Genomic DNA, 113,545 nt, shown 5'->3' on the forward strand with positions numbered 1-113,545 from the left:
TCGCAGGCGCCGCCGACGCGACCGGTGCAGCCAGTGGCCCTACAGTCGGCGTGGCGCGTTCAGGCGCGGCTGCGGACGCCTCGCGCTGATTTTGCAGATAGATGGCTCCCGCTGCGATCACGGCAATCACGCAGGCCACGGCGCGGATGAGCCCGGGGCGACCACGGCGGATGCGCTGCGCCTGCACTTGCGCTACTTCGGCGACCGCGGCGTCGCGCGCTCTCGCCAGCACGCCGTCCTCAAGCGCAGGCGCCATCTGAATGAGTTCGAGCGGCTCAGGTTCGGCGCGGAAAGTGAAGGGCCGCACGGCCGGTGACACGGGATCGGGCTTCTCATCCACCGACTGAAATGGCTCGATCGAGATTGGCGCGACGATGTCCGCAAGCTTAGGCTCCGCCGCCACACCGTCCTCAAGCTCGGCAACCATCCGCTCGGGCGCGCTGCGAAGCGTTACGGCCGGGCCCTTTTTGAGAGGTGCACGCTTGCGCTCCGCCACGCCGCGCCCCGTCAGCATTGTGGCGAGCGTATCGACTGCGGCGGTCGCTTTGGCCCGTGGCGCACTGAGGCCTAAGGGCTGACGCGCCATTTCCGCGACACCGAAGACTTCTGGCTCGAAAGCGAAGCAGGCAACCGGCGTGGTTGCCAGCGTGTCTGAAAAATCCTTTGCCGGAATTTCCGGACGCTTCGGCACACCCGTCATCGAAAGCACGACGTGCGGCTCCGCGCCAAGGCCGCGCGCTCCGCGCAGCACATGCAGCATGTGCTCGGCGTTGCGCAAGCTGGCGAGATCGGGTCCGGCCACGAGGACAACCTCGTCCGCGGCGGCAAGCACCTGCTTCACCCAGGCATTCCACGCATGCGGCATATCCAGCACCACAACGGGACTGGTTCGGCGCACGCTGGCCATCAACTCCATTGCCGCTTCAGCGCTGGGCTCAAAGGAGGCCTGCAAATCTGCCGGCGCCGTGAGCATACGCAATCGACCATTGGACGACACTATCTCATCGAGACGCTCGGCGTTCGCGAGCGCATCGGCCGCGCTGATACGCGGGTCGCCGGCGGCGTTGAAGGCGGCGACGCCGAAGGCGACATCGAGATCAACGAGTGTGGTCTGGAGCTTCTGACGCTCAGCGATCGACCAAGCGAGATTGTAAGCCAGCGTGGAGGCGCCCACGCCGCCGCGCGCGCCAACCACGGCGACAACGCGCGCATTGTCGGTGTTGGCATAAAGTGAGCAAATGGCCTGAACGAGATCGTCCTCGCCGACCGGCGGCACGATGTATTGGCTGACACCGCGAGCGGCGAGATCGCGCAGCAGCGAGATATCATTGACCGCGCCGATCACGATGATCTTCGCGCCCGCGCCGAGACGCGGCGCTAGGCGATCGAGGCCGCTCAGCAATTGGTCGCGCGCCAGCGTGCTTTCCACCACAACGAGGTCGGGCGCGCATTCATCTACGGCCGCGAGCGCCGCCTCGACGCCGCCGCGTTCGCAATAGAATTCGGTGCGCGCCAAGCGCATGTCCATGGCGGCGTGCTCGATGAGTTCGCCGGTCTCCGGTCGGTCCCAGCAGGCGAGGATGGTGATGGCAGGCGCCGGCCGCAGCTCTGGCGCCTCCCCCGCGCGCGGATCGCGCGGGAACGAGCGTTCCGCGCGCTCGCCGGGCCGCGTCGCTTCGCTGCGCGTGAGCAGCAACGGCGCCTCGGCCGTGCAGTCCTCGTTCAAGGGCGGCAGATTGTATTCCACAAGCGGCGGCTGGAAGCATTCGTCGCGCTCGTCGGGGGGATCGAACGGCGGCTCCTCGTCGGTCTCCGCGACCGCGCATTCGGCTTCAACCGGGATGGCCTCGGACGCGATCGCTTCCGCTTCCTGCGGCCCCGCTTCGTTGCTGGCGGCCTCAAACGCCGCCGGCTCCGACGTCATCGCGAATGCGAATTCGGTATCGTCTTCTTCGATCTCGAGTGCGTCAAAGTCGCTTTCGTCCGGCGGATCGAACGGCGGCTCGAGGTCTTCCACGCTTTCTTCAAGGGCGAACACAGCGTCCACGCATGGCTCCGAGGCCGCCGCCGCCATAGCATGGATGGCCTGCGGCATGTCTCCGCCGGTCTGCTTCTGCAAACGGGCGCGTGCGCGCGCCTTCTGGATGTGTGCACTTCTCGCCAATGTCGCCTGCGCCCAATCGACAAGCCCCGCACGTCAAGCGGGCGGAGCGCAGGAAACATTTAAGCTCTTTGTCTTTGCAATCGCGTTAGGAAACGGGGCTAACGGACGTTCACCAACACAACGGGCTGGAGATTGCTCTCCAGCCCGAAATGCTGCGGGTGAAATGGCGTTAGAAGTTCACCGTGCCGCCGAGTGAAATGGCGTCGACGTCGTCATCGGCTTCGGTGCGCGTGTAGTCGGCGCGCAAGCCAAAACCGCCGCCGAGGCGCCAGCCGACGCCCGCGCCATACGAGAAGCCCCCGTCATCGACGCCAGTGCCGCCGATGTCGATCTGCTGATAGCCAGCGCGGCCAAGCACTTCGAAGCCCGACGTGCCGACTGGCAACACGCCGACCGCGTACGCGCCATAAGCGCTATCGAGTTCAGCGCCGTCGTCATCATCCACGCCCAGCGTGCCCTCGCCTTCGATCGCGAAGTTCGGATTGACGCGATAGCCAAGGCGACCCGTCACGCCGCCGACTTCGGCGTCGTCCGCGTCGTACTGGGTATAGGCTGCGCCCGCGTACCATTCTGCGTGCGCAACGGCCGGCAAGGCCATCATCGACGCCGCCGCGACCGCGGCCATAAGTGCAAATTTCTTCATGCTCGCTGCTCCTTCATTGAGCGGCCCCCGCATGCCGTTGACCGGGAGCGAACAATCGGAATGGGGCATGGTTTCGCCGGGAACTGCCATTTCCCGAATGAAATGAAGGCGCCGTGACCCATATGCCACTTAATCCCCTGATGGGCGCGGCCGGCTGCCGTTTACCTCTCGGATACCAAACCCCTATTGGGTGAAAGCCCACAGCCCAAGCATTGATGAACTGGCGCGAAGCGCCTTAAAGCGGACCCCATGGCGCAAACGCAGAAGAAATCTGGTAGCGGCCCCGACAACCTTTGGGGTTCGGAATTGTTTGGCGACAGCGAGGCCCCGCCGGCGGCGGCTGGCGGCTATACCGCCAAGGACATCGAAGTCCTTGAGGGGCTGGAGCCCGTCCGCAAGCGGCCGGGGATGTACATTGGCGGCGTCGATGAACGGGCGTTGCACCACCTCTTCGCTGAAGTGCTCGATAACTCGATGGATGAAGCGGTTGCGGGGTTCGCGGATCGCATCGAAGTTGAGTTGGAAGCGGACGGCACGTTGCGCGTAACCGACAACGGGCGCGGCATGCCCGTCGATCCGCACCCGAAGTTTCCGAAGAAGTCCGCGCTTGAGATCATCATGACGGTGCTGCACGCGGGCGGCAAATTCTCGGGCAAGGTCTATCACACGTCCGGCGGTCTGCACGGCGTCGGCGTTTCCGTCGTGAACGCGCTTTCGGACAAGGTGGAAGTTGAAGTTGCCCGCGAGCGTAAGCTTTATCGCCAGACCTTCTCGCGCGGCACGCCAACATCGAAGCTGGTTGAGGTCGGCCCTGCGCACAACCGCCGCGGCACGACGGTGCGCTTCCATCCGGACGCGGAAATCTTCGGCAAGGGCGCGGCGTTCAAGCCGGCGCGTCTTTTCCAAATGGCGCGCTCGAAGGCGTATCTGCAGCGCGGCACGCAAATTCGCTGGAAGTGCGCGCCGGAGCTGATCAAGGACGACACGCCGGCCGAGACGATCCTGCACTTCCCGAACGGTCTCGCGGACTTTCTCACCGAGCTGACCACGTCGAAACGCGCCGTTGTGAACGAGGCCTTTTCGGGTCGGACGGACAAGGATAGCCCGCACGGCCGCGTCGAGTGGGCGATTACGTGGGTAAGCGACGGCTTCGGCGAAGCGGACGGCTTCCTTCGCTCGTACTGCAACACGGTTTACACGCCGGACGGCGGATTCCATGAGGCCGGCTTCCGCGCGGCGATCACCAAGGGCCTGAGGGCCTACGCCGAATTGCGCAACAACAAGAAAGCTGGCCTCATCACGCAGGAAGACGTGATGAGCACAGGCGCAGGCCTCGTCTCCGTCTTTATTCGCGACCCGCAGTTCGAAGGCCAAACCAAGGGCCGCCTCGTCTCAACCGAAGCGGCGAAGATCGTTGAACAAGCGGTGCGCGATCCGTTCGATCATTGGCTCGCGGCGAACACGCAGGACGCCAATCGCCTGATCGAATGGGCGATCCAACAGGCTGAAGACCGGATGCGGCGGCGCAAGGAGAAGGAAGTCTCCCGCCAAAGCGCCACGCGTAAGCTGCGCCTGCCCGGCAAGCTCGCCGATTGCTCGCGTGCGGGCGAGAAAGACACCGAAATCTTCCTGGTCGAAGGTGACTCGGCCGGTGGTTCGGCCAAGCAAGCGCGTAATCGCGAGACGCAAGCGATCCTGCCGCTGCGCGGCAAGATTTTGAACGTCGCTTCCGCGGGCGCTGAGAAGATGAGCGGCAACCAGGAGCTGGCCGATCTGGCGCTGGCGCTGGGCGTGCAGATGGGCGCGAAGTTCAAGATCGATGATCTGCGCTACGAGCGTATCGTCATCATGACCGATGCCGACGTCGATGGCGCTCATATCGCCTCATTGCTGATCACGTTCTTCCATAAGCAGATGCCGGCGCTCATTCGCGAGGGCCGGCTCTATCTGGCGATGCCGCCGCTCTATCGCGTGACGGCCGGCAAAGAGAGCATCTATGCGCGCGACGATGCGCATAAAGAAGCGCTGCTCAACGGTGAGTTCAAAGGCCGCAAGGTCGAGATCAGCCGCTTCAAAGGCCTCGGCGAAATGATGCCGGCGGATTTGAAAGACACGACCATGAACCCGGAAACGCGCACGCTCGCGCGCGTCATCCTGGATGAGAGCGGCCTGCCGGATTTCGAGAATTTGGTCGAAACGCTAATGGGCAAAAAGGCCGAGAAGCGCTTCGATTATATCCAAGCGAACGCGAAGTTCGTGGCGGAAGAGATCGACGTCTGACGCATCCTGGCGATCTAGTACCTGTGGAAATGTTGACTTTTGCGTCAAATAGAGCCATCTCCCGGCTGTCCGTTGTGCGCGCCTCTAGGGCGTGCTCGCCCTTGCTGAACGCCCCCGTCTGATCCGCAGACGATGCCGGCTGGAAGCGCCAACCTGAAACGGCCCTGCTCTCTTTCGCCCAAGGCGCGAGGAGCGGCGCCTCAAGTGAGATTGAATGAATTCCGAAAATACCGCGTCCCTCGACGCAGAAACTGCCGCTGCCCCGCAAATCACCTTCGACGATCTGGGACTTTCCGAAGCCACGCTGCGCGCGGTGAAGGAAGGCGGCTACAACACGCCGACCCCGATCCAAGCGGCGGCCATCCCCGAAGTGCTGAAGGGCCGCGATGTTCTCGGCATCGCCCAAACCGGCACCGGTAAAACCGCCAGCTTCACCCTGCCGATGATCGATATTCTGGCCTCTGGCCGCTCGCGCGCACGCATGCCACGCACCTTGATCCTGGAGCCGACGCGCGAACTGGCCGCGCAAGTCGCCGAAGCGTTTGACAAATACGGCAAGTATCAAAAGCTGACCAAGGCGCTGCTGATCGGCGGCGTGTCGTTCGGCGATCAAGACGCCCTGCTGGCGCGTGGCGTCGATGTGCTGATCGCAACGCCTGGCCGGCTGCTCGATCACTTTGAGCGCGGCAAACTCTTGCTGACCGGCGTACAAGTCATGGTGGTCGATGAAGCCGACCGCATGCTGGACATGGGCTTCATCCCGGACATCGAGCGCATTTTCAAACTGACGCCGTTTACCCGCCAGACGCTCTTCTTCTCCGCCACCATGGCGCCTGAGATCACGCGCATTACCGAGGCATTTCTCTCCAATCCGCTGCGCGTGGAAGTCTCCCGGCCGGCCACTACGGCGAGCACGATCACCCAGCGTGTCGTCATGCTGCCGGGCAACGATCCGCGCACGCGCCGCGCCGCGCTGCGCGCTGTGATCAATGCCGTGGAAGTCAAGAACGGCATCGTCTTTTGCAATCGCAAGACTGATGTGGACGTGGTCGCGCTCTCGCTGAAGCGTCACGGCTATGATGCGGCGCCGATCCATGGCGATCTGGACCAGAGCTTGCGGACGAAGACATTGGATCGTTTCCGCTCGGGTGACTTGAAGATTTTGGTGGCGTCCGATGTGGCCGCGCGCGGACTGGACGTTCCGGACGTCAGCCACGTGTTCAATTACGAGCCGCCGCGCAGCCCGGATGATTATGTGCACCGCATCGGCCGCACCGGCCGCGCTGGTCGGCAGGGCGCCTCCTTTACGCTGGTTGGTCCGGGCGACAAGAAGAGCTTGGAGCTGATCGAGAAGCTGACCGGCAAGGAAATCGAGAAGGCGCAGATCGAAGGTCTGCCGGAAGCGGCGATCGGCGACCCGAGCGATCGTGGCGGCCGCGGTCGCCGCGCCGAGGAGCTCAAGAAAGAGCATTCGAAGCGTTTGTCGGAAAAGAAGCAGCGCTATGTGAAGCGCGATGCTGAGCGGCCGACAGCGTCGATGGAGCCCATCGAGCAAAGCGAAGCGCCGCAGGAGCGTAGCGAGCGCAAGCCGCGCAATGAACCACGCCGCGAAAAGCGCGCCGAAGCGCCGGCGCGTCGCGAGCAAGAGCGCCGCCCGCCCCGCGACGAGCGCGGCGGCGATGTGCAAGGCTTCGGCGACAATCTGCCGGCGTTTTTGCGGAAGAAATGACGATTATCGGACCGCCGGCTTCCAGCCGGCAAACTTCACAAACATCGCGGGCCTGGAGCGCCCATTCCAGGCCCGCTTTCATTTGCAGCTTGTGAAGATGCCGGCTGGAAGCCGGCGGTCTGAGCCTTACGGCTTGATCCGGCCTTCGACCTGCTTCTTGAACGTCGCGCCATAGGGCGGACGCATCATGGCGAGGATTTCGCTTGAGGTCTGGCGATAGACCGCCTTCTCGTGGCTGAATTCCAAGAAGCCCCGATGGCCGTGATAGGCGCCCATGCCTGATGGGCCGACGCCGCCGAACGGCAGATCTTGCATCGTCACGTGGAAGATCACGTCATTGATGGTGACGCCGCCCGAGTGGGTATTGTTGAGCAGCGCTTCGCTCTCCGTCGCGTCCTCGCCAAAATAATAGAGCGCAAGCGGGCGCGGGCGCGCATTGATCTCGGCGATGGCGTCATCGAGGCCGGCATAGGTGCGGACGGGCAGCACCGGGCCGAAGATTTCTTCCTGCATCACGTTCATCTCGTCGGTCGCGCCGAGAATGAGCGTGGGCGGAATCTTACGGTGTTCTTGCTGCGTGAAATCCTCGCCGGCCGGATTGATCTCGACGATCTCGGCGCCCTTGGCTTTCGCGTCATCGATCAGCCCGCGCACACGGTCGTAATGGCGCTGGTTGATCATGGACGTGTAGTCGGCGTTGTCCTTGATGGTCGGATACATCTTGGCGACCGCGCGCTTGGTCTCGTCGACGAAGCCGCGCACGCTCTCACTGGGCGCGATCACGTAATCGGGGGCGAGGCAGATTTGACCGGCGTTCATGGTCTTGCCCGTCATCACGCGCGCGGCCGTCTTGGCCAGATCGGCGCTGCGGCCGATCACGACCGGCGATTTGCCGCCGAGTTCGAGCGTCACCGGCACAAGGTTCTCAGCCGCGGCGCGCATCACGTGCTTGGCCACCGAGGTGGCGCCCGTGAAGATCAAATGGTCGAACGGCAGGCTTGAGAACGCGGCCCCGACTTCGGCGCCGCCGACGATCACCGCGATCTCATCCTCGTCGAAATAAAGATCGATGGTGCGCGCCATCAACGCGGACGTCGCCGGGGTGAATTCGGACGGTTTCAGCATGACGCGGTTGCCCGCCGCGAAAGCGCCGGCGATGGCGTCGAACGAGAGCTGCACCGGGAAGTTCCAGGGCGAGATCACGCCGACGACGCCTTTCGGCTGATAGCGCACTTCGGCCTTCGCACCGAACATGGCGAGCGCGGCGGGCGTCACCTTGCGCTTCTGCGGCTTCATCCATTTCTCGAGGCTTTCGCGGGCTTCCTTGAGCGGGCCGATGGCGCCCGCGATGTCGGTCAGCCGCGTCATGTCGCGCGAACGATTGCCGAAATCGGCGTTCATTGCCTCCACGAAATCATTCTGGTGGGTGATCAGAAGATCAATACAACGCGTGAGCCGATCCTTACGGAGGCGTGCGTCGGGAGGTCCCTTGCTGATGACGAGGCGCTTCTGCAGCTCAAGCACGGCCTGCATGCGCGCTTTGCTTTCCTCGATGGACGGATCGACTGGCTTATTCACGCGGATCTCCGGGATGACTTTTGAACCACTTTACCGGTACGCCGTTGCGTAAGGGCAATTACCAATTTTAACAAAAGCGACTGCGGCGTTTACCACTCGCTCATATCCTGCCCCGTAGCGTCCGACTGTTACAGCAGATTCTCGGAACCGACCCGCGTGACTGATCAAAGCGTGCTTATGCAGGGCCCCGGCGGCCAAGCCGTCGCGCAGGAGACGCTTGACCTCATGCGCCTGCATGGGGTGCCCGCGACGGGCCAGAATTACGAAGTCTGGCTCGGCTATCGTTTGGGTCGCAATCGCCAATTGCGCGAGGCGATCGATGCGCGCATCGCCAGCGGCGAAGGTTTCGCCCCCGACTTCAATACGGACCTTTACGACCGCTTTTTCACCGGTCTCGGGGCCTCGGCGCAGATCGTTCTGGCTGGTGAAAAGATCGCGCGCGATCTCAACCAAGTCGTCGATTTTCTCAAGCAATCCGAGGAGAAGAGCGGGGATTATGGACGTACGCTGGAGAGTGCGGCCAGCGACCTCACCCGCGGCCTGGGCGCCGAGCAGGTTCGACAATTGGTGGCGAGCCTGGCTGCAGCCACGCTCGACATGGCCAACCACAACAAGATTTTGACGGACCAGTTGCAGCGTTCCTCGCGTGAGATCGACACGCTGCGCACCAGTCTTGAATCGGTCCGCGTGGAATCGCTGACCGACAGCCTCACCGGTCTCGCCAACCGCCGCATGTTCGACGAGACGCTGCGCATGCGCCTGGAAGAAGCGCGCGCGCAACGCACCGAGCTTTGCCTGCTCTTGTGTGACATCGACCATTTCAAGCGCTTCAACGACACTTGGGGCCACCACACCGGCGACCAAATCCTGCGTTTCCTCGCCAGCGCTCTGCAGGCGCATGCGCGCCCCGACTTCCTGGTCGCCCGACATGGCGGCGAGGAATTCGCGGTCATTATGCCGCGCGTCAGCCCGCGCGTGGCGGCGCAGACGGCGGAAGCTTTGCGTGCGGCGATCCAAGCCAAACGTCTACGCCGCCGCTCGACCAATGAGGACCTGGGACAAGTGACAGTATCCGTCGGTATCGCCCGCCTTCAGCCGGGCGACACGCCGGCGGGTCTCGTGGAGCGCGCAGACGCGTGCCTCTACGCCTCCAAGCGCAACGGCCGCAATCAGGTCACGACCGATGCGACGCCCGTCCTTTACGTTGCGTAGCGCTTTTCAAGCCAGGAATAGCCACTAGCATCGCCTCCAAACGAGGAGGAATGCGATGGCGTACGCCAAGGTCAAATACGCGCTTGAGGGCGCGGTTGCTGTCATCACGCTGAACGACCCGAGCACGCTCAATGCGGCTGCGGTCGACATGGTGCTCGAACTTGCTGACGCGACGAAGCGCGCCGCGGGCGAAGCGCGCGCCGTCGTGTTGACTGGCGAAGGCCGAGGCTTTTCGTCGGGCGCGAAACTTGGCGGCGATCGGCCCCCGCTCGGCGAGGACGGCAAGGTCGATCTCGGGAAAGCGCTTGAGGAGGCGTACAATCCGTTCATGTCGCAGCTGCGCGACCTGCCAATTCCGCTGGTGACGGCGGTGAATGGCGCAGCGGCTGGCGTTGGCTGCTCAATCGCGTTGATGGGCGACATGATCCTCGCCGGCGAGAGCGCGTACTTCCTGCAGGCGTTCCGCCGCATCGGCCTCGTGCCGGATGGCGGCGCGACCTATCAATTGCCGCGCATGATTGGCCGTGCGCGGGCCATGGAAATGATGCTGCTTGGCGAAAAATTGCCCGCCGCCAAGGCGCTGGAATGGGGTCTGATCAATCGCGTGGTCGCCGACGCGGATTTGATGCCTGCGGCGCTGAAGCTCGCCTCGGAATTGGCGGATGGGCCGACGAAGACACTCGGCATGATCCGCAAACTTGCCTGGCAATCGCTCGACAATAGCTGGGAAGAGCAATTGACGGCCGAGCGCTGGTCGCAGCGTGATGTCGGCCGTTACGGCGATTTCGCCGAAGGCGTCGCGGCGTTCCTTCAAAAGCGGCCGGCGAAATTCACCGGCAACTAGACCTTACGACTCTTCCTTGCTTTGGGTTTGGCCGTCGCCTTTGATCGGGCGACGGCCAATGCTTTTTCTGCCCAGCGCGAGGCGAGTTCAGGATCATCGAGTGCGGCCTCGGGCAGGCGCCAATAGCTCATCTCGACGCTTTCGCCGGCGCGCGGACCCTTGTTGGGCGTCCATACGAATGGACCACTGCCCTCTTCCGCGAGCGCGGCTTTCAGCGTGTCATCGGTCTTGATGTATATCGTCTCGTCGGCGAGCAGCGCGAACATGCGGCCATCGGCGTAAACACCGGCGCCGCCGAACATGCGCTTTATTTGGACTTGGCCCAGGCCCGCGAACAGCTCCCGCACGAATTCGTGGAAGCTGCTGCTCATCGGCGCTTAGGCCTCTTCCTTGGCCGGCACGATGGTGACGCTCTCTCCGCAGCCGCAAGCGTCCGTTTGGTTCGGATTGCGGAAGACGAATTTTGAGGCGAGGCGCGTGGTCTCGTAATCGATTTCGGAGCCGAGCAAGAAGAGCACGGCGTCGGCCTTCACCAGAATACGCACGCCCTTGTCCTCGACCAATTCGTCGAATTGCTCGGGCGCTTCGGCGTAGTCGAGTTTGTATTCCATGCCGGCGCAACCGCCATTGACGACGCCCACGCGCAGATAGGGCTTATCGCCTTTGGCGATGATCTCCTGCACGCGCGCGGCGGCCGCGTCGGTCAGGGTGACGATCTTGGGGCGAGGTCTGCGGCTCATGGGATCACAACATGTTCAGTTCGAGTTTGGCTTCATCGCTCATGCGCGCGGGCGTCCACGGCGGATCGAAGACCAGGTTCACGCGCGCCGATGTCACGCCCGCGACCTTGCGCGCCGCCGACTCCACCCAGCCCGGCATTTCGCCAGCCACGGGACAACCCGGCGCCGTCAGCGTCATCTCGATATCGACATGCCCTTCATCATTGATGTCGACTTTGTAGATCAGGCCGAGTTCGTAGATGTCGACCGGAATCTCCGGGTCGAACACGGTCTTGAACTGCGCCACCAGATCGTCGGTGATGCGGTCCAATTCCGCCTGTGGCAGCGCCGTGGTCGGAGGTGAAGTAACGCCGTCCATCATCCTAACCCAGAAGCTTGCGCGCTTTGTGCAGCGCTTCGATTAACGCATCGACTTCCTCAAGCCGATTGTAGCATGCAAAACTCGCCCTTGCGGTGGCGGTGACGCCGAGACGCGCCATGAGCGGCTGCGCGCAATGGTGGCCGGCGCGCACCGCGACGCCCTGACGGTCGAGGATCTGCGCCACATCATGTGGGTGCGCGCCCTCGACGGAAAAAGCCACGATGGCGCCTTTGTCAGCCGCAGCGCCATGCAATTTCACCCAATTAAGTTCCCGCAGGCCTGCCATGGCGCGGTCACGGAGCGCTGCTTCGTGGGCTTCGATGGCGGCGCGGTCTTGCGCCTCCCACCATTCGATCGCGGCGTGCAAGCCGATGGCTTCAAGGATCGGCGGTGTGCCGGCTTCGAAGCGATGCGGCGGCTCGTTGTAGGTGACGCGGCCTTGCTCGACGATGTCGATCATCTCGCCGCCGCCTTCAAACGGCGGCAAAGCTTCCAGGCGTTCCGTCTTGCCGTAAAGCGCACCGATACCGGTGGGGCCATAAAGCTTGTGGCCGGTGAAGGCGTAGAAATCGACGTCGAGCGCTTGCACGTCGACGCGGCCGTGCACGACCGCCTGGCAGCCATCGAGCAGCACCGGCACGCCCTTGGCGTGCGCGATACGCACAATGTCAGCCGCTGGCGTTTTGGCGCCCAACACGTTCGACATATGCGTGATCGCGACCATCTTGGTGCGCGGGCCGATCAGCGCCTCGAGCGCGGCCAGGTCGATACCGCCGTCATCGTCGATGTCGAGCCATTTGAGCACAGCGCCTTTGCGCTCGCGCAGGAAATGCCACGGCACGATGTTGGCGTGGTGCTCCATCACCGAGACGACGATTTCGTCACCCGGCTGAATGTCGAGGCCGGCGGCGACGATGTTGATCGCTTGCGTGCCACTTTTGGTGAAGACGATGTTCTCGGGGCTAGGTGCGTTGAGCAGTCGCGCGATCGCGGCGCGTGAGGCCTCGAACGCTTCCGTGGTCTCGTTGGCGAGCGCGTGCAGACCGCGATGCACGTTCGCGTAAGAGCCACGCATGGCTGCGGCCATGGCTTCAATCACCGCCTCTGGCTTTTGTGCACTGGCGGCGCTGTCGAGATAGACGAGCGGGCGGCCGTTTACTTCACGACCGAGGATTGGGAATTCGGCGCGGATGGCGTTGACGTCGAACGGGCGCTTGATCAGAGGCGCGTTCATGCGGCGCCTCCGGCGAGCCAGGCGCGGATGCGATCTACCAATTCGTTGTGCAATTCTTCCGGCAGACCGCTCGGGATCGCCTCCACCAGGAAACTCTCAATCAGCAGCGCGCGCGCTTCCGCTTCCGGCACGCCGCGAGAGCGCATGTAGAAGAGCGCGCGCTCGTCCAAACCGCCCGCCGTGTTGCCGTGTGCACATTGCACGTCGTCGGCGTGGATCATGAGTTCGGGCTTGGCGAAAATTTCCGCGCCCTCTTCCAGCAGCATGCCGTGATGATACTGGCGGGCATCCGTCTTCTGCGCGCCCTTGGCGACGACGATCTTGCCCTGAAACACGCCACGTCCGCCCTTGCGAGCGACGCCCTTGATGAGTTGGCGCGTTTCGCAACTAGCGACGTAGTGATTGATCACCGAAGTCAGATCGGCGTGGCGACCGACACCCGTCATATAGACGCCGTTCAGCTCGACATGCGCGCCCTCGCCTTCGACATCGACGTGCGTCTCAATCCGCGCAAGCTTGGCGCCATCGGCTAGAATAAACTGACGGAACTTCGCCCCCGCACCCAAGCGCACGTGCGCTTCACTGAGTTGTATGATGTCTGCCGCTTCATATTGGGTTGAACTGTCCTGAATAAGAACACGGGTCAGCGTGGCATGATCTTCAACGAAGATATCTGTCGCGGACGCCGAGAGCTTCAGCCCAGTCCGAGTGTTCTGGTCCACCCAAGAGTGAAGGCGCTCGAATATGAGACCGCTGGTGCCGACTGGCGCGGTAATACGAGTGACGCGCCCGGAATCCGCAGGCACATTTGACGTCCAGACGTCACCATCTTCGCCGACTTCAAATTTTCGCGTCGTTTCGCCCGTCGCCAGCGCTTTCGCCAAGGCGCGGATCGGGGGCACCCCTGGTTCTGACGGAAACGAGGCAATGCGCTCCTCTCTACCCGCAAGAGCAGCGCGCAAGTCAGAATAACGCCACGCCTCGTCGCGACGATTAGGGAGGACGTTCGCGCTCACGCCGCCGCCTTCAAATATTTGTCGTAGCCTTCGCGCTCCAACGTCAGCGCAAGCTCAGGCCCGCCGCTATCGACGATGCGGCCGCGTGCGAGCACGTGGACGCGATCGGGCTTGATGTAATCGAGCAAGCGCTGATAGTGCGTGATCACGAGCAAGCCGCGATCGGGTGCGCGCAGCGCGTTCACGTTTTCCGAGACAATACGCAGCGCGTCGATATCGAGGCCGGAATCGGTTTCGTCGAGAATGGCGAAGCGCGGTTGCAGCACGGCCATTTGCAGCGCCTCGAAGCGCTTCTTCTCGCCGCCCGAGAAGCCGACATTCAGCGGCCGCTTCAGCATCTCTTGGTCGATCTTTAGCGCTTCAGCCTTGCTGCGCATCAGCTTCAACAGCTCCGGCGCCGGCATGGGATCGAGACCCTTGGCTTTGCGCTGCGCATTGAGCGCGGCTTTCAGGAACGCGATTACGGAAAGGCCAGGGATTTCGACGGGGTATTGGAACGAGAGAAAGAGCCCCGCCGCCGCGCGCTCTTCCGGCTCCAGCGCCAGCAGGTCAACACCGTCCAGCGAAGCACTACCGCTCTTCACCTCATAGCCGTCGCGGCCGGAGAGCGCGTACGCCAGCGTGGATTTACCGGCGCCGTTCGGGCCCATAATGGCGTGCGTTTCGCCCGCCGGGACGCGAAGCGTCAGTCCCTTGATGATCTCGGCGCCGCCGACCTCGACGTGCAGATCCTTCACTTCAAACACGCGTCTTCTCTCTTCTATAATCTTCGACTGTCCGAACGCGGTCCGCGTTCGCTTGCGATACGAGGATGAACCAACCGCCGCCAACGATGGCGAGCACGGCGAAGATCGCCGCGCCGTGGAACATTTCGTCGCGCATCGCGAAGTAGCCCCAAACGCCTGCGCCCAGCAGCATCACACCGACAAAGATGAGGCTGCACACCCACCCCTTCCAGTGCACAGGCGCCAAACCTGAGCGGGCATTACCGAGTGGAAACCGCCGCGCGAACCAATATTCTCGGGTTTCGGTCTTGCTCATGGCGCAAACACCTGAGCGGCAGGTTCCGCGCAGAACTTGGCCTCGGCTTGCTCGGTCGTCAGCCCGACGCGATCGATGCCGGGTGCGTCCAACAACGAGCACGTCGAGCGGATTTGGCCGCCGGCGAGCTCTTCACCTTCGACATTGACACTGGCCAACATGTGCAGGCCCTCAGCATCAAGCTGATAGAAAGCGACGTTCCACATTGCCGCGCCGCCCCGGGCAGGCACGGCGACAAACCCGTCGGCAGTGTTGGCGATTTCGACACCGCTGATCTCGCCCACACGGCGGTAGGCGCCGGCATCGCCGCTGAACACCCAGACGCCGCTCGCCGTATTCACATTGCCGCGCTCGCGCGCGATCAGGATGTCGCCGCGGCCGTCACCGTCGACGTCCTGCACGCTGGGGGGCAGATATTCGGAGACGTCGCTCTCCAGCATCGTCTGGAGAACATCGCCATTTTCATTCAACACATCGACTGAAACCGCCCCGCCCGTCGCACCCTCGGCGACGGGCGAATAGCGTACGCGCAATGTCTCGTCATTGGCGATCAGCGTGCAGCTGCGCTCCAGGTACTCGCCAGTGAAGTCCAGCTCTGCGCACGTCGGCGTCGCCTCAATCGGCGCGCTCTGCGCGCAGGCGGCCAGCGCCAGCGTGAGGATGAGCGCGCGCATCATTCGCACAGCTCCTTGCTCCATTGGTTCGCGTGGGCGCCGCGGCGGCACATCCAGCGGCGATAGGCATTGGTCGGAAACCAGCCTTCCGGCTCGCGGCGAAACTCGACGCGCACGTGGCCCGCGGCAACGGAATCGTCAGGAATGTTGTCGCGCACGATATCGGCGAAGGCGATGTCACCATCTTCGCGGACGGTGAGGCTGACCGAGGCTTCACCTTCAAGCGCTTCGCCCGAGATTAGGTCGTGAATCGAATCCATAATCGTCGGCGCGCCAAAGACACCCACTTCACTTGGCTCGATGGCGACGAAATCTTCCGGCGGCGCGGCGACGAGCAGCGGATCGACCGGTTCGAGCTCTACGGAATGGTCGGCAGCCTCTTCCTCATCAGAAAGCGGCGCGCTTGAGCCGCTTTCGTAGCCCGTCTCTTCCTGCGCCGGCTGACCGCAGGAGACCAGAGCGAGCACGCATAGCGCCAAAGCCAAGTCACGCACCCGCATCAGCCCACGCTCCCCTCAAGACTAACTTCCAATAGTTTCTGCGCTTCGACCGCGAATTCCATCGGCAGCTTTTGCAGCACGTCGCGGACAAACCCATTCACGAGAAGCGCGACGGCCTCCTCCTCGGGAATACCACGCGCGCGGAGGTAGAAGAGCTGATCGTCGGAAAGCTTCGTGGTCGTCGCCTCATGCTCAAACTGCGCGTCTGGTGTTCGCGTTTCGACGTAAGGCACAGTGTGCGCAGCGCACTGGTCGCCGATCAGCAGCGAGTCGCATTGCGTGAAATTGCGCGCGCCCTTGGCTTTGGCGTGCGCCGACACGAGCCCGCGATAAGCGTTGGACGAGCGGCCGGCGCTGATGCCCTTGGAAATGATGCGCGAGCGCGTGTTCTTGCCCAGGTGCACCATCTTCGTGCCGGTGTCGGCTTGCTGGCGGCCATTGGTGACGGCGATCGAGTAGAATTCGCCGACGCTGTCGTCGCCGCGCAGAATGCAACTGGGATACTTCCAGGTGATGGCGGAGCCGGTCTCGACCTGTGTCCAGCTGATCTTCGAGCGCGGGCCACGGCAATCACCGCGCTTAGTCACGAAATTGTAGATGCCGCCTTTGCCGTCAGAATCGCCTGGCCACCAATTTTGCACGGTGGAATATTTGATCTCGGCGTCATCGAGCGCGACGAGCTCGACGACGGCGGCGTGCAGCTGATTTTCATCGCGCATCGGCGCAGTGCAGCCTTCGAGGTACGAGACGTAGGCGCCCTTGTCGGCGATGATGAGCGTGCGCTCGAATTGGCCGGTGCCTTCCGCGTTCATACGGAAATAGGTGGAGAGCTCCATCGGGCAGCGCACGCCCGGCGGCACATAGACGAACGACCCGTCCGAGAAGACCGCACTATTCAGCGTGGCGAAGAAATTGTCGGATGTCGGCACGACAGAACCGAGGTATTTCTTCACCAGTTCCGGATGCTCGCGCACGGCTTCGCTCATCGGGCAGAAGATGACGCCGGCCTTGGCGAGTTCATCCTTAAACGTGGTGACAACGGAGACGCTGTCGAACACCGCGTCAACGGCCACGCGCGGCGCGCCTTCAACGCCCAGGAGCACCTCGGCTTCCCTCAGCGGGATGCCAAGCTTTTTGTAGGTCTCCAGAATCTCGGGATCGATGTCGTCCAAACTTTTGTACTTCGCGCCAGTCTTCGGCGCCGCGTAATAGCGCGCGGCTTGGTAGTCGATCGGCGGATAATGCACGAGCGCCCAGGTCGGCTCTTCCATCGTTTGCCAACGCTGGAAGGCTTCGAGCCGCCATTGCAGCATCCAGTCCGGCTCTGTTTTCTTGGCCGAGATGTAGCGGACGATCTCTTCGTTGAGACCGGGCGGCGCCAGTTCTTGTTCAAGCTCGGTGACGAAACCGTGCTTGTATTTCTCGGATTCGAGCGCGCGCGCGGCTTCGACCGTGCCCTTGTCAATGCTTTCCTTCACAGCACTCATCACGCCGCTCCCTTGAGCGCGCGGCGTGCGGCGATCTTGTTCAGCGCGTGCAGCGCTTCGTCCACGTCGGTTTGCTTTGACTCATGGCCGAAGCTGACGCGCAGCGCGGCTTTGGCGAGGTCGGGCGCTACACCCATCGCCGCGAGCACGCGGCTGGAACGTACCTTTCCGGAGGAACATGCAGCGCCTGAGCTGATGGCCACGCCTTCGAGATCCATCGCGATGACGACGGTTTCCGCGGTAAGGCCGGGCAAAGCGAAGTTCGACGTGTTCGGCAGCCGCGGCGCGTTCTTTCCAAACACGATCGCGTCGCTCGGCAGGCCCGCTTCGAAGCGATCGCGCATGGCGGCAAGACGCGGCGCTTCCGCCGTGCGTTCACGCTCCGCCCACTCGAGCGCGACGCCAAAGCCTACAAGCGCGGCGCTGTTTTCCGTACCTGGGCGGCGCCCACGTTCTTGCCCGCCGCCGAAGCGCGTGGTCGCGAACGGCGCCCCGGGCGCGAGAACAAGGGCGCCGGCGCCGCCGGGGCCGCCGAGCTTGTGGCTGGAGATGACGAGATAAGTCGCGTCGAGATCAGCGATGCTGACGGGGACGCGGCCAAGTCCTTGCGCCGCGTCCACGAGCAACAGCGCGCCATGCTCACGTGCGAGCGCCGCTATTTTGGAGAGCGGCTGGATCACGCCGGTCTCATTGTTGGCGAGTTGGACTGCGAGGAGCGCTGGCTTCGGCGCGTCGGCCAAGAGGCTCGCCAAAACTTCCAGATTGATCAACCCGTTTGCATCGACCGGCGCCACGCGTTGCGTGTGCAGCGCGCGCGTTGCGTGCTCGAACACGGCGTCATGCTCGACCGCGGAGACAATGAGGGAGGCTGCGCCCGCGCTTGCCAGCGCCAGATGCAGCGCGTCCGTGGCGCCCGACGTGAACACGACGTTCTCCGCGCGCGCGTCAACCGCGTTCGCAATCTTCTCGCGCGCATCCTCCACCATGGCCTTTGCCCGGCGGCCGAAGCTGTGCACGGACGAGGGATTGCCGCCGAGCGCCAGCGCACGCGACATTGCGACAGCCGCCTCGGCCCTTACCGGCGCGCCAGCGTTGTAATCGCAATAGATCGGCGTCTTCGTCATCGTCCTATTCCGCGGCCACGCGTGCGACGCCGTCGAAGCGTTGCTCCAACACATCCGCCAGCGTGACGGACGCCAGGAATATCTGGATGCGCGAGCCCATCTCGGCCCATAGCCCGTGGGCGATGCAGCGGCCCTGCCGGCCCAGGCAGCTTTTGGTCGAAGCTTCATCGCAGCGCGTGGCTTTGATCGGTTCATTCACCGCCTCGATGATGGCGGCCACTGTTGTCTCGTTGGCGGCCTTGGCGAGCCGATAACCGCCGCCTGGACCGCGCACCCCCGACACCAAGCCGGCTTTGCGCATGCGGGCGAACAATTGCTCGAGATAGGAGAGCGAAATCTCCTGGCGGCGCGCCACTTCTTGCAGCGGCACAGCGCGATCCGATCCGCCGTGGAGCGCCAGATCGGCCATTGCCATGACCGCGTACCGACCTTTTGAGGTTAAACGCATAGCAATCCCTTCCCGCGCCCTCGCACGTCCCCAAATTCATGTGCTAGAAGGCGCCCCCTTGCGGGGTCGGGCCCAAGATTTGGTTCCGGGTCCTTTTCCTAGTGAATAGCTAGGATACCTGAGTATTTTGGTCAAGAATTTGCCGCTGGTCCCGCTGGGATCTGCAGGCTGGGGTCGTGAATGCCAGAAGTGATTTTTCCGGGCGCCGCGGGGCGCGTTGAAGGCCGCTATCAGGAGCCCCCGAAAGAAGGCGCGCCGATCGCGCTCATTCTTCACGGCCATCCGCGCGCCGGCGGCTCAATGCAGGACCGGGTCAGCGTCCAACTCTACAAACTGTTCGCCGACAAGGGCTTCGGCGTCCTTCGGTTCAATTTCCGCGGCATCGGCCGGTCGCAAGGCGTGTTCGACAACGGCATGGGCGAACTCTCCGATGCGGCCTCGGCGCTCGACTATCTGCAGAGCATGAACCCCAATGCCGAACAATGTTGGGTGGGCGGCTATTCGTTCGGGGCCTGGATCGGACTGCAATTGCTGATGCGCCGCCCTGAGATCGACGGCTTCATTGCAGTGGCCCCGCCCGCCAACCACTACGACCTGTCGTTCCTCGCGCCCTGCCCGGCTTCCGGCGTCATGATCTATGGCACGCGCGACAGCGTCACCACCGCGCCCGACATGGAGCGAGTGATCAGCCGGATCCGGACGCAAAAGAACATCAAGGTCGACGCCGCCGTCATCGAAGGCGCTGACCACTTCTTCCGCGGTCGCGAGCCGGGGCAAGATCATTTGGCCGACGTCGAGAGACACGCGCGCGAATACCTGGAACGCCGCTTGGCGGGGCCGCCACGGCCCCCAAGCTCCAAGCGATAAAACAAAAAGCGCGGGCCCCACGGACCCGCGCTTTTCATTTTGGCATTGGGCGACGCGTTACTCCGAGCGCAAGAATGCCGGACGCGGCCCAGTGGAGAAGCCCTCAGGACCAGCCTGGTCGCCGCCCGCGTCGCGCGGTTCACGCGGCTGACGTTCACGCCGCGGCCGTTCGCTGCGCTCTTGACGTTCCGCGCGCTCGGGGCGCTCCGCGCCCTCGCTGCGCTCAAACCGCGCGTCGCTCCCCTCTTCGCGCGGCTCACGCGGCTCGCGCGGTTCTCGGGCCTCCCGCTGGTCGCCGCCTTCGCCGCCTTCCGGACGGAAACGGTTGCGGCGGCCGCGATTGCGGCCACGACGGAAATCCCCATCACCACGATCGCCGCGATCGAATTGCTGCTGGCGTTCGCCCTGCGGGAAATCGACGTCAGGCTGTTCGCCGCCAGTCTCAGCTGCGTGAGCCTCACTCTCGCCGCCTTCGCCGTCGGCGCCGCCTTCTTCATCGCCTTCGTAATCGTTATCGAAGCGCTCGCTGTTCACTTGCTGCACCGGCATTGCGGGCTGCATTTGGCGCACCAGCCGGAAATAGTGATCGGCGTGCTGCATGTAGTTCTCGCTCAGCACACGGTCGCCCGACGACGCCGCGTCGCGCGCAAGCTGGAGATAGCGCTCCAAGATCACGGAGGCGTTGCCCCGCACCTTGCCGCCCTCGGGGCCGTTGCTTTCCATCGACCGGTTGGGATGAAAATTGCCACCGCCGCCGCCGTGGTGATGACCGCCGCCGGGTTTACGACCGCGGCCTCGCTGACGCTTCATTGAATATGCACCATCGTTTGTGGTCCGTTGTTGTTGCTCTCGGCGCCGGCCTTGTGAGCCTTGCGCCATGCGCGCTCGTGTCTCTTCGCTGTTCGCCAAGCTCTTGGGTACTTCACCCGGCGATCGCGCCGCGTCCTGTTTCCTGACCTCTTGCTGAGGAAGCCGCGGCGGCCTTAGGCGCACCTGCTTAGAATTGCCGCCCGTTCAGCCCCCTGAACCCCGCCGGCGAGCGATTCCGAGATTGAACGTAATGCCTGATCCGGAACGTTCCAAGGGCTTTTTCAGTGTCTGCCTCTCATGCCGCACGCCTGCCCGCTACAACGCGTGGAATGCCGGCCAGGTCCATACGAGGTGTGGTCGTGGTTAAGCCCTGCGCTTCCGCCAGCGCCTGGACGGCCTCCGCCTGCCCTCGGCCCACCTCGAAGGCGAACGCCGCACCCGGGGCAAGGAGACGCGGCAACTCGGCCATAATGCGCCGATAGGGCTCCAGGCCATCCGGACCGCCGTCCAACGCCAGGCGCGGCTCCCATTTGGCGACCTCGGGGTCAAGGCCGGCAATGTCGCCGCTCGGGATATAGGGCGGATTCGACAGAATGAGATCGAAGGGGCCTTCGATCCCCTCAGCCCAATCACCCAATTGCAGCGTGGCGCGATCGCTGAGTCCGTGGCGGGCGGCATTCGCGCGAGCGACGGCCAGCGCCGCTTCGCTGGCGTCGACGCCCACACCCGTGGAGTGCGGACGCTCGGCCAGCACAGAAAGCAAGATCGCACCGGAGCCGACGCCAAGATCGAGTACGCGCGCCGGCCACCCCTTTGGCAGGGTCTCCATCGCAACTTCGACGAGCAGCTCTGTTTCAGGGCGCGGCGAAAGCACGTCGGCGTTGACCGCGAAGTCCATCGTCCAAAATCCCTTGCGACCGAGGATATGGCCAATCGGCTCGCGCGCCTCGCGACGACGCAACAACGCTTCCACAGCGGCGACCTGGTCAGCGCTCACAGGACGGCGCGGATCCGTTACGATATCGACACGGCCCACGCCCGCACCCGCCTCCAGCAAGAGACGCGCGTCGATCACTGGCGAGTCGACGCCTGCCGCTTCGAGGCGGCGGCGTGCAGCTGTCCACAGAGAGACAAGGGTCTCGCTCATTCTTCGCCCTCAAGCGCCGCGAGCCTTTGCGCCTGGTCTTCCGCGGCGAGCGCGTCGAGAATCGGATCGAGCGCGCCTTCGATCACTTCGGGCAGATTGTAGACCGTGAGGTTGATGCGGTGGTCTGTCACCCGACCCTGTGGGAAATTGTATGTGCGGATGCGTTCGGAGCGATCGCCCGAGCCAATCTGGCCTTTGCGCTCGGCGGCGCGTGCGGCGTCGCGCATCTCGCGTTCGCGGTCATAGAGCTTGGTCTTCAGCATCATCATCGCTTGCGCACGATTCTGGTGTTGGGACTTGAGCTGGCTGATGACAACGATGCCCGTCGGCAGGTGGGTGATGCGCACTGCGGAATCCGTCTTGTTCACGTGCTGACCCCCGGCGCCGGACGCGCGCATCGTGTCGATGCGGATGTCTTTGTCCTCGACAACGATATCGACATCTCCTTCCGGCTGCGGCAGCACCGCTACGGTGGCGGCGGAGGTATGAATACGACCGCCGGCTTCGGTTTCGGGCACCCGTTGCACGCGATGCACGCCGCTTTCGAAGCGTAAGCGCCCGAACACGCCTTTGCCGGTGACGCTCGCCACGACCTCTTTGACGCCGCCTATGCCGGTATCGGAGATGTCTTCGATCTCAAAACGCCATCCGCGCCGGCTGGCGTAGCGCTGATACATGCGCAGCAAATCGCCGGCGAACAGCGCCGCTTCTTCACCGCCAGTGCCAGCGCGAATCTCAAGAATGGCCGAGGCGCTTTCGTCCTTGTCCTTTGGCGCGAGCAACAGAAGCGCGGCGCGCTCAAGCTCCGGCAGCGCCTCACGGGCGGCGTAGAGTTCTTCCGCCGCCACCGCGGCCAGTTCGCCGCCGTCCTTGGCCATCTCTTCAAGATCGACGAGTTCTTGCCGCTTCGCTCTTACCGCAGCGACCGCCTCGACAAGCGGCTTCAATTCGGCGTGTTCTTGGCCAAGCTTCACGATCTCGGCGCCATCCGTCGCCGCACCGAGGCGCGCCTCGATACGCTCGAAGCGATCGACCGCCTGCGCAAGGCGGCGTTCCAAACGCGCGTAATCAGACATTGAACTAGGCTACATCACGTCGGTGAAAATCTCGGCGTGCACGGCCGTAATTTGTGGTTCCGCGAAGGCGATCTCGGTCGTCGACTGCCGCTGATACGGTACGATCACCTCAACCGCGCTGCCGTTGGCCGCCTCGATGTGAAAGCAAAGTGCGGCGGCGTCATCGCTGCGAGCCCGGCCGTCGAACACAAGACCAGCGGCGATCAAGCCGTTGTCTTCCTCATCCTTGCGGAAGCCCGCGATCAGGCCAGAAATGTGGTCTGCCGGCGCGGACTTCTCGATCGGCAAATCGACATTGGTATGGATTTGTTCGCCGGTCTTGCGGATGCCCGCGCCAAACGGCGCGAACGAGCCGCCCGCTTGCAGCGCGCGGTGAGCGGTATCGAACAAATATTCGTACGTGTCCTGCAGGTGGCGCTGCAGCATCGCTCAATCCTTCGCCGGCGCTTTGGCCCGCATCGTCTTGGCCCGATCTTCGACCAAGCCAACGATATGGTCGATCATTTCGTCATTGTCGACCTTGTGGTCCGGCTTGCCGGCGACATAGACCATGCCGGCGCCTTTGCCGCCCCCGGTGAAGCCAAGATCGGTCATCAGCGCCTCGCCCGGCCCGTTTACCACGCAGCCGATAATGGAGAGCGTGATCGGCTCGGCGATATGCGCCAGGCGGGCTTCGAGTTCGTCCACCGTCTTGATGACGTTGAAACCCTGCCGCGCACATGAGGGGCACGCGATGATGGTGACGCCGCGCTGACGTAGGCCCATCGATTTGAGCAGATCGTGGCCGACTTTGATCTCTTCGACCGGGTCGGCGGCAAGCGAGACGCGGATCGTATCGCCAATGCCAGCCCACAGCAGCGAGCCCATCGCGATCGAAGACTTTACTGTGCCGCTGCGCAGCGCGCCTGCTTCGGTCACGCCCAAGTGCAGTGGTGCGTCCGTGGCGTCGGCCAATGCTTGGTACGCGGCGACGGTGAGGAACACGTCCGACGCTTTCACGCTGATCTTGTATTCGCGAAAATCGTGCTCTTCGAGCAAAGCCGCGTGATAGAGCGCGCTCTCGACCATCGCCTCGGGGCACGGCTCGCCGTACTTTTCCAGCAGATGCGGTTCGAGCGAACCGGCGTTGACCCCAATCCGGATCGAACAGCCGTGATCCTTGGCCGCTTGCACCACGTCCTTCACGCGCTGGGCGTTGCCGATATTGCCCGGATTGATGCGCAGGCAGGCGGCGCCAGCGGCGGCGGCCTCGATGCCGCGGCGATAGTGGAAATGGATGTCCGCCACCAACGGCACTTTGGCCGCGCGCGCGATCTTGGCGAAGGCGGCCGTTGAATCTTCGTCCGGACACGAGACGCGCACGATATCGGCGCCCGCCTCTTCGAGTTGGCGGATTTGATTGATCGTCGCCGCCGCGTCCGAGGTCGGCGTGTTGGTCATGGATTGGACCGCAATCGGGGCGTCGCCGCCGATCTCAACGCTGCCCACGCGGATTTTGCGCGAGCGACGGCGCTCAATCCGCCGCCAGGGGCGGATGTGGTGCAGGTCGCCGGCCGCGCCGTCCATGGAGCTAATCCTTTCGGGTCGGAGATAGCGCGCCCGGCGGCCGTCTAACAGTCCCGCCGACTGCGGCTTTAGCTGCGCGGCGCTGCTAATTGGGCCTGCGCCAGCGGCTGAATTTCGTCGATCGAGCGGCCAAGCACAGGCATACCAGCGGATCCCAGAAGGCCCGCCGAGGCCCCATTTACGTAAAGCTCGAACGCGCCCCCATCGCGGGCATGGAGCGTCCAACCCGGGCTTGCGTCGGGACGATACACATCACCGGGCTGCAGCGTTCGGGACAGAAACACGGTTCCATCGGGCCCCCGCGCTTCCAGCCAAGCTTCCGAGATCGCCCGGATTTCCACTACCCGGACCGCGGTGGCGCTCGTCGAAGCGGGCATTCCAACAACAGCAGGCGCACTCACAGCCGGCGCCTCGGCCGCCTGATCCCGCTGGCCCTGATCCAGCGCACGCCAAGTCACCAAAACAATGGCGACGACGACCAAGCCCGCCGCCCACTTCCAAGGGCGCTCCCGGCGCGGCTTCGAGGTGGGGGTGCGAACCTGTTTCTGGACGTCTTCACGGGTAAGCGCGGATTCGTCCTGGAATTGGTCAATGATAGCCTTTTCGTCGATTCCGAGCTCCCGGGCGTACGAACGCAAAAATGCCAGAGCATAGGCTTTGCCCGGCAGCAATTTGACGTTCATGTCTTCAAGAGCTTCGAGGAATTCACGCCGGATGCGGATTCGGTCAGCGACCTCGTCCAGCGTCCACCCACGTTGGCGTCGCGCCTCCGAGAGTTTCCGACCCGCACGCCACGCAGGGTCAAGCTTCGGCGCAGGTCCGACCGGCGCCTGACGCTGCGCGCGACCTTCGACTGTTTCGGTCGCGGATTGCGGATCGGTGGGCGTGGGTTGCAGCATTAGGTCGTCGGCCCCTCCTCAGAGACCATACGTCGTAGGAGGCAAATTTTGAGCCACAGTTAAAGCTAATCGCGAATCGTACGCGGCTCAACGGCGGAAAGCGCCAGATCACAGCGCCCAGGCGCGCGCCGCCGCAATAGATGTGAGTTCAGCGCGCACCGAGGGCAGGTCCGAGTGCAGCAAGGGCGACAATGCGTCCGCCGCCTCGCCCGCGTTCAGCGAAAGCACCAAGCGTTTCACCGGTCCAACGCCTGAAGCCGGCATCGATAAGCGCCTATAGCCTAACGCGGTAAACGCCAGAGCCTCAAGCGGCCGTCCCGCCGCTTCGCCGCAGATCGAGATTTGCAGGTTTGCTGCATCTGCGTCCTCGCGAATTTGCTTCAGCAGACGCAGCGCCGGCGGGCTGAGAATATCGTACCGATCCGACACCCGCGCATTACCGCGATCGGCCGCGAAGAAATATTGCATCAGATCGTTGGTGCCGACGGATAGGAAATCCGCACGCCCTTTGAGCGCCGGAATGCTCCATGCAAGCGCCGGCGCCTCCACCATGACGCCGACTTCGACAACCGCCGGAAGCTCGCGCCCGTGCTTGCGCGCCCAATCGAGCTCACGATCCACCAGCGCGCGGGCTGCGTCGAATTCGCTGATAAGCGTGACCAGCGGAAACATCACGCGCAGACGGCGACCGGCGGCGGCGCTGATCAACGCGCGGAGCTGATAGCGGAGCAACGCCGGCCGATCGAGGCCGATCCGAACCGCACGCCAGCCCAGCGCCGGGTTCTCCTCGCGTTCGGCGGTGACGTAAGGCAAGACCTTGTCGCCGCCGAGATCAAGCGTACGGAAGGTCACTGGTCGTTGATCGGCGGTCTCCAAAACGTCGCGATAGAGCAAGGTTTGACTTTCGAGCCGCGGCAGCGTCTCCGAGACCATGAACTGAAACTCGGTGCGGAAAAGGCCGATACCTTCGGCGCCGACTTCGTCGAGGTGGTGGACGTCGAGTGCGAGGCCGGCATTGAGCAGCAGCGTCATCTGCGCGCCATCTTGGGTGATGGCGGGCGTGTCCTTGATGCGGGCGAATTCAGCAGCGCGGGCGGTTCGGAACTGGATGCGCTCCTGGTAGGCGGACACCACCGCCTCTTCCGGGCGCAGGCGCACCTCGCCACGCTCACCATCGAGAATGATGGCGTCGCCCGCTTCGACACGAGAGAGCAAGCCAGGCAGGAGGCCAACCATGGGAATGCCAAGCGCGCGAGCGACGATGGCCGCGTGGGCCGTCGCCCCGCCCTCTTCCAAGGCGAGACCCTTTAGACGCTCCGCGCCGTAATCCAGCAATTCAGCGGGGCCGAGTTCGCGCGCGACCAGCACGGCGTCTGCTGGCATATCCTGTTTAGCCGCGCCATCGACCCCGGCCAGCGCACGGAGCAGCCGATTGTCGAGGTCCTCTAAATCGTGCAGCCGCTCGCGCAGGTAAGGATCGCGGGTGGCGTTGAACTTGGCGCGGTGCTCGCCCCGGACACGTTCGACAGCGGCGTCCGCCGAAAGACCAGCACGAACGCCGTGCTTCAGCTTCGTCTCCCAGCTCGGATCATTCGCGAGCATGAGAAACATCTCCAATACCTCGCGGGAGACGCCAGAGATACGGCCAGGATCGCCATCCAGCATGTCCTGAAGCGTAGTGCGGACCTGGCTCAGCGCATCGTTCAGACGCTGCTCTTCCTTTACGGGATCGTCGGCAATAACGCGACCAAGGGGCGCGTGCGGCTCGTGCAAGACCACGGTGCCGATAGCCAAGCCGTCGGAAAACGCCCGGCCATGCAGCAGTTCAGGACGACTGGCGCGAGCCTCCACGTCAGCCAGGCCCGAAAGATCGCCGAAAGCGCCGGAGGCGACCATTTCGGCCAGCACCATGGCGATGGTCTGCAGCGCTTCGACCTCGTCCTCGCCATAGATGCGCGAGGCGCGGTTCTGCACAACGAGTACGCCGAACGTGCGCTCGGAACGCACGATCGGCACGCCTAGGAAGGCGTTATAAGGATCTTCGCCGGTTTCGGGACGATAGGAGAAGCGTTCATGGTGCGGCGCGTCGGCAATGTTGAGCGGTTGTGCGGTCTCGGCCACCAAGCCGACGAGACCTTCACCGTGCTTCAGCCGGGTGCGGTGCACGGCTTCCGACTTCAGACCTTCAGTGGCGAATAGCTCGTGGACGGCGCCGCGCGTGAGATAGATCGAGCACACGTCCGCGACCATGGTCGATGCAATCATCGCCACGAGGCGGTCGAGGCGTTCTTGCGCCACACCGCCGGTCTCCATGATCTCCCGCAGCTTGCGCAGGAGAATCCGGGACCCGCCGACATTCGCCGGACCAGGCATCGCGATCCGCGTTTCCTCCGTTCTTCATGGCCGCCGCTTACGCAGCGTCCAACCCATAGGCCGTATGCAGGGCTCTTACCGCAAGCTCCGTGTAAGCCGCGTCGATCAACACGGAGATTTTGATCTCCGAAGTGGCGATGGCTTCGATATTGATACCCTTTTGCGCAAGTGCGGCGAACATCGTTTTCGCCACCCCCACCTGCGAGCGCATGCCGATGCCTATAACGGAGACTTTGGCCACATCGCGACGGATATGGATTTCGTCCACGCCAATTTTGCCCTTTATCGCCTCGATCGTTTCGGAGGCGCGACCAGCTTCGCGTTCCGGGCAGGTGAACAGGATGTTCTGACGGCCTGCCTGGCGGGCTTCGCTTTGCACGATCATGTCGACGTTAATGTTCGCGTTGGCGAGCGCGTCGAAAATTTCGGCGGCGACGCCGGGATGGTCTTCCACGCCCAGCAATGTGACCTTCGCCTCGTCGCGCGAATAGGCGACGCCGGAAACAACCTGCTTTTCCACGATCTCTTCCTCGGGACAAACCAACGTGCCGGGGTTCGGTTCGCCCGGCTCAACAAAACTCGACAGCACGCGCACCGGCACACGATGCGCGAAGGCCAATTCAACGGAGCGCGTCTGCAGCACCTTGGCGCCGAGCGAGGCCATCTCCAGCATTTCTTCGTAGGAGATTTTCTCCAGGCGCTGCGCCTTCGGCACGATGCGTGGGTCGGTGGTGTAAACACCATCAACGTCCGTATAGATGTCGCAACGCTCCGCTTTGAGCGCCGCCGCCACAGCCACCGCTGAGGTGTCCGAACCGCCGCGGCCGAGCGTGGTGATGCGCCCATCTTCGGTGACGCCTTGGAAGCCGGGAATTACAGCCACCACGCCCGCGTCGATCGAAGCGCCAAGCTCGCTCTCTTCGATCTCGGAGATTCGCGCCTTCGAATGCGCATCATCCGTGCGGAACGGGATCTGCCAATTCTGCCAGGAGCGCGCCGGGATGCCGATGCGGCGCAGGGCGAGTGCGAGCAAGCCGGTCGTCACCTGCTCTCCGGTGGAGACGATCACATCGTATTCGTCATTGAAATCCTTGGCCGGCAGGCCGCCGCCATTCGGTGTTTCGCCGGCCGCCGCGCGCGCGAGGCCGACCAAACGGTCAGTCTCCCCCGACATCGCCGACACCACCACGGCCAGCCCGCGCCCAGGTTTTCGTTCGGCTGCGACGATACGCGCAACACGCGCGATGCGCTCCACGTCGCCCACCGACGTGCCGCCAAACTTCATCACCAAACGAGACATACGCGCTTTGCCGGTTCGATTATTAGAGCCTCGCGACGCGGCCGGCGGCCGCTCGCCAGCCGGCCCTTAGCATGCTCCGCCGCGACGCGATACCGCTTGACCGCCGCATCCGCCGAGCCGATCTCAAGCCCATGTCATCCACCACCCTCGACCCTGCGGAAATCGCGAAGTTCGGCGCCTTGGCCGCGGAATGGTGGAATCCAAAAGGTCCGTTCGGGGCGCTGCATCGGCTCAATCCGGTGCGCCTCCAGTTCATCCGCGATACCGTCACGCGGCATTTTGGAACGAAGGGTATCAGGCCCCTCACCGGCCTTTCCGTGCTCGATCTCGGCTGTGGCGGCGGCTTGGTCTCAGCCCCACTCGCGCGCATGGGCGGCCGCGTCACGGGCGTGGATGCAGCACCCGAAGCGATCGGCGCAGCGCGCGCCTACGCGGAAGCCGCCGCGCTGGACATCGATTTTCAAAACACGAGCGCGGAAGCGCTGGTTAAATCCGGCGCGCAATTCGACATAGTCACGGCGCTGGAGATCGTTGAGCACGTCGCGGACGTGAATGCGTTCCTCGAGGCAGCCGAGGCGCTGGTGAAGCCAGGCGGCCTACTGATCCTGTCGACTATCAATCGCACCGCAAAAGCACGCGCGCTCGCGATAGTCGGCGCCGAACGCATTCTGCAATGGGCCCCGGAAGGCGCACACGAATACGATAAGCTGGTGAAGCCCGAAGAAATTCGGGCGGGCGCCTCCGGCATTCGCTGGGATGAGCCCGTTGGCATCACCTATCAGCCGCTCGGCGCGGGCTGGGCGCTCTCAAGCGATGTCGATGTCAATTACATGATGGCTGGCGCCAAGCCCTAGATGGAAAGCCCCGGACTTCAGCTCCGGGGCTTTGTCGTTTCAGCGATTACGCGTGGGGTTGTAACGATCGCGCAGCCGCGTCTGACGCGAGACGAGCGGCTGCTCCACGCCGTCGATGAACACCGCCGTTGGCGCCGACGTCACTTGTAGCGGGTCGCCGTCCCAGATCACGACGTCGGCCAAGTAGTTGCGCTCCAGACGACCCAGCTGACCGCCGACACCAAAAATCTCGGCCGGTGTGCGCGAGATGGCGGCAAAGGCTGCATTCCAAGGCAAACCATTGGCCACCGCGTTGCCCGCCAATTGCAGCGCAAGCCGCGCTTGATGCGCATCCACTGTGCCAGGCGCGGGCGCTATCGCGATGGTGACGCCCGCTGCGTGCAACAACGCGGCGTTGTCGAGACGCGCCGAAAGCCGCTCAAAGCGGTCCGGCAGATTCGACAATGGGTCGATAATCACCGGAATGCGCGCCGCCGCCAGCTCATCAGCCACTTGCCATGCTTCGGCGGCGCCATGGATGGCGAAGCGCAAGCTTGGGTTGGCGCGCTGGTAGCGAATGATCCGGCGGATGTCGGCGGCGCTTTCGGCATGAACGAGGAACAAGCCTTGGCCACGCGCAAACGGTTGCAGCGCCTGCGCGTCGATCTCGTTCAGCACCGCGCCACCCTGGCCGCTGCGATAGCGGCTTGGGTATTCACGCGCGTCGCGCAACGCGGCTTCGAAAGCTGGCCACACGGCGGCGCGCGAGCCGCCGACTCGGTTCGCGCCAGTCTCGCCGAGTTCGACGATCATGAACGCATTGCTGCGGAAAACGCTGTCCGGTTCGCCGCCGAGCGATACGAGCGCACCGCGACCGCCGAACATGCTGGAGGTCGACGATGGCGCAATGGCGGCGCGCGTGACGCCCTCAAGCCGGGTTACGGCAACAGCAGTGACCGTCGGATTGAAGGCCGCAGACGAATCCGCCGCGGCGGCGACGAGGTCGCTATCCATGTCTGCGTCGTTGGGCGCGCCTGACCCGGAAATTTCCGAGAGGCCCAACTCGCTCATCGCCGCAAACGCGCCAGGCGTGACGAATGCGCCGCGCGCTTCCACCACGCGGGCGCCGCGCGGCGCAGCGATGTTGGCGCCAACCGCACTAATGCGGCCATCCACGATCAGCACATCGCCATTTTCAATGATGCCGGCTGCGCCGTTGGTGACCACGCGGCCATCCCGGATCAGCACCGTCTCGGCCAAGGCCGGAGTTGCAATGGCGAAGGCCATCACAAGAGCGGACAACATTCTCATTGCGCGCGCTCCGTATAAGTCTGACCCAGTTCGAAATCCGAGGGTGGATCACGATCAGCGCCTCGCTCGTAGATCAAAGCGCCGTCCATATAAACGCGCTCGGCGACAGCATAGCTGGAGAGCGGATCACCCGACCACACAACCACGTCAGCGCGGCGCCCCGGCGTGAGCGTGCCGGTTTCCTCTTCGATGCCCAGCGCCCGCGCAGGGTTGCGCGAAAGCCAAGTCCAAGCCTCGGCGCGGGTGATGTCCAGGCCGGCGCGGTTGCCGTCCGCCATCGCCTTCGCGGCTTCCTGGTTCAAGCGTTGGATGCCAACTTCGCTATCGGAGTGCACGATGGCGCAAGCGCCGGCCTCGTGCACAAAGGGGATGTTCTCACGGATGCCGTCATAAGCTTCGATCTTGAAGCCCCACCAATCAGCCCACATCGCAGAGCAGATCCCCTCTTCGCGGAGCAGATCGGCGATCTTGTAGGACTCCACGGCGTGGTGGAACGCCGCGATTTCGAAGCCGAACTCGTGCGATATCTCGATCGCGTTGGCCATCTCGTCAGCCCGGTAGCAGTGCCATTGCAGGCGAATGTCGCCATTGAGCACGCCCGCCATCGTCTCCAATTCCAGGTCACGATCCGGCGGATCGCCTTCGCCATTCTCCGCGCGCTCCAGGCGACGTGCATAACGCTGCGCGTTCGCCCACGCTTGGCGATAAACAGCGACGTTACCCATGCCGGTGGCCGGAGAAGTATTGCGCCCGCCATAGACGCGCGCCGGGTTTTCACCGCACGCCATCTTCAACGATTGGGGCGCGCCAGGGAATTTCATCTCCTGCACGGTCACCGCTTCAAGCACCGGGCGCAACGTCACACCGCGCCCTCCGAAGAGATTGCCGGAGCCCGGCAGGATGTGCAGCGTGGTGATCCCGCCGGCGACTGCGCGCAAGAAGCCCGGGTCTTGTGGCCACACGGAATGTTCGGCCCACACCTCCGCGGTGTTGGGTTGAGTCATCTCGTTGCCATCAGACGTCGCGTTGATCGAAGGCGAAGGATAGACGCCCAAGTGCGAATGCGCGTCGATGATGCCTGGCGTCACGAAGCGGCCGGCGCCATCGATAATCGCTGCGCCTTCGGGCGCGGCGAGATTGGCGCCGACGGCGCTGATGCGTCCGTCCTGCATCAACACATCGGCATTGGCGAATTCACCGCCTTCGCCGTCGAATACCGTAGCTCCCCGAATGAGCGTCGGCACCGACGGCGCCGGACGATAGGTCGAGGCAAACGGCGTCGCCGTCTGGGTTTGAGTGTCTGACGCTGGTGTCGTCGCGCATGCCGCAAGGCCAAGGCCGGCGGCAAGCGCAATGAACGGATGTGCTCGCAACCGCATTCGCTCCCCCGCAATTGAGGCGGCCATGTGAGGCGGTTGGCGCAGGCTCGACAAGAGCATGCACGCGTACCGGGAGAAATCTGCGACGAATAACGCAGCTTAAATCACACGCTCGACGCCTTTTGCCGCTTTCAGCGCCGCGCGCGCCGCCGCATTAGCCGGGACCATGGCTTTTGTCGCCACATCGATCTCGCGCCCGTCCTGCAAACGGAGGATAAGCCGCAGCGCGCGCGCCTCGCCAGCATTGGCCTTTGGCAGCGCCTGGATAGTCTGCGCCAGCAGGTCTATCGGCGCGCCTTCTTTCATGATGATGCGCAGATCTTCGTTGGTACGCGCCTCGGCGGCCTCAACCGGCTCGAAAGAATCGGCCGAAAGCTTCAAGTCACCATCGCGCCAGCGCACGCGACCGCGAAACACGAACGCTTTGCCGACTTCGAGCACGTCGCGCAAAGCAGCTGTGTGCTCCGGCATGACGATCGGCTCGAAGTCTCCCGTCGGATCGGAGAGCGACACAAAAGCGAGCGTGCCGCCAGACATCGCCGGTCGATATTGTACGCGACGCACGACGCCAGCCATCGGGTAGGTGCGCGGCTCAGTCTCGCCCTCTTCGACGATGTCGGCGTAGCTAAAATAGCGCTCGCCGACATCGGCGAAGAAGTCCGACAGCGGGTGACCGGAGAGATAGAAGCCGACGCTCTCGCGCTCGGCATCGAGACGGTCCTGCGCGGACCACGCCGGCGCTTTTGGAAACGTGGGACGCGCACTGGGCTCCTCTGCGCCGAACAGCGACGTCTGCGCACTGGCCCGCTCTTCAGCCACGCGTTGGGCGTGCGCGGCGATCGTTTCGCACGCCGCGAACGCGCGGGCGCGATCTGGCTCGATGGAGTCGAACGCGCCAGCCTTGGCCAGATTCTCAAGCTGTCGGCGATTGATCGACTTCGGATCGATGCGCTCGGCGAAATCATAAAGGGCCTTGAACGGGCCGCCCTTCTTTCGCTCCGCCACCACGGCCTCCATCGCCGCAACGCCAACATTGCGTATGGCGCCGATGGCGTAACGTACGGCCACATTGCCGTCTTCCATCGGTTCCACGCTGAAATCCGGTTCGGACTTGTTGAGGTCCGGCGGCAACACGGTGACGCCGATCCTGCGTGCGTCTTGATGAAAACTCGCGAGCTTTTCGGAATTGGAGATATCGAGACTCATTGAAGCCGCGAGGAAGTCGACGGGGTAGTGCGCCTTCAGATACGCTGTTTGATAGGCGACCACCGCATAGGCGGCGGCGTGGGATTTATTGAAGCCGTAGCCCGCGAATTCCTCGACCAGATCGAAGATGTGCGAAGCAAGGTTTTCGCCGACGCCCCTTTCCTTGGCCCCGTCGATGAAGCGCGTTTTCTGCTTGGCCATTTCGGCCGGCTGCTTCTTACCCATCGCCCGGCGCAGCAAATCGGCTTCGCCTAGGCTGTAGCCCGAGAGCACCTGGGCGATCTGCATGACCTGTTCTTGATAGACGATGACGCCGTAGGTCTCTTCCAAGATCGGCTTCAACGTTTCATGCAGATAATCCGGCTTTTCGCGGCCATGCTTCACATTGGCGAAGCGGTCGATGTTCTTCATCGGGCCCGGACGGTAGAGGGAAATGAGCGCGATGACGTCTTCGAGGCAGGTCGGCTTCACCTTGCGCAGCGTGTCGCGCATGCCCTGACCTTCGAGCTGGAACACGCCGAATGTCAGACCGGATTGAAGCAGCTTGTAGGTGGCCTCGTCATCATAACCGGGATCATTCAGATCGACCTCAATCCCGCGCGCACGCAAGAACTTCACGGCGCGATCGATCACGTCCAGTGTTTTGAGGCCGAGGAAATCGAACTTTACCAGGCCCGCTTGCTCGACCCATTTCATGTTGAATTGGGTGGCAGGCAGATTGCCGCGCGGATCGCGATAGAGCGCGACGAGTTCGATCAGCGGACGATCGCCGATGACGACACCGGCGGCGTGGGTGGAGGCGTTGCGATAAAGGCCTTCGAGTTGGAGTGACGTGTCGATCAACTGGCGCACTTCGGCTTCGTTGGCGCGCGCCTCCTTGAGCTTGGGCTCGATCTCCATCGCTTCGGCCAGCGTGACGGGGTTTGCCGGGTTCGCGGGCACCAGCTTTGCCAGCTTGTCGACCTGGCCAAACGGCAATTGCATAACCCGGCCAACATCGCGCAGCACGGCGCGCGCTTGCAGCGTACCGAACGTGATGATCTGAGCGACGCGGTCTTCGCCGTATTTGTTCTTCACGTAATCGATGACTTCGCCACGACGCTCCTGGCAGAAATCAATATCGAAGTCGGGCATCGAGACGCGTTCGGGATTGAGGAAACGCTCGAACAGCAGGCCCCAACGCAGCGGATCGAGGTCAGTGATGGTCAGCGCCCAGGCGACCAACGAGCCCGCGCCCGAACCACGACCCGGCCCGACCGGAATGTCATTGGCCTTGGCCCATTTGATGAAGTCCGAAACGATCAGGAAGTAGCCGGGGAATTGCATGTGCGTGATGACGCCCAGCTCGAATTCCAACCGCTTCCAATATTCCGCTTCGGGCGCGGCGAGCTTGCCGCCGAGCGCCTTCAAGCGCGCCTTTAGCCCGGCCTCGGCCTGGGCCTTCAATTCCGCTGGCTCATCGCGGCCAGCTTTCGAATCGAAGCGCGGCAAGATCGGCTTGCGCTTCTCGACACGATAGGCGCAGCGACGCGCGATCTCGACCGTGTTTTCGATTGCTTCCGGCAGATCGGAGAAGAGCGCAACCATCTCTTCCGCACTTTTGAAATAGTGCTGTTGAGAGACGCGGGGGCGATCCTCCTCGCCAAGATAAGACGATGCAGCGATGCACATCAGCGCGTCGTGGGCGCCGTGGTCGCTGCGCTTCTCGAAGCGGATGTCGTTTGCGGCGACGAGGGGCAAGCCTAGCTTATAGGCGAGGTCAACCAACGCGCCTTCGGTATCGGCTTCGGCGCGCTCTTGGTGACGATGCAACTCAATGTAGAGGCGATCGCCAAACGCATCGGAGAGCTGGTTCAAGGCCGCTTCGACGATATCGTCCTTGTGCTCAAGCAAGAGCGGCGTGAACGCGCCCTCGCCGCCGCCTGTCAGCGCAATGAGGCCTTCGGCGTCTTGCAACACACGTGCGAAGGCGACATGCGGCACGTCGTGCTCATCGAGAAACGCCGCGCTCGATAGGCGCATCAGGTTGGCGTAGCCGGTTGCGTTTTGCGCAAAGAGAGCAAGCGCCCCATCGATACCGCCCTCGCCCTTGACGGCAAGCGAAAGCCCAACGATCGGCTGCACACCGGCTTCAGCTGCTGCTTCGGAAAATTCGAGGGCGCCGAAGAGATTGTTGGAATCCGTCAACCCCAGCGCCGGCATGTCGTGCTTGGCGGCGAGCTTCACCAACGACTTGGCCTGCACCGCGCTTTGCAGCAGCGAGTAGGCCGAACGGGCGCGCAAATGAATGAAGGGCTGGGCCATCTGATTCTCTCAGGCCCTAAGATAGGCGCTTCCGACGCTTCCCCTAAGCCTCAGCTGCGGCGCACCAGCTTGCCGTGATCCACCGCGATCACCCGATCCATATATTTCGCGAGTTCAAGATTGTGGGTGGCAATCAGGGCGGCCGCACCTTCCTTACGAACGAGGTCGGAAAGCGCCGCGAAAACAAAGGTTGAGGTGTCGGGGTCGAGGTTGCCGGTCGGCTCATCGGCCAAGATCAGAACCGGGTTGTTGATCATTGCGCGGGCGATGGCGACGCGCTGTTGCTCGCCGCCTGAGAGCTGCGCCGGCTGGTGATGGATGCGTTTCGCCAAGCCCATCACGCCCAACAGGCGCTCAGCCTCGTTCAAAGCCTCACGCTTCGGTCTCCCCGCAATGAGGGCGGGCAGCGCGACGTTATAGAGTGCGTCAAACTCTGGCAGCAGATGATGGAATTGATAGACGAAGCCGATCTTGTTGCGGCGGATATTGGCGCGGCCTTCATCGCCCATCGCCCAACCGGACACACCCGCGATGGTGACTTCGCCGGCGCTTGGTTTTTCCAGCATCCCGGCCGCGTGAAGCAGCGACGACTTGCCGGAGCCCGACGGGCCGATGAGGCCGACAATTTCGCCGGGTGCGATGTCGAGGTCGACATTGTCGAGCACGACCAATTCGGTATCGCCGGATTGGTAGCGGCGCGACAGCCCTTTGAGGCTAAGCACGGGCGCGGCTGTTGTGGACGAGCTTTGCACCTGCACATCACTCATAGCGCAGCGCCTCCACCGGATCGAACCGCGACGCCCACCACGAGGTCAAAAGCGTCGATATAAACGTCACCGAGATGGTGAACACTGAGATCAGCGCCACCTCACCCCATTCCACACGGGCGGGCAACGTCTCCAGCGAATAGACGGTGCCTGGGAAAAGATCGAAGCCCGTCAACGCCTGAATCGTGTTTTGAATGGTCTCGATATTCATACAGAAGCCGATCCCGAACAGCAGCCCCAGCGACAGCCCAAGCACGCCCAGGCTCGCGCTCGCCATGAAGAACACGCGCATGATCGCACCGCGCGTGGCGCCGATGGTGCGCAGGATGGCTATGTCGCGGCTCTTATTCTTCACCAGCATGATCAGGCCAGTGATGACGTTGAGCGCCGCAATCGCAACAAGGATCATCAAGATCAGCCGCATGACGTTTCGCTCGACAACCAACGCGTCGGAGAGCCCTTGGCTCTTCGCGCGCCAATCGTAGATGAACGCATCTGGCCCGAGCCTTGAGCGCAGATCCGTCATCACCTGCACGGTCCGATCTGGGTCGCGCACGCGGATTTCCAACTCATCCGCGCCATCGCCCTTGCCGAACATCACCTGGGCTTGTTCGAGCGGCATATAGATGAGTGCGGAATCAAACTCGGCCATGCCGACGCTGAAGACGCCGCCAATCAAAAAGGCTTTGCGGCGCGGCGTCAGGCCGAATGGGGTCGCCGAACCTTGTGGCGAGATCAGCGTAATCGCCATGTTTTCGGTCACGCCGAGCGCCGCGGCCAGGCGATCGCCGACGAGAATCGACGGCGCTTCAACGCCCTGGAAATTCTCCAAACCGCCGCCGGGCCGGATCGAGTCCATTACGATTGGCAGCTGCGCCAATTCTTGGCGCGGAATGCCGCGTACGATAACGCCGGAAGCCAAGCCATCCGACGTCGCCAAGGCCTGCGCGTTGATGATCGGCGTAACGTGCGTCACTTCTGGAGACTGCCGCGCCAATTGCGCTAGCCGCTCGATCTCCGAGCCCGGCATGTTGCGCACGTCGACATAGACGTGGCCGTTCACGCCGAGGATGCGCGAGAGCAATGTCTCGCGGAAACCGTTCATCACAGACATGGTGACGATCAGCGCGAATACTGCGAGCGTGATGGCGACAACCGAGATCACCGAAATCAGCGCCACCCCGCCATGCTGGCGCTTGGCGCGCAGATAGCGACCAGCGAGCATGCGCTCGAACAAACCGAACGGTTGGGAATTTCCGCTCATCAATATGCCCGCGCGATCAAAATCTCTTCCACGGCTTGTTCGCCGCTGAATATGCATTTTCCGAACGAGGATGGCTGCGACGCTGGCGCGTTGCGGATGGTCAGCTTCAGCGCTTTCAGGCGTTCCCCGACTTTCTCAAGCGCATCCCCGGTCGGGCGCGCCCAATGCACGCGCGCCCAGCCCTTGAACTCGCCCTCTGTGTCCTCGGTTCCATAATAGGCTTCGAGGTCGGCGAAGGTTTTGAAATCGGCGCGGATATTGTTGTCCATGCGCGCCTTGGCTTCGGCGTAAAGCTCAGCCTGCGTTTCTTCCAGCAGCTTCGCGGCCTGGGCTATGAAATCGGCGCGGCTGACCGAGTGCGATTTGATCTTGTCGCCTTCGCGCAGCGCATTGCGCTTGATGAAGGTGACTTGGCCGTTGGCGGCGTCGCGCGGGCCGATTTCGCAGATCAGCGGCGCACCGCGGCGCACCCAATCCCAACGCTTATCGGCGGGCTTGGCGTCCTTGATGTCGACATAGGCGCGCACCGGCCAGCCGAAGGCGCTGAGCTTGTTCAGCTCCGCCACCAGCGCAGCGCAATATGCCTTAAGCTCCGCGTCCTCGGGTTTGCCGCGCAGCATGGGCACAACCACGATCTGACGCGGCGCGGCGGCCGGCGGCGTGCGTAGGCCGTCATCATCACCGTGCGTCATGATCACGCCGCCGATCATGCGCGTGGACATGCCCCAGGACGTGGTGTGCGCCAACGTCTGGCCACCCTCCTTGTCCTGATAGCGAATGTTCTGCGCTTCTGAGAAATGCGTGCCGAGATAGTGCGAGGTGCCGGCCTGCAGCGCCTTGCCGTCCTGCATCATCGCTTCGATCGAATAGGTGCGCACAGCGCCGGGGAAGCGCTCGTTCTCCGGCTTCTCGCCGTGGATCACCGGCATCGCCAAAAAATCCTCGGCGAAGCTGCGATAGAGTTCGAGCGCCCACATTGTCTCGACCATCGCGTCGGCTTCATCGACGTGAACCGTGTGGCCTTCCTGCCAAAGGAATTCTGCTGTGCGCAGGAACATGCGCGTACGCATCTCCCAGCGCATCACGTTGGCCCATTGGTTCAGCTTGAGCGGCAGATCGCGATAGGATTTCACCCAGCGGCTGAAGGCGTCGCCGATGATCGTCTCCGAGGTCGGACGAATGATGAGCGGCTCGGTGAGTTCAGCGTCGGGATCAGGCTTCAACTCCCCATCGATCTGCTTCAGGCGATGGTGCGTGACGACAGCCATCTCCTTAGCGAAGCCTTCGACGTGCTCGGCCTCCTTCGCAAAGAACGCCAGCGGGATCAGCAGCGGGAAATAATAATTGTCGTGCCCTGCTTCCTTGATGCGGCGATCAAGCTCGCCTTGGATGCGCTCCCAAAGCCCCATGCCCCATGGCTTGATGATCATCGAGCCGCGCGTCGGCGACAGCTCCGCCAGATCGGCGTCGCGCACGACGGTTTGGTACCATTCAGGAAAATCTTGGGCGCGCGTGACCCGAAGCGCATGCATGGCGGTGGACTTCCTCGAACTTGGAGGCGCTTGGATAGACTGGCGGCGGCCCGCCCGCAACGCGGCCTAGCCCGGGCGCATGCCAAATAGATCCACCGAAACGGCCCAATAGACGACCAGCCACAAAATGGCCGCGATCCCCGCCGCCCACAGCGCCTTTTTTCGGAGATTGTGCACTTTGGGGGCGCCCACCTCCGAGCCCGGCGGCACGGCCTCATCCGCCTCATGATGGCTCTGCGCACCCACCGGCAGCATCACGAAGAACGAGAGCCACCAGAGGATGACGTAGATCGCGATGCCGAGAAAAAGGCCCATCAGTGTTCGCCCTTGGGCGTTTCCATCAATTCGATCAGCACGCCGTTGGAATTCTTCGGGTGAATGAAAATGATCGGCGTACCGTGGGCGCCAATGCGCGGTTCGTTGAGCACAGTGGCCCCACGCCTCACCATTTCATCGCGCGCGGCGTAGATGTCGACCACCTCGAAGCAAACATGATGCTGGCCCCCGCTCGGATTCTTCTCGAGGAATTTCCTGATCGGAGAATTCTCGCCAAGCGGCTCGATTAGCTCGATTTGGGAATTGGCGACGTTCACGAACGCGAACTTGACGCCCTGCGCCGCAAGTTCGCGCGTTTCGGTAATGTCGCTGTCCGGCACGCCATAAAGCGTGCGGTAGGTCTGCTTCGCCTCCTCGATCGAAGGCACTGCGACACCCACGTGATTGAGCCGCCCGATCATGGCCCTACTCCCTTTCAAGTCCAAGTCCAGGTCAACTTAGATGCGGAGCACCGTGACGTCGACCAGGGGCCGCTTGCGCCATAAGCGCTCAGCCGCCTTACGAACCGAACGCATCAGCGTCGTCTCCACCGTTTCGTCATCCCCCCGCTCGGAATGGTTGAGCTTCGTGAACGCCGCCTTGGCCGTGCGCTCGAGGTCCTCCAGGGCAATATCGAGATCCTCTTCATCATCCATGGTCAGGCCGCGAATGCTGACTGTGGGCCCCGCAAGAATGGCATTCTTGCCGCTGACGGCGAGGGAGACATGGACGGCGCCCTCCGCGCCCAGCCGCTTGCGGTCACGCAGGGCGTCGTCGTCGGATTCAATGATGATGTTGCCATCGACATAGAGCCGCCCAGACGGCACCTCATCGATCAGCGCGGCGGGTCCGGGCGCCAAACGGATGAGGTCGCCGTTCCTTGGGGCGATCTGTTCGGGCACCTGCATCTCCTGCGCGAGCTTTACGTGCTCACGGATGTGGCGCTTCTCGCCATGCACCGGCACGGCGATGCGAGGGCGCGCCCATTGGTACATCTGACGCAATTCGTCCCGCGCAGGATGGCCCGACACGTGCACGAAATGATCGTCGGCGGTGATCAGTTCGACGCCCTTCTCCAGAAACGCGTTCTGCAAATCGTGGATCGCCGCTTCATTGCCGGGAATCACGCGCGAGGAGAAGATGACCGTATCGCCCTCTCTAAGCGTCACATGTCGATGCTCGCCGCGCGCAATGCGCGAAAGCGCCGCCCGCGCCTCGCCCTGGCTGCCGGTACAGAGATAGAGCACGTGTTCGGGATCGAGCGCCCCAGCATCTTCCTCATCGATTGTCTGCGGCGCATCCTGCAACAGGCCTACACTTTTCGCCGCGGCGAAGATGCGATGCATCGAGCGACCCACGAGACACGGCGTGCGGCCTGTCGCTTTCGCCGCCATCAACGCGGTTTCGACGCGTGCGACATTCGACGCGAACGCGGTCACGGCAACCCGGCCCGCACACCCTGCGATCACTTCAGTGAGCTTTTTGCGTACTTCAGCTTCGGAGCCGGCTGTGCCCTCTACCAGTACGTTGGTGCTGTCGCACACCATCGCGAGCACGCCCTCTTCGGCCATCTCGCGTAACTTGGCTTCGTCGGTCGTCTCACCGATCAACGGATCAGGATCAATCTTCCAGTCACCGGTGTGCCAGACGAGACCGAGCGGGGTCCGGATGGCGAGGCCGTTCGGCTCTGGGATCGAGTGCGTGAGCGTGACGAAATCGATCTCAAATGGGCCAAGTTTCAAATGGCCTTTGAGCGGAATTTCGGTGAGCGACACCTTCTCGAGCAAATTGTGCTCTTTGAGCTTCTCACGCACGAGTGCGGCCGTGAACGGCGTTGCGTAGACCGGCGCCCTGAAGCGCGGCCAGAGCCAGCCGATTGCGCCGATATGATCCTCATGCGCGTGCGTCAGCACAATGCCGATGATGTTGTCGCGCTCTTCTTCGAGATAGGTCGGGTCCGGGAGAATAATGTCGACGCCGGGCGTACTGTCCTCACGGCCGAAGGTGACGCCAAGGTCGACGATGATCCATTTGCGCGCGTCCGGCGGACCGAAGCCGTACGCGTTGAGATTCATGCCGATCTCGCCAGAGCCGCCGAGCGGCAGAAACACCAATTCGTCGTCCGACTTCGCCTGCATCAAAACGTGCCGCCATTCCTTTTGTAGATTTCGAGCAGGCCGCGCGACGTCACATCTTGATCAAAGTGATCAATGTACGGGAACGAGCCCTCGAAGATCGACGCCACGCCGCCGGTGGCGATCGTCTTCATCGGCTCACCGTACTCCGCGCGGATGCGCCGGCACAGCCCTTCGATCATATCGATGGAACCCCAATAGATCCCCGATTGCATGGCGCTGACGGTGTCCTTGCCAATGACACGCCCCGGATCGCGGATCTCCACGCGCGGCAGACGCGCCGCCGCCTCGTGCAACGCCTGCAGCGACAGGTTGATCCCGGGCAGGATGATTCCGCCTTCAAAGGCCCCGTCTTTGCCGACGATATCGAATGTGGTCGCCGTGCCGCTGTCGATGACGATGCACGGCCCCCCATATTCCACATAAGCGCCGACTGCGTTGACCAATCGGTCCGCGCCCGCTTCACTGGGCTTATCGATGCGCACTTCGATCCCGAGTGCGACGCCCGGTTCCCCAATCACCAACGGCTCGGCATTGATATAGCGGCGCGAGAGATTGCGCAGATTGAACAACGCTTGCGGCACAACCGTGGAGACAATGCAGGCGTGCATGTCACCGAAACTCAAGCCCGCGAGCGCCATGCTCTGCGAGAGCCATGGTGCGTACTCATCCGCCGTGCGGCGCGAGTCCGTTGAGGCGCGCCATTGCGCGCGCCATTCCTTGCCGTCGTGCACGGCGAATTTCGTGTTGGTGTTGCCGACGTCGATGGCGAGAAGCATGATTTAGCCTGCACTCTTGGGCAGCAACACATCGCCGGCGGCGATGAGCCTTCGGCCCGTATCGGTGTCTAATTCGAGTTCGCCGCGCGCCGAGATACCAGCAATGCGGCCTTCAATGACATTTTCCCCCTGCACGATGCGCGCCTCGCGGCCCAGGCCGTGGGCGCGTTGCAGCCAGGCCTGGCGCAGCGGCTCAAAGCCGACGCTTTGGGTGCGCGCGGACCAGGCTTCCAGACGTGGGCGCAGCATCGCCAGAAACTGCAATGGCTCGGGCGCGGGCGCGTCCGGCGGGAGGATCGAGCGCAGGCTGATCGTTTCTTGGTCGAGATTCTCGGGCGCCGCAGCGAGGTTCACGCCGAAGGCCAAGGCAACCCATGCGCCGCCGCCGGGCAATGCGCCGCTGTCGAGCAAAATGCCCGCCGCCTTCGCGCCATCGACAAACACGTCGTTCGGCCATTTCAACGTGGCGCTGCCGGCGCCGATGATGCTGTCGATCGTCTCGGCAATAGCCACACCCGTGGCGAAGCCAAGCAATGCGATTTCAGCGGGTGGGCGGTCCGTGGTGAAGAGATAGGTCGCCAGCAGATTGCCATCGCGCGACACCCAAGGACGACCGCGACGACCGCGCCCCGCGGTTTGACGCTTGGCGATCAGCCACACAGGTCCAAACTCGCCGCGCTCGGCACGGCGTCGCGCCTCCAGAATTGTGGAGTCGATCTCGTCGAAGATTTCGACCGGCGCTTGGCCGTCGATCATCAGACCTGCTTTCTCAGTTCCACATGCGCACGGCTGTTTCGGCCCATCGTTGCAGCGCGCCAAGCGCCAACACCAGGACGGGGAACGAGAGCGCCGCGGCAAGCGTCGCGGTGAGCGCCACCGTGCTGCTGGCCTTCTGCAGAGCCGGCGCGGGCGGCGCGAACCACACCGACGCTAGAATACGCAAATAGTACGCCGCCGACACCACCGCCGCCACGGCGCCGACGATGGCGAGCCAGACAAGACCCGCGTCGACCGCCGCTGCGAACACCAAGAACTTGCCGATGAAGCCCGCGAACGGCGGGATGCCAGCGATGGAGAAGAGCAGCATCGTGAACAATGCGGCCATCCACGCACGCTTTTGCGCAAGCCCGGCGAGGTCGCCGATCGTCTCTGCCGGCTCACCGTTACGCTGCATTGAGATGATCAACGCAAAGATGCCGATATTGGCCGGCAGATAGAGCGCCAAATAGATCAGCGCCGACGCAGGTCCCTGCTCCGGTCCAGCCGCCAGGCCCATGAGCGCAAAGCCCATGTTCGTGATCGAAGAATAGGCCATCAGACGCTTGAGGTTGGTCTGCAGCAGTGCGCCGAATGCGCCCCACACCATCGAGATCGCGGCGAGCGCCATCACGACTTGCTGCCATTGCGCGAGCATGCCGCCGAACGGTTCGTAGAGAACCCGCGCCATCAGCGCGACAGCGGCCACTTTAGGCGCGGCGGCGAAGAAGGCGGTCACCGGGGTCGGTGCGCCTTCGTACACGTCCGGCGTCCACATGTGGAATGGCGCGGCGCTCATCTTGAAGCCGAGCGCGCAGAGCATGAGCACGAGCCCAAACACAAGGCCAATCCCGCCCGCGCCTTCATTCACGGCAGCAGCGATCTGGTCGAAGCGGATCGAGCCGGTGAAGCCATAGACGAACGACGCGCCGAACAGCAACAGGCCCGACGAGATCGCACTCAACACGAAATATTTAAGGCCGGCTTCGGAGGAACGCGCATCGTCTCGACGCCAAGCCGCCAGCACATAGGCGGCCAAGCTCTGCAGTTCGACGCCGACGTAAAGGCTGATCAAATCCTGCGCCGAGACCATGACGAACATGCCGAGTACGGCGAGCGCCATGAGCACGGGATATTCAAAGCGCCGGTCGCCCGCGCGCGAGAAATGATCCGCGCCAACGAGCAGAGCGGCCGCAGCCGATAAGCTTATCAACACTTTGGCGAACACGGAGACGCCGTCGACCACCATGGCGCCTTGGAAGATCGAGGCGGGTGCGCTTGGATTTTGCATCCAGGCGACGGCGCCGGCGGCCACGAGGACACCCACGCCGAGCAGCGAAAGCAGGCCAAAGACCTTCTGCCCGCCCCACGCGCCGATCACAGCGCCAAGCAGCGCGAACGCAGCCAGCAGCAATTCCGGCCGCGCGTACGGCAGGGAGTGCATAAGATCGTTGAGCGGGGTCATGGTGCGGCTCCCGCGAAGGCGGACACAATCGTTTCAGCCGAAGCCTTGGTGAAGTCGAGCACGAGGCTCGGTGCAAAGCCCATCAGCAACGTGGCGATGATCAGCGGCACGAACAGCACCCATTCACGCGCGTCGATATCGGTGATGCCGTCAAGCTTCGGGTTCTCGATGTTGCCGAGCGCGACCTTGCGATAGAGCGTCAGCGCATAGGCGGCTGACAGAATCACGCCGAGCGCGGCCGCCGCGGCGAACCAGGCGTTGACCTGGAACGTGCCGAGCATGGTGAGGATTTCCCCAGGGAATCCGGACGTGCCCGGCAAGCCCACATTGCCCATGGTGAAGAGCAAGAAGATCGCGGCGTACACCGGCATGCGGTTCACAAGACCGCCATAGAAGGCGATCTCGCGCGTGTGCATGCGGTCGTAAACCACGCCGACGCAGAGGAAGAGCGCCCCGGAGATGATCCCGTGCGACAGCATCTGGAAAATTGCGCCCTGCACGCCCTGAATGTTGCCCGCGAAGATGCCGAGCGTGACGAAACCCATGTGCGCCACGGACGAGTAGGCGATCAGCTTCTTCATATCGAGCTGACGGAACGCGACCAGCGACGCCCAGACGATGGCGATCACAGAAAGCGTGAACACGAACGGCGTGAAATAGTGCGACGCGTCCGGGAACATCGGCAGCGAGAAGCGCAGGAAGCCATAGCCGCCCATCTTCAGCAGAATGGCGGCCAGCACGACCGAGCCGGCCGTCGGCGCCTCGACGTGCGCGTCCGGCAACCAAGTGTGCACCGGCCACATCGGCATCTTCACCGCGAACGACGCAAAGAAGGCAAGCCAGAGCCAGATTTGAATATCCGGACTGAAACCGCCCTGCGCCGCGAACGCGGTCAGCGCCGGTATGTTCGACGGGTTTTCGATGCCCGCGTTGCGCGCCATCGCCATCATGGCGACGATCGCGACCAGCATCAGCAATGAGCCGAGCAACGTGTACAGGAAGAATTTGAACGCCGCATAGACGCGACGCTGTCCGCCCCACACGCCGATCAGAATGAACATCGGAATGAGGCCGCCTTCGAAGAAGACGTAGAAGAGCACGATGTCCTGTGCACAGAAGACGCCGATCATCAGCGTCTCAAGCACGAGGAAGAGCACCATATAGCTCGCGACCTGCTTCTCGATGTGCCAGCTGGCGAGAATGCAGATCGGCATCAGGAACGTGGTCAGCAGCACCAGCGACATGGCGAGCGTATCGACGCCCATCGCGTAGGACATGCCGAAGGCCCACGGCACATTCTCCGTGAGCTGGAATTCCGGATTGTTCGGATTGAACGCCGCGAACGCAAAGAGCGAGGCGATGAAGGTCGCGATCGTCACCACCAACGTGATGATGCGTACGCCTTGGTCGAAGCCCGGATTTTCGCCGCGCAACATGGCGCGCGCCGCAAGCACCCAAATGGCGCCCGCCGCCGGCAGGAACGTGACGATGGAGAGCAGCGGCCAGCCCGCGAGAAACTCGCTCATGGCGCGCCTCCGATGCCAGCGAAGATCGCATAGGCGCCGAACGCCACCGCCGCGATCAGCATGAGGAAGCTATAATGGTACACAAAGCCCGTCTGCAGACGCCGCAGATTGCGTGAGAAGAAGCGCGACGTCGCAGCCACGCCATCGGGGCCGAGCCCGTCGATGGTTTTCTGGTCGCCCCACTTCCAGAAGATGTCGCCAATGGCGCGTGCGCCTTTGACGAAGATGAAGTCGTAGATCTCGTCGAAATACCACTTGTTGTAGAGGAACGCGTGCAGCGGACCCTTCGCCATCGCCTTCGAGGCGCCCGGCTTCCAAAGATAGAAGATGATGGCCAGCAAGAAGCCCGTCACCGTCACGACGAGCGGCGCCCAAAGCACCCAGGTCGGGAAATCGTGGTGGCCTTCGTGGAACGGAATGGCGTGATCCCAGAACTCGCCGGCATGGTGACCGAGGAAGTACGGATAGAATATATATCCCGCGAGCACCGCGCCTGCCGCCAAAACGAACAAGGGCACGAGCATCACCCATGGCGATTCATGCGCGGGCGCTGAACCGTCGGCAGGCTTGTGGTGGCCGTCATGGCCGTGGTGACCGTGATCATCGTGCGCCGCATGCGCGTGAACGTCATGTGCGCCGTGCGCGTCGTGGTGATGCGCGTTCGGATTGCCGCGATACTTGCCTTCGAACGTCATGAAAGCGAGGCGCCACGAATAGAAGCTCGTCAGCAGCGCCGCGCTGATGCCGCACCAAAACGCGAATTGCGCGCCGATACCGTGGCTGCCATAGGCAGCTTCGATGATCGCGTCCTTCGAATAGAAGCCGGCGAAACCGCCGATGCCGGGGATGCCGAAACCGATCAGCGCCAGCGTGCCGATCGTCATCATCGCCCAGGTGATCATCATGGGCTTACGCACGCCGCCCATGTAGCGCATGTCCTGCTCGTGATGCAGGCCGTGGATGACGGAGCCCGCGCCAAGGAAGAGCAACGCCTTGAAGAAGGCGTGCGTGAACAGGTGGAACATGGCCGCGTTGTAGGCGCCCACGCCCGCCGCGAAGAACATGTAGCCGAGCTGCGAACAGGTCGAATACGCAATCACGCGCTTAATGTCGTTCTGCGCCAGGCCAACCGTCGCGGCGAACAGAGCCGTGACCGCCCCGATGATGGTGACGAAGCCCGACGTCAGCGGCGCCATCTCGAACATCTCGCCGCAGCGCGCGACCATGAACACGCCCGCGGTCACCATGGTGGCGGCGTGAATGAGCGCGGAGACCGGCGTCGGGCCTTCCATCGCGTCCGGCAACCAGACGTGTAGGAAGAATTGCGCCGACTTGCCCATCGCGCCGATGAACAGAAGGAAGGTCACCACTTCGATGGCGCGGAATTGCACTTCGCCAACGCCCAGCATCATGTCGGGGGCGGCGGCCGCGGCTTCGAACACGGCGTCGTATTGAATCGAGCCGTAGCAGAAGAACGCGGCCATGATGCCGAGCGCGAAGCCGAAATCGCCGACGCGGTTGGTCACGAAGGCCTTGATCGAGGCGTCATTGGCCGAACGCTTCTGGAACCAGAAGCCGATCAACAGATACGAGGCGACGCCGACCCCTTCCCAGCCGAAGAAGAGCTGCAGGAAGTCGTTCGCCGTCACCAGCGCAAGCATCGAGAAGGTGAAGAACGAAAGATAGGAGAAGAACCGCGCGCGGTGCGGGTCTTCCGCCATGTAGCCGATCGAATAGACGTGAACCAGGAACGAGACCGTGTTCACGACCACGAGCATGATCGCCGAGAGCGTGTCGATGCGCACGCTCCAAGTGGAGGTGAAGCCGGCGACATCGATGAAGCGGAACAGCTCGATGACGCGCGCCGTCTCATCGCCCCAGACGAAGCCGATGAAAATCGGCCACGACAGGGCGAGCGAAACACCGACCGAGCCGGTAGTGATCGCCATCGCGGCTTTGTCGCCGATGTAGCGTTGCAAGAGGCCTGCGATCGCGGCCGCGACGAGCGGGCCTAGGACGATCAGGACTTCGGGGGAGAATTGCACCGTCTCAGCCCCTCATCTGATTGATGTCTTCGACGGCGATGCCGCCGCGATTGCGGAAATAGGTGACGAGAATGGCAAGCCCCACCGCGGCTTCCGCGGCGGCGACCGTCAGCACCATCATCGCGAAAATTTGACCTTCGAGGTTCTGCAGGAAGGCCGAAAACGCGACGAGATTGATGTTCACCGAGAGCAGAACCAGCTCAATCGACATCAGAATGATGATGACGTTTTTGCGGTTCACGAAAATGCCGAAGACGCCGATCGTGAAGAGCGCGGCGGCGACGAACAGATAATGGGCGAGCGTGATCTCCATCAGCCGATCCCCTGCCCTGGGCGGATGTCCTTAAGCTCGACACCCTCGGAGCGCTTGCGGCCGACTTGCGCGGCGATGTCCTGCTTCTTGACGCCCGGACGATGGCGCAGCGTCAGCACGATCGCGCCGATCATGGCGACGAAGAGCACGAGTCCTGCGAGTTGGAAGACGAGCAGATAGTCCGTGTACAGCACTTGCCCGATGGCTTCGGCGTTGGTGACGTCGCCGGGCGCGGCCGGCGTCAGCGCGATCGGGGCGCCGTCTGCCGACATTGCGGCGCTGGCGACTAAGCCAAGCTCCCCCAGCAGCGCCGCCGCGACCAGCGCACCGATCGGCGCGTAACTCAGGAAGCCCTGCTTCAGCTCGGCGAAATCGACGTCGAGCATCATGACTACGAACAGGAAGAGCACCGCCACCGCGCCGACATAAACGACGATCAGCAGCATCGCCAAAAATTCGGCGCCGAGCAGCACAAACAATCCCGCCGACGTGAAGAAGGTCAGGATCAAAAACAAAACGGAGTGCACAGGGTTGCGCGCCGAGATCACCGCAAACGCGGATACGATCGCAGTCGCAGCCAGCACGTAGAAGGCGATGCTCGCCAACATGCGTTACGCTCTCCCTCTCCTCACCCACTTGCGGGGGAGGTGTCGTGAGCGAAGCCAACGACGGAGGGGGTGCGTCCGGCGGATGCCGAGCACCTTCGCCCCCTCAGTCCGCTTCGCGGACAGCTCCCCCGCAAGCGGAGGAGCATTGTTTACGGCCACGCCCTATCGGTAAGGCGCGTCCAGTTCCAAATTCTTCGCGATCTCCCGCTCCCAGCGATCGCCGTTCGCGAGCAGACGTTCTTTGTCGTAATAGAGTTCTTCGCGCGTCTCGGTGGCGAACTCGAAGTTCGGACCCTCGACGATGGCGTCGACCGGGCACGCTTCCTGGCAATAGCCGCAATAAATGCACTTCACCATGTCGATGTCGTAGCGCGTGGTGCGACGCGAGCCGTCTTCGCGCGGCTCAGCTTCGATGGTGATGGCTTGTGCGGGGCAAATCGCTTCGCAGAGCTTGCAAGCGATGCAGCGCTCTTCGCCGTTGGCGTAGCGGCGTAGCGCATGCTCACCACGGAAACGCGGGGAAAGCGGCCCCTTCTCGAACGGGTAATTCACCGTCGCCTTGCGCGTGAAGAAATACTTCATGCCGAGGGCGAAGCCCCCGATCATGTCGAGCATCAAAGCGCCCTTCGCGGCTTGGAGTAAGCGCGACATCTCTATCTCCCCGCGCACCGATAGGTGCGGTACGCGAAACCATCGTAGCGGGTGGCGGCGGACACGAAGGTCGCGGCAACCGTCCCGCAATGTTCGTTTGCACGTGCGTCGACCTGCGCTTCGCTCTGCACGGCCGGGTCGTAGCGCACGTCAAACGTGTCGCCGCCGGTGACGACCACCGCCGGCAGCGTCTGGCAGGCGCCGAGCGCCGCAAGTGAGGCGAAAGCGAGAACCACGCGCATCAGCCCCCCGCCACGGTTGCGGCGGCGTCGGGCGCCAGGAACGTCACGTAATAGCCAAGCACGACAACAGCCACGAGCGAGGTCGGCAGGAAGATCTTCCAGCCCAGGCGCATCAGCTGGTCGTAGCGGTAGCGCGGGACGATCGCCTTCACCATCGCGAACATGAAGAACATGATCCAGATCTTCACATAGAAGATCAGCATGCCGAGCGCCGGATTATCGACCGGGCCCCAGGGCAAATGCCAGCCGCCAAGGAACAGGATCGATGTCATCGCGCACATCAGCACGATGTTGAGATACTCGCCGATCATGAAGAGCAGATACGGCGTCGAGCTGTATTCGACCTGGTAGCCGGCGACGAGTTCCGATTCCGCTTCCGGCAGGTCGAACGGCGGGCGGTTGGTTTCGGCAAGCGCCGAGACAAAAAACATCACCAGCATCGCCAGCATGACGACACCGACGAGGATGTTGTTCGGGAATTCCGCGAAATTGAACAGGCGGAAGCCGTGCCACATCCAAATGCCGTCGCGCTGGTTCTCCACGATCGTGGTGAGGTTCAGCGAACCGACCAGCAGCAAGACGGTGATGATGATGAAGCCGATCGAGACTTCGTAGGACACCATCTGCGCCGCCGATCGCAGGCCGCCCAAGAACGGATACTTCGAGTTTGAAGCCCAGCCGCCCATGATGATCCCGTACACGCCGAGCGACGAGATCGCGAAGAGATAGAGAATGCCGACATTCAGGTCGGCGATCACGATATCCGGCCCCCAGGGCACCACCGCCCAGCCGATAAAGGCCAGCACGAAGGTGATGAGCGGCGCCAGAATGAAAACGGTTTTGTTCGCGCCCGCCGGAATGACGATTTCCTTGAACACGAACTTGAAGAAGTCGGCGAAGGATTGAAGCAACCCGAACGGACCGACGACGTTCGGCCCCTTGCGCAGCTGCACCGCCGCCCAGACCTTGCGATCGAACAACAGCAGGAACGCCAGCGAGATCAGCAGCAGGATCATGATGCCGAGCACTTGGCCCGTCTTCATGAGCGCCCACTCCCACTCGACCGGGAGATTAATCAGCGGAACGTAATCAGCGCTCGGATTCATTCCGCCGCCACCTTGTCAGCACCGGCGCGCAGGCGTGAGCATTCCGCCATCGTCTTCGAGGCGCGCGCGATCGGGTTGGTGAGATAGAAGTCCGCCACACTGCTGCGGAACGGCTCGTTCGAGACCGCGCCATCAGCGCCAATGCTCGCGGCGTTGAATCCGGCGGCGTCCGCGGCGCCCGGCGCGTAATCAACTTGGCCGAAGGTCGGGTGATCGGCGATCATCTTTTGGCGCAGCGCGCCCAACGTATCGTACGGCAGCGTCTTGCCGAGAGCGCCGGAGAGCGCGCGGATGATGGCCCAATCTTCCTTAGCGTCCCCCTTCGGGAAGGTGGCCCGCCGGCCATATTGCACGCGGCCCTCGGTGTTCACCCAGGTCGCGTCCTTTTCGGTGTAAGCGGCGCCGGGCAGGATGATGTCGGCGCGGTGCGCGCCCGCATCGCCGTGCGTGCCGACATAGATCACCGTGCCCGTGTTCGGCAACGCCACCTCATCGACGCCGAGCAGCAGAAGCGTGTCCAGGCCGCCCTTCAGCATCTCCGTCGCGCTCTTGCCGCCTTCAGCCGGCAGGAAGCCGAGATCGAGGCCGCCAACGCGCGAGGCCGCGCTGTGCAGCACGTTGAACGCGTTCCAGCCCTCTTTCGCTAGGCCCGCGGCAATCTTGCCAGCGGCGCGCAAGACAGCCGCGCCATCCGCGCGCGCCAGCGCGCCAGCGCCCACGATGATCAGCGGCTTTTGCGCGTTCCTCAGCACGTCGCCGAAAGCGCCGAGGTCGCTCAGCGATTGCGGGCCAGCGCCGAGATGCTTGTACTTATAAGTGAGGTCCACCGCTTCGCCGACAACCGCGACTTCGGCGCCACGCAGCCAGGCCTTGCGAATGCGCGCATTCAGCACCGGCGCTTCCAGACGCGGGTTCGTGCCGATCAGCAGGATCGCGTCGGCGTCGTCGATCCCGGCGATGGTGGAATTGAACAGATAAGATTGACGCGCGCCGCCGCCGATCTGTGCGCCGTCGGCGCGGCAATCGGTGTTGGGCGAGCCCAGCGCGCGGAAGAGATCGAGCGTCGCCTTCATGCTCTCGGCGCACGTCAGATCGCCAGCGATCGCGCCGATCTTCTTCGGGTCACCCGAGAGCGCCTTCGCGGTCGCTTCAAGCGCCTCGGCCCAGCTTGCCGCGCGCAGCTTGCCGTTTTCGCGGATGTACGGACGGTCCAGACGTTGGCGCGATAGGCCGTCTTCGGCGTAGCGCGTCTTGTCGGAAATCCATTCCTCGTTCACGCCCTCGTTCACGCGCGGCAGCACGCGCAGCACGGCATCGCCGCGCGCATCGACGCGGATGTTGGAGCCAAGCGCGTCCATCACGTCGATGGTCTCTGTCTTGGTCAGCTCCCAGGGCCGCGCATTGAACGCGTACGGCTTCGAGGTAAGCGCGCCAACCGGGCAGAGATCGATCACGTTGGCCGAAAGCTCGCTCGATAGCGACGCTTCCAGATACGTGGTGATTTCCATGTCCTCGCCACGGCCCGTCGCGCCAAGTTCTGGCACGCCAGCCACCTCCGTCGCGAAACGGACGCAGCGCGTGCACTGAATGCAGCGCGTCATCACCGTCTTCACCAACGGGCCCATGAACTTTTCTTCGACCGCGCGCTTGTTCTCATCGAAGCGCGAACCGCCGCGGCCGTAAGCGACGGATTGGTCCTGCAAATCGCACTCGCCGCCCTGGTCGCAGATCGGGCAATCGAGCGGATGATTGATGAGCAGAAACTCCATCACCCCTTTGCGCGCCTTATCGACGGTGGCGCTGTTGGTGACGAGTTCGTTGAGCTTATCGTCGCGCGGCGGCGGCAAATCTTTCACTTGCTGCGCGCACGAAGCGACCGGTTTCGGGCCGGATTTCCCACCGACCTTCACCTCAATGAGGCACATCCGGCAATTGCCGGCGATGGACAGGCGCTCGTGATAGCAGAAGCGCGGAATCTCAGCGCCCGCAGCCTCGCAAGCCTGCAGCAACGTGTATTCGGGAGGTACGTCGACTTCAGCACCGTCGACGAGAATCTTCGTCATTTCAGAGGCCCGTTTCGCGGACGCGCATGGACGATTTATTGCGTCGCCGCAAGGGGGCTAAACGTCCGCATTCAGAGGTGCTTTCTGCGAACGATTCTCACGCATTTAGGCGTCACCGAAACGATCCGCGCGATTGTTCCGTTATCCTGCGTAAGCCTCGGGCGGAACTGCGATTTTGCCGGAACGGCGGGCATGCTCGGGGGTTGGTGATGCACGGGCGGGCAACCAAGGAGCTTAGCCATGGCGAACCAACAACAGCCGAACCAGGAACGCGAACGCCAAGCGCAACCTGGCAGACCGGATCAAGGCGACCGCCAACCGGGCCAAGAGCGTCCGGAACGCGATCAAGAACGGGTCGAGAAGAATCGCGACGGCGACCAAAGCGCCCGCAATAAAGTTCGAGCGGAGACGCTAGACTACTAATGGATCGGAGCGGTGAAGAACCGCTCCGTTTTCATGCTTGGGCTTCAGACTTGGGTCAGCGCGTCCTTGCCCACGACAGTGATCCATTCCCGTACGCACCAGCCGGTGACCACGCCTTGCGTGACGTAAGGGTCGCTCTTGGCGAACTCCTCGGCCACCGCCGGGGTTTCGGATTTGAACAGCAGCAAGCCAAATGGCGGCTCGTCGCTCGGCACCGCGCCACCGAGTTGCAACTCATCGCGCGCCGCCGACGCCCGCGCCTTTTCCAAGTGCACCGCCCGATGCGCCGCGCGCTTTTCGAGGTAGTCCGGTGCGTAGGTGTAGATGAGGAGGAAGTGCTTCACGCCCTACTCCGCCGCCACCGGCGTGCGGACTTGGTGGATGCCCTTCGCGGCGCGGTAGCGATCGATGCGCTGCTCGATTTCGCCGCGGAAGCAGCGGATCAGGCCTTGAATCGGCCACGCGGCGGCGTCGCCAAGCGCGCAGATCGTGTGGCCTTCCACTTGGCCGGCCACATCGAGCAGCAGATCGATTTCGCTGTGATCGGCTTCGCCCTTCGCCATGCGCTCGAGCACGCGCCACATCCAGCCAGTGCCTTCACGGCACGGCGTGCACTGGCCGCAGCTTTCGTGCTTGTAGAAATAGGCGATGCGCGAAATCGCGCGGATCATATCGGTCGATTGATCCATGACGATCACGGCCGCGGTGCCGAGGCCCGAGCGGTGCGGCGCGGCCGACAGCGAGTCGAAATCCATCAGCATGGTTTCACACTCTTCGGCCTTCAGCATCCGTACCGATGACCCGCCTGGGATCACCGCTTTCAGATTGCCCCAGCCGCCGCGTACGCCGCCGGCATGCTCTTCAAGCAGCGTCTTCAGCGGAATGCTCATCGCCTCTTCGATGTTGAGCGGCTTATTCACGTGGCCTGAAACGCAGAACACCTTCGTGCCCGTATTGTTAGCGCGGCCGATGCTCGCGAACCATTTGGCGCCGCGGCGAATGATCGTCGGCGCGACCGCGATCGATTCCACATTGTTCACGGTGGTCGGGCAGCCATAGAGGCCGACATTGGCCGGGAATGGCGGCTTCAGGCGCGGCTGGCCCTTCTTGCCTTCGAGGCTTTCGAGCAGCGCGGTTTCTTCGCCGCAAATGTAGGCGCCCGCGCCGTGGTGCATGTAGATGTCGAAATCCCAGCCATGTACGTTGTTCTTGCCCACGAGCTTAGCCTCGTAGGCTTCCTTGATCGCGCGCTCCATCGCTTCGCGTTCGGCGACGTACTCGCCGCGCACATAGATGTAGCAAGCGTGCGCCTGCATCGCGAACGACGCGACCAAGCAGCCTTCGATCAGCAGATGCGGATCGTGGCGCATGATATCGCGGTCTTTGCACGTGCCCGGCTCAGACTCGTCTGCGTTGACGACGAGATAGTGCGGCCGGTCCTTCACTTCCTTCGGCATGAAGGACCACTTCAAGCCTGTCGGGAAGCCTGCGCCGCCGCGGCCGCGCAAACCGGAATCCTTCACCTGCTGAATGATCCAGTCACGCCCGGCGTCGAGCATGTCCTTGGTGCCGTTCCAGGCGCCGCGCTTCTTCGCGCTCTCCAGGTCCGCGCCACGCGTCCCGTAGAGATTGAGGAAAATGCGATCCTTATCCGCGAGCATATCTCAGTCCTGCGTGTCCGCGCCGCGCATGCGGCGGCGGTGATAAAGTGTGCGCTGGATCATGGCGTAGAGCAGGATAAGCCACCCTGCGCCCAACACGATCCAACCCAGATTCAAAAGCCATGGCGCCGGCGCCTCCGCCGACTTCGCCGTGATCAAGAGACCAGCGCCGGCGATCACGACGATAAAACCAATCATGCGCGGCCCGCGCGCGATGCCGCGCAGCTCAGCGCGATAGGCGTCGCGTGCTTCGGGCGTATCAAGGTTCGGCGCGTTCATCGCCCACCTCGCGGCGCAAGCGACATGAAGAGCCGCAAAGCAAACCAAGCCGCGCCGATTGCGGGGCCTGCCACGTAGCCGCTCGCCAATGGGCGCTGCTCAACCAGCGCCATGTATGCCGCCACGCCGATTAAACCGAGCGTCAGCACGCCATAAACTACGATCGCCGCGCCCTGCTTCGGCGCACGCGAAAAGGCGTCCGGATCGAACGGCAGCCGCCCTCTTGTGTGGCGGAATGGCGGAGGCGTGCGGTTCTCGCTCACACCTTCTCCGGCAAATTCGGTAGCGTGATTTTCTGGCCCAGCGAGCCGTCATACATCGCGGGATCAGTCAGTACGCTCGTGCCGCCGACAGGCGCAGAGGCGTCGCGGCCAATCGCCGAACCCGGCTCAATCTTCTCACCACGCGCCAGTTTGTCCATCAACGCTTCGAGGGCGTCCGGCGTCAGGTCTTCGTGATAATAATCGTCGATCGCGATCACCGGTGCATTCACACAGGCGCCGACGCATTCGACCTCTTCCCACGAGAACAAGCCATCCGCGCTCACCGCGTGTTTGGCGCCAATTCGGCGCTTGCAAACGTCCTTCAAATCCTCCGCGCCACGCAACGCGCATGGCGTCGTGCCGCAGAGCTGGAAATGGTGCTTACCGACCGGCGAAAGGTGGAACATCGTGTAGAAGGTCGCGACCTCCAGCACGCGGATCAGCGGCATCTCCAGAAGCTGCGAGATCGCTTGAATCGCGGGCTCGCTCACCCAGCCTTCTTGCTTCTGCACCAGCCACAAGATCGGAATCACGGCTGATTGCTTCCGCTCCGGCGGATACTTGGACATCCACCAACGCGCTTGCTCCATCGTCGCGTCGGAAAACGCGAAGCTGGCGGGTTGTTCGGCGGCGAGACGACGGACGCTCATGCTCTTCTCACTTCACGAAATCGACGCGGGCGATCTGCCCGTTTTTGACAGTATAGATGGCGATGGCTTCAAGGCGCGGACCGTTCGGGCCACGCACCACGTCTTCATGATCGATGACGACGTCGCCAAGGCTCATGCGATGCACGAGCCGCGCCTTGTTCTCCGGGAATTGCGCGAACATCGCCGCGTAACGCGCGCGAATTTCATCGCGGCCGTTCTGCGTGACGGCGCCGTTCAGATCGCAAATCTGGCAATCCGGCGCATAGGTCGCCAGGAAGGCGTCCATGTCTTGCGCATTGTACGCCTCAAGCTGGCGCTGGACGACATCCACGGCGCTCATGCCGTCGCTCCTCGGCCTTCGATTTTATCAAGTTTTGCCAACGCTTTATCGGCATCATCGCGCGCCTTCAGCAGCGAGGCGCGGCGATAGGCGCGCAGATACGTCTTCAACACCGGCGCCTTGAGCAACGCGCCGCGGCGGACCGCGATTAGCATCAACAGCGCGGGCAGAAACGAGAGCGTCGAGAGCCCCGGGGCCGCACGCGGATCGAGCACGTCCATATATTGCATGCGCAGCGGCACCACGACGAAGCCGATCATCAGGCCAATGGCGAGGCCCTGGATCGCCGCGCCAATGCGTACGCGCGCTGGATGGTGCTCCACATGCTCCGCTTTGAAGGCGATGAACGCATGCACCAGGAACGCGAGCGCGATCACGAGGGCGACAAGGCCCTCGATCCACAGCATCAGCGGTCCATGCTCCGGGTTCACCGATCGATTTCCCCGAACACGATGTCGAGCGAGCCGAGCACGGCGGAAACGTCGGCCAGCATGTGGCCTTTGCAGAGATAATCCATCGCCGCGAGGTGCGGGAAGCCCGGCGCGCGGATCTTCAGGCGGTACGGCTTATTGGTGCCGTCGCTGACGAGATAGACGCCGAACTCACCCTTCGGCGCTTCGACCGCCGCGTAAGCCTCGCCAGCCGGCACGTGGAAGCCTTCCGTGTAGAGTTTGAAGTGATGGATCAGCGCTTCCATCGATTGCTTCATCTCCGCCCGGCGCGGCGGCGCGTACTTGGAATTCTCCGGCAACACCGGGCCAGGAGTCTGACGCAACAGCTTCACGCATTGCTGCATGATCTTCGTCGACTCGTACATTTCCTCGACACGACAGAGGTAGCGATCATAACAATCGCCGTTTTTGCCGAGCGGAATTCTGAAATCGAGCTCGTTGTAGATTTCGTAGGGCTGCGAGCGACGCAAATCCCAGGCAAGGCCCGAGCCGCGCACCATGACGCCCGAGAAGCCCCATTTCAGCGCATCTTCTTGACTGACGACGCCAATGTCGACGTTGCGCTGTTTGAAGATGCGGTTGTTCGTGAGCAGCCCCTCGATGTCGTGCACCTTGGCCGGGAATTGCGCGCACCAAGCTTCGATGTCGTCGATCAATTGAGGCGGCAAATCCTGGTGCACGCCGCCTGGGCGGACGTAGTTGGCGTGCATGCGCGACCCGCAAGCGCGCTCATAGAACACCATCAGCTTTTCGCGCTCTTCAAAGCCCCAGAGCGGCGGCGTCAGCGCACCGACGTCCATCGCTTGCGTGGTGACGTTCAGCAAATGGTTCAGGATTCGACCGATCTCGCTGTAGAGCACGCGGATGATCTGCGCCCGCCGCGGCACTTCGATGCCGGCGAGTTTTTCGATCGCCAGGCAGAAAGCGTGCTCCTGGTTCATTGGCGCGACGTAATCGAGACGGTCGAAATACGGGATCGCCTGCAGGTAGGTTTTGTACTCGATCAGCTTCTCGGTGCCGCGATGCAGCAGGCCGATATGCGGATCGACGCGCTCAACCACTTCGCCGTCGAGCTCAAGCACAAGGCGCAACACGCCGTGCGCGGCCGGGTGCTGCGGTCCGAAATTGATGGTGAAAGTGCGCTTCTCTTCAGTCGGCGCGTTGGAGAGATCGTCAGCCATTGGCCTTCTCATCGCCTGGAAGCGTCATCCCCTCCCAGGGAGACAAGAAATCGAAATTGCGGAAGGCTTGCGTGAGCTTCACCGGCTCATAGACCACGCGCTGCTGTTCGGCGTCGTAGCGAACTTCGACGTGACCCGAGAGCGGGAAATCTTTGCGCAGCGGCCAGCCTTGGAAGCCGTAATCCGTGAGCAAGCGGCGCAGGTCCGGGTGGTTCGAAAATAGGATGCCGTACATGTCGAACGCCTCGCGTTCGAACCAGTCCGCGCATGGGAAGATGCTGGCGACGCTTGGCACAGCCGCCTCTTCGTCAGTCTCGATCTTGATGCGGATGCGCTGGTTCAGATGCATCGACAGCAAATGATAGACGACATCGAAACGCTTGCCGCGCTCAGGATAGTCGACGCCGCAAATGTCGATCAAAGTGGTGAAACGGCAGCGCGGATCGTCACGCAGGAAGGTCAAGACCGTGTGGATCTGATCGGCCTTCGCCGTCAGCGTCAGTTCGCCGACCGCGATGGTTTGACCAGTGATCGCGCTCGTCATCGACGCGGCGATATGCGCGCCCAGATCGTCCAGGGACTGGCTCATCGCACAATATTCCCTTCGCGGCGGATTTTACGCTGCAACTGCAGAATGCCGTACACGAGCGCTTCCGCGGTTGGCGGGCAGCCTGGGATGTAAATGTCCACCGGCACGACGCGATCGCAGCCGCGCACGACGGCGTAGCTGTAATGATAATAGCCGCCGCCATTCGCGCATGACCCCATCGAGATCACGTAGCGCGGGTTCGGCATCTGATCGTAAACCTTGCGCAGCGCCGGCGCCATTTTGTTGGTGAGCGTGCCCGCCACGATCATGACGTCGGACTGACGCGGGCTGGCGCGCGGCGCAAAGCCAAAGCGCTCGACGTCATAACGCGGCATCGACGCTTGCATCATCTCGACCGCGCAGCACGCGAGGCCGAACGTCATCCACATCAGCGAACCCGTTCGCGCCCAGGTGACGAGATCGTCAGCGGCCGCAACGAGAAAACCCTTATCGGCAAGCTGGTCCGAAAGCCCCGTGTAAAACGGATCGTCTTCCTTGACCGGGAAGCCGCCTTCGACGCCGGCGCGCGCGGCGCTGCCTGCTGGCGTAATCACTCCCATTCGAGCGCGCCTTTCTTCCATTCGTAGATAAAGCCAACGGTCAACACGCCGAGGAACGCCATCATCGACCAGAACGCGAACTGGCCGAGGGCTGGGTCCATGCCGCCAAGCGTGATCGCCCAAGGAAACAAGAATGCGACTTCAAGGTCGAAAATGATGAAGAGGATCGACACAAGGTAGAAGCGCACATCGAACTTCATGCGCGCGTCGTCGAACGCGTTGAAGCCGCACTCGTAAGCCGACACCTTCTCCTTGTCCGGGCTCTTCGGCGCGACAACCCAGGCCGCAATGAGGAAGCCCGCGCCCATCACCAGAGCGATGGCGAAGAAGATCAGGATCGGTAGATAATCAATGAGATCGAGGCCCATGCACCCCACCTAAGCCGCATCGGGCCGCCTCGCCAGAGCACTGGCGCCGCAGCCGCGAAATCGCGCGGAAGCTAGTCGTGTGCGCCCCGACTCGCAACCAAACACGCAGTTGCGAGCGGCTCGCAACTCGGTCACATGGAATGTGGTTGGAGACTCGCGCCGCGCGCCTTGATTTTGGCTCGGCCCGCAGTGAAAAGCGCTCACTAGAGGTGACCATGAACGTTCTACGCGCCGCTGTCGGCATTTGCGGGCTGGCCCTGCTTGGGCTCGTCCTGTGGGCGGCTTTCGCCAAGCCCGATTTGCATGGAACGTTCCTGGACCAATTCAATGTCATCACCACACTGCCCTGGGGGGTGGTCAGCCTTGTCGACCTGCTGATCGGCTTTGCCTTCTTCGCCACGATTGTTTTTCTGACCGAGCGCTCTTGGGTAGTCGCCGCGCTGTGGGCCGCGCCGATCTTTATCCTCGGCAATGTCTGGTCGGCCGTTTGGCTGGTGATCCGGCTACCGCATTTGGCGAAACAATTGTCGAAACCGGACTGGCCGACCTCATGAATTATGCTCGCGCAAACAAGTCTTTGCGCAGCACGTCAGCCAGCAACCGCGCCTCGTCTTCACGCTGACCGCCTTCACGCCAAGCCACGCCGATCGAGCGGCCGACCAGCGGCTCAGAGAAGGCGCGCACGGCCACATGCGCACCCGCCGCAACGCCGCCTTCAGCGGCAATTTTCGGCAACAGCGTCACGCCCATGCCTCCGGACACCATCTGCACCAGAGTGTGCAGGCTGGTCGCGCCGACTTCCGTCGAGCGCCGCTGCGGCGCCAGCCGGCACGCAGACAAAGCGTGTTCGCGCAGGCAATGGCCATCTTCGAGCAACAACACGTCCTCAGACCGCAAATGCTCCGGCATCAGATCGTTCCGATCCGCCAACGGATGTGTTTCGGGGCAGACGAGAAGGAACTCGTCCTCCGCCACCGGCGCTGTCGCGATGCCATGCGCCTCGTATGGCAACGCAATCACAGCCGCATCGAGCGTCCGCGCGCGCAACGCATCGACCAGACGCGCCGTCAAATCCTCGCGCATCTGCAAGCGTAATTTCGGAAAGCGCTTCTTCAGGATCGGCATGACGCGCGGCAGAAGAAATGGCGCGATTGTCGGGATCGCGCCCAATCGGAAGGAGCCGGAAAACGGCTCCCCTGCGGTGTGCACCGCCCGCACCAATTCCTCCACCTCACTCAACGCCCGCGCCGCTCGATCCGCCGCCTCTTCGCCCGCAGGCGTGAGCACCGCACCGGCGCGGCCCCGCTCAACCAGCACCGCCCCCAGCGAAGCTTCCAGTTCCTTGATCCCGGCGGACAATGTTGGCTGCGTCACGCCCACTGCGTCGGCGGCCGCGACAAAGCTGCCCTCCGCCCGTATAGCGAGCAAAAACTGCAATTGACGCAGCGTCGGCATGGACGAAGCGGGAATGCGGGCGTCTTCCATAGGCACTTTCTATAGCTCTAGATGGCTATATCGATTTGATCGAAGGTGATTCAAGGTTCATCTGCGCTGCGCTGCAGCAAACTATGCTGCAGCGCACACAGGAGACGAACTATGCTGGGTATCGGCGCGACTTTGCCGGAATTCAAAATCACCGGCGTGAAGCCCGGTTTCATGGAACACGAAGAGAAGGGTGAATCCGCATTCGAAACGCTCACCCGTGACTCGTTCCCGGGCAAGTGGAAGATCATCTACTTCTACCCGAAGGATTTCACCTTCGTTTGCCCGACCGAGATCGCTGAATTCGGCAAGCTTGCGAAGGAATTTGAAGACCGCGACGCCATCGTGCTTGGCGGCTCGACCGACAATGAATTCGTGAAGCTCGCCTGGCGTCGCACGCACAAGGACTTGGCGCGTCTGCCGCATTGGCAATTCGCAGACACCAACGGCTCACTCGTGGACGGCCTCGGCGTGCGCTCGGAAGATGGCGTCGCCTATCGCGCGACGTTCATCGTCGATCCGTTCAACGTCATTCAGCACGTGTACGTGACGAACCTCAATGTGGGCCGGAACCCGCAGGACACGCTTCGCGTTCTTGACGCGTTGCAAACCGACGAGCTGTGCCCGTGCAACCGCCAAGTTGGCGGTGAAACGCTCGCCGCGTAAGCAGCGACTGGCATCCCCGCCAGCGCGTCAATCCCTCCCCCCGCGACGCGCTTTCCCGCCCTCTATCGAGGGCGGGCGGGGACACCGGGGCCAATTTCCAAACATCGAGGAAATCACCATGTCGCTCGACGCATTGCGCGATGCGCTGCCTGACTATGCGAAAGACATCAAACTGAATTTGGGCTCGCTCGCGAGCGAAACAACGCTCAACGATCAGCAAAAGTGGGGTGCGTTTCTGGCGTCCGCGCATGGCGCAGGCGAACCGAACGTGGTGCGCGCACTGGATGCTGAAGCGAAAGCCAAGCTCTCGCCGGAAGCCTACACTGCCGCCAAGACCGCAGCTGCGATCATGGCGATGAACAATGTCTATTATCGCTCGCTGCATCTGCTCGCCAACGAGGAGTATCGCACCTTGCGCGCCGGCCTGCGCATGAACGCCCTCGCCAATCCAGGCGTCGATAAGGCCGATTTTGAGCTGTGGTCGCTCGCTGTCTCCGCCATCAATGGCTGCGGCATGTGCCTGGACAGCCACGAAGAAGAGCTGCGCAAACGCGGGCTTTCGGCCACGCAAATCCAAGCAGCCATCCGCATTGCCGCCGTTGTCAACGCCGCCAGTGCCATTCTAAGAGCTGAGAGCGCGTTGGCTTAAGCCGCCGCGCATGTTGTCGTTTGCGCTTGGCCCTGCGCCAAGCGCATCGGCACGCGAATGGTAAAGGTGGAGCCGGCGCCAAACTCGCTGACAGCGCTGACTTCTCCGCTCAGGGTTTGGGCCATGCGTTGGGCGATCGAAAGCCCCAGCCCCATGCCGCCCTTGGCCCGCGTCGACGAACCATCGATCTGCGTAAACGGTTTGAATACGCGGTCGATATCCTCGGCCTTTATGCCTACGCCGGTGTCCGACACCGAGATCACAAGGTGGTTGCGTCCGTCGATCTCCTCGCGCGCGGCCGTCACGGCGATGAGCCCATTGCTGGTGAACTTCACGGCGTTGGAGAGCACCGCCGCCGCGCAGACGAGCAGTTTGCCGCCGTCCGTGTAAGCCCATTCAGCATCCGGCTCGACACGCAGCGAAATCCTGTTGCCAGCCTCCCGCGCTTCGTCGCGCAGGGCGTGCACGGCCTCTTCCAGCATTTTTCGGACGTCGACGTCGCGCGGCGATAGCCCATCCCTACCAGCGTCGACGGAGGAGAGACTCAGAATTTGATCGATCAAACCAAGCAAATGACGCGCCGAGCCGCTGATGCGCGCGGCGTCGTCGGCCAGCTCCTTACGTCCGTCCGCCTCCAAGTCTTCCTGGATGATCTCGGCATAGCCGATCACGGCGTTGAGCGGGGTGCGCAATTCGTGCGTCATCACCGCTAGGAATTCTGATTTCGCGCGGTTGGCTTCCTCAGCCTCAGCCCGCTTCAACTCGGCTTCCAGTTGGCGATCCTTGGCAGCCTGGTTCGCCGCGCGCCACGCGTTGACCATCTGCGTATTGTTGAGCGCCGAACGGCCGATATAAGCCAAGAATCCGACCACGCCGCAGCCGACGCCAATCGCGCCTTGATACGCATCGGACGGCGCTTGGCCGAACGGAATGAACGGCATCGCCAGCAGAACGAGCGTCGATGGCACGGCACAGAGCGCCATGAAGCGGGTCGATTGGAACGTGAACAACATGACGCTGACGAGCGAACTCGCCGCCATGAGCACGCCGAGCACCCGGCCGGAACGTCCGCCAAAGGCCGACAAGACCATCGGCATGGCGCAGAAAATCATAATCGAAAACAGGCAGCCGCAGACGAACAGCGCGCCGGCGGTGCGCTTCTCCGCCTCGCCGCGGGCGTCCAGGTAAGAATTGCCGAGCATGTAGTCGAAGCCCATCGACAACAGGATCGCCAAATACCAACCGAGGCCCGCAGAGATCGAATTCAAGACGAACGCAGCGCCCGCCGCGAACAATGCGCCAATGGTCAAACGCCAGCGCAAGCTCGACACCCGCCCGCGCGCCGCCGCGACCATGGATGCGTCAAGAAAATTGAACACGACCGCCCCCGTTGCACCGTGTGTATGGTCGTGCTGCTTTCCTATCCATTAACTGAAATCGGCATTTCGCTATTTGCGAGCCACGGAGCGCAATATTTCTATGGCAGATTTCGACGCCGTTATCGTCGGCGCAGGCGCTGTGGGCCTCGCCACCGGTTACGCCCTGGTTTTGCGCGGGCAGAGCGTGCTCGTGCTCGAGCGCGCCGGCCATATCGGCGCGGGCGTCTCATCGCGCAATTCCGAGGTGATTCACGCCGGCTTGCACTATCCGACCGGGTCGCTGAAAGCGCGGCTATGCGTAGAGGGCCGACGCGCATTGTACGCCTTCTTGGACGCGCACAACGTCGCCTACGACAAATGCGGCAAACTCATTGTCGCGACAGAAGACAGCGAGATATCGGCGATCGATCAACTCGCCCGTCAAGGCAAGATCAACGGGGTCGAAGGCATACGCTGGCTGAACGGCGCCGAGGCGCGCGCCCTGGAGCCGGAATTGCGCGTCGTGGCGGCGTTGGAGTCACGCGAGAGCGGCGTGTTCGATGCGCATGGCTATATGGCCGCCCTTCAAGGTGAGATCGAAGCGCATGGCGGCGCCGTCGTGCTCAATGCGCCGTTCGAAGGCGCGCGCCGCACGGGCGACACGTTCACCATCGCCGTCGGCGGCGAGGCGCCCACCACCATCACGGCCGCGCGCCTCATCAATGCCGCTGGCCTCAGCGCGCAAGCCTGCGCCCGCGTGATCGAGGGCTTCCCCTCCGCGCGGATCCCCGCGCAACATCTGGGCAAAGGCAATTACTTTGCACTCCAGGGCGTCAAAGCGCCGTTCGCGCGCCTCATCTATCCACCACCGATTCCAGGCGCGCTGGGCACACATTATCGGCGCGACCTTGGCGGGGTCGCCCGCTTCGGGCCCGATCTCGAATACGTTGATTACGAGGATTATGTCGTCGATCCCGCCCGCGCCGCGACCTTCTATCAAACCGTGCGGCGCTTCTGGCCCAATCTCCCGGACGGCGCGCTGCAGCCGGACTATGCCGGCATCCGCCCGAAGATTCACGGTCCCGGCGAAAGCCAAAGCGACTTCGTCATCGACGGGCCAGCCGATCACGGCCTCGCCAATCTGGTCTGCCTGTTCGGCATCGAGAGTCCCGGACTCACCTCATCCCTAGCAATCGGCGAAGAAGTCGCACGCCTTCTCTCATAAAGGCAAAAGACAGGGGCGGACCGAAGTCCGCCCCTCGGGCAATTGATGCGGCTGGATCAGAAGCGCCAGTTGAATCCGGCTTGCACGCTCGTGTTTGACAACACGCCGCGGCCAGTGTCGGAACTGGCTTCAATGTGGGCCGAGAGATCCTCGCTGAATTGGTAGGATAGCCCAGCCGAACTCGCGACCCATTCGTGATCGAGTTCGTTATCGATGCTGAACGCGGCTTCTGGCGCCGCCAGGAAGTAGGCGTTCACGCGGTCCACGCCATCCGCCAATTCGGTGACCAGACCCACACGGCCGTACGCCGACAGCGGCGAACGACCGCTGAACTCCGGCCGATAAGCGAATTGCAGCGCCGTTTCGACCGTCACCGAATCCAGCGACCGCGCCGCGACGTCGAGCGCAAACTCGCCGCCGCCATACTCGGTGTAGCCGTCAAGTTGCAGGTTCACATAGCTCAGCGCGACCGCAGGCCCGAGCGACAGGCCTTCAATCGGCTCGAACGTATAGCCAGCACGCACGCCCGCCATGGATTGCGTCGCGCCTGCTTCGGACTCGGCCTCGTTGGCGATGCTCATGCCCGGTAGACGCGCCATGTCGTAATCATGGTGCGCGACGCCGACATAGGAATCGACATTCCAATTGCCGTCCCACCAGGTGGCATACGCCAGCACGCCATATCCGGTGTGGTTCATCGGCGTGGAGCCGGTGCGCTCATCGCTGGCGAGATAGCGCGACATGGTCGAGGCGATGCCGAGCGCGAACCCGTCATCGACGCGATAATCCATGCCGACCGTCATATCCGCTGTGCTGAACGCCGAGAGTGACGACGGATTGTAGCGATCGTCCTCAAAGCCTTCATCGCCGATCGCGGTGAGATTACCGTGTCCGGAAATGAAGAAGCCAAGCCGTGCATTCGGATCAATCGCCTGCCCGCCGACGCTGCTGAGCCGCGCAGCTTCAGTCGGATTGGAATTGGCGCCTGCCGCCGCAATGCGGCGCCCCGCCAACGCGCTGCGCTGGCTCAAGCCGCGCACGCCAGCGCGAAGCTCCGCCGTGCGCGTATCGAGATCGAGCGTAAAGCCTTGCGAGAATTGGACCGCGAGCGGCACGGTTTGGAACGAGTTGGTCGGCGTCAGACCGAACAAGGTGTTATCGAACGTGGCGTAGCTTGCCGTATCGACCAACGTGAAGAGGTTGGTGAAACCATTGTAGTGGCCGCCCCACCGCAGCACATCGATGGCCTCGCCCAGCGAATGCAGGCGGTGGCCGGCGCCGAACCAGCCGCCGAGGGGCCGCGCCTTCACGACCACGTCGACATTGCCATTCGCACGCACAATACTATCGCCGTACAAGCTCGGCCCAACCGTGACGAGGTTCACATCGTCAAAATTGCCGACCACCGCGTCGGCATTCAGCACGGTGTACACGTCATTCCAACGCGGCAAGCTCTGCGCGTTGACCGGCACAACGAACACGTCGCCGTCAAGGCTAGCCGCACCGTTCACCAGCAAGAAGTCGTTGGTGATCGTGTTGCGGTGACGCTGAACATTGACGACCATGTCGCCGTGCGAGGTCTGAACGTAATCGCCATTGATGGTGAGCGCGCCAACATTGGTGAGCTCACCCGCCGAGATCACACCGTTCACATTGTAGACCGTCTGCGCTGTGATCGAGCCGCGACCGGTGAGGAATCCGCCCCACAACATGTATTCACGCGTCGCCAACGCGCCGTCGACGTTCACGAACCCGCGCGCATGATCGACCGCGATCAGCGAATTGAACTGATAGGCCGAGCGGATGTCGAGTTCGGTCAAATGGCCGGAGACCGTGAGATTGTCGATCTCCACATTCATATCAACGCGCGTGCGGCCGATATTGTTGAGCGTCACATCGTAGAAGCGCGCCGTGCCGTCGGAGGAATCGGCCCAATCGCCGAACGCGCCGAAATCATTGTTCGGCACAAAGCCGGTCGAACCGGGCCCGGTTGGACCGCCATTGCTGGCTGTGGGACCCGACGATGAACTGCCGCCGGATGAACCGCCGCCGGAGCCGCCCCAACCTTCAAGCACAGCCGCGGCGTTGGTCGCGAGAGAACCCGACGCCGCCAGCGCTGTCTCTGGCGAGGTCGCGCCTTCGATGTCGCCCGGGATGTCCAGATCGAACACCGTGCCCCATTTCGGGGTGTCGGCGTAATAGCCGGGCTCGGCGTCGCTCGGCAGGCCATTTCTCACACGACCAAAGCGATCAATGTAGAAATAGTTCGGGTCCATGTTCTGAACCCAGGTCGATGGATTGCTCCAATTGCGATTGCCGTTGCGTGCGGACGCATAGACGTACGGATTGTTCTCCACGATCCAATCGCGGAACAGGAACAGGGGATTGTAGTACGAGACGTCCCCATAACCGCCATTGGCGCTGGTGAATGTCCAGCCGCCGCTCAGCACACCCGTGATCAACGGCCGCGAATAGATTTCGTCGGCAAACAGCGCCGAACCGGAATCCCCGCCCGCGGTGCCCACTTCGTGCTCTAGTGCATCGCCCGGATACCAATCGATGTGATCGCCCGTGCTGATCGCCGAAGTGAAATCGTACGTGATCAACGGCCCGTACGCGTTCGGACCATCCGACGGCGTATTGCAGATGAGGTCGTTCGGACCCAGGATGAAGTCCACGCGCGTGCAATCGTCGGCGATGCGATCCGGCTTATCAAAGTCGATGTGATAGAGAAGCTGACTGCCCTCGACGCCGTAATCGAGGCCTGGGATGACGAAGGTCGCGGCCAGGAAATCCGCCTGCGAGAACAAGCCGTCGATCATGTTCTCGCCGATGCGGCGCTTATAATCTATGCCGATATACGGCCCGTTCGTCCCATCGCCCGTGCCGCCATAGCCGCCGACAGCCGCATGTGTCGGCCCAGTCAGCGGTGAGAACAACATGCCGTAAGTAGGCAAATTGATCGCCGGTGAATCGAACGTCGCCATCGAGAGATCGCCGCCCGGGAAGAATTCCTGCGCGTTGAACACCGATTGCACTTGTAACACGTTGTAGAGATTGAGTTCGGGAATGCTCGACCATTGCGACGCATCCGTCCAATCGCGCAGGAAGCCATCTTCGTCGAACAACCATTCATTGCGCGCGGCCAAATTGCCGACGGCGTTGAAAGCAAAGCTCATGCGGTTCGGCGTATCGGTCGGGCCAAACGCTTCGTCTGGGCTGCCGCCAGTGCAATGCTGCGCGAACACCACCGTGCGCGGATTGATCAGCGAACCGGTGCAGGTTGAAAGCCACAAGCCGTCGGCGTCCTCGTACAGATAGAACATCTGCCCGACGCCGCCCCATTCGTTGTCGAGGTCGACCGTCTCATCGTTTTGGCCGTTGGCGTCGACGGAGATGACGTCGTCATCGCGCACAACAGTCGCGTGCGCATCTTTCGCGACCATCGATGCAACAGCGACGATGGACGCCGACATCAGCAATTTGGCGAGCACGCCCTTGGGCGCGTTCTTGGTGGTCTTCATGGTGACACCCTCTGTGATTTTTGAAGGCTGACTTCCCCACACCCTTGGCGCGAGTGTGCGGTAACCAATTTCGCCGCGTCAACAAAAAGTCTAGAAAAAGCCCGAGAATTTTAATGCTGTGGCGACCGCACACGGGAACCGCGCTCGCCTTGAACCCGGAGATGAACTGCGCGTTAGGGCGGCAACAAAGGCGCCGCCTGCGTCACGAATTGTCCCGCATCGCAAACTCGCGCACGCGCTGCCGTGGCGTCGTGCGCTAACTGAGTTGCCGCCGCAGATAGCCGATCACTTCTTGCATCGCAGCGGCAGTAGGACTGCCTGGCGCATTGTCATAATGGCGCGACAGCACGGCGTGTCCGCGCCCAGCGATCACATGCGTCACCACACGCACCGCATCATCGTTGAATGCGCCATCGATCGCCGCAAAGCGCTCGCCGGTGCAGAATCCGTCCTCTTCAAAACGATAGGCATGCATGGCGCCTTTCGCATCGAGCGCCACACGGGTCGCCGCAATCTCCGCCTCGCTCATATGCAACGAGCCCGGCGCGCGGATCGCAAGCGAGGGTTGGGACGCGACGGCCGCCCATACGTTTTCTTCAGCGATCAAGGTCAGCGCGAAATTGCCACTCAAGCACATGCCGATCACGCCGATACGTTCATGGCCCGTCGCCTTCGCCACGTGCGCGCAGAGCGCCCGCATCCAATCGACGATGGCGCTCGATTTGCGTTTGGCGAAAATTTGGAACTCGCGGCGCATGCAGAGGACGCGAGCGAGGTTCCCATTCACATCGGTGCGCCCAAGCGGCCCAAACCAATGCGGCGCCCACACCTCAAAGCCCGCATCCGCCAGCCGATGGCACAACGCGATCACCTCTTCGCCGATACCCGGCAGCTCTTGCATGAGGAGGACGGGCGGACCCGCGCCCAGACGATAAACGTCAAACGCCTGGGTCTTGCCGGCAATCGGCGCGGCGAACGCGGTCTTGGTGAAGCCATCCATGGGTCAGCGACGTTACAGGGCGCCTGTCCCGGAACCAGCCCCTGGTTTGACCTTTCCGCCCCTTCCCCCTAAAAGCCCCGCCCATGCGCCAGCTTTGAGCTGCGCTTTGACCGGCACAGGACCCATATCAGGGTCTGGAGGCTGGCGAGGCACCCCGCCCGACGTGATCGTCCGGCGGGGTAAAACTGCTTTGCGCGGCGCATGATGTGGAGTTTTGATGTTTGAGGCCCTGACAGAACGCCTTGGCGGCGTCTTCGACAAGCTCACTGGGCGCGGCGCGCTCAGCGAGGCAGACGTCGATGCGGCGCTGCGCGAAGTGCGCGTCGCCCTGCTTGAGGCCGACGTCGCGCTGCCGGTGGTGAAGGATTTCATCGCCAAAGTCCGCGTTGAAGCGGTCGGCGAAAACGTCATTAAGGCGGTGAAGCCCGGCCAGCAGGTCATCAAGATCGTCTATGACACGCTGGTCGAGACCCTGGGCGGCGAAGGCCCGCCGGAAGGTCTGCGCATTCACGGCGAGCCGCCGAACGTCATCATGATGGCCGGCTTACAGGGCTCCGGCAAAACCACCACCACCGCCAAAATCGCCAACCGTCTGACCAAGACGGAACGCAAGCGCGTGTTGATGGCGTCGCTCGATACGCGCCGTCCGGCGGCGATGGAGCAGCTCTCGACGCTCGGCAAAAGCATTGGCGTTGATGTGCTGCCAATCGTGGCGGGCCAGCCGCCGGCTGAAATCGCCAAGCGCGCGCTGACCGCGGCCCGCCTCGGCGGTCATGACGTCCTCATCCTCGACACCGCCGGCCGCACCACGCTCGACGAAGAGATGATGCTGGAAGCGGCCTCGATCGCGCAGATCGCCAAGCCGGGCGAAGTGCTGCTCGTGGCCGACAGCCTGACCGGCCAGGACGCGGTGGAAACGGCGAAGCGCTTCCATGAGCGCCTACCGCTGACCGGCCTCGTGCTGACCCGCGCCGATGGCGACGGCCGTGGGGGCGCAGCCCTTTCGATGCGCGCCGTCACCGGGCTGCCGATCAAGTTTCTCGGCGCCGGCGAACGCCCGGACGCGCTGGAGCCGTTCGACGCCAGCCGCATCGCCGGCCGCATCCTCGACCGTGGCGACATCGTTGGCCTGGTCGAGAAGGCGGTTGAGCAGGTCGACCGTGACGAGGCCGAAAAGCTCGCCAAGAAGATGGCCAAGGGCCGCTTCGACTTCGACGACATGGAAAAGCAGCTGAACCAGCTGATCCAGATCGGCGGCCTCAAGGGTGTCATGGGCATGCTGCCCGGGGCCCAAAAGATTAAGAGCCAGATTTCCGAAGCGCAGCTCGATGACCGCCAGCTGCGCCGCCAGATCGGCATTATCCGTTCAATGACCAAAGCGGAACGGGCCAAACCTGACCTGCTCAATGGCCGCCGACGCGCCCGGATCGCCAGAGGCGCAGGCGTCGAGGTCGTGGAGGTGAACCGCCTTCTTAAGATGCACCGCAACATGGCGGACATGGCCAAGGCCATGGGTAAGGGCAAAATGCCTTTCGGCATGCCTGGGATGGGAGGCGGCATGCCTTCCCCTGAGGCGCTAAAACAGCTCGGTTCCGGCAAACCGCTACCGGGCCTTAACCCTCATTCTGCGCTTCCAGGGCTTCCTGGGGGCCTTCCGGGGCTTCCCGGAAGCAACAAAAAAAGCTAAGAGTTCAAAGGAGAAGCTTAGAAAATGTCCCTGAAAATCCGTTTGGCCCGCGGCGGCGCCAAGAAGCGTCCGTTCTACTCAATCGTTGTGGCCGACAGCCGTAGCCCGCGCGATGGGCGTTTCATCGAGAAAGTCGGCACCTACAATCCTATATTGAAGTCCGATGACCCGAACCGGGTCCTGCTGAAACTCGAGCGCATTCAAGAATGGATGAAAAAAGGCGCCCTGCCGACCGACCGTGTTGCACGGTTTCTTGACCAGGCCGGCGTTATGAAGCGCGAAACCCGCAATAACCCCAACAAGGCCCAACCCGGTAAGAAGATGGCTGAACGCGCTGCTGCAAACGCGCCGGCCGCTGCTGAGGGTGAGGCCGCCTCGGAGGCGTAAGAAAACCCTTGCCGACCAAGAAGTCCGCCAATTCTAAGCCCGCTCCCAAGGCGGCTGCCGCGCCGAAGGCCGCAGCCGCCAAGAAAGCCGCGCCGGCGCCTGTGAAGGCCGCCGCGCCGGCCAAGAAGGAGCCGCCAAAGGCGCCCGCGAAACCGGTCGCTAAGGCCAGGCCGGAAGCCGCCGCGAAAGTGGCCGGCCCGTCGAAGGCTGCGTCGGCGAAAACGGCAAAGCCCGCGCCGAAATCGGCCGCCGCCCCCAAGGCGACGCCCCCGGTCAAAGCGGCCGCGCCGAAGAAAGCGGACGTGAAACCGGCCCAGGCGCCCAAGACGGCGCCAAAGGCCGAGGCAAAGACGAAGGCCCCGGCTCCCGCGCCTAAGGCGGCGGTCAAGCCGGCGGCGAAGGCGGCGCCAGAACCCAAGGCCGCGGCGAAGGCTGCGCCCGAGGCGAAAGCGGCCAAACCCGTCGCCGCCAAGCCGGTCACCAAAGGCAAGCCGCTCCCGCCCGAAACGAAAGCGGCGCCGGCCAAACCGGAAAAGCCGGCCAAGGCGGACGCCAAGTCGGTCGAAAAGGCCAAACCAGAGCAGAAGGCCAAGCCTGAGCCCAAGACGAAGGCCGAGGCAAAGCCCGCCGCCGAGAAGCCGAAGCCTCAACCGAAGCCGCCAAAGGCTAAGCCGGTGAAGCCGCCGAAGCTTGCGCCTGTCGAGGCGGCCTTCGCTGGCCCCATCCCGTCGAAGCCGCTTGCCGTCGCCGCGGGTCGTGCGCAGCCCGTCGCCATGACGCCGCTCAGCGCCCCGATCCGCCAAGCGCCGAAGCCGTTGGCCGCGCCAAAGCCAGTGGCCGCCGAGCCGGAAACGGTGGGCGATCTGCAAGCTGTGCCCGCCTTTAAGGGCAAGACAAACGGCGCGAAGGGCATGGTGCTCGTGGGCGCCATCGCCGGCGCCTTCGGCGTGAAGGGCGAAGTCCGTCTGCGCGCCTTCACCGACAAGAAAGAAGGCGTGATCGCCTACGGCCCGCTGCACAGCGAGGACGGCAAGGTGATCCTGAAGCCGAAATCTTGGCGCGAACTGAAGGACGGTGTGGCTGTCGTCGCCCCGGAAGTGAAGAGCCGCGAAGAGGCTGAGAAACTGAAAGGCACGCGCCTGTTCGTGCCGCGCGCCAACCTGCCGCCGACAGCGGAAGACGAGTTCTACGTGGTCGACCTACTCGGCTCTCGCGCCGAAGCGGTGGACGGCACGGTGCTCGGCGAAATCTGCGCAGTTTGGAATTTTGGCGCCGGCGACATCATCGAATATCGCCCGCCGAACGGTGGTCCGAACGTTCGTATCACCTTCACCAAGGAAACGGTGCCGCACGTCGATCTCGCCGCCAAACGCGTCGTGATCGATCCGCCGGCCCCGGAGCCCGTCACCGGCAAGTAGCGCGCGAGCGCTACGCCGCGTACAGCTGACGCGATGTTTGCGGCTTCCATCATCACCCTCTTCCCGGAAGCATTTCCGGGCACGCTTGGCGTTTCGCTGATCGGCAAAGCGCTGCGCGAGGGCGCGTGGTCGCTGGACACCGTGCAATTGCGCGATTTCGGCTTGGGGCCGCACAAGAACGTAGATGACACGCCCGCAGGCGGCGGCGCCGGCATGGTGATCCGCGCGGACGTTGCCGCGGCCGCGATCGACTCCATTCCACGCCACGATCGCCCGCTCATCTATCTTTCGCCGCGCGGCAGGCAGCTCAGCCAGGACATGGCGCAGCAATGGGCCGCCGGTCCGGGCGTGATCCTCCTCTGCGGGCGCTTTGAAGGCTTGGACGAGCGTGTGATTGAAGCGCGCGGCATGCAGGAAGTCGCGGTCGGCAACGCCGTGCTCGCCGGCGGCGAAGCAGCCGCGTTGGTGTTGCTCGAAGCCTGCGTGCGGCTGCTGCCGGGTGTGCTCGGCAACCAAAGCTCCATCGTCGAGGAAAGTTTCAGCGACGGCCTGCTCGAACACCCGCAATACACACGCCCGCGCGAATGGGAGGGCCGCACGATCCCGGATGTGCTGCTTGGCGGCGACCACGCCAAGATCGAAGCTTGGCGGCGCGCGGAGCGCGAACGCATCACCGCCCAAAGACGGCCCGATTTGCACGGCACCCGGTCGAAGAACTGATCGCGGAGATCCCCATGCGCGTCCTGGCGTTCGCTCTCGCCTGCCTGTTCGCCACCAGCGCGGACGCACAAACCAATTCGGCCGAAATTGAGCGCGCGGCCCACGCACTTTCCGCCATTTGGCGCCCCGTCGAGGGCGCCGTCACGGCCACGACAATCAACGCCGCTTGTGTCGGCGCGGTCGAGGAAATCGCGGCCATCGAGGCCGCGCTGCCGCCGGTGCTGACGCCGGAATCCCTCCAGCGTGTGCGCGGCCTGCGCGGCATGCTGATCGTGCCCGCGGGCGATGTCGCCGGGTGGCTCTACGTGTTTCCCCCCTCGAGCCTTAGCTGGATCACCCCCGGCATGGGTCGCGTGACTGTGGTAAGCGAGGCGGACGGTTTCCTTGCTTTGCAGGACGGCGCGGGCCAGAGCGTGAGCGTCCAACTCGGTCGAGCCGGCCAATTCCCCATGATGCGGATCAGGCAGAGCGAAGGGGTGACCCTGAACTATGTGGGATGCGCCCCGGCAGGCTAGCTTTACCCCCTCGACAGGGCCCCAAGCTTCCCTTATACGCCCCGCTTTCCCGTGGTTTCCTATGGAAGCGCCGGCCCTTAGCCTGTGCGCTCGGTTGCGTAAATGAACCTGATCCAGACGCTTGAACAAGAAGAAGTCGCCCGCATCACCAAGGGCAAGACCATCCCGTCCTTCGATCCGGGCGACACGCTGCGCGTGAACGTGAAGATCAAGGAAGGCGATCGCGAGCGCGTTCAGGCTTACGAAGGCGTCTGCATCGCCCGTTCGGGCGGCGGCTTGAACGCCAATTTCACGGTCCGCAAGATCAGCTTCGGCGAAGGCGTGGAGCGCGTGTTCCCGCTGTTCTCGCCGACCGTGGACAGCATCGAAGTCGTCCGCCGCGGTAAGGTCCGCCGCGCGAAGCTGTATTACCTGCGCGATCGCCGCGGCAAGTCGGCCCGTATCGCCGAGCGTGGCGGCGGCGCCCGCGAAGAGGATTTCGTCGGCGAGGCCGCCGACACCGCCGCTGAATAAGCTTCAGCGTCCATCGAGACATAAAAGCCCCGCGATCGCCTCGCGGGGCTTTTCATTTGCCGCGCTTGACCTCCGGCCTGCACACGCTCACCTGACCCCTGCCCCATGAACGCGCCTGCGAAGCCTCCGCGCGCGGATGTCGAGATCCTGACACTCGGCTGCCGCCTCAACGCTTACGAAAGCGAAGCCATGCGCGCGCTAACGGGCGAGGCGGCGCTCTCGAACGCCGTCATTATCAACACCTGCGCCGTCACCGGCGAAGCCGTGCGCCAAGCGCGTCAAGCCATTCGCCGCGCCCGCCGCGAACGCCCGGACGCGGAAATCATCGTCACCGGCTGCGCCGCTCAAATTGATCCGCAAAGCTTCGCCGCGATGCCTGAAGTGAGCCGCGTGCTCGGCAATGCCGAGAAGATGCGCGCCGAAAGCTTCACCGGCCCACTCGAACGCGTCGCTGTCGCCGACATCATGGCGGTGCGCGAAACCGCGTCGCATCTGATCGACGGCTTCGTCGAACGCACGCGCGCCTACGTGCAAGTGCAGAACGGCTGCGACCATCGCTGCACGTTCTGCATCATCCCGTACGGCCGCGGAAATTCGCGCTCGGCGCCGGCGGGGGAAGTGGTGGAGCAAATCCGTCGACTTGCAGCCAATGGCGTGCCGGAAGTGGTGCTGACGGGCGTTGATCTCACCTCCTGGGGCGCGGACCTGCCGGGGCAACCCAATCTCGGCTCGCTTGTCGCGCGCATTCTAAAGTTGGCGTCGGATCTGCCGATGCTGCGCCTGTCCTCGCTCGACGCCATCGAGATGGACGATCAATTGTTCGAGCTGGTCACGCAGCACGAACGCGTCGCGCCCTATCTGCATCTCTCGCTGCAGCACGGCGACGATCTGATCCTGAAGCGCATGAAGCGCCGCCACTCGCGCGCGCAAGCGATCGAACTGGCGCAACGCTTGAAGGCTGCACGTCCAGAGATCGCGCTCGGCGCCGATTTCATAGCGGGCTTCCCGACGGAGACTGAGGCGCATTTCGCCAACACGCTGTCACTGATCGACGAATGCGATCTCGCTTACGTCCACGCCTTCCCGTTCAGCCCGCGCGAAGGCACGCCGGCTGCGCGCATGCCGCAGCTTGGGCGTAGCGCAATCAAGGAACGCGCTGCGCGATTGCGCGGTGCGGGCGCTGCCGCGCTCGAGCGCCATCTTGGCCGCTGGGTGGGCCGCGAGGCCGATGGCTTGGTTGAGCGCGACGGCTTTGCACGCCTGCCCGATTTCACCGCCGTGCGCTTCGAAGGCGCGAGCGGTAAAGCATTTCAGCGCCTGCGCTTCAGCGCGCACGATGGCGCGCATCTGATTGGCGTCGCCGCATGATCTGGGGTCTGTTCGACAAGAAAAAGAAACAGGCGGAAAGCCCGCAGCCTGAAGAGCAAGCCAAGGGCTTGTTCGACGGCCTGCGCAAGTCTTCGAGCAAACTCGCCGAAAGCTTCACCTCGGTTTTCACTAAGGAGAAGCTCGACGCCGCCGATTTGGCGGAGCTCGAAGATGCGCTCCTCACCTCCGACATGGGCGCAGCGGCGGCGGCGCGCATTGCGAGCGCCTTGGCGGAGCAGCGGTTCAGCAAGGAGAACGGTGTTCAAGAGGCGCGCGTCGCGCTCGCCAACGAAGTGGCGCGTATTCTCAAGCCGCGCGAAGCCACGCTCGATCTCACCACTGGCCCCAAACCCCGCATCGTGCTGGTGATCGGCGTGAATGGCTCGGGCAAAACCACCACGATCGGCAAGCTCGCCAACAACCTCACCAATGCCGGGGCAAAGGTCGTGATCGGCGCCGCCGATACATTCCGCGCCGCCGCGATTGAGCAGCTCAAAGTCTGGGCTGATCGCGCCGAAGCTTCGTTCGTCTCGTCCACGCAAGGCTCGGACGCAGCGGGGGTTGCGTTTGAGACGGTCAAACGCGCCAAAGAAGAGAACGCGGACGTCGCGCTGATCGACACGGCGGGGCGCCTGCAAAACAAATCAGAGCTGATGGCCGAGCTCGCCAAGATCGTGCGTGTCATGCGCAAGATCGATGAAGATGCGCCGCACGAAACCCTGCTCGTGTTGGATGCGACGGTCGGCCAAAACGCGCTGTCTCAGGTCGAGAGCTTCCGTTCTGTCACCGACATCACAGGCCTCGTCATGACCAAACTCGACGGCACCGCCAAGGGCGGCGTGCTCGTCGCCGTCGCGCAGCGCCACGCCATCCCGATTCATTTCATCGGCGTCGGCGAGAAAGCGGAAGACTTGCAGCCCTTCGACGCCGCAAGCTTCTCGCGTGCACTGGTCGGGCTCGAATAATCACGCCACACCGGTTGCCGTCAGCACCGCCGCCAAGCCTGGGCCAACAAGAACTAGCACCGCGAGCGCAATGTTGGCGTCACGCAGCACCGGTGGCAGCGCGTTGGGATCGACTTTCGTTTGCTGATAGGGGTCGTGCATTCTCGCCTCCATGTAGGCCGCGTTCGGCTCTGCATTGGAGGTGGTGACGGCCCTCACCGCTTACGAACGACGCCTCGTCGTCGGCACTGTGAGCGGAATTCACATCTTATGGCGCGACGCGTACCGGCAGCGGCACGTTGCAAACATTGATGCGGCCCGTTGGCTCCAGGAACCACGGATCGCGGCGGGTGCGTCGGCTTTCGGTAAGCGTGCGGAAGGTGGCGCTGTCGGTGCGCAGCGTTTGTAGATTGACGCGCTCGCCTTCCGGCAGCTCAGACGCCAAACGCACCGAACGGATGATCGTGCGCTCCTCCGGCGTCTCGTAGAAGCCCAACGGCCCCGTGCCGCGCGGCATGACGGAGAGCAATTCGATGCCCTGCAGCACGCGCCCCACCAGCGTCACGTTGCGATCGAGGTGACGCGGCGCTTGGCCGATGACGACATAGAGTTCCGCGCCGCTGCCGCTATCGGCAGTGTCGCCGCGGCCGGCGCCGACCATGCCATAGCAATGCGCGAGCCAGGTGCGGCCATTCTGGCCGGCGACTGGGAAGCCGTCGGCGAAGCCAACTTCGCGCGCGTATGAGTCTGGGTCTTGCAGGCGTGTGATGTCGACGCCGCTGCGCGGGCGGTCGAACTCGGGTTGAAGCGAGCGCTGCGCCTCGCCGTACGAGGTCGTGTCGCCTTCGTCGCGGCCCCACTGCACCACGTAATTGTCCTGAGCCCGCACGATCGCCGCGCCATCCCAATAACGCGCACGCGCCAGCGCGCGGATGTTGGCGGCGTGGTTGGGTGCGTATTGGGGGGCAAGTTCGATGATCACGCGCCCGCCGGGCAGATCCATGTAGATCGTGTTGTCTGGATCCACAGCCCGCCAATCAGCGGCCGGCGATTGTTCCAAGATATCGCCCATGGATGGAACCGGCGCCGTCTGCGCCTCGGACCGCATCGGCGCGCTTGCACATGCCGTCGCCAACACTGCCGCCGCCAGAGCCTGCAAACGCATCCATCCCTCCCACAAATCAGGTCGCGATCTGGGCAGGGAACGCGTTTCGGCGCAAGCGCCTAGTCCGCCGCCCCCGGTTCAGCGTATCAAAGGCCATGACCGAAGAATTGACCCCACTGGCCACCGCCAAACCGAGACAACAAGGCGGCCCCAACCAGCTGCTGATCGATCTCGGCCCCGTCATCATCTACGTGATCGCGTTCAACGTGTTGCAGCGCATCGAGGCGACCAAAGAGAACGCCGTCTACATCGCCACTGGCATCTTCATGGCGGCGACCATCGCCGCCATCGCCTGGTGCAAGATCAAGCAAGGCCGCATCCCGCCGGTCCTGATCATCACCGGCTTCATCGTCACCGCCTTCGGCGGCCTCACGATTTTGCTGCATGACCCGACCTTCATTCAAATCAAGCCGACGTTCACATATCTTTTCTACGTCGTCGCGGTGCTCGGTTCGCTGGCCGTGAAGCAGAACGTCTGGAAATTGCTTTTCGGCCACGCCTTCAATTTACCCGACAAGATTTGGACGATCCTGGCGCTGCGTTGGTCGGCGTTCTTCCTGTTTCAGGCCGTCCTCAACGAAGTGATCCGCAACACGCAAACCTTCGAGTTCTGGCTGAACTCACGACCTTTCGTTGTATTCCCGCTGACCATCCTGTTCGCTGTCATCAACACGCCGATCGTGCTCAAGCATCATCGTGAGACGGCTGAAGCGCCTGCGGAAACGCCGCGCAGCGCGTGAATTCACGTCCATTGGACTGAATTTCGCCTCAGACGCGAACTAAAGTCGAACACATGATTGATCGCCTTCTCTGCATTGCTAAGCTCCGGCCGGGTTTTGGGGCGGTGGAATATGGCGCGTTCGATGGCGGACGGACCTGAGTCCGAGCCTTTTCGGCTCGCGACATCAGCGAGCCACTTGCTGCATCGCGCCGAGCAGCTCGCGGCGGATCGCTTCGACCAACTTGTTGGCGACACGCTTTCCTTGCGCCAGTTCGCCGTACTCGCCGCCATCTCTGAAAAGCCGGGCCTGAGCCAAACCGAATTGGTGCGCGCCACCGGCATCGACCGCTCGACGCTGGCTGACACAGTTCAGCGCATGGAAAAGCGCGGCTGGATTTCGCGCACCACCGCCCCGCTCGACGCACGCGCGCACGCAGTGCATCTGGCGTCATCTGGCGCAGCCCTGCTTGCGGCGGCCACCCAGCACGCGCGCGCAGCCGACGCCGCGATCCTCGACCTCTTGCCGCGCACCAAGCGGCGGACCTTTCTCAATATCCTCACCAAGCTCGCCAAGCTTTCGGACGAGGCCGCGGCGAAGGCGGAGCGCGACGCGAAGCGTGAAGCCAAGCGCGCCGCGAAAGACGAGAAAAAGAAAAAGCAAAAGCCGGCGACGGAAACACGCAGACGCGACGGCGCGCGCAAACAGCGCAGCTAGCGCGCTTCGAGCGCAGGCATAATCGTGCTCTCGACCACGTCCTCAGTCAGCGGCCCGCGATAAGCGGCGCGAATTGTGCCGTCCGGGCCGATCACGAATGTCTCCGGCACGCCCGCGATGCCAAGCTCGATACCGAAGCGACCGTCCGGATCGAGGGCGACGACACGGAACGGATCGCCAAGCTCTTGCAGGAAGCGCGCGGAGGCGTCCGGCTGATCCTTGTAGGCCACGCCGACGATCTCAACGCCGCGCGCGCGCAGGGCCATTAATTGCGGATGCTCGGCCCGGCACGGCGTACACCAAGAGGCGAACATATTGATGACGTAGGCGCGGCCCGCCATTTCGTCGCTGGTCAGCAGGGCGCCGCCATCCAGACGTGTGAGCGCGTAGGTTGGCGCGGCGCGACGCTCATCGCCGGTCGTGAATAACTCGCGCTCACCGCCGCCGCGCGTAAGCATGACGACGCCCACCACAACCAACAGCGCCAATAAAATCAAAGGCGCGAAGGCGAGAACCCGCTTCATGGCTTCTTCTCAAGCTTACGCGCTTCGCCGGCCCAATGGCGCAACCGCAGCACAATGGCGATCGTCAGCACGCCGAACGCGCCAGCGCCCACAGCGTAGGCCGGCCAGATATACGCCCAACCCCCTTCGATCATGCCTCTGCCCCACGTAAGCGCGCCGCCTCGACACGCCGCCGAAACACCGCTGCGCGCATGTTCATCATCAGGAGCGCCGCGAACAGGCAGAGGAAGCCGCCCGCCATCGTAAAGAGCGGCCCCATCATGCTCGGGTGAATGGACGAACCACCCGCGCGCATGATGCTCGCCGGCTGGTGCAGCGTGCTCCACCAATCGACGGAGAATTTGATGATCGGCAGATTGATCAAGCCAACGAGACAAAGAATTGCCGCCAGACGCGCGGCCTTCTCCTCATCCTCAATCGCACTCCAAAGCGCGATGTAGCCGAGATAGATGACGAAGAGCGCGAGCATCGACGTGAGACGCCCGTCCCATTCCCACCAGGTGCCCCAAGTCGGCGCGCCCCAGAGCGAACCGGTGATCAAGCACACCGCCGCGAACGTGGCGCCAATGGGCGCGGCGGCGCGCGCGGCGACGTCGGCCAGCGCATGACGCCACACCAGGCCGACGAAGCTCGCAGCGCCCATGAAGGCGTAGATGCCCATCGACCACCACGCCGAAGGCACGTGCAGATACATGATCCGCACCGTCTCGCCCTGCTGGTAATCCGCTGGCGAATAAAACAAGCCCCATGGCACGCCGATCGCCAACAGCACGAATGCGGCGACCAGCAAAATCGGCGCGGCCCAGGCCGAGAAGGCCATGAAGCGCGCGGGATTGGCGAGGTAAGTCAGCATCAAATGTCAGGTATCAGGTGTCAGGGCCGGGAAACAGGCGGCAAACGGCATCACTCACTCCGCCTGCAGCCGCAGCGCCGCCGCCGCCGTGATCGGCCCGAGCGCGATCGCCGCAAGTGCGAAACCAGCCAGCACAGAGAGCGCTGCGCCGACATGTTCGCCGCCTGCCACGGCCGCGCCAAAGATAATAGGCGGCGCAAAGAACGGCAGCACAATGAGCGCGATCAAAACCCCGCCGCGCTTCACACCAGCGGTCACAGCCGCGCCGACAAGCCCCACGCCAATGAAGGCGGCCATGCCAAGCAGCAGGCTCAGCACAATCGCCGGAACCAAGTCCGGCGGCGCCTGCAACGCGATGGCGGCCGGCGCGCTCGCCAACGCCAGCGGCACGCCGACTGCCACCCAAAGCGCCGCGCCCTTGGCGAGCACGATCATCTCAAGCGGTGCGGGCGACAGCAGCATGTGATCGAGCGAACCGTCTTCGAGATCGGCTTGAAACAAGCGCTCCAAAGTCGCGAGCACCGCGAGCGCGGCCGCAATCCACACCAACGGCGGACCAGCAGCCGCGAGCAGATTGCGCTCCGGCCCCATCGCCAAGGGCACAAGCATGGTGGCGCCCAGAAAGAAGCCCAGCGGCGCCAATGCGCCGCCCCCGCCACCCCACATCAGCGCAAGGTCGCGCCGGAAGGTCGCCGCAAGCGCGCTCATGCGCCCACCGTGAGGGTCTGGCTGGGTGTCGGTCCAAGCGGTTCGTGCACAGCTGCAACGACCAAGCCCCCGGCAGCCCGGTGCGCATCGATGATCGCGGCGAGCATAGCCTTGCCGTTGGCGTCGAGCGCCGCGGCGGGCTCGTCGAGCAGCCAGATCGGCCGTGGCGCCAGCACAAGGCGCGACAAGCTCAGGCGCCGCGCCTGGCCTTGGCTTAACGTGCGCGCTGGCCGCTCTAACAATGCGGCGAGCCCAAGCTTCTCAGCGGCCACGTCCGCGTCACCCGCACCGCCGAACAGCCCCGTCCAATAACGCAGATGCGACGCAACGCTGATCGTCGGCTTCAAGCCGTTCTGGTGTCCCACGAAATGCAGCTTCAGCGCGGGATCTTCCGCGTTGTCGAACGCGATCCGGCCAGCGCGCGGTTTGAGATAGCCGGCGAGCGTACGCAGCAGGGTCGTCTTGCCCGCGCCATTGCCGCCGCGAATTTCGAGGTAGGCGCCGGGCTCCGCCGTGAAACTCAAGCCTTCGAACAAAATTCGGCCGCCCCGCGCCACGGACAGCGCGTCCACCCGAATTGTCGGCTTGTCTTGGAAAGGTCCGGACCCGCTCATAATGCCGCCCTGCTTCTAGAAAGGCTTGCGTCATCCGCCAAGGCGGGCCTTGGTGGTTGCGACATAAGGGAGGGACGGCGATGCGTCGTTTCGTGGCGGGACTGATTTTGGCCGGCGCGCTGGCCGCTTGTAGCCAGGACATGCAATCGCCCTCAGGCGGCGAAACGCCGGCCACCGAGGCCCATGGCGGCGTCGCCGACATGGAGATCGCCCAAGGTCGCGCGGCCATGGAGGAGGCAGCGCCTGCGCCGGCCGCACCGCCCGCCCCGATGGACGCACCCGCGGCGAGCCAGCCCACCCAGCCCAGCCAAGCGAGCGGCCCCGCGCCCGTTCTCTATCTCGCCTATTCCTACGCCACGGGCCTCGAAATCCCGAGTGAACGACTTTCGAGTGTCATGGATGCACATATCCAGGCCTGCACCGCCGCCGGCCCGCGGCTCTGCCAACTCATCGGCTCCAATAAGAGCGGCGACCCCGAGAGCTTCATGCAGGGCTACGTCTCGCTGCGCGCCGAGCCGACTTGGCTGGCGACATTCCGAAACGGCATCGCCGCGCAGGTCGACGAAGCTGGAGGCCGCGTTCAATCCTCAACCACCAATACCGAAGACTTGACCCGCGCCATCGTCGACACTGAAGCGCGTCTCCGCGCGCAAACGGCGCTCCGCGATCGCCTGCAGGAGCTGCTGCGCTCGCGCCCGGGTCGCCTCTCCGACCTGCTCGAAGTGGAGCGCGAACTGGCCCGTGTACAAGGCGAGATCGACGCCGTGCAATCGAACCTCGCCGTGATGCGCACGCGGGTCTCGATGTCGGAACTTACGATCAATTACCAATCGGCGCCGCGCCCCGTCGGCAGCGACACGTTCGAGCCGCTGCGCGATGCCTTTGCGAATTTCCTCGGCATCGTCGTCGCGGGCTTTGCGGCGATCATCACGATCATCGCGGGCTTGATCCCGTTCGCGATCGTGATCGTGCCGCTCGTGTGGCTGGCGCTGCGCTGGCGCCGCCGTCGCGGCGGGCGGTTCTTCAACCGCACGCCCGCGCCGGCTGCTGAGCCTAGCCCGCCGCCTTCGACAGGCTCAGGCTGACGCTTGAGGTAAAGCGCTGGCAGTCGAAGTGCGTCACCCTGAGCTTGTCGAAGGGCGACGCACGCCCTGTTGCGAACGGGTCGCAAACATTGGCCACAGCATCAATTGCGCCTTCATAAAACGGCGCTAAATAAGCCCTGCCGCGCGAACCGGTTTGATTCCGAACTTGGGGCGCACCCCAACGCGCTTGCATCTCTGAAGCTCTTAAGCCGGATGCAGACCCATGCCATCTTTGAACTCATTCAACGCCCGCACCACGCTCAGCGCGGGCGGTAAGTCCTATGCATATTTCGATCTCAACAAGGCGTCCGCGAACGGCCTTGGCGACATCTCCAAGCTGCCGATCTCGCTGAAGGTCCTGCTCGAAAATCTGCTGCGCACCGAGGACGGAGTCGCGGTGAAGAAAGCCGACATCCTGGCCATGACGTCGTGGCTGGTGAACAAGGGCAAGAACGAAGTCGAAATCGCCTTCAGCCCCGCGCGCGTGCTGATGCAGGATTTCACCGGCGTGCCCGCCGTCGTTGACCTCGCCGCGATGCGTGACGCCGCCGCCAAGCTCGGCGCTGATCCGGAGCGCATCAATCCGCTGGTGCCGGTTGATCTGGTCATCGACCACTCGGTCATGGTCGATCACTTCGCCAACGCCAGTGCGTTCAAGCAGAACGTCGAACTCGAATACGAGCGCAACGGCGAGCGCTATCAATTCCTGCGCTGGGGCCAGCAGGCGTTCCGCAATTTCCGCGTCGTTCCGCCGGGCACCGGCATCTGCCACCAAGTCAATCTGGAATATCTCGGTCAATCGGTGTGGACGCGTCAGGAAGGCGGCGAAGAGTTGGCCTATCCGGACACCGTCGTTGGCACGGACTCGCACACCACGATGATCAACGGCATCGGCGTGCTCGGTTGGGGCGTCGGCGGCATCGAAGCAGAAGCGGCGATGCTCGGCCAATCGATCTCGATGCTGATCCCGGAAGTCATTGGCTTCCGTCTCTCCGGCAAGCTGCCGGAGGGCGCCACCGCCACCGACCTCGTGCTCACCGTCACGCAAATGCTGCGTAAGAAGGGCGTGGTCGGCAAGTTCGTCGAATTCTACGGCCCCGGCCTTGAAACCATGAGCGTGGAAGACCGCGCCACCATCGCCAACATGGCCCCGGAATATGGCGCGACCTGCGGCTTCTTCCCCGTCGATTCCAAGACGATCGATTATCTCAACGCCACCGGCCGCGATCCCGCGCGCACGGCTCTGGTCGAAGCTTATTGCAAAGCCAATGGCCTCTGGCGCACCGATATCGAGCCGGAATTCACCGACACGCTTGAGCTCTCGCTTGCTGACGTGCGCCCATCGCTCGCCGGTCCGAAGCGTCCGCAAGACCGCGTTCTGCTCGGCGGCGTCGGCGAGGGCTTCACCAAGGTGATGAACGACGAATTCCGCAAGAGCGCGGAATTGAAGAAGCGCGCGCCAGTCGCGGGCGCCAATCATGATGTCGGCCACGGCGACGTTGTCATCGCCGCGATCACGTCGTGCACCAACACGTCGAACCCGAGCGTGCTAATCGCCGCCGGCCTCGTCGCGCGTAACGCTGTGGCGAAGGGTTTGAAGACGAAGCCGTGGGTGAAGACCTCTCTCGCGCCGGGCAGCCAAGTCGTCACGGATTATCTCGCCAAGGCAGGCCTCGATAAGGATCTCGACGCGCTGGGCTTCAATCTCGTCGGCTATGGCTGCACGACCTGCATCGGCAATTCGGGCCCGCTGCCGCCGGCGATTTCCGCCGCTGTCGCGGAGAATGATCTCGTTGTCGCCTCGGTGCTCTCGGGCAACCGCAATTTTGAAGGCCGCGTGAACCAGGACGTGCGCGCGAACTATCTCGCTTCGCCGCCGCTGGTTGTCGCCTACGCGCTCGCGGGTTCGGTTTACACGAACCTCGAAACCGAACCGCTGGGAACGGGCAGCGATGGCAAGCCGGTGTTCCTGAAGGACATCTGGCCGACAAACGCGCAGATCGAAGAAACCGTGCGTTCGTCGGTGACGAAAGCGATGTTCGAAGCCCGTTACGGCAACGTGTTCGCAGGCGATCAGCACTGGCAAGCGATCAAGGTCGGCGCCGGCCGCACCTATGAGTGGGACAACAATTCCACCTACGTGCAAAACCCGCCTTACTTCGAAGGCATGAGCATGACGCCAAAGCCGCCGACCGACATCGTCGAAGCGCGGGTGCTGGGCCTGTTCGGCGACTCGATCACCACCGACCACATCAGCCCCGCGGGCTCGATCAAGAAGGTCTCGCCAGCAGGCGTCTATCTCACCGAGCACGGCGTGGCGCAGGCGGACTTCAATTCCTACGGCGCGCGCCGGGGCAACCACGAAGTCATGATGCGCGGCACCTTCGCCAACATCCGCATCAAGAATGCGATGGTGAAAAACGACGACGGCTCAATCGTGGAAGGCGGCTACACCATCCACCATCCATCGGGCGAACGCCTCGCCATCTATGACGCGGCGATGCGCTACAAGGCCGAAGGCCGCGAACTGGTGATCTTCGCGGGCAAGGAATACGGCACCGGCTCCTCGCGCGACTGGGCGGCCAAAGGCACGACGCTCCTCGGCGTCCGCGCCGTGGTGGCCGAAAGCTTCGAGCGCATCCACCGCTCGAACCTGATCGGCATGGGCGTGCTGCCGCTGCAATTCATCGACGGGCAGTCCTGGGCCGGCCTGGGCTTGAAGGGCGATGAGCAAGTCTCGCTCTCCGGCGTGGCCAATCTCGGCCCCCGTCAGAAAGTAACGCTACGGATCAAGGCGGCGGACGGGTCGGTGCGCGACATCGAAGTGGCGTGCCGGATCGACACGGAGAACGAGGTCGAATACCTCCGTAACGGGGGTATCTTGCACTATGTGCTGCGTGGCCTGGCCAAAGCGGGGTGATCCGAGCGCCCAACGGGCGCCCCGTCACGCCGCTGTGACTAGAATCCAAGGGGCGGGCCGTTCATGCTGCCACGCATGATCGCCCGCTTCCTGGCCGCCCTGCTGTTCGGCTTGGCGGCGACCACGCTCAGCGCGCACGCCCAGGTTCAGGGGCAGCGCGTCCAGACGGTGGTGGAACTCTACACGGCCCAGGGATGCACGCAGTGCCCGCGCGCGAACCGCCTGCTCGGCGGTTTTTCGCGTGAGGACGGGGTGCTGGCGCTCACCTTCCCGGTTGGCATCTGGGATTACCTTGGCTGGCCCGACACCTTCGCCCAGCGCGAGTTCAGCGATCGCCAGCGCGATTATTCGAACGCGCTACGGGTACGTGGCCGTTTCACCCCGCAACTCGTGTTCGATGGTGCGCGCCAGATTAGCGCCTCGGATTGGGACGAAGCGCGCGCGACCTTCGATCAACGCCGCGCCGCCGGCCTCCCCGCCATCGCGCCTGATCTCTCGATATCACGACTCAACAACGGGCGCGTGCGCGTGACGGTTGGCGCCCGCGCCGGCGCACCGGAATCCGATATTTGGCTTGTCGCCTACGAGCCCGGCCCAATCAGCGTACGCATCACCGGCGGCATGAACGTCAATCGTACGGTGACGCACTACAATCTCGTTCGGCGCATCGATCGGCTCGCACAATGGAATGGCGCATCCGCGTGGTATGAGCGCAGCCTCTGTTCGCCGCACTGCGCCGTGATCGTGCAGGAACGCTATGGCGGCCCCGTGCTCGCGGCGGCTTACGTCGAGCGCTAGAACGGCGGCGGCACAGCGGCGGGCGGCGCGGCGCTCGGCACAAGCTGCGTCAACGGCGGCGCAAGCGCTTGAACGTCTTCGCTCGTCAGCGCATACGCCCAGGCCGCGCTCTCATTATTGATCGCAAGCGCGGCTGGCTCCTGCTCCGGCGTCTCGGCGCGCGCGACCATCTTCACCCAGGTGCGGCCATCGCTCGCGATCAGTTCAGCGTCGATGATGATTCCATCGAACGTGCGTGCGCGTATGCGCGCTGTTGGCGCGCCTTGAATGGCCGGCGCGGTGCGGACGTCGCTGGGCGAAAGTTGCGTTAGATGCTCCGCCGCCGCGGTAATCATTTGCGGCAGGCCCGCCAACGCTGGCGCAGCAATGCGCCATGGTTGGTCGGCGGCGTCGCGCGCAAGAATATAGGCGCGGCCTTCCGCCGGCATGATCTCCACGCGCGCCAACCGTTCCGCCGGCAGGCTCAGCGGCTGCAGCGCCATCCAGGTCGCCACATCGCGCAGCGGCGGCAATTCGCCTTCCGCCGCCCAAGTCTGATCATTGTCGGGCTGACGCACATACAGACCATTGGTCTCCACGCCCAGGATCAGATTCACCAGCAGCGCGCCGCGGCCGTCCTCGATCTGCACCAGAATGCCGCGTCCGCCCTGCCGCGGATCGGTGACGCCCAAACGTTCATGCTTAGAGGCATCGCTGGTCATGCGTCGCGTGTAGCGCAGGCCCTCGAGCCCCTCCGTGAGTTGCGCCAAACGCGCCGGCAGCACCGGATAATCGTCGCGGTCACGCATCGCCCAACCGCGCTGCGTGCGCTCGATGCGATAGCTGGCCTCCTGGCTCACGATCGTCACCCGCTGAGCGCCGGAAATGGTTTCCTCCAAGCCGGGCACGACCGGCCCTGAGGCTGCGTTCGGGCTGGATGAGCGGACCTCAATCCCCACCGTCACCGCCGCGATCACGGCGAGCGCGCCAGCAATGACAAACAAGGTGAGCGTGCGGCCCCGGCGACGCTCGGAAAGCTCAGACGTCATCGACGCGCACTCCCGCGCCGCTGCCGGCGCCAGAACAAGAACAGACCCGCCCCCGCCACCAAGAGCGGCGCAAGCCAAACATTGATGAACACCATCAGCGCCTGCAGCCGATCGATGTCGCCGCGCAATTCACGTTCAACGCTGCGCAATTCAGCGCGCACCTCTAGCGCGCGCGCGCGGAAACGCTCAATCTCGATATTCTCTTCCGGCGTCAGCTCAGCGCCGAGATCGCCCGCGAAGAAACCAGAGCCTCGGCCACGCTCCTGCATTTCCGCTAGGCGCGCTTCGGTTTCCTGCAACTCCGCGCGAAGCTCCTCTTGGCGCCGCTGAATGCGACGTTGTGCGTCGGCCTCCATGTCATCGACCAGTTCCATCCGCCGGAGCGACGGCGCACGGGAGCGCAGCGACACCAGCGCGTCCGAACCGCCCAACACGTCGATCGCATTCAAAGCGAACGCCGCGTTGTCCGCGGCCGTGCCGCCATTCGTCGGATCGACGTAAAAGTCATCAGCCAGGAAATCGACGTCGGAGACGACCACAATTTCCACCGGCGCCGCGGAACGCGTCAGCGGCTCGCCCGTCTGCGCAGGCGGTGGCGGCGGCGGCGCGGTTTCACCCTCCGCGAGCGGCGCCGGCGCTACGGCCGGGGCGCCATTCGGGAACGCGGTTTCTAGATTGCCCGAAAGCCGCAAAGCCACGGTTTCGATGCGCCCGCCGCCCTGCGGCCACATGCGCAGGATGTCAAACGGCGTCGGCCGCATCATCGCTTCTGCGGCGGGCATGCGCATCGTACGGCCGCTGGTGCGCGCAAGCGGCTGGATTTGTACGCCTTCGCGTTCGGTCCAAGTGAGGCCGCCAGCCAGACCAAAATTCACGCCGCGACCGAGCCACGCCGTCATCAGGTCTTCGCGATCGAGCTGTTCCGCCGGCACGGTGAAGAACAAGGGCTGTGGCGCGTCGACAGGCTGCCCGCTCGTGGGGTCCTGAACCCGCACCGGCAACGCCCCATCGAGATCGAGCACCACGCCCGGCGTCAGCGCCACACCCCATTGCGCCAGCAATGGTTCAAGCGTTGAGGCCGTCGGCGCCGGCGCAACCGGATTGAACGGATCAAAGCCGCCCGCCGCCTGCTCGGCGCTCAGCGACGCCGGATCGAGCGCCACGAACGCACGGCCTTTCCGCAATACGAATTGGTCAATCGCGTAGAGTTGCTGCGGCGACAATTGGCCCGGATGAATGATCGCAAGCACATCGACGTCTGGAATTTCGCTGAAATCCGGCGCGAGCTTGGTCACGTTCAGCAAGCGGCCCATTTCCGTCGCGAACAGATTTTGCGCGCGCCCCGCCAACGGATCGGACGCCGCCGCCGGATCGATCGGCAGCGAGGTAATCAGCGCCACGCGCACCGGGTTCGGATTCTCCAGCTCATAAATGAGGCGCGTGATCTCGTATTCGAGAAACGCTTCACGCTGCGGATCGAACAAGGGAATGATGCGCTGATCGTCGATCGCGTTGGCGCCCGTCAGGCCGAAATAGATCGGGTCCGCGCCCTGGTATGGTCGGTAGGGCTCGATACCCAACTCAACGGCTTGGTCTTCCTGCTCCGTGAAAGGCTCGACATTCACTTCCACAAAGCGCACGCGGCCACGTGAGCGCGCTTGGAAGGTTTGCAGCATCTCGCGCACGCGCGCGGCGTACGCCTGAAGCTGCGGCGACACCGCGGCCGCATCGCGCGAATAATAGAGCTTGAGCTCCACAGGTTCGCTCAAATCATCGAGCGTGCGGCGCGTCCCTTCGCTCAGCGAATAGAGCCGGCTCTCGGTCAGATCGAGCCGCCAGCCACGAAACCACGAATTGGCGATCACGTTCGCCGAGACGAACGCGATGAACAGGGCGAGCGCTGCGAAGAATGCGTAACGACGGGCGCTCATGTTTAGCCTCCCCGCCGCGCGTCAACCGCAAGCGCATTGAACCCAAGGCACAACGCAATCAGCGACACGAAATAGAACACGGAGCGAAACTCAACGACGCCGCGCTGCGCGGCGTCGAAATGGTGCATGATCGAAAACCGCGCCAGCGCTTCCGACACACCCCCGCCCAGGATGCCCGAAAAGAAATCCAGTACGAGCGGGAGTCCAAGCGCTGTCAGCAGGAACGACACCAGCACCGCGAGCACGAAGGCCACAATCTGCGCCGGCGTCAACGCCGACATCATGGAACCGATCGCGAGATAAGCGCCCGCCATCAGCAAGCTTGCGATATAAGCCGTGAAGATCGCCGCGTTATCGGGCGAACCGAGGATGTTGACGCTGATCCAGAGCGGGATCGTCATCAGCAGCGCCGCCGCCGCCACCGTCCACGCCGCCAAGAATTTGCCAAGCACCAATGCCCATGTCGGCGCTGGCAGCGTCATCAGCAATTCGATTGCGCCTGAGCGCGCCTCTTCCGCCCAAAGCCGCATCGATACGGCCGGCAGGAACACCATGAAGATCCAAGGATGAAACGCAAAGAACGCAGAGAGGTCCGCGCGGCGCGCCTCGAAGAAGCCGCCCACTTGGAAAGTGAAGAGGCCGATCGAGAACAGAAACACAGCCACGAACACGTAAGCCGTCGGCGTCGTCACATAGGAGAGCAATTCGCGGCGATAGATCGCCGTCATGCTGGCAAGACCAGGACGCTTCTTCACGTGCGCTCCTCCCCGCGCGTGAGCGCCGTGAACGCGCGCTCCAGCGTGCCATGCTCGTCAATCAAGGCCGCCGGCGTTTTATCGGCGACGATTCGGCCCTGATCGATGACGATGGCGCGCGTGCAGACCGCTTCCACCTCTTCTAACGAGTGCGTGGAAATGATGAGGCCGCGCTCTTCACCGAGCTTCTTGATCAGATCGCGCACGGCGTGGCGTTGGTTGGGATCGAGACCATCCGTCGGCTCGTCCAAGATCAACAGCATCGGATCGTGCAGCAACGCCGCTGCAAAGCCCACACGGCGGCGATAGCCCTTAGAGAGCGTGTCGATCGGGCGATCGATGGAATCGCCCAGGCGCGCATCCTGCGCCGCACGGCGCACAGCGTGACGCGCGCCTTCACGCGACATGCCGCGCGTCTCCGCGACGAAGCGCAGAAATGACCAAGGCGTCATCTCGCCATAGAGCGGCGCGCCCTCGGGCAAATAGCCCACCCGCTCCTGTGCGCGGCGGCGCTCCTGCGCGACATCAATATTGAAAATCTTGGCCACGCCTTCGTCGGGTTCGAGATAACCCGCGATCATGCGCATCGTCGTGGTCTTGCCTGCGCCGTTGGGGCCCAGGAAACCGACGATCTCACCAACATCAATCGAAAAACCGATACCGTCCACGGCGACGCGGCGGCCAAACGTCTTCCGCAGACCATCGACCTGCAGCAGCATGTGGATAGAATTCCCCGTCGAGAAACGAGCGCCGCTCTTAGGGTGGTTTGAGTGAAAACGCCACCGCTTCTTATCCACAGCAGCGCCGCGCGGACACGAATCACTCGGCGCCGATTCCAGCTTCGATTGCCAACTTGTAAACAGAATTACGGGCCCGTTCTGCACGCCATCGCAACCAAAGGAGCACGCATAAAAATGCGTGCGCTGCGCATCACGGCCGGCTGCAAAATTGTTGAATTACGCCGAATTTTCTGGCCCAGACACGACAAAGCCCGCGACATGCGCGGGGCTTGATCAAAGTTGTGGCCGGCCGAAGCGCGTACCGGAGGGGGGCTGGGGGGGCTGATGGATTCCCCCGGCACGAGCCTTTCTCCGACCGGCCACGCAAATAAACTCGCTTCGGGATGGGGCGAGAGCAAGCAGAAAATCAGGCCAAAAGCCGACCTGCTCCATTTGTAATATTGCCTATCATAGGCTTACCTGTGTGCAGGGTGTTTGCATCCTGTGGAGAACGAAAACGCATGAGCGGGCGCACGGTTTTCTTCGAACGTCGCGAACTCGACCGCCTTCTCAGATTCTACGGACGCATGGTCGCCGCCGGCGAATGGCGCGATTACGCCATGGATGCGTTGACCGATCGCGCCCTCTTCAGCGTCTACCGCCGCACCAGCGAGGCCCCGCTCTATCAGATCGAAAAATGCCCGGCGAATGCGCGCAAGCAAGGCGAATACAGCGTGCGCGCGATCGACGGACGGGTACTGCGCCGCGGTCACGATCTGGATCGCGTACTCGCCGTGCTCGAGCCAAAGCGCATGCAAGTTGTGGGCGATTAGCGCACGCCAACCGTGCGCTGGCCGCCAAAGAAAACGCCCCGGCCATGGGCCGGGGCGCAATCATTTGACCTGAACTCCCAACGCTTAGTCGCGCGGCGACAGCAAGCTCAGGATGAATTGGAACAGGTTGATGAAGTTGATGTACAGGCTCAACGCACCAAACGTTGTCGCCACTGACATCGCGCGCTGATCGCCACCCAGCGCATAATAGGTGTACTTCAGCCGCTGCGTGTCGAACGCGGTCAGACCGGCGAACACGAGCACGCCGATGATGGAAATCGCAAACGACAGCGCGTCGCTTTGCAGGAACATGTTCACCACTGAAGCGATGATCAGGCCAATGAGGCCCATGATCAGGAACGTGCCGAAGCCCGTCAGATCGCGCTTGGTGGTGTAGCCCCACAAGGACAAGCCGCCGAACGTCGCCGACGTGATCAGGAAGGCCTTCGCCACCAGAACCATGCCGTTTGGGATGCCCGCGTAGGCGTAAACCAACGCGCCCATGCCGATACCGATCAGCGTAACCACGCTCCAGTAAACGATATTCGCTGCGGCCGGCGAGGGATTGCGCATGACAAAACTGGAGATCAGCAAGATCGCGAGCGGGCCGAACATCACGAGATAGGCTTGTGGACCGGAGAAAATCGCCGCCATAAACGCCGGCGTGGTGCCGACGATGTAAGCCAGAACGCCCGTCAGCAGCAGGCCGACAGCCATCTTATTGTAGACGCCCAACATGAAAGCCCGCAGGCCGGCGTCGACCGCCATATCCGCACGCCCGGTCGGGATCGACCGTGTTTGCGAGTGGTAGTCGCTCATCAATAACCTCCTTGGCGCGGAGAATACCGCGTCACAGCTGCTATATGGCCATGCCTGTCCATAGGGGCAAGGAAAACCGGACTTTCGACCGATTGCGGAACGAGCCAGCCCCGCCCAAAATTGTCCCAAAAGCGGCGGGAACTTTTACCCTGCGATCTTGCGTTTCGTTAACGAGCGAAGCGCCCGCAATGTCCGCTACAGGGCGGTCGTCGCTAGAATCGCGCTAGCAGGAGGCGCGGAGGGAAGCCGGGGTGGCTGACGAGAACGAACCGAACAGACCGGAGGAAGACCCTCCGGGAACTCGCACGCCGGGCGAGAACGACGGCGCGCAGCCAGAGTCGCCTAACGCGCCCCCGTCCCCGACCGAAGCCTCGGACGCACTTGAGGATAGTGCGGAGCAACCCGCCCCTGAGGCCGCCGCGCAGGCGGCAACTGAACCGGAGCCCGCCGCGCCGCTCTACGCCGCGGAGACGATTTCCGAGCCGGAATCTTCGGCGGAGGCCATGGAGCCCCCGCCAGCGTCCAGCACGGGCGCGCTGCCGCCAAATTATTTCCGCGCCGCCGGCGACCCCGACGAACCGCCGCCGGAAGAACCGCCCCCCACCCTGCTCAACCAAGCGCGCGCCAAAGCGAATGAATACTGGACGCGCTTGCGCGCCTACGCCGAACCCCGCTGGGTGAAATTCTCAGGCGCCGCGCGCGCTTTCACCGGCGAGATGTGGAACCGCATCCGCGGCATTAAGCGGCCAAAGAGCGTGCGCGAGGCCGCCGTGTGGGGCGGCTGGATCGCCGCCGGCGGCGTCGCCCTCATCATCGCCTTCTTTCTCTTCATCACCTGGGGCCTGCCCTCCACCGACGATCTTTGGGAGGCGCGTCAGGGCCAATCGATCACCTTCGTCGACCGCAACGGCCACGTGATCCTGCGCGAGGGCGCGCAGAACGCCCCGCCCGTCGACCTCGCCACGCTGCCGCCGTACGTGGCCCAAGCGTTCATCGCGATTGAGGACCGCAAATTCTACAACCACCTGGGCGTCGATTTCGGCGGCATGATGCGCGCCGGGGCTGAGAACATTCGCGCCGGCCGCGTCGTGCAAGGCGGTTCGACCATCACGCAGCAGTTGGCTAAGAACCTATTTCTCACCAACGAACGTTCTTGGCGGCGCAAGGCGCAAGAAATCATGCTCGCGTTCTGGCTCGAAAGCCGGTTCACGAAGGACGAGATTCTCGCGCTCTATTTGAGCCGCGTCTATTTCGGCGCCGGCGCCTATGGCATCGAAGCCGCCGCCGAGCGCTATTTCGACCGCCCCGCACGCGAACTCACGCTGCTGCAGTCGGCGATGATCGCAGGCCTCGTCAAAGCGCCCTCGCGTCTCAATCCCGCGCGCCAGGACATCGCCGCCGCGCGCGAACGCGCCACCGTCGTGCTCAACGAAATGGTGGCGATGGGCTTTATCAGCGCGGCCGAGCGCGACGCCGCGCTCCAGGAGGAACTCGTCATCAGCCGACGCAATCCGGCGGGCGTGCTCTCCTACTACCGCGACTGGATCGACCCGTTGCTCAATCAAGTCATCGGCAACGAGCGCGACGACTTCATCATCGAAACCACGATCGACATCGCCGCCCAGCGCGCCGCCGCGGAAGCGGTTGAGCTTGTGCTGGCTGAGCAAGGCGAAGACCGTCGCGTCGGCCAAGCCGCCGCTCTGGCGCTCGACGATCAAGGCGGCGTGCGCGTCATGGTCGGCGGCCGCGATTACGATCAAAGTCAGTTCAACCGCGCCACGCAGGCCCGCCGGCAGCCCGGATCGTCGTTCAAATATTTCATCTATCTGGCCGCGATGGAAAACGGGCTGACGCCTTGGAGCGTGCGCGACGATTCACCGATCACCATTTCCATCCCCGGCCAACCGGATTGGACTCCCGGCAATTACACCGAAGAATTCCACGGCCCAGTCACGCTCACCAGCGCCTACGCCAATTCGTTCAACATGGTCGCCATCCGCGTCGCCAACGAAATTGGCGGCGACAGGGTGATCGACGCCGCGCGCCGCTTGGGCGTGACATCGCCGCTTGCGAATTATCACTCGTTGGCGCTCGGCGCGCAGGAGATCACTCTGCTTGAGATGGTCAGCGCCTATGGCGCGATGGCCGCCGACGGCAATCGCGTCGAGGCCCATGGCGTCACCCGTATCCGCCGCGCCAGCAGCGACGAAGTGATGTGGAGCTGGCGTCCCGCGAACCGCGGCCGCGTGATCGAAGAACGCCCGTTCCGCTACATGAACCAATTGATGCGCCGCGTTGTCGACGCCGGCACCGGCACGCGCGCCCGCATGACCGGCCGCGAAATCGGCGGCAAAACCGGCACCGGCAACGATTATCGCGACGCTTGGTTCATTGGCTACACACCCGGCATGGTCGCTGGCGTGTGGGTCGGCAACGACAATTTCACCACGACGGCGCGCGTCACGGGCGGTTCGCTGCCCGCCGACATCTGGGCGCGTTTCATGCCCGTGGCGCTACGCAACACGCCGACGCGCGCCATGGAGATGCCGACGGAGGAGGATTATGACCTGGGCACGCCGGCGCCGCAGGAGCCGAGCCTAGCCGTGGTCGGGGCGCCCGTCGGCGCCGTGCTCGGCGCGCCCGCCGAAGCGCCGCCCGACACCGAGGATCGCTCGCTCGATTTCGGTCCAGAGGGCTAAGCATTCGCTTATGCAAATGAGTTGCGGCGCGTTTTATTGCACGCGCAGCAATTCGTCTCACGCGTCACTGCTGGACAAATCCGTACAGACTTCGCTTGCTAGGCGCCGCGTGCGGGATCGTGGAGTCGCAAAATGCAATGGACGAACACGGAGCGCGGTTATGGTTGGCTTTCCATCGCGTTGCATTGGCTCGCGGCGATCGCCATCCTGGCCATGTTCTGGAGCGGCTTTGCCGCCGACAATGCCGCCGAGATCGGCGACCGCGAAGCCCGCCGCGCTCTGATGGGCTTTCACATCGCCTTCGGCGCCAGCGTCGCGCTGATCCTGTTCGCACGCGTGGCGCTGCATTTTGCGCAGCGCCAGCCAACGCCATTGCCGCAACCGCCCGCGCTGAATGTAATCTCGAACGCGACGCACAAATTGTTGCTGCTCGCGATCCTGATTCAATTTATTTCGGGCCCGCTCGCGGTCTGGTCCGGCGGGCGCGACATCAACGTGTTCGACCTCTTCGCCATTCCGACGCCGTTCGCCGCCGAGAACGAGGCCGTGCACGAAGGCGCGGAAGTGGCGCACGCGATCGGTCGCTGGATGCTGTTCGGTCTGATCGCGCTGCACGTGCTTGGCGCGCTCAAACACGCCCTCATCGATCGTGACGGGGTGATGCGCCGGATGCTGGCCCCGGCGAAAGACTAGCGCGCGTGACCGATGGCGTGGAGCGCGCAGCCGTGCTCGTGCAGCCAAGTGCGGCCGCGCTCATAGTCCGGCAGGCATTTGCGCACATGCGCCCAGAAACGGCGTGAATGGTTCATTTCGCGCAAATGCGCCACTTCGTGTGCGGCGAGATAGTCCAACACGAACGCGGGCGCGCAGATCACGCGCCAAGAAAAGGAGAGGACGCCATCGCTCGAGCATGATCCCCAGCGCGAGCGCAGCTCCTTCACCTGCAGCCGGCTTGGCCTCACCTCCAAGGTCGCCGCATGCACGGCCACGCGTGCTATCAGATCCGCACGCGCTTGATCCTTGAAGAAGCGCAGCAAGCGCGACTCGAACAGGGCCGCGTCCGGCGCCGGCGCGATGAGCTTGCCATCCTCGACCCGCGGCGCCGCGCGCCCATGTTCGTACACGAGTTCATGATCGACGCCGCGCAGCGGCACGTGTGCGCCAGGCGTCAGCTGAATGCCCCGCGGCAATCGTGACAATTCATGCGCGATCCAGCCGGCGCGCTCCGCCGCGAACTGCGCCGCGTGTTTCAGATGCCGCTTCGACGGCGCCGTCGCGATCGCCTCACGCCGCGTTGGATCGATGCGCACTGAGACGTGCCGCGCGCGCGGGTTCACGATCAGCTTCACCGGCAAGCGGCGGCCGTCGATCGTTTCGATCTCGGTTTGAACGGGATCAGTGGCACGCGAATCGAAGCGCATGCGCAAAGAGTCTCACGCCCGGCGATTCCACTAAAGTGGAGCCGCCTGTGAGCTTGCTGTGAACAGCGCCTATTCGGCCGCGATTTTCGCTTTTGTGCGCTTGGCGCCACGCGATGTGGGCGATTGGAAAGTGCGCATGAACTCGCGCATGCGCGGATAGATTTCGGTCTGGAAACGACGGCCGCTGAACACGCCGTAATGGCCGACGCCCGGCTGGATGTAGTCGCGGCGCATGGCTTCGGGGATGTTCACGCAGATGTCGTGCGCGGCTTGGGTTTGGCCGATGCCGGAAATATCGTCCTTCTCGCCCTCGACGGTCAGCAGCGCCGTCTTGGTGATCGCGGCTGGATCGACCCTCATCCCGCGATGCGTCATCGTGCCCAAAGGCAAGCGATATTCCTGGAAGATCTCGATCAGCGTCTGGATGTAGAATTCCTCGCTGAGGTCCATCACCGCGAGATACTCGTCGTAAAATTCGCGATGCTTGCGCGCGTCGTCGCCGTCGCCCTTCACCAAGTTTTGGAAATAGGCGTAATGCGCATCGACATGGCGTTGCATGTTCATGCCCATGAAGCTCGCCAGCTGCACGAAGCCCGGGTACACGCGGCGGAACGCGCCCGGATAGAGCATCGGCACGGTGTGAATCATATTCTGCTTGAACCACGCGATGTCGCGCTGCTCGGCCAGCTTGTTCGGCTCCGTCGGCGATTTGCGCGCATCAATGGGCGACCCCATGATCGTCATTGTCGCCGGCGTGCATGGATCATCTTCCTGGGCCATCAGCGAAACAGCCGCCAACACCAGCGGCCCCGGCTGGCACACGGCGACAACATGCGTGTCTGGCCCGAGCTCACGCAGCATCGCCATGACATGATCGATATAATCGTTCAGATCGAAGCGGCCCGCCAGCAGCGGCACCATGCGCGCGTCGGACCAATCGGTGATATAAACTTCGTGCTCCGGCAGGAACGCTTCCACCGTGCTGCGCAACAGCGTCGCGTAGTGGCCAGACATCGGCGCCACGATCAGCACCGTTGGATCGGTGCGCTTGCCGCGTGCGCGCTCGAGCGCTTCGCCGTCGCGCGCGAAGTGCACCATGTTGCACCACGGCGTCGACCACACCGGGGTCGGCGTCACTTTAACCTCGACCGAGTTCACGCTGGTCGTCGGCAGCAGCCAATCCGGTTTGCGATACCGGCGGGTGACGGATTCAAACAGGTCGGATGCGGCGGCGGCGGTCTTGGCCACCTCTGAGTCCGACGCTGGGTTCAACGGCGAGCGCAGCATGCTCGCTTGCATCATGGCGGCGATGCGCCAGGGCGCCACCGACATGTGGCCGAGTTCATAAAGCGAATAGAGCATGTCGCCCTTTCGTGCCGCGCCGCAGCAATTCCAGGATGGAACCGTGCGCCCGTCCCCGTTTCCAACAAGCTAAGACGCCTGTTTGTTGCACCGCAACAGGTCAAAGGTCATAGCGAACGCTACATCTGTCCAGTCGGTAATGTCAGATTCCAGGCCTGGGTTGGCAGTTTTTACCTGCCGCTTCCCATAATCATCCGGCCCGCTCTAGTCCGGCGGCGATGCACTGAGCCACTTGCTGCGGCGTGGCCTGGACCGTGTTGACGATCGAGCGGGTCCGCCATTGTCCGTCGAGCACATAGAGGAACGACGAATGGTCGACGTTATACACGTCCTCCGGCGCCCCCTCGATCGGCGCGCGCGCGCTGTAGACATGGAAGCTGGCCTTGGCCGCATCCACCTGAGCGCGGCTGCCCGTGAGCCCCACCAGCCCGGGCGGGAAGCCGCCCGTCTGAACATAAGCGCCCATCACCTCGGGCGTATCGCGCTCGGGATCGAGACTGATCAGGATCGGCTGCACGTCATAGCCGCCCGGTTCAGCCAGCGCGGCGGCCAGCGTGTACATGGACGTGGGGCAAATGTCCGGGCAATGCGTGAAGCCGAAATAGACCACCGCGGGTTCTCCGGCGAAATCCGCCTGAGTGACGGTGGCGCCGTTTGAATCCAGAAGCTCGATCGGGCCATTTACGACATCGGCGCCCTCGATGATGCAGTTCTCGACCACCGGCGTTTCGGGCGCTTTCTCGCCGCCATTTCTGCCGACAAGCAGAAGCGTTCCCACAGCAGCCAACGCAGCCGCGGCCACAGCGGGCACAACGGCGCCGGTCAGATTACGGCGTGGTGTTTCGACAGGCTCTGCCATGCTCGGACGCTAGGCGGCCAGCTTCGACACGAACAGGCGGCGCGAAGGCGCAGGAGGCGCAATGCCGCAGCTTCTGCGTGTGCAGGCGCACAAAAATGACGCGCCCGCACGCACATGGCCATAGAGCACAGCTACGCTGCGCTCGTCGCTTGCTGGATCGCCGCACGCGCTTCCGCGAGCGCTGGGGCGGTCTGCGTTTCGCCGTCATGAATCTGTGATGCCAGGCCCATTAAGGTCGGCCCTGTCACCGAGCCATTCTGAGCCTCCTCCTCGACATAGACGCCGCGCGACCGCGCAATCGCCTCGTCCCACGCTTGGCGGACGCCAGCCCAATAGTCCTGCGTGGCGCTCCAATAGGAATCCGCCGCCCCGATCTCGTAATCGGTATAGCGGTTATAGGTGTTGACGCCGTCTTCATGCACGATGACCGCGAGTTGACCGTCACGTTCGCCGATCTTCTCGTTGTCCTGCTCATGCACCCAGCCTGTGGGCGTTAGCGCATGACGATTGATGCTGAGATAGCGATTGTAAGGCGGATTGCGGATGGCGTCGCGACGCGCGAGCGGACGCAGCGCCGGAGCGCTCGTCCACATCGCACGGCCATTGGCGTAATCCCAGCGCCCGACGCCGCCATAGCGCGGCGAGTCATCCGTCTGCCACACAGTCTGCGACCAGGCGCCCCGGCGATCCGCGCTGCTTACACTCTCGACACGCCACCGATTGCGCTCCGCGTACATGAGTACGTTACGCGGCTGGTAGCTCCAGTCCTGACGCCAATGCTTGATGACGAAATGCTGCCCCTCGTGCGAAGCAACAAGCAAGTGCTGCAGCTGAATGAAATCGCCCGTGTCGGCGACCACCCGCACACTTTCGTATCCGCCGCTGGTTTTGGGTTCGAGCGGATCGTAGTCCGCAACGAACGGCGTGGTTTCATTGAACGCGAAGCGCACATGATAATCGCCCGCCATCGCCAAAATCGATTGGCGGTCGCGCTCAACCCCGCTGCCGCGCGATTGCGCGAACGCGGTGGGCGTCGCCGCCGCGACGCCCATGCCGGCTAAAGCCAGCACGGACGCACGACGCGTGAAATGCATATTCATCCGATCCTCCCTCAGAAGCGATATGAAAGCGAAACCGAGTAATTGCGGCCCGGTTGCGTGTAGGCGTCGAGAACGGTGGACGAGGCGCTCAAACCGCGTGCGTCGCTCCACCACCAATAGGTTTCATCGGTCGCATTGAAGATGCCGGCGCGCAGCGTGGCGGCGTCGGTGACGTTCCAATACGCGGTCAAATCAAGGATCGTGAATGCGTCTGGACGGAAGGCGGTGAGCGGCGCGGCGACATCTTCATCATCCTTGCGCGCGGCATACGTGACGATCGCTTGGCCGCCCCACACGCCGCTCTCATGATCGTAACCAAGTCCGAGCACCAGCTTCAGCGGATCAATCGTCTCGAGCGGCCCCACGCCCGCGGGCGTTGTCTGCTCACCATCGGCGTAAGACGCCGAGACATTCAGCGATATCCCTTGTTCCCATGTCGCCGTCACGCGCGCCTCCGCGCCGGTGATCTCGACTTCATTGAGATTGACGTATTGATAGACGAACGGATCGGCCGCGCTGCCGCTGCCGGACACGATCTGCTGCGAGATAAAATCCTCGTAGAAAGTCGCGAACGCCGAGGCGCTCCAATCCCAACCGGCGCCGAGCGCGCGCCAATTGCGGCCACGCACGCCAATCTCGAAACCCTCGCTGGTTTCAGGCGTCAAATCCGGGTTCGGAATCGACGTGTAAGCCTGCCCAAACGCGCCGAGCGTCAGGTTCTCGAAATAATTGTTCACCTCACTCGGCGCTGGCGCTTTGAAGCCCGTGGCGTAATTGGCGAACACGCCAAAGCTGTCAGTCGGCCAAGCGACAATGCCGAATTTCGGCGACACATGTGAATCGCTCTGCCCGGAGAGATCACCCAGATAGAGCGCATCCGCCTGCGCGCGCAGCTCGTACTCATCATAGCGTACGGAAGGGAACAGCAGGAGCGCGCCATCGAGCAACGCGATTTCATCGACGACGAAGACGCCAAGGCGTTCATATTCCGTCTCCGGGAATGGCCGTTCGGGGAAGGTCGCGGGCGGCGTTGGCACTGTGCCGTCGCGGATCGCGCCTTGCGTCGTCTCGGAATAGTCGAGGCCGTACACAAAGCGATGTTGCACGTCGCCTTCGAACAGGCTTTCGGTCTGCAAAGTCAGACCGATCGTATCGTTGTCGTAGGTGGTCTCGCGCGTGCGATCGGCCGCGGGATTGCGATCTTCGTAAGTGTATTGGCGCAGCCAACTGTCCTGCGCGTAGATCGACACAAACGCGCTGTCGATAAAGCCGCCAGCATTCTCGAACGTATAATCAAGCGCCACGCGCGAACGCTCACTCTCATCCTCGCCACTGAGCCCGATGACTGTGCTGCTCAAACCTGAGAGCGCCACCGTGTCGATGAAGCGGTCGCCGTAATCGGCAGTCAGGCGAAAGCGGTGCGCATCGTTTGGCTGAAACACGAGGCGGCCAAGCACGGCGTTCGACGCGATATCCTGCGGGTTCGGCACGGTCCGCGCGGAGGTCGAAGTGTCGTTGACGCCCTGATTCTCCTGCTCATGCCCATCGCGACGCGTGTAGGCGAGCAAAGCCGACCATTGATCGTTCAATCGACCAGCGACGGTGAGGTTCTCAGCCCAGCTCTCATCGACGCTGGCGTATGAGACACGAACGCGGGCGCCAAAGCGCTCGTCGTCGGCCAAGAAGTCGTTCGGATCGCGCGTGATGAAACTCACCACGCCCGCCAAGCCATCGCTGCCATAAAGCGCCGAACCTGGACCGCGCACGATCTCCGCCGATTGCAGCAGATCGAGATCGACGTAGTCGCCGCGTCCGAACGCGTTTGGCCCGAAGCTGAATCCCTCCGGCACGCGCACGCCGTCCACTTGGAGGAGCACGCGATTGCCGCCCATGCCACGGATCACGAAACCTGAATTGCCATCGCGGCCCGTGCCGCTGAGCGCGGCGCTAAAGCGCGACGGCGAGGTTGGCACCGAGACCCCTGGCTCGAAGCGGATCAGGTCCTTGATGTCGGCGACGAGGTTCTCTTCGATCTCTTCAGCGTCGATCACCGACACCACATTCGGCACCTCGAACGTATCCGCCGGACGGCGTGTAGCCGTCACGGTGATATCGGCCTCCGCGTACTGACGCGGCTCAGCCTCCTGAGCACTTGCCGCGCCAGCTGCCGCCAAAACCAAAGCGAGCGCCGAGCTCCCCCACATAATCCGCATAAACCTCTCCCTGTGCTCGGCCGAGGTTGGCTTTATTGCGACTGCTTCGCAGACTCAATAGCGAATAAGCTGCGGTCTTACGCCTCACCCTTGGCGGCGCGGGGTTTTCCGGCGCATGCAGAGCCATGACGCTTTCCGAGACTCGGCCCGCCCCAGCCCCCGTTCCCAGCTTCTGGACCGCCACCAGCCGGGTTCGCGTGCGGACGCTGATCCTGCTGCGTTGGCTCGCCATCGTTGGCCAAACCGGCGCGGTGCTGTTCGTGCGTTACGGGTTAGAGGTCGACTTCCCACTTGGCTGGGCCCTCACCGCCATCGGCATCTCGGTTGTGCTCAATCTTGGCTTGATCGCGGCGCGACGTTCGCAAGAGCTCGCGCTCGAATGGGAAGCCGCCGCGCAGCTTGGCTATGACGCTGTGCAGCTCGCGGTCCTGCTTGCCCTCACCGGCGGCCTGCAAAACCCGTTCGTGTTTTTGTTCGTGGCCCCCGTCGCTGTCTCCGCGACGATCCTGCGCCCCTCACTGACCGCGATGCTTGCGGCGCTCTCTTTCGCCTGCGTTGGCGCCATCGCGGTGTGGCGGCTGCCGCTGCCTTGGCCCAATGGTGAAGTGTTTGAATTGCCCGCGCTCTACCAGATGGGCATTGCAGCGGCCGTATTGGTCGGCCTGGGCTTCACCAGCGTGTACGCTTGGCGCGTGGCCGCGGAAGAGGAACGTCTCAACATCGCCCTGGCCGCGGTTCAAGCCGTGTTGGCGCGTGAACAAACGCTTTCCGCGCTCGGCGGGCTCGCCGCCGCCGCCGCGCATGAATTGGGCACGCCGCTGGCCACCATCCACCTCGTCGCCAAGGAATTGGCGCGCGAAGTGCCGCCTGACGATCCGCGGGCCGAGGACTTTCAGTTGCTCATCACTCAGAGTGAGCGCTGCCGCGCCATTCTCGCGCAGCTCTCGGCCAACCGCGAACAAGGTGATGTTATGATCCAGCGGGCGCCCATGCGCGCTCTACTTGAGGAAGCCGCCTCTCCGCACGAAGGCTTGGGCGCCGAGATCGTGATCAGCACGGAAGGGGACGGCCCCATCGACGTGCGCCGCATGCCTGAGATCGTGCATGCGCTTGGCGGTTTCATCGAGAATTCCGTCGGTTTCGCGAGGGCCCGCGTCGACATCGAAGCGCACTGGGACGCCGACCACATCGAGATCATCATCCGCGACGACGGCCCGGGTTTCTCGCCTGCGATCCTCGGCCGCATCGGCGAACCCTACCTGACCGAGCGCGACCATGAAGGCATGGCCGGCGGCCTGGGCCTCGGCTTCTTCATCTCGAAAACGCTGCTGGAACGCACCGGCGCCAAGCTCGAAGTGCGCAATCTGAGGCCCCCTCAGCAAGGCGCCGTGGTTAAGGCGGTATGGCCACGTGCATCTCTTGAGGCGCCAGCGCTTTGATCTTGCGCGAAATGCTCTAAATACAGCCACATCGGAGCTGGAACCCTCATGACCTTGGCTGCACCCCTCGAAGGGGAAAAGACGCTTTTGATCCTCGATGACGACGCCGCCTTCCGCACGCGTCTGGCGCGCGCGCTTGAACAGCGCGGTTTTGAGGTCAACGCCGTCGCCACCGTCGCCGAGGCCAGCGACGTCGCGGCGAAATCGCCGCCGGCCTACGCCGTGCTCGATCTGCGCCTCGAAGACGGCTCAGGGCTTTCGGTCGTCGAGGCGCTGTCTCGCCACCGCGCCGACTGCCGCGTCGTGATCCTCACCGGCTATGGCGCCATCGCCACCGCCGTCGCCGCCGTGAAAGCCGGCGCGATCGATTATCTCGCCAAGCCCGCCGATCCCGAAGACATCGTCAAAGCGCTTTTGGCCGCCCCGGACGACCGTCCCGAGCCGCCGGAAAACCCGATGTCGGCCGACCGCATCCGCTGGGAGCACATCCAGCGCGTCTATGAGCTGTGCGGCCACAACGTGTCCGAGACGGCGCGCCGCCTCAACATGCACCGCCGCACGCTCCAGCGCATCCTCGCCAAACGCGCACCGCGCTAAGGCGACGACGCCGCCGCGGCGTCGTCGATGGGCGCTCTCGGCGGCGCCAGGAAGTGCACCAGCCAGAATGCGATGGCGCCAGCTGGCGCCGCGATGCTCAACACCCAGCTATCGAGCATCGAGCCTGACCATGTGGCTGCCGCACCAAACAGTAGAAACGAGAAGATGTTGAAGCTGGCTGCGCCGGTTGTGGCGTTGACGGCAAAGGTTCCCACGCCAATCAACACCGCCACGCTCCAAAGCCAACGCCGCCGCACCCGCGGCCAAAGCAATGCCGCCCAGAACGTGATGAGAATGAATACCGGGATCGCAGCGAGTGCGGCAATGAACGCGTAGAAGCCAAGCGCTCTGTCTTCGAGCGATATTCCCGGGGGCGGCAATGCACTGCGTTCAAAGAAATTGAAATAGAAGCCCGACACCAACCATGGATCGCTATCGCTCGTACGTGCGAGCGTTGTTTCCGCGACCATAATGTGATCCGGAAACTCGTACTCAAACGTCCCGTACAAGGCTTGGCCATTCGTGCCGCGCGTCACGCGCCAAGTGGTCAGGCGCGAGCTTTCCGGCGAGGCGGCCGGCATCATCGCCTGAATAAGGTCAATTTGTTCCTGTGCTTGGTTTCGGTCGAGTTCTCCAACTAACTTGCCGAGCAGCGCCGCGTCGCGGCCCGCCAGCACGTCTTCAATGGGAGCGGCGAGTGCGCGTCTGTCCGGCTCGCTGATGCCCGGCGCGTCGCCCGCAATCAGCTCGGAAGATGCGCCGACTTGTTGGACAACGCTCCACAGACCAGTCGCAAGCAGCGCCGTGACCGCCAGTCCGATAAGCACCCGAAGTCCAAACATTACCTGCCCCCGCGCCAAGGGGCCACGTACACCCGGCCCAGTCAACCGCACCCACCGCGCTAGCCCCTTGCGTCCGGCGAATCACTGCGCATGATGCGCCCCCACAACGAGAGGGGATCGTCTATGTGGTTTGCAGACAAATTGGGCCCAGCGCCCGCGCACCAGCAGCGCCAAGTCGCGCCGCAAGCAAAGACAGCACAAGCGCCACAGGCTCAAGCCGCGCCGCAGGCTAAACCCGCGCCACAACCGGCCCCGCAAGCCGCCCGCGCCCCCGAGCCCCAGCGCGCTGCGGCACCCCCGCCGCCCGCGCCAGCGCCAGAGCCCGAAAAGAAAAAGAAGAAGGGCTGGTTCTAATAGAGCAGATGCTTCGCGCGCTCCGCCGCCCAGGATTGCTCGTCGGGCAGCGTGAGCGCGTCGAGATCAGCGGGCGTGGCGTTTGAATCGTCCACCCATTCACGCAACAGCGGCGAACCATTGATCACGTCGATCGGCAATTTGCCGAACGCATATTCATACGGAAAATCGCGCCAGAGATCGTAGCTCGGATAGAGCTTGCGGATCGCCTTGAACGCCAGCGCCTGCACCCGCCAGGGTTTGAACGCGTCGTGATCGTAGTGCGCGGGATCTTCAGTGTGGATCTGCACGCCGCTGCAAAGCTGCTTCACATGCTTGTGGAAGGTCGGCTCAAAGAAGCATTCGCGCAGCACGCAACCCTTCAACCAATCCGGCGCGAGCTTGCGCATCTCTTCGATCACTAAGCGGCCATCGATATCCGGCGCGCCAAAAATTTCCAGCGGCCGCGTTGTGCCACGGCCTTCTGAAAGTGTGGCGCCTTCCAGCATCACCGTGCCGGCATAGGCGCGCGCCATCCAAAGGTTCGGCGCGTTCGGCGAGGGGTTTACCCAGGTGCGCTCGCCAAGCGGCCAACCAAAGCCGGGCGCCGCGTCAGGCTTGTAGCCCTCCATCTCGATCACGCGATACGGCACATTGAGTTTGAAATGTTCGATGAACCAAAAGCCCAATTCGCCGAGCGTCAGGCCATGGCGCATCGGCATTGGCCCAGCACCGACAAAGCTTTCCCAGCCCGCACGCAGGGTGAGCCCTTCGATCGGCCGCCCCGCCGGGTTCGGCCGATCCAGCACCCACACTTCCTTGCCGTGCTCGGCCGCGGCTTCGAGCATGTAGAGCAGCGTGGTGATGAACGTGTAGATGCGGCAGCCGAGGTCTTGCAGATCGACCAGCACGACGTCGAACGTCGACATCATCTGGCCGGTGGGGCGGCGCACGTCGCCATAGAGCGAGAACACCGGCACGCCGTGGCGCGGATCGGTATAATCCGCGCTCTCGACCATATTGTCCTGCTTCTCGCCGCGCATGCCATGCTGCGGCCCGAACGCGGCGGTGATGCGAATGTCGCTCAATGCGGCCAACGCATCGAGCGAGTGCGTGAGGCCGCGCGTCACCGAAGCCGGATGCGCCACCAGCGCGACGCGCTTACCCGCCAGCGGCGCGCGCAAGCTCGCATCTTCCAGCAAACGATCGATGCCAAATTTCATAGAAGCTCCACCGCAAAGCTCTCGGCGTGATGAAAGTCAGGTTTGCCGGCCGCGTGCCGCACAGACCAGTAGGATTTCGCGCCGCTTGTTTCTTCAATCACCGCCGTCAGCGCTAGGTGCGCGCCCGCGCGCAACACCGACGCCTCGACGGCAACGCGCACTTCAAACACATCGTCCGTCGCCGCCACCTCAATCTCTGGCGTCTCTAACGCCAATTCACGCATCCCTGCGCGATAGCCATCGAACGCGTAGGCGGCCCATTGCGACGACGGCGCGAAATTGAACTCGCAATACGCCTCGCCGCCTGCGGCCTTCGCGAACAATTCAAAGCAAGTGGACGCCCATAGCCCATCCGTGCGCTCCGCATCGGCCGGCGCCGGCACGAGCAGGTGCTCCACATCGCCCCGCACGAGATAAACCAATTCAAGCCGCTCCGGCCCTGCGCGCACGATCTCTACCTCGATCGCCGTAATGGCGTCGCTTGGGAAATCAGGATGAGGCGTCAGAGCCAATCGCATCGCCCTCTTCCTGTACCAACGAGCCTTAACAATCGCGAAAATCTTTCAGAGAGAGCGTCCGCTTGACGACCGCCTGCCCGCACCGTTAGCAAGCCGCCCCATGTCGCGCCGCCCGACCTTCACCCAGCTTTATTACCGCTCGCAGCCTTAAGCGAGCGGCGCGCCCCAGCACGTCCGCCCAAAATGGCCGGTACGTGCCCTCGACAAGAGACGGTCCCGGCCTCCAATACATCTCCAGGAGCCCATCTCGTGACCGCCGACCATACCAATCTGAAATCCGACTTCCTGCGCAGCGTCACCGCGCGCGGGCAGTTTCACCAATGCACGGACCTTGAGGGGCTCGATAAGGCCGCCGCGCGCGGCGTGACCGGCTATATCGGTTTCGACATGACGGCGCCCTCGCTGCACGTCGGCAACCTCACCCAGATCATGTACCTGCGTCGGCTCCAACAAGCCGGCGGCAAGCCCATCGTTCTGCTCGGCGGCGGCACCACGCGCGTCGGCGATCCGTCCGGCAAGGACGAGATGCGCCAGATGCTCTCCGAAGAGCAGATCGTCAAAAACACCAATTCGATCCGCGGCACGTTTCAGAAATTTCTGAGCTTCGGCAGCGGCAAGTCCGACGCCATCCTGGTCGATAATTCCGAATGGCTGATGCCGCTCAATTACCTCGACTTCCTGCGCACAGTCGGCCGCCACATGAGCGTCAACCGCATGCTCTCGATGGATAGCGTGAAGCTCCGGCTTGAGCGCGAGCAGCCGATGAGCTTCATCGAGTTCAATTACATGATCCTGCAAGCCTACGATTTCGTGGAGCTGAAGAAGCGCTACAATTGCGAGCTGCAAATGGGCGGCTCCGATCAATGGGGCAACATCATCAACGGCGTCGAATTGGGGCGCCGCATGGAAGGCTTCGAACTCTTCGGCCTGACCCAGCCGCTCATCACCACCGCGAGCGGCGCAAAGATGGGCAAGACCGCGCAAGGCGCTGTCTGGCTCAACGCCGACATGGTGAGCCCCTACGAATATTGGCAATTCTGGCGCAACAGCGAAGACGCCGACGTGGGGCGTTTCCTCAAGATTTTCACCGACCTGCCGCTCGACGAAATCGCGCGTCTCGAAGCGCTGCAAGGCGCCGAGATCAACGACGCGAAAAAAGTACTCGCCACCGAAGCCACCGCGCTGCTGCACGGCCGCGAGGAGGCGCTGAAGGCCGAGCAAGCCGCGCACGACACGTTCGTAAAAGGCGTCACTTCGGAGAATTTGCCGACGTTCCACGTCACCAATGACGAACTGGCGCAAGGCATGCGGATCGGCGCGGCTTTCCAGCGCGCCGAACTCGTCGCCTCCAACGGCGAAGCCAAGCGCCACATCGCGGCCGGCGCTTTGCGCGTGAACGATCAGATCGTTGCGGATGACACAGCCACGCTCACCGCCGCCGACCTTGTCGATGGCGCGATCAAGCTCTCGCTCGGCAAGAAAAAGCACGCGCTCCTGCGCGTGGGCTGATTACGGCAACGACGCCGTCTCGCTCGTTGGCGCCGGCTGCGTGTTCTGCGCGGCCGGCGCTGTCGTTTCAGGGGCAGGCGCAAGCGCTTCCGGCGGCGCGCTGCCTTCCGGCGGCGGATCGGGCTGAAACGAATGTGCGCCGCCGGCATCGCGCGGCGCCGCCGGCTCGAAGATGCGGCGCAAGATGCCAGGCGTCAGCGCTGAAACGGGGTTGACGCCGACACGCGGCTGCGCGGCGGGGCCATTGATCGAATAGGTCATGCCGAACACGCCCTCGCCACGGCGCGAGACCAGCAAATCGCCGATCACCGGAATCTCGCCCAGCATCGACAAATTCAGCACCGGCGACGGCGCAACCACGCCATCGATATCGAGATCATCGCGGTCGAGATTGTACGAACCCGAACCCGTCAGCCCAAGCGAAGGCCCGGCCATGCGGCCCTCGGTGAAGGTGAGGCGATCGTTCGCGTAAACCATCTGCGCGTCGAGCGCCGTAAAGCCGATGCCGTCGCCATTCAACGTATCGACCAGCCCCGTCAGAGACCCCGCCGACGACAGCAAACGCGCCATGGCCGGCAAGCGCACGACCTGGAAGTCGCGCAGCGCCACGTTGAAGCGCGCCTGGCTCGGCGGCCCAATGCGCCAATCGCCATCCGCCGAAGCCGTACCGCCGACAATGTTGTCCGCGCCCGTGAGCGCCGCGACCGCGAAGCCCGCATCATCCGAGCGCAAGCGAATGCGCCCCTGCGGTTCGCCGGGGCGCGGTCCGAGCCCCAGCGAGAATGCCCGATTGCCTGGCGTGCGGCCCTCCGCCGTCAACATCGCCAAGGCGCCATGATGCGTCGCAAGATTGACCCGTGCGTTGCTGAGCGTCGCGTCGCCCCGCATCTTCAGGCGGTCCACAATGATGCTCGCACGCACCGGCGCCGGCGCTGGCGCCGCTGCCGCGCCATTCGACGCCGCCTGCGCGCGCGGCTGATCCGGCGTGTCGCCGTCCATGAAGGGCGCCGCGTCAAACAGCGCGCCGCGAACACTCACATCGAGACCGCCGTCCTGGGCGCGCACCATGTTGATCCGCGCGTCGGAGCGGCCCTCGATCGCCAGACGCGCCAGATCGACTTCGGCGATTTGATTGTCACGCGTCAGCCGTATGCGCCCTTGCGCCAACAAGCCCGCGCCCCGCGCGTCGAGTTCGTTGAACGCCAGTCCGCCATCACTTTGACGCACAACAACGAAGCGGGCGGACGCGGTTTGGCCCGCGCGTTTGGTCCAGAACCGCCACGGCGATTCCACGGCGGCTTGGGTCAGATTGAGCTCGATTTGCGCCTGGTTCACATCGAAGCCGCGGCCCTCGCCCGTCACCGTGACGCCGACCCGCCCTTGCGCATATTGCGCCACCGGATAACCCAGACGCTCCAGATCGTTCGCATCAAAGGCGCCGGAAATCTGATACTCAGAAGAGGCGCGCCCCTGGCGGTTCAAATACTCCGTCCAACGCACGTTCTCGATCTGCGATGAACCCGCCCGGATCGGTCCGCTCACCGTGATCGCGCGCTGATCGCCGCGCACCTGCAGCTGCCCCTGGCTCACCGCCATGCGCCGCGTGGTCATGTTTCCCGCGAAATCGCGGATCTGACCGTCGACGCTGAAGCGCCATTGCTCGAACGGCACTTCACTCAGCATTGGCCGCTGCAGCCGGACATTGACGATCGCGCGCCCGCTCGCGCTTGCCGGATCGATCGGCAGTCGATCACCTAACGACAACGGCTCCTGATTCAGAATTTCGAGCACGCGACGCGCGTCGCCGTCCGCCCGCGCCGAAATCGTCGCCAACGCGCCCTTCGGCTTGAATTGCGGAATCTCGACGACGCCATTGGTGACGACCAAGCCGTTGATGCGCGCTTCAGGCACCTGCATGTCGAAGCGATTGCCGCGCAGCACGCCCGAGCCACGCGCATTGGTCACCGCCGACATCGTCGAAAGGAAACGCAATTCGGCGTCCGCGATATTGAAGCGGACATCGACGGCTTCGTTACGGAATGACTCGGCCGCAAAATCGGCCGGGCGAATGTCCAGCCGCGCGACCGTGTCCGTGACGCGCCCGCGCACGACTGAGCGCGACAGCCATGAACGCGCGCCTTCGCCGAGCCCCATCGGCCACACCTGGGTGACCACGCGCGCATCGAGCGCGCCCGCCACACTGGCCTGCAATTCAATACCCGGCCGCACGCGGCGATTTTCGCCTTCGCCGGCCTCGGCCCAGTACACCCGGCCCGTGCCGTCAATCACCGCCTCGCCAGTCTCGGCGTGCATGCGCGTAAAGCTGATCGACCGCTCCGCGCCCGAAATCGCGCCTTGAGCTTGCACATTGCGGAACGCGATCGGCTGCTCGAACGTGCCAGGCACGTCCAAGGTGAGCGACGGCAGCGACACGTTGAACGGCGCTTGCTCGTTCGGCGCGGCGCGGAATATCGCAGAAACATCGCGCAAACGGATTTCGCCGCCCACGCGCGTGCGCGCGCCGTTCAACGCCAATTGGTCAATGATCAATTCGTCGGTTTCGATGTCGTAGCGGCCGCGCAGCGAGCCGCCGGCCAGATCGAAACGCCCGCCCGCCATGTCGGCCTGGCCGCGACCAATCGTGGCCTCACCCTCAAAACGGTTCACACCCGCTTCGCGATCTAGGCCGATCGAAATTTGCGTCGTCAGCGGCGCGTTGAGTCCGGCGAACGGACCAAGCGCGGCTTCCGAAAACACCGCTCGCGGATACACATTGTCCGCGCCAAACTCGACCACTGCGCTTTGGAAGCGCGTATCGGTGGTGATGCGGAAATTCGCCGGCGCCGCGCCTTGCGCGCCTTCAAGCCGCGCCTCGGCGCTCAGTTCGAGCGTGCGCCCGCGCCGGGCGAGTTCGAGATTGGCGTCTTCCGCCGTCCAGCGTCCGCCGCCCGCATCGTCGACCACGACCAGGTTGGCGTTGTGCACGGACAACCCCCGCAGACCGCCGCCGGCGCCAACCGGGCGGAACGTCGCCTCCAAACCATCGAGCATGCGCGCGACGCGCTCTTCCAACGTCTCGCCGACCGGCGGGGGAGGAATGATGATGTCGGCCGGGGTGCCTTCCGGGCCAAAGGCGATGTGCACGGCGCCGTTAAGCTTGCGCGCGACGCTCAATTCACCGCCGTCAAAATCGGCGCGCACCAATTGCACGCGCCCGATCAGCAGCGGCAGCACCGCCAATTCGATCCGCGCTTCGTCCGAGCGCGACAGCACGCCGCCGCGTCCGTCCTCAATACTGATGCCGACA

109 protein-coding genes (2 of these 109 cut by a window edge) are annotated in these 113,545 nt (G+C 63.4%); 30 read left to right on the forward strand and 79 right to left on the reverse strand.

The window, feature by feature from the left end:
- Positions 1-2,047, reverse strand: the 5' portion of a protein-coding gene (locus VF769_RS15245; protein ID WP_331009281.1) for an AAA family ATPase. The gene continues 548 nt to the left of window position 1, outside the view; 2,047 of the gene's 2,595 nt are visible here — the first part of the coding sequence; the start codon lies at positions 2,045-2,047; the stop codon falls past the left edge of the window.
- Positions 2,048-2,333: 286 nt separating this feature from the next.
- Entirely contained in the window at positions 2,334-2,807 is a 474-nt protein-coding gene (locus VF769_RS15250) for an outer membrane beta-barrel protein (protein ID WP_331009282.1), read from the reverse strand.
- Between the two features lie 249 nt (positions 2,808-3,056).
- Here VF769_RS15250 and parE point away from each other — a divergent pair, with 249 nt between their 5' ends.
- Both parE and VF769_RS15260 read left to right on the forward strand, forming a co-directional pair.
- The gene (gene parE, locus VF769_RS15255; RefSeq protein ID WP_331009283.1) at positions 3,057-5,087 is read left to right on the forward strand and encodes a DNA topoisomerase IV subunit B; all 2,031 of its coding nucleotides are present in this window, start codon (positions 3,057-3,059) and stop codon (positions 5,085-5,087) included.
- 214 nt (positions 5,088-5,301) lie between these two features.
- Positions 5,302-6,816 (forward strand): DEAD/DEAH box helicase, encoded by a 1,515-nt coding sequence (locus VF769_RS15260; RefSeq protein WP_331009284.1) that lies wholly within the window; start codon positions 5,302-5,304, stop codon positions 6,814-6,816.
- Positions 6,817-6,942: 126 nt separating this feature from the next.
- On the opposite strand, the gene VF769_RS15265 is transcribed toward VF769_RS15260, so the two are convergent.
- Complete coding sequence (locus VF769_RS15265; RefSeq protein ID WP_331009285.1) at positions 6,943-8,394, reverse strand: coniferyl aldehyde dehydrogenase; 1,452 nt, start codon at positions 8,392-8,394, stop codon at positions 6,943-6,945.
- Between the two features lie 156 nt (positions 8,395-8,550).
- Between VF769_RS15265 and VF769_RS15270 the strand changes: the two genes are divergently transcribed.
- Complete coding sequence (locus VF769_RS15270; RefSeq protein ID WP_331009286.1) at positions 8,551-9,606, forward strand: GGDEF domain-containing protein; 1,056 nt, start codon at positions 8,551-8,553, stop codon at positions 9,604-9,606.
- A gap of 55 nt (positions 9,607-9,661) precedes the next feature.
- Positions 9,662-10,450: an enoyl-CoA hydratase/isomerase gene (locus VF769_RS15275; protein WP_331009287.1), complete on the forward strand. Its 789-nt coding sequence runs from the start codon at positions 9,662-9,664 to the stop codon at positions 10,448-10,450.
- Here VF769_RS15275 and VF769_RS15280 read toward each other — a convergent pair.
- The 12 genes from VF769_RS15280 to VF769_RS15335 all read right to left on the reverse strand — a co-directional run bounded on the left by VF769_RS15280 (position 10,447) and on the right by VF769_RS15335 (position 19,075).
- Positions 10,447-10,821, reverse strand: a complete 375-nt coding sequence (locus tag VF769_RS15280; RefSeq protein ID WP_331009288.1) for a TfoX/Sxy family protein — start codon at positions 10,819-10,821, stop codon at positions 10,447-10,449. The two genes, VF769_RS15275 and VF769_RS15280, sit on opposite strands and share 4 nt — an antisense overlap.
- 6 nt (positions 10,822-10,827) lie before the next feature.
- Positions 10,828-11,190, reverse strand: a complete 363-nt coding sequence (locus VF769_RS15285) for an iron-sulfur cluster assembly accessory protein (RefSeq protein WP_331009289.1) — start codon at positions 11,188-11,190, stop codon at positions 10,828-10,830.
- Positions 11,191-11,194: 4 nt separating this feature from the next.
- Positions 11,195-11,548: an SUF system Fe-S cluster assembly protein gene (locus VF769_RS15290; RefSeq protein WP_331009290.1), complete on the reverse strand. Its 354-nt coding sequence runs from the start codon at positions 11,546-11,548 to the stop codon at positions 11,195-11,197.
- Positions 11,549-11,552: 4 nt separating this feature from the next.
- Positions 11,553-12,785 (reverse strand): cysteine desulfurase, encoded by a 1,233-nt coding sequence (locus VF769_RS15295; protein ID WP_331009291.1) that lies wholly within the window; start codon positions 12,783-12,785, stop codon positions 11,553-11,555.
- Positions 12,782-13,669, reverse strand: a complete 888-nt coding sequence (locus VF769_RS15300; protein WP_331009292.1) for a SufB/SufD family protein — start codon at positions 13,667-13,669, stop codon at positions 12,782-12,784. The genes VF769_RS15295 and VF769_RS15300 overlap by 4 nt, the downstream gene beginning before the upstream one ends.
- 128 nt (positions 13,670-13,797) lie before the next feature.
- Positions 13,798-14,547 carry a Fe-S cluster assembly ATPase SufC gene (sufC, locus tag VF769_RS15305; protein ID WP_331009293.1) on the reverse strand — a complete coding sequence of 250 codons (750 nt, stop codon included), beginning with the start codon at positions 14,545-14,547 and terminating at the stop codon, positions 13,798-13,800.
- A complete protein-coding gene (locus tag VF769_RS15310; RefSeq protein ID WP_331009294.1) occupies positions 14,540-14,842 on the reverse strand; it encodes a hypothetical protein in 303 nt (100 codons plus the stop codon). Before VF769_RS15310 ends, sufC begins: the two co-directional genes overlap by 8 nt.
- Positions 14,839-15,519, reverse strand: a complete 681-nt coding sequence (locus tag VF769_RS15315) for a hypothetical protein (RefSeq protein WP_331009295.1) — start codon at positions 15,517-15,519, stop codon at positions 14,839-14,841. The genes VF769_RS15310 and VF769_RS15315 overlap by 4 nt, the downstream gene beginning before the upstream one ends.
- Positions 15,516-16,016 carry a hypothetical protein gene (locus VF769_RS15320; RefSeq protein WP_331009296.1) on the reverse strand — a complete coding sequence of 167 codons (501 nt, stop codon included), beginning with the start codon at positions 16,014-16,016 and terminating at the stop codon, positions 15,516-15,518. The genes VF769_RS15315 and VF769_RS15320 overlap by 4 nt, the downstream gene beginning before the upstream one ends.
- A complete protein-coding gene (gene sufB / locus VF769_RS15325) occupies positions 16,016-17,503 on the reverse strand; it encodes a Fe-S cluster assembly protein SufB (RefSeq protein WP_331009297.1) in 1,488 nt (495 codons plus the stop codon). Before sufB ends, VF769_RS15320 begins: the two co-directional genes overlap by 1 nt.
- The gene (locus tag VF769_RS15330; RefSeq protein WP_331009298.1) at positions 17,503-18,627 is read right to left on the reverse strand and encodes a cysteine desulfurase family protein; all 1,125 of its coding nucleotides are present in this window, start codon (positions 18,625-18,627) and stop codon (positions 17,503-17,505) included. Before VF769_RS15330 ends, sufB begins: the two co-directional genes overlap by 1 nt.
- A gap of 4 nt (positions 18,628-18,631) precedes the next feature.
- The gene (locus tag VF769_RS15335; protein WP_331009299.1) at positions 18,632-19,075 is read right to left on the reverse strand and encodes an Rrf2 family transcriptional regulator; all 444 of its coding nucleotides are present in this window, start codon (positions 19,073-19,075) and stop codon (positions 18,632-18,634) included.
- Positions 19,076-19,255: 180 nt separating this feature from the next.
- On the opposite strand from VF769_RS15335, the gene VF769_RS15340 reads away from it, so the two are divergent.
- A complete protein-coding gene (locus tag VF769_RS15340) occupies positions 19,256-19,942 on the forward strand; it encodes an alpha/beta hydrolase (RefSeq protein ID WP_331009300.1) in 687 nt (228 codons plus the stop codon).
- A 57-nt stretch (positions 19,943-19,999) separates the two neighbouring features.
- Here VF769_RS15340 and VF769_RS15345 read toward each other — a convergent pair whose 3' ends face one another.
- The 8 genes from VF769_RS15345 to VF769_RS15380 all read right to left on the reverse strand — a co-directional run bounded on the left by VF769_RS15345 (position 20,000) and on the right by VF769_RS15380 (position 29,113).
- Complete coding sequence (locus VF769_RS15345; protein ID WP_331009301.1) at positions 20,000-20,752, reverse strand: DUF4167 domain-containing protein; 753 nt, start codon at positions 20,750-20,752, stop codon at positions 20,000-20,002.
- Positions 20,753-21,047: 295 nt separating this feature from the next.
- Positions 21,048-21,899, reverse strand: a complete 852-nt coding sequence (gene prmC, locus VF769_RS15350) for a peptide chain release factor N(5)-glutamine methyltransferase (protein WP_331009302.1) — start codon at positions 21,897-21,899, stop codon at positions 21,048-21,050.
- Positions 21,896-22,975 carry a peptide chain release factor 1 gene (gene prfA / locus VF769_RS15355; RefSeq protein ID WP_331009303.1) on the reverse strand — a complete coding sequence of 360 codons (1,080 nt, stop codon included), beginning with the start codon at positions 22,973-22,975 and terminating at the stop codon, positions 21,896-21,898. Before prfA ends, prmC begins: the two co-directional genes overlap by 4 nt.
- Positions 22,976-22,984: 9 nt before the next feature.
- On the reverse strand, positions 22,985-23,401 hold the full coding sequence (locus VF769_RS15360) for a hypothetical protein (protein ID WP_331009304.1): 417 nt from the start codon (positions 23,399-23,401) through the stop codon (positions 22,985-22,987).
- Between the two features lie 3 nt (positions 23,402-23,404).
- Positions 23,405-24,541: a flavodoxin-dependent (E)-4-hydroxy-3-methylbut-2-enyl-diphosphate synthase gene (gene ispG, locus VF769_RS15365; RefSeq protein WP_331009305.1), complete on the reverse strand. Its 1,137-nt coding sequence runs from the start codon at positions 24,539-24,541 to the stop codon at positions 23,405-23,407.
- 68 nt (positions 24,542-24,609) lie between these two features.
- On the reverse strand, positions 24,610-25,440 hold the full coding sequence (locus VF769_RS15370) for a helix-turn-helix domain-containing protein (RefSeq protein ID WP_331009306.1): 831 nt from the start codon (positions 25,438-25,440) through the stop codon (positions 24,610-24,612).
- Positions 25,441-25,548: 108 nt separating this feature from the next.
- A complete protein-coding gene (gene ptsP, locus VF769_RS15375; protein ID WP_331009307.1) occupies positions 25,549-27,813 on the reverse strand; it encodes a phosphoenolpyruvate--protein phosphotransferase in 2,265 nt (754 codons plus the stop codon).
- A gap of 37 nt (positions 27,814-27,850) precedes the next feature.
- Positions 27,851-29,113, reverse strand: coding sequence for an aspartate kinase (locus VF769_RS15380; RefSeq protein WP_331009308.1), 1,263 nt, complete (start codon positions 29,111-29,113; stop codon positions 27,851-27,853).
- A 131-nt stretch (positions 29,114-29,244) separates the two neighbouring features.
- Between VF769_RS15380 and ubiG the strand changes: the two genes are divergently transcribed.
- Positions 29,245-29,967, forward strand: coding sequence for a bifunctional 2-polyprenyl-6-hydroxyphenol methylase/3-demethylubiquinol 3-O-methyltransferase UbiG (gene ubiG / locus VF769_RS15385; protein WP_331009309.1), 723 nt, complete (start codon positions 29,245-29,247; stop codon positions 29,965-29,967).
- Positions 29,968-30,006: 39 nt separating this feature from the next.
- Here ubiG and VF769_RS15390 read toward each other — a convergent pair whose 3' ends face one another.
- The 20 genes from VF769_RS15390 to nuoG form a co-directional block, all read right to left on the reverse strand.
- Positions 30,007-31,257 (reverse strand): amidohydrolase family protein, encoded by a 1,251-nt coding sequence (locus VF769_RS15390; RefSeq protein ID WP_331009310.1) that lies wholly within the window; start codon positions 31,255-31,257, stop codon positions 30,007-30,009.
- Complete coding sequence (locus VF769_RS15395; RefSeq protein ID WP_331009311.1) at positions 31,254-32,636, reverse strand: amidohydrolase; 1,383 nt, start codon at positions 32,634-32,636, stop codon at positions 31,254-31,256. Before VF769_RS15395 ends, VF769_RS15390 begins: the two co-directional genes overlap by 4 nt.
- Before the next feature lie 99 nt (positions 32,637-32,735).
- Positions 32,736-36,146: a DNA polymerase III subunit alpha gene (dnaE, locus tag VF769_RS15400; RefSeq protein ID WP_331009312.1), complete on the reverse strand. Its 3,411-nt coding sequence runs from the start codon at positions 36,144-36,146 to the stop codon at positions 32,736-32,738.
- Positions 36,147-36,196: 50 nt separating this feature from the next.
- On the reverse strand, positions 36,197-36,913 hold the full coding sequence (locus VF769_RS15405; protein WP_331009313.1) for an ABC transporter ATP-binding protein: 717 nt from the start codon (positions 36,911-36,913) through the stop codon (positions 36,197-36,199).
- Positions 36,906-38,177, reverse strand: coding sequence for a lipoprotein-releasing ABC transporter permease subunit (locus tag VF769_RS15410; RefSeq protein WP_331009314.1), 1,272 nt, complete (start codon positions 38,175-38,177; stop codon positions 36,906-36,908). The genes VF769_RS15405 and VF769_RS15410 overlap by 8 nt, the downstream gene beginning before the upstream one ends.
- A complete protein-coding gene (locus tag VF769_RS15415; protein WP_331009315.1) occupies positions 38,177-39,709 on the reverse strand; it encodes an aminoacyl--tRNA ligase-related protein in 1,533 nt (510 codons plus the stop codon). The genes VF769_RS15410 and VF769_RS15415 overlap by 1 nt, the downstream gene beginning before the upstream one ends.
- 66 nt (positions 39,710-39,775) lie before the next feature.
- Positions 39,776-40,024, reverse strand: coding sequence for a DUF1467 family protein (locus VF769_RS15420; protein WP_331009316.1), 249 nt, complete (start codon positions 40,022-40,024; stop codon positions 39,776-39,778).
- A complete protein-coding gene (gene mce / locus VF769_RS15425; RefSeq protein WP_331009317.1) occupies positions 40,024-40,446 on the reverse strand; it encodes a methylmalonyl-CoA epimerase in 423 nt (140 codons plus the stop codon). Before mce ends, VF769_RS15420 begins: the two co-directional genes overlap by 1 nt.
- Positions 40,447-40,482: 36 nt before the next feature.
- On the reverse strand, positions 40,483-42,162 hold the full coding sequence (locus VF769_RS15430) for a ribonuclease J (RefSeq protein ID WP_331009318.1): 1,680 nt from the start codon (positions 42,160-42,162) through the stop codon (positions 40,483-40,485).
- On the reverse strand, positions 42,162-42,941 hold the full coding sequence (locus tag VF769_RS15435; RefSeq protein WP_349258157.1) for a type III pantothenate kinase: 780 nt from the start codon (positions 42,939-42,941) through the stop codon (positions 42,162-42,164). Before VF769_RS15435 ends, VF769_RS15430 begins: the two co-directional genes overlap by 1 nt.
- Positions 42,942-43,694, reverse strand: coding sequence for a biotin--[acetyl-CoA-carboxylase] ligase (locus VF769_RS15440; protein WP_331009320.1), 753 nt, complete (start codon positions 43,692-43,694; stop codon positions 42,942-42,944).
- Between the two features lie 13 nt (positions 43,695-43,707).
- Positions 43,708-45,159, reverse strand: coding sequence for an NADH-quinone oxidoreductase subunit NuoN (gene nuoN / locus VF769_RS15445; protein WP_331009321.1), 1,452 nt, complete (start codon positions 45,157-45,159; stop codon positions 43,708-43,710).
- Positions 45,156-46,685, reverse strand: a complete 1,530-nt coding sequence (locus VF769_RS15450; RefSeq protein WP_331009322.1) for an NADH-quinone oxidoreductase subunit M — start codon at positions 46,683-46,685, stop codon at positions 45,156-45,158. Before VF769_RS15450 ends, nuoN begins: the two co-directional genes overlap by 4 nt.
- Positions 46,682-48,730: an NADH-quinone oxidoreductase subunit L gene (gene nuoL, locus VF769_RS15455; RefSeq protein WP_331009323.1), complete on the reverse strand. Its 2,049-nt coding sequence runs from the start codon at positions 48,728-48,730 to the stop codon at positions 46,682-46,684. Before nuoL ends, VF769_RS15450 begins: the two co-directional genes overlap by 4 nt.
- A 4-nt stretch (positions 48,731-48,734) precedes the next feature.
- Positions 48,735-49,043, reverse strand: coding sequence for an NADH-quinone oxidoreductase subunit NuoK (gene nuoK / locus VF769_RS15460; protein WP_135210062.1), 309 nt, complete (start codon positions 49,041-49,043; stop codon positions 48,735-48,737).
- Positions 49,043-49,651 (reverse strand): NADH-quinone oxidoreductase subunit J, encoded by a 609-nt coding sequence (locus VF769_RS15465; protein ID WP_349258153.1) that lies wholly within the window; start codon positions 49,649-49,651, stop codon positions 49,043-49,045. Before VF769_RS15465 ends, nuoK begins: the two co-directional genes overlap by 1 nt.
- A gap of 162 nt (positions 49,652-49,813) precedes the next feature.
- Positions 49,814-50,302: an NADH-quinone oxidoreductase subunit NuoI gene (gene nuoI / locus VF769_RS15470; RefSeq protein ID WP_331009324.1), complete on the reverse strand. Its 489-nt coding sequence runs from the start codon at positions 50,300-50,302 to the stop codon at positions 49,814-49,816.
- Positions 50,303-50,304: 2 nt separating this feature from the next.
- Positions 50,305-50,544, reverse strand: a complete 240-nt coding sequence (locus tag VF769_RS15475; protein ID WP_331009325.1) for a hypothetical protein — start codon at positions 50,542-50,544, stop codon at positions 50,305-50,307.
- Entirely contained in the window at positions 50,544-51,650 is a 1,107-nt protein-coding gene (gene nuoH, locus VF769_RS15480; RefSeq protein WP_331009326.1) for an NADH-quinone oxidoreductase subunit NuoH, read from the reverse strand. Before nuoH ends, VF769_RS15475 begins: the two co-directional genes overlap by 1 nt.
- Positions 51,647-53,713, reverse strand: a complete 2,067-nt coding sequence (nuoG, locus tag VF769_RS15485; RefSeq protein WP_331009327.1) for an NADH-quinone oxidoreductase subunit NuoG — start codon at positions 53,711-53,713, stop codon at positions 51,647-51,649. The genes nuoH and nuoG overlap by 4 nt, the downstream gene beginning before the upstream one ends.
- A gap of 240 nt (positions 53,714-53,953) precedes the next feature.
- Here nuoG and VF769_RS15490 point away from each other — a divergent pair, with 240 nt between their 5' ends.
- Positions 53,954-54,136: a hypothetical protein gene (locus VF769_RS15490; RefSeq protein ID WP_331009328.1), complete on the forward strand. Its 183-nt coding sequence runs from the start codon at positions 53,954-53,956 to the stop codon at positions 54,134-54,136.
- A 44-nt stretch (positions 54,137-54,180) separates the two neighbouring features.
- Here the strand turns inward: VF769_RS15490 and VF769_RS15495 are convergent, their stop codons facing one another.
- The 11 genes from VF769_RS15495 to VF769_RS15545 are packed head-to-tail and all read right to left on the reverse strand — an operon-like array spanning position 54,181 to position 60,479.
- Entirely contained in the window at positions 54,181-54,480 is a 300-nt protein-coding gene (locus VF769_RS15495; RefSeq protein ID WP_331009329.1) for a YciI-like protein, read from the reverse strand.
- Between the two features lie 3 nt (positions 54,481-54,483).
- Positions 54,484-55,797: an NADH-quinone oxidoreductase subunit NuoF gene (nuoF, locus tag VF769_RS15500; protein ID WP_331009330.1), complete on the reverse strand. Its 1,314-nt coding sequence runs from the start codon at positions 55,795-55,797 to the stop codon at positions 54,484-54,486.
- Positions 55,798-55,800: 3 nt separating this feature from the next.
- Entirely contained in the window at positions 55,801-56,076 is a 276-nt protein-coding gene (locus VF769_RS15505; RefSeq protein WP_331009331.1) for a hypothetical protein, read from the reverse strand.
- Positions 56,073-56,339, reverse strand: a complete 267-nt coding sequence (locus VF769_RS15510; RefSeq protein ID WP_331009332.1) for a hypothetical protein — start codon at positions 56,337-56,339, stop codon at positions 56,073-56,075. The genes VF769_RS15505 and VF769_RS15510 overlap by 4 nt, the downstream gene beginning before the upstream one ends.
- Positions 56,336-56,989, reverse strand: a complete 654-nt coding sequence (gene nuoE / locus VF769_RS15515) for an NADH-quinone oxidoreductase subunit NuoE (RefSeq protein WP_331009333.1) — start codon at positions 56,987-56,989, stop codon at positions 56,336-56,338. Before nuoE ends, VF769_RS15510 begins: the two co-directional genes overlap by 4 nt.
- 7 nt (positions 56,990-56,996) lie before the next feature.
- On the reverse strand, positions 56,997-57,329 hold the full coding sequence (locus VF769_RS15520) for an SgcJ/EcaC family oxidoreductase (protein WP_331009334.1): 333 nt from the start codon (positions 57,327-57,329) through the stop codon (positions 56,997-56,999).
- Complete coding sequence (locus tag VF769_RS15525) at positions 57,326-57,760, reverse strand: hypothetical protein (RefSeq protein ID WP_331009335.1); 435 nt, start codon at positions 57,758-57,760, stop codon at positions 57,326-57,328. The genes VF769_RS15520 and VF769_RS15525 overlap by 4 nt, the downstream gene beginning before the upstream one ends.
- On the reverse strand, positions 57,757-58,962 hold the full coding sequence (locus VF769_RS15530; RefSeq protein WP_331009336.1) for an NADH-quinone oxidoreductase subunit D: 1,206 nt from the start codon (positions 58,960-58,962) through the stop codon (positions 57,757-57,759). The genes VF769_RS15525 and VF769_RS15530 overlap by 4 nt, the downstream gene beginning before the upstream one ends.
- Entirely contained in the window at positions 58,955-59,551 is a 597-nt protein-coding gene (locus VF769_RS15535) for an NADH-quinone oxidoreductase subunit C (RefSeq protein WP_331009337.1), read from the reverse strand. The genes VF769_RS15530 and VF769_RS15535 overlap by 8 nt, the downstream gene beginning before the upstream one ends.
- Positions 59,548-60,132 carry an NADH-quinone oxidoreductase subunit B family protein gene (locus VF769_RS15540; protein ID WP_349258154.1) on the reverse strand — a complete coding sequence of 195 codons (585 nt, stop codon included), beginning with the start codon at positions 60,130-60,132 and terminating at the stop codon, positions 59,548-59,550. Before VF769_RS15540 ends, VF769_RS15535 begins: the two co-directional genes overlap by 4 nt.
- Positions 60,102-60,479 carry an NADH-quinone oxidoreductase subunit A gene (locus VF769_RS15545; protein ID WP_331009339.1) on the reverse strand — a complete coding sequence of 126 codons (378 nt, stop codon included), beginning with the start codon at positions 60,477-60,479 and terminating at the stop codon, positions 60,102-60,104. Before VF769_RS15545 ends, VF769_RS15540 begins: the two co-directional genes overlap by 31 nt.
- Before the next feature lie 215 nt (positions 60,480-60,694).
- On the opposite strand from VF769_RS15545, the gene VF769_RS15550 reads away from it, so the two are divergent.
- The gene (locus VF769_RS15550) at positions 60,695-61,033 is read left to right on the forward strand and encodes a hypothetical protein (protein ID WP_331009340.1); all 339 of its coding nucleotides are present in this window, start codon (positions 60,695-60,697) and stop codon (positions 61,031-61,033) included.
- A 1-nt stretch (position 61,034) separates the two neighbouring features.
- Here VF769_RS15550 and VF769_RS15555 read toward each other — a convergent pair whose 3' ends face one another.
- Complete coding sequence (locus VF769_RS15555) at positions 61,035-61,964, reverse strand: hydrogen peroxide-inducible genes activator (protein WP_331009341.1); 930 nt, start codon at positions 61,962-61,964, stop codon at positions 61,035-61,037.
- 111 nt (positions 61,965-62,075) lie between these two features.
- Between VF769_RS15555 and VF769_RS15560 the strand changes: the two genes are divergently transcribed.
- Together VF769_RS15560 and VF769_RS15565 are read left to right on the forward strand one after the other, a co-directional pair.
- Entirely contained in the window at positions 62,076-62,627 is a 552-nt protein-coding gene (locus tag VF769_RS15560; RefSeq protein ID WP_331009342.1) for a peroxiredoxin, read from the forward strand.
- Positions 62,628-62,745: 118 nt separating this feature from the next.
- Positions 62,746-63,276 carry a carboxymuconolactone decarboxylase family protein gene (locus VF769_RS15565; protein ID WP_331009343.1) on the forward strand — a complete coding sequence of 177 codons (531 nt, stop codon included), beginning with the start codon at positions 62,746-62,748 and terminating at the stop codon, positions 63,274-63,276.
- On the opposite strand, the gene VF769_RS15570 is transcribed toward VF769_RS15565, so the two are convergent.
- Entirely contained in the window at positions 63,273-64,655 is a 1,383-nt protein-coding gene (locus VF769_RS15570; protein ID WP_331009344.1) for a HAMP domain-containing sensor histidine kinase, read from the reverse strand. The two genes, VF769_RS15565 and VF769_RS15570, sit on opposite strands and share 4 nt — an antisense overlap.
- A gap of 100 nt (positions 64,656-64,755) precedes the next feature.
- On the opposite strand from VF769_RS15570, the gene VF769_RS15575 reads away from it, so the two are divergent.
- Complete coding sequence (locus VF769_RS15575; RefSeq protein ID WP_331009345.1) at positions 64,756-65,859, forward strand: NAD(P)/FAD-dependent oxidoreductase; 1,104 nt, start codon at positions 64,756-64,758, stop codon at positions 65,857-65,859.
- A gap of 56 nt (positions 65,860-65,915) precedes the next feature.
- On the opposite strand, the gene VF769_RS15580 is transcribed toward VF769_RS15575, so the two are convergent.
- Entirely contained in the window at positions 65,916-69,383 is a 3,468-nt protein-coding gene (locus tag VF769_RS15580) for an autotransporter domain-containing protein (protein ID WP_331009346.1), read from the reverse strand.
- A gap of 256 nt (positions 69,384-69,639) precedes the next feature.
- The gene (locus VF769_RS15585; RefSeq protein WP_331009347.1) at positions 69,640-70,383 is read right to left on the reverse strand and encodes a dienelactone hydrolase family protein; all 744 of its coding nucleotides are present in this window, start codon (positions 70,381-70,383) and stop codon (positions 69,640-69,642) included.
- Positions 70,384-70,600: 217 nt separating this feature from the next.
- Here VF769_RS15585 and ffh point away from each other — a divergent pair, with 217 nt between their 5' ends.
- The 8 genes from ffh to ftsY all read left to right on the forward strand — a co-directional run bounded on the left by ffh (position 70,601) and on the right by ftsY (position 77,956).
- On the forward strand, positions 70,601-72,070 hold the full coding sequence (ffh, locus tag VF769_RS15590) for a signal recognition particle protein (protein WP_331009348.1): 1,470 nt from the start codon (positions 70,601-70,603) through the stop codon (positions 72,068-72,070).
- Positions 72,071-72,094: 24 nt separating this feature from the next.
- Positions 72,095-72,457 (forward strand): 30S ribosomal protein S16, encoded by a 363-nt coding sequence (gene rpsP / locus VF769_RS15595; protein WP_349258155.1) that lies wholly within the window; start codon positions 72,095-72,097, stop codon positions 72,455-72,457.
- 8 nt (positions 72,458-72,465) lie between these two features.
- Positions 72,466-73,875 carry a ribosome maturation factor RimM gene (gene rimM, locus VF769_RS15600; RefSeq protein ID WP_331009349.1) on the forward strand — a complete coding sequence of 470 codons (1,410 nt, stop codon included), beginning with the start codon at positions 72,466-72,468 and terminating at the stop codon, positions 73,873-73,875.
- Positions 73,876-73,908: 33 nt separating this feature from the next.
- Positions 73,909-74,595 carry a tRNA (guanosine(37)-N1)-methyltransferase TrmD gene (trmD, locus tag VF769_RS15605; RefSeq protein ID WP_331009350.1) on the forward strand — a complete coding sequence of 229 codons (687 nt, stop codon included), beginning with the start codon at positions 73,909-73,911 and terminating at the stop codon, positions 74,593-74,595.
- A 14-nt stretch (positions 74,596-74,609) separates the two neighbouring features.
- Positions 74,610-75,110, forward strand: a complete 501-nt coding sequence (locus VF769_RS15610) for a hypothetical protein (protein ID WP_331009351.1) — start codon at positions 74,610-74,612, stop codon at positions 75,108-75,110.
- Between the two features lie 102 nt (positions 75,111-75,212).
- A complete protein-coding gene (rplS, locus tag VF769_RS15615) occupies positions 75,213-75,623 on the forward strand; it encodes a 50S ribosomal protein L19 (protein ID WP_331009352.1) in 411 nt (136 codons plus the stop codon).
- 105 nt (positions 75,624-75,728) lie between these two features.
- Positions 75,729-76,991 carry a tRNA (N(6)-L-threonylcarbamoyladenosine(37)-C(2))-methylthiotransferase MtaB gene (mtaB, locus tag VF769_RS15620; RefSeq protein ID WP_331009353.1) on the forward strand — a complete coding sequence of 421 codons (1,263 nt, stop codon included), beginning with the start codon at positions 75,729-75,731 and terminating at the stop codon, positions 76,989-76,991.
- Entirely contained in the window at positions 76,988-77,956 is a 969-nt protein-coding gene (gene ftsY / locus VF769_RS15625; protein ID WP_331009354.1) for a signal recognition particle-docking protein FtsY, read from the forward strand. Before mtaB ends, ftsY begins: the two co-directional genes overlap by 4 nt.
- Here ftsY and VF769_RS15630 read toward each other — a convergent pair whose 3' ends face one another.
- Both VF769_RS15630 and VF769_RS15635 read right to left on the reverse strand, forming a co-directional pair.
- Positions 77,957-78,097, reverse strand: a complete 141-nt coding sequence (locus VF769_RS15630; protein WP_331009355.1) for a hypothetical protein — start codon at positions 78,095-78,097, stop codon at positions 77,957-77,959.
- A gap of 106 nt (positions 78,098-78,203) precedes the next feature.
- On the reverse strand, positions 78,204-79,100 hold the full coding sequence (locus VF769_RS15635; protein ID WP_331009356.1) for a peptidylprolyl isomerase: 897 nt from the start codon (positions 79,098-79,100) through the stop codon (positions 78,204-78,206).
- Positions 79,101-79,195: 95 nt separating this feature from the next.
- Here VF769_RS15635 and VF769_RS15640 point away from each other — a divergent pair, with 95 nt between their 5' ends.
- Together VF769_RS15640 and VF769_RS15645 are read left to right on the forward strand one after the other, a co-directional pair.
- Entirely contained in the window at positions 79,196-79,840 is a 645-nt protein-coding gene (locus VF769_RS15640; RefSeq protein WP_331009357.1) for an inner membrane-spanning protein YciB, read from the forward strand.
- 111 nt (positions 79,841-79,951) lie between these two features.
- The gene (locus VF769_RS15645; protein WP_331009358.1) at positions 79,952-80,536 is read left to right on the forward strand and encodes a helix-turn-helix domain-containing protein; all 585 of its coding nucleotides are present in this window, start codon (positions 79,952-79,954) and stop codon (positions 80,534-80,536) included.
- On the opposite strand, the gene VF769_RS15650 is transcribed toward VF769_RS15645, so the two are convergent.
- The 5 genes from VF769_RS15650 to ccmA are packed head-to-tail and all read right to left on the reverse strand — an operon-like array spanning position 80,533 to position 83,235.
- A complete protein-coding gene (locus VF769_RS15650; RefSeq protein WP_331009359.1) occupies positions 80,533-81,060 on the reverse strand; it encodes a DsbE family thiol:disulfide interchange protein in 528 nt (175 codons plus the stop codon). The genes VF769_RS15645 and VF769_RS15650 overlap by 4 nt on opposite strands.
- A complete protein-coding gene (locus tag VF769_RS15655; RefSeq protein ID WP_331009360.1) occupies positions 81,057-81,194 on the reverse strand; it encodes a heme exporter protein CcmD in 138 nt (45 codons plus the stop codon). Before VF769_RS15655 ends, VF769_RS15650 begins: the two co-directional genes overlap by 4 nt.
- On the reverse strand, positions 81,191-81,913 hold the full coding sequence (locus VF769_RS15660) for a heme ABC transporter permease (protein WP_331009361.1): 723 nt from the start codon (positions 81,911-81,913) through the stop codon (positions 81,191-81,193). Before VF769_RS15660 ends, VF769_RS15655 begins: the two co-directional genes overlap by 4 nt.
- Positions 81,914-81,967: 54 nt before the next feature.
- Positions 81,968-82,621, reverse strand: coding sequence for a heme exporter protein CcmB (ccmB, locus tag VF769_RS15665; protein WP_331009362.1), 654 nt, complete (start codon positions 82,619-82,621; stop codon positions 81,968-81,970).
- On the reverse strand, positions 82,618-83,235 hold the full coding sequence (ccmA, locus tag VF769_RS15670) for a heme ABC exporter ATP-binding protein CcmA (protein WP_331009363.1): 618 nt from the start codon (positions 83,233-83,235) through the stop codon (positions 82,618-82,620). The genes ccmB and ccmA overlap by 4 nt, the downstream gene beginning before the upstream one ends.
- Positions 83,236-83,315: 80 nt before the next feature.
- Here ccmA and VF769_RS15675 point away from each other — a divergent pair, with 80 nt between their 5' ends.
- The 3 genes from VF769_RS15675 (at position 83,316) to VF769_RS15685 (ending at position 88,038) form a co-directional block, all read left to right on the forward strand.
- The gene (locus tag VF769_RS15675) at positions 83,316-84,320 is read left to right on the forward strand and encodes a DUF4349 domain-containing protein (RefSeq protein ID WP_331009364.1); all 1,005 of its coding nucleotides are present in this window, start codon (positions 83,316-83,318) and stop codon (positions 84,318-84,320) included.
- 223 nt (positions 84,321-84,543) lie between these two features.
- A complete protein-coding gene (gene acnA, locus VF769_RS15680) occupies positions 84,544-87,240 on the forward strand; it encodes an aconitate hydratase AcnA (protein WP_331009365.1) in 2,697 nt (898 codons plus the stop codon).
- 63 nt (positions 87,241-87,303) lie between these two features.
- Entirely contained in the window at positions 87,304-88,038 is a 735-nt protein-coding gene (locus tag VF769_RS15685; RefSeq protein WP_331009366.1) for a DUF1223 domain-containing protein, read from the forward strand.
- On the opposite strand, the gene VF769_RS15690 is transcribed toward VF769_RS15685, so the two are convergent.
- The 4 genes from VF769_RS15690 to VF769_RS15705 are packed head-to-tail and all read right to left on the reverse strand — an operon-like array spanning position 88,035 to position 92,471.
- Positions 88,035-89,066, reverse strand: coding sequence for a DUF4340 domain-containing protein (locus VF769_RS15690; RefSeq protein WP_331009367.1), 1,032 nt, complete (start codon positions 89,064-89,066; stop codon positions 88,035-88,037). The genes VF769_RS15685 and VF769_RS15690 overlap by 4 nt on opposite strands.
- Positions 89,063-90,997 carry a GldG family protein gene (locus VF769_RS15695; RefSeq protein ID WP_331009368.1) on the reverse strand — a complete coding sequence of 645 codons (1,935 nt, stop codon included), beginning with the start codon at positions 90,995-90,997 and terminating at the stop codon, positions 89,063-89,065. Before VF769_RS15695 ends, VF769_RS15690 begins: the two co-directional genes overlap by 4 nt.
- Before the next feature lie 2 nt (positions 90,998-90,999).
- On the reverse strand, positions 91,000-91,725 hold the full coding sequence (locus VF769_RS15700; protein WP_414731783.1) for an ABC transporter permease: 726 nt from the start codon (positions 91,723-91,725) through the stop codon (positions 91,000-91,002).
- Between the two features lie 23 nt (positions 91,726-91,748).
- Positions 91,749-92,471 (reverse strand): ABC transporter ATP-binding protein, encoded by a 723-nt coding sequence (locus VF769_RS15705; RefSeq protein WP_331009370.1) that lies wholly within the window; start codon positions 92,469-92,471, stop codon positions 91,749-91,751.
- 521 nt (positions 92,472-92,992) lie between these two features.
- On the opposite strand from VF769_RS15705, the gene VF769_RS15710 reads away from it, so the two are divergent.
- Entirely contained in the window at positions 92,993-93,304 is a 312-nt protein-coding gene (locus VF769_RS15710) for a DUF2794 domain-containing protein (protein WP_331009371.1), read from the forward strand.
- 84 nt (positions 93,305-93,388) lie between these two features.
- On the opposite strand, the gene VF769_RS15715 is transcribed toward VF769_RS15710, so the two are convergent.
- On the reverse strand, positions 93,389-94,123 hold the full coding sequence (locus tag VF769_RS15715) for a Bax inhibitor-1/YccA family protein (protein ID WP_331009372.1): 735 nt from the start codon (positions 94,121-94,123) through the stop codon (positions 93,389-93,391).
- 251 nt (positions 94,124-94,374) lie between these two features.
- Between VF769_RS15715 and VF769_RS15720 the strand changes: the two genes are divergently transcribed.
- Both VF769_RS15720 and VF769_RS15725 read left to right on the forward strand, forming a co-directional pair.
- Positions 94,375-96,822, forward strand: coding sequence for a PBP1A family penicillin-binding protein (locus VF769_RS15720; protein ID WP_331009373.1), 2,448 nt, complete (start codon positions 94,375-94,377; stop codon positions 96,820-96,822).
- A gap of 132 nt (positions 96,823-96,954) precedes the next feature.
- Positions 96,955-97,515 carry a cytochrome b gene (locus VF769_RS15725; protein WP_331009374.1) on the forward strand — a complete coding sequence of 187 codons (561 nt, stop codon included), beginning with the start codon at positions 96,955-96,957 and terminating at the stop codon, positions 97,513-97,515.
- On the opposite strand, the gene VF769_RS15730 is transcribed toward VF769_RS15725, so the two are convergent.
- The 5 genes from VF769_RS15730 to VF769_RS15750 all read right to left on the reverse strand — a co-directional run bounded on the left by VF769_RS15730 (position 97,512) and on the right by VF769_RS15750 (position 103,777).
- Positions 97,512-98,243, reverse strand: a complete 732-nt coding sequence (locus tag VF769_RS15730) for a SprT family zinc-dependent metalloprotease (protein WP_331009375.1) — start codon at positions 98,241-98,243, stop codon at positions 97,512-97,514. The two genes, VF769_RS15725 and VF769_RS15730, sit on opposite strands and share 4 nt — an antisense overlap.
- Positions 98,244-98,312: 69 nt before the next feature.
- Entirely contained in the window at positions 98,313-99,605 is a 1,293-nt protein-coding gene (locus tag VF769_RS15735) for a polyhydroxyalkanoate depolymerase (RefSeq protein WP_331009376.1), read from the reverse strand.
- A 190-nt stretch (positions 99,606-99,795) separates the two neighbouring features.
- Entirely contained in the window at positions 99,796-100,464 is a 669-nt protein-coding gene (locus VF769_RS15740; RefSeq protein WP_331009377.1) for an SCO family protein, read from the reverse strand.
- A 131-nt stretch (positions 100,465-100,595) separates the two neighbouring features.
- The gene (locus tag VF769_RS15745; RefSeq protein WP_331009378.1) at positions 100,596-101,564 is read right to left on the reverse strand and encodes a DUF6607 family protein; all 969 of its coding nucleotides are present in this window, start codon (positions 101,562-101,564) and stop codon (positions 100,596-100,598) included.
- Between the two features lie 11 nt (positions 101,565-101,575).
- Positions 101,576-103,777, reverse strand: coding sequence for a TonB-dependent hemoglobin/transferrin/lactoferrin family receptor (locus VF769_RS15750; protein ID WP_331009379.1), 2,202 nt, complete (start codon positions 103,775-103,777; stop codon positions 101,576-101,578).
- Positions 103,778-103,902: 125 nt separating this feature from the next.
- On the opposite strand from VF769_RS15750, the gene VF769_RS15755 reads away from it, so the two are divergent.
- Positions 103,903-105,216 (forward strand): ActS/PrrB/RegB family redox-sensitive histidine kinase, encoded by a 1,314-nt coding sequence (locus VF769_RS15755; RefSeq protein ID WP_331009380.1) that lies wholly within the window; start codon positions 103,903-103,905, stop codon positions 105,214-105,216.
- A gap of 48 nt (positions 105,217-105,264) precedes the next feature.
- Positions 105,265-105,813 (forward strand): ActR/PrrA/RegA family redox response regulator transcription factor, encoded by a 549-nt coding sequence (locus VF769_RS15760; RefSeq protein ID WP_331009381.1) that lies wholly within the window; start codon positions 105,265-105,267, stop codon positions 105,811-105,813.
- On the opposite strand, the gene VF769_RS15765 is transcribed toward VF769_RS15760, so the two are convergent.
- The 3 genes from VF769_RS15765 to VF769_RS15775 form a co-directional block, all read right to left on the reverse strand.
- Positions 105,810-106,655, reverse strand: a complete 846-nt coding sequence (locus tag VF769_RS15765) for a hypothetical protein (protein ID WP_331009382.1) — start codon at positions 106,653-106,655, stop codon at positions 105,810-105,812. The genes VF769_RS15760 and VF769_RS15765 overlap by 4 nt on opposite strands.
- 350 nt (positions 106,656-107,005) lie before the next feature.
- On the reverse strand, positions 107,006-108,211 hold the full coding sequence (locus VF769_RS15770; protein WP_331009383.1) for a DUF1343 domain-containing protein: 1,206 nt from the start codon (positions 108,209-108,211) through the stop codon (positions 107,006-107,008).
- Positions 108,208-108,729, reverse strand: coding sequence for a DOMON-like domain-containing protein (locus VF769_RS15775; RefSeq protein WP_331009384.1), 522 nt, complete (start codon positions 108,727-108,729; stop codon positions 108,208-108,210). The genes VF769_RS15770 and VF769_RS15775 overlap by 4 nt, the downstream gene beginning before the upstream one ends.
- A gap of 249 nt (positions 108,730-108,978) precedes the next feature.
- On the opposite strand from VF769_RS15775, the gene tyrS reads away from it, so the two are divergent.
- Positions 108,979-110,238 carry a tyrosine--tRNA ligase gene (tyrS, locus tag VF769_RS15780; protein ID WP_331009385.1) on the forward strand — a complete coding sequence of 420 codons (1,260 nt, stop codon included), beginning with the start codon at positions 108,979-108,981 and terminating at the stop codon, positions 110,236-110,238.
- Here tyrS and VF769_RS15785 read toward each other — a convergent pair whose 3' ends face one another.
- On the reverse strand, positions 110,239-113,545 hold the 3' portion of the coding sequence (locus tag VF769_RS15785; RefSeq protein WP_331009386.1) for a DUF3971 domain-containing protein. The gene runs 230 nt beyond the window's last position; only the last 3,307 of its 3,537 coding nucleotides appear in the window; its start codon lies beyond the right edge, outside the window; its stop codon occupies positions 110,239-110,241. It abuts the gene before it with no gap.

It is taken from the genome of Vitreimonas sp. (assembly GCF_036392335.1).
GTDB lineage: Bacteria > Pseudomonadota > Alphaproteobacteria > Caulobacterales > Aquidulcibacteraceae > Vitreimonas.

Coding starts and splice junctions, on each gene's coding strand:
- VF769_RS15250 (WP_331009282.1), bottom strand. CDS start 2,807: ATGAAGAAATTTGCACTTATGGCCGCGGTCGCGGCGGCGTCGATGATG.
- parE (WP_331009283.1), top strand. CDS start 3,057: ATGGCGCAAACGCAGAAGAAATCTGGTAGCGGCCCCGACAACCTTTGG.
- VF769_RS15260 (WP_331009284.1), top strand. CDS start 5,302: ATGAATTCCGAAAATACCGCGTCCCTCGACGCAGAAACTGCCGCTGCC.
- VF769_RS15275 (WP_331009287.1), top strand. CDS start 9,662: ATGGCGTACGCCAAGGTCAAATACGCGCTTGAGGGCGCGGTTGCTGTC.
- VF769_RS15280 (WP_331009288.1), bottom strand. CDS start 10,821: ATGAGCAGCAGCTTCCACGAATTCGTGCGGGAGCTGTTCGCGGGCCTG.
- VF769_RS15285 (WP_331009289.1), bottom strand. CDS start 11,190: ATGAGCCGCAGACCTCGCCCCAAGATCGTCACCCTGACCGACGCGGCC.
- VF769_RS15290 (WP_331009290.1), bottom strand. CDS start 11,548: ATGGACGGCGTTACTTCACCTCCGACCACGGCGCTGCCACAGGCGGAA.
- VF769_RS15295 (WP_331009291.1), bottom strand. CDS start 12,785: ATGAACGCGCCTCTGATCAAGCGCCCGTTCGACGTCAACGCCATCCGC.
- VF769_RS15310 (WP_331009294.1), bottom strand. CDS start 14,842: ATGAGCAAGACCGAAACCCGAGAATATTGGTTCGCGCGGCGGTTTCCA.
- VF769_RS15315 (WP_331009295.1), bottom strand. CDS start 15,519: ATGATGCGCGCGCTCATCCTCACGCTGGCGCTGGCCGCCTGCGCGCAG.
- VF769_RS15320 (WP_331009296.1), bottom strand. CDS start 16,016: ATGCGGGTGCGTGACTTGGCTTTGGCGCTATGCGTGCTCGCTCTGGTC.
- sufB (WP_331009297.1), bottom strand. CDS start 17,503: ATGAGTGCTGTGAAGGAAAGCATTGACAAGGGCACGGTCGAAGCCGCG.
- VF769_RS15330 (WP_331009298.1), bottom strand. CDS start 18,627: ATGACGAAGACGCCGATCTATTGCGATTACAACGCTGGCGCGCCGGTA.
- VF769_RS15335 (WP_331009299.1), bottom strand. CDS start 19,075: ATGCGTTTAACCTCAAAAGGTCGGTACGCGGTCATGGCAATGGCCGAT.
- VF769_RS15340 (WP_331009300.1), top strand. CDS start 19,256: ATGCCAGAAGTGATTTTTCCGGGCGCCGCGGGGCGCGTTGAAGGCCGC.
- VF769_RS15345 (WP_331009301.1), bottom strand. CDS start 20,752: ATGAAGCGTCAGCGAGGCCGCGGTCGTAAACCCGGCGGCGGTCATCAC.
- prmC (WP_331009302.1), bottom strand. CDS start 21,899: ATGAGCGAGACCCTTGTCTCTCTGTGGACAGCTGCACGCCGCCGCCTC.
- prfA (WP_331009303.1), bottom strand. CDS start 22,975: ATGTCTGATTACGCGCGTTTGGAACGCCGCCTTGCGCAGGCGGTCGAT.
- VF769_RS15360 (WP_331009304.1), bottom strand. CDS start 23,401: ATGCTGCAGCGCCACCTGCAGGACACGTACGAATATTTGTTCGATACC.
- ispG (WP_331009305.1), bottom strand. CDS start 24,541: ATGGACGGCGCGGCCGGCGACCTGCACCACATCCGCCCCTGGCGGCGG.
- VF769_RS15370 (WP_331009306.1), bottom strand. CDS start 25,440: ATGCTGCAACCCACGCCCACCGATCCGCAATCCGCGACCGAAACAGTC.
- ptsP (WP_331009307.1), bottom strand. CDS start 27,813: ATGCCTGGTCCGGCGAATGTCGGCGGGTCCCGGATTCTCCTGCGCAAG.
- VF769_RS15380 (WP_331009308.1), bottom strand. CDS start 29,113: ATGTCTCGTTTGGTGATGAAGTTTGGCGGCACGTCGGTGGGCGACGTG.
- ubiG (WP_331009309.1), top strand. CDS start 29,245: ATGTCATCCACCACCCTCGACCCTGCGGAAATCGCGAAGTTCGGCGCC.
- VF769_RS15390 (WP_331009310.1), bottom strand. CDS start 31,257: ATGAGAATGTTGTCCGCTCTTGTGATGGCCTTCGCCATTGCAACTCCG.
- VF769_RS15395 (WP_331009311.1), bottom strand. CDS start 32,636: ATGCGGTTGCGAGCACATCCGTTCATTGCGCTTGCCGCCGGCCTTGGC.
- dnaE (WP_331009312.1), bottom strand. CDS start 36,146: ATGGCCCAGCCCTTCATTCATTTGCGCGCCCGTTCGGCCTACTCGCTG.
- VF769_RS15405 (WP_331009313.1), bottom strand. CDS start 36,913: ATGAGTGATGTGCAGGTGCAAAGCTCGTCCACAACAGCCGCGCCCGTG.
- VF769_RS15410 (WP_331009314.1), bottom strand. CDS start 38,177: ATGAGCGGAAATTCCCAACCGTTCGGTTTGTTCGAGCGCATGCTCGCT.
- VF769_RS15415 (WP_331009315.1), bottom strand. CDS start 39,709: ATGCATGCGCTTCGGGTCACGCGCGCCCAAGATTTTCCTGAATGGTAC.
- VF769_RS15420 (WP_331009316.1), bottom strand. CDS start 40,024: ATGGGCCTTTTTCTCGGCATCGCGATCTACGTCATCCTCTGGTGGCTC.
- mce (WP_331009317.1), bottom strand. CDS start 40,446: ATGATCGGGCGGCTCAATCACGTGGGTGTCGCAGTGCCTTCGATCGAG.
- VF769_RS15430 (WP_331009318.1), bottom strand. CDS start 42,162: ATGCAGGCGAAGTCGGACGACGAATTGGTGTTTCTGCCGCTCGGCGGC.
- VF769_RS15440 (WP_331009320.1), bottom strand. CDS start 43,694: ATGATCGACGGCCAAGCGCCGGTCGAAATCTTCGACGAGATCGACTCC.
- nuoN (WP_331009321.1), bottom strand. CDS start 45,159: ATGACCCCGCTCAACGATCTTATGCACTCCCTGCCGTACGCGCGGCCG.
- VF769_RS15450 (WP_331009322.1), bottom strand. CDS start 46,685: ATGAGCGAGTTTCTCGCGGGCTGGCCGCTGCTCTCCATCGTCACGTTC.
- nuoK (WP_135210062.1), bottom strand. CDS start 49,043: ATGGAGATCACGCTCGCCCATTATCTGTTCGTCGCCGCCGCGCTCTTC.
- VF769_RS15465 (WP_349258153.1), bottom strand. CDS start 49,651: ATGTTGGCGAGCATCGCCTTCTACGTGCTGGCTGCGACTGCGATCGTA.
- nuoI (WP_331009324.1), bottom strand. CDS start 50,302: ATGTCGCGCTTACTCCAAGCCGCGAAGGGCGCTTTGATGCTCGACATG.
- VF769_RS15475 (WP_331009325.1), bottom strand. CDS start 50,544: ATGCGCGTGGTTCTCGCTTTCGCCTCACTTGCGGCGCTCGGCGCCTGC.
- nuoH (WP_331009326.1), bottom strand. CDS start 51,650: ATGAATCCGAGCGCTGATTACGTTCCGCTGATTAATCTCCCGGTCGAG.
- nuoG (WP_331009327.1), bottom strand. CDS start 53,713: ATGACGAAGATTCTCGTCGACGGTGCTGAAGTCGACGTACCTCCCGAA.
- VF769_RS15490 (WP_331009328.1), top strand. CDS start 53,954: ATGGCGAACCAACAACAGCCGAACCAGGAACGCGAACGCCAAGCGCAA.
- nuoF (WP_331009330.1), bottom strand. CDS start 55,797: ATGCTCGCGGATAAGGATCGCATTTTCCTCAATCTCTACGGGACGCGT.
- VF769_RS15505 (WP_331009331.1), bottom strand. CDS start 56,076: ATGAACGCGCCGAACCTTGATACGCCCGAAGCACGCGACGCCTATCGC.
- nuoE (WP_331009333.1), bottom strand. CDS start 56,989: ATGAGCGTCCGTCGTCTCGCCGCCGAACAACCCGCCAGCTTCGCGTTT.
- VF769_RS15520 (WP_331009334.1), bottom strand. CDS start 57,329: ATGAGCGCCGTGGATGTCGTCCAGCGCCAGCTTGAGGCGTACAATGCG.
- VF769_RS15530 (WP_331009336.1), bottom strand. CDS start 58,962: ATGGCTGACGATCTCTCCAACGCGCCGACTGAAGAGAAGCGCACTTTC.
- VF769_RS15535 (WP_331009337.1), bottom strand. CDS start 59,551: ATGAGCCAGTCCCTGGACGATCTGGGCGCGCATATCGCCGCGTCGATG.
- VF769_RS15540 (WP_349258154.1), bottom strand. CDS start 60,132: ATGGAAGAAAGGCGCGCTCGAATGGGAGTGATTACGCCAGCAGGCAGC.
- VF769_RS15545 (WP_331009339.1), bottom strand. CDS start 60,479: ATGGGCCTCGATCTCATTGATTATCTACCGATCCTGATCTTCTTCGCC.
- VF769_RS15550 (WP_331009340.1), top strand. CDS start 60,695: ATGAACGTTCTACGCGCCGCTGTCGGCATTTGCGGGCTGGCCCTGCTT.
- VF769_RS15555 (WP_331009341.1), bottom strand. CDS start 61,964: ATGGAAGACGCCCGCATTCCCGCTTCGTCCATGCCGACGCTGCGTCAA.
- VF769_RS15560 (WP_331009342.1), top strand. CDS start 62,076: ATGCTGGGTATCGGCGCGACTTTGCCGGAATTCAAAATCACCGGCGTG.
- VF769_RS15565 (WP_331009343.1), top strand. CDS start 62,746: ATGTCGCTCGACGCATTGCGCGATGCGCTGCCTGACTATGCGAAAGAC.
- VF769_RS15575 (WP_331009345.1), top strand. CDS start 64,756: ATGGCAGATTTCGACGCCGTTATCGTCGGCGCAGGCGCTGTGGGCCTC.
- VF769_RS15580 (WP_331009346.1), bottom strand. CDS start 69,383: ATGAAGACCACCAAGAACGCGCCCAAGGGCGTGCTCGCCAAATTGCTG.
- VF769_RS15585 (WP_331009347.1), bottom strand. CDS start 70,383: ATGGATGGCTTCACCAAGACCGCGTTCGCCGCGCCGATTGCCGGCAAG.
- ffh (WP_331009348.1), top strand. CDS start 70,601: ATGTTTGAGGCCCTGACAGAACGCCTTGGCGGCGTCTTCGACAAGCTC.
- rpsP (WP_349258155.1), top strand. CDS start 72,095: ATGTCCCTGAAAATCCGTTTGGCCCGCGGCGGCGCCAAGAAGCGTCCG.
- trmD (WP_331009350.1), top strand. CDS start 73,909: ATGTTTGCGGCTTCCATCATCACCCTCTTCCCGGAAGCATTTCCGGGC.
- VF769_RS15610 (WP_331009351.1), top strand. CDS start 74,610: ATGCGCGTCCTGGCGTTCGCTCTCGCCTGCCTGTTCGCCACCAGCGCG.
- rplS (WP_331009352.1), top strand. CDS start 75,213: ATGAACCTGATCCAGACGCTTGAACAAGAAGAAGTCGCCCGCATCACC.
- mtaB (WP_331009353.1), top strand. CDS start 75,729: ATGAACGCGCCTGCGAAGCCTCCGCGCGCGGATGTCGAGATCCTGACA.
- ftsY (WP_331009354.1), top strand. CDS start 76,988: ATGATCTGGGGTCTGTTCGACAAGAAAAAGAAACAGGCGGAAAGCCCG.
- VF769_RS15630 (WP_331009355.1), bottom strand. CDS start 78,097: ATGCACGACCCCTATCAGCAAACGAAAGTCGATCCCAACGCGCTGCCA.
- VF769_RS15635 (WP_331009356.1), bottom strand. CDS start 79,100: ATGCGTTTGCAGGCTCTGGCGGCGGCAGTGTTGGCGACGGCATGTGCA.
- VF769_RS15640 (WP_331009357.1), top strand. CDS start 79,196: ATGACCGAAGAATTGACCCCACTGGCCACCGCCAAACCGAGACAACAA.
- VF769_RS15645 (WP_331009358.1), top strand. CDS start 79,952: ATGGCGCGTTCGATGGCGGACGGACCTGAGTCCGAGCCTTTTCGGCTC.
- VF769_RS15650 (WP_331009359.1), bottom strand. CDS start 81,060: ATGAAGCGGGTTCTCGCCTTCGCGCCTTTGATTTTATTGGCGCTGTTG.
- VF769_RS15655 (WP_331009360.1), bottom strand. CDS start 81,194: ATGATCGAAGGGGGTTGGGCGTATATCTGGCCGGCCTACGCTGTGGGC.
- VF769_RS15660 (WP_331009361.1), bottom strand. CDS start 81,913: ATGCTGACTTACCTCGCCAATCCCGCGCGCTTCATGGCCTTCTCGGCC.
- ccmB (WP_331009362.1), bottom strand. CDS start 82,621: ATGAGCGCGCTTGCGGCGACCTTCCGGCGCGACCTTGCGCTGATGTGG.
- ccmA (WP_331009363.1), bottom strand. CDS start 83,235: ATGAGCGGGTCCGGACCTTTCCAAGACAAGCCGACAATTCGGGTGGAC.
- VF769_RS15675 (WP_331009364.1), top strand. CDS start 83,316: ATGCGTCGTTTCGTGGCGGGACTGATTTTGGCCGGCGCGCTGGCCGCT.
- acnA (WP_331009365.1), top strand. CDS start 84,544: ATGCCATCTTTGAACTCATTCAACGCCCGCACCACGCTCAGCGCGGGC.
- VF769_RS15685 (WP_331009366.1), top strand. CDS start 87,304: ATGCTGCCACGCATGATCGCCCGCTTCCTGGCCGCCCTGCTGTTCGGC.
- VF769_RS15690 (WP_331009367.1), bottom strand. CDS start 89,066: ATGACGTCTGAGCTTTCCGAGCGTCGCCGGGGCCGCACGCTCACCTTG.
- VF769_RS15695 (WP_331009368.1), bottom strand. CDS start 90,997: ATGAGCGCCCGTCGTTACGCATTCTTCGCAGCGCTCGCCCTGTTCATC.
- VF769_RS15700 (WP_414731783.1), bottom strand. CDS start 91,725: ATGACGGCGATCTATCGCCGCGAATTGCTCTCCTATGTGACGACGCCG.
- VF769_RS15705 (WP_331009370.1), bottom strand. CDS start 92,471: ATGCTGCTGCAGGTCGATGGTCTGCGGAAGACGTTTGGCCGCCGCGTC.
- VF769_RS15710 (WP_331009371.1), top strand. CDS start 92,993: ATGAGCGGGCGCACGGTTTTCTTCGAACGTCGCGAACTCGACCGCCTT.
- VF769_RS15715 (WP_331009372.1), bottom strand. CDS start 94,123: ATGAGCGACTACCACTCGCAAACACGGTCGATCCCGACCGGGCGTGCG.
- VF769_RS15725 (WP_331009374.1), top strand. CDS start 96,955: ATGCAATGGACGAACACGGAGCGCGGTTATGGTTGGCTTTCCATCGCG.
- VF769_RS15730 (WP_331009375.1), bottom strand. CDS start 98,243: ATGCGCTTCGATTCGCGTGCCACTGATCCCGTTCAAACCGAGATCGAA.
- VF769_RS15735 (WP_331009376.1), bottom strand. CDS start 99,605: ATGCTCTATTCGCTTTATGAACTCGGCCACATGTCGGTGGCGCCCTGG.
- VF769_RS15740 (WP_331009377.1), bottom strand. CDS start 100,464: ATGGCAGAGCCTGTCGAAACACCACGCCGTAATCTGACCGGCGCCGTT.
- VF769_RS15745 (WP_331009378.1), bottom strand. CDS start 101,564: ATGAATATGCATTTCACGCGTCGTGCGTCCGTGCTGGCTTTAGCCGGC.
- VF769_RS15750 (WP_331009379.1), bottom strand. CDS start 103,777: ATGCGGATTATGTGGGGGAGCTCGGCGCTCGCTTTGGTTTTGGCGGCA.
- VF769_RS15755 (WP_331009380.1), top strand. CDS start 103,903: ATGACGCTTTCCGAGACTCGGCCCGCCCCAGCCCCCGTTCCCAGCTTC.
- VF769_RS15760 (WP_331009381.1), top strand. CDS start 105,265: ATGACCTTGGCTGCACCCCTCGAAGGGGAAAAGACGCTTTTGATCCTC.
- VF769_RS15765 (WP_331009382.1), bottom strand. CDS start 106,655: ATGTTTGGACTTCGGGTGCTTATCGGACTGGCGGTCACGGCGCTGCTT.
- VF769_RS15770 (WP_331009383.1), bottom strand. CDS start 108,211: ATGAAATTTGGCATCGATCGTTTGCTGGAAGATGCGAGCTTGCGCGCG.
- VF769_RS15775 (WP_331009384.1), bottom strand. CDS start 108,729: ATGCGATTGGCTCTGACGCCTCATCCTGATTTCCCAAGCGACGCCATT.